Origin of the sequence: Staphylococcus sp. EG-SA-10, assembly GCF_017151945.1 — a bacterium.
Lineage (GTDB): Bacteria > Bacillota > Bacilli > Staphylococcales > Staphylococcaceae > Staphylococcus > Staphylococcus aureus.
In genome coordinates this window covers 57,672-156,465 of record NZ_JACVZJ010000006.1, presented here as the reverse complement: position 1 = coordinate 156,465, position 98,794 = coordinate 57,672, and the positions used below count along the sequence as shown (strand labels likewise).

Sequence of the window (98,794 nt, the reverse complement as noted above, 5' to 3'; positions counted from 1 at the left end):
CGCCTTTTTCATATTCTTGAAACATATATAGCAGTACATCTATGTCTACTTTAGGTTTTATTGACATAAATAAAGCTCCCTTCAAAGTTTTCATTTTTTCAATGTCTACTTTGAAGGGAGCATTTCAATTTACTTTTCATCTGTCCGATTTTTTGATGTTGAATATAAAAAAAGCGCAATTATCTCTAAAATTAAAAGTGACTAAACAAATAACTAAAGGAGATAATGCGCCTATGAACAATGTTATACTAAATACCTTTGATTTGAAAGTATAAAGCTTGCATTTTACTTGGAAATTTTAATTATTAATTTAAAATTACAGTCCGATGGTTATGATGCATTTACATATAATATGATTGCATTAATCTTTATAAGTAGTTGGAAGTGCATTAGTGTGTGGCGTTTCGTTTTTGTTCGCATTTATGAATAGTGATATGATGTAATAAACACATGCTAATTGTAATAACGAATACAGAAAGAATAGGTGATGTTATGAAAATCGGGGATATATCTATTCATTATCTAAATGGCGGCAATACAAAAATGGATGGCGGTGCAATGTTTGGTGTTGTTCCGAAGCCGTTGTGGTCAAAGCAATACAATGCAAATGAACGAAATCAAATCAATTTACCGACACATCCAATTTTGATTCAAACGGCTCAATATAATTTGATTATAGATGCGGGTATTGGTAATGGTAAATTATCTGAAAAGCAATTACGTAATTTTGGAGTAGATGAAGAAAGTCATATAATTGCTGATTTGGCAAATTATAATTTAACGCCAAAGGATATTGATTATGTGCTAATGACACATATGCATTTTGATCATGCAGCCGGTTTGACTGATCAAGCGGGACATGCAATTTTTGAAAATGCGATTCATGTTGTGCAACAAGATGAGTGGCATGAGTTTATTGCACCTAATATAAGAAGTAAATCAACTTACTGGGATAAGAATAAAGGCGATTATAGTAACAAGTTGATTTTATTCGAAAAACATTTTGAACCGGTTCCGGGTATCAAGATGCAACATAGTGGAGGTCATAGCTTTGGCCACACAATCATTACGATTGAAAGTCAAGGAGATAAAGCAGTTCATATGGGTGATATATTCCCGACTACTGCACATAAAAATCCTCTATGGGTAACGGCATATGATGATTATCCTATGCAATCGATTCGTGAAAAGGAACGCATGATACCATATTTTATCCAGCAACAATATTGGTTCTTGTTTTATCATGATGAAAACTACTTTGCTGTAAAATACAGCGATGATGGTGAAAACATAGATGCATATATTTTACGTGAAACATTAGTTGATAATAACTAAAATAAAGATGTATTACTAAACAAATTTTCAAGAATAAAAAATTGAGCCACATCCAATCTTACTAATTAGGGTGTGGCTCATTTTTAAGTTTTACGATCCAAATCAAATATGGATAAAATTCGTATTAACGCTCTACAATGTTAATGACTTCACCAGTATATGCATCTGCATAAAAATCATAATGAATATTTTGACCATTTTTAATAGTTGTAATTCCACCTTGATAAACTAAACGGTATTTATCAGTTTCAGGATGAACGAATGGTTCATAAACGATATATGAGCCTTTGACATTCATAAAATATGATTTTACTTCATTAAGTACTTTAACGGGATTATAGCGTTTACGATTAATAAATTGGATGATTGAAATGGTAGAAATAATTACAATGGCTACTGCAATTATTGTTGGAATTATATATTTCAGTTTAGTCATCATTTATGCTCCCTTGATTTCAAATTCATATCATTAGTTTACCATATTGAAGATGATATAATAACTTATAAGGAGTGAGAACTTTTATGAACATAAATAAAAAAGTAACATTACAACGAATTCAAACTTTAACTGAGCTTCATGGGGCACCAGGTTTTGAAGAAGAAGTAAAAAATTATATGACTCAGCAAATGGCGCCGTACGTAGATGAATTTATTGAAAATCGTATGGGTGGTTTTTTTGGTATGAAAAAATCTAAAAATCCAAATGCAAAACGTGTAATGATTGCAGCACATATGGATGAAATTGGATTTATGATTACAAACATCACTAAAAATGGAATGATTCAATTCACAAATTTAGGTGGTGTTGCAAATGATATTTGGCAAGGACAACGCTTAGTAATTAAAAATAGAAATGGCGATAAAATTATCGGTGTTGTTTCTAATATACCTAAACATTTTCGTACTGGTAGTGAAGGTGCACCGGAAATTAAAGATTTAACATTAGATATAGGTGCTCAAAATGAAGATGAGGTGCGTGAGCGCGGAATAGATATAGGAGATACAATTGTACCTCACACGCCATTCACACAGTTATCTGAACATCGTTATAGTGCTAAAGCATGGGATAATCGTTATGGTTGTGTCTTGGCAATTGAAATACTAGAATTATTAAAAGATATAGAATTAGATGTAGACTTGTATGTTGGTGCAAATGTTCAAGAAGAGGTTGGATTACGGGGTGCGAAAGCATCTGCAGAGATGATAGACCCAGACGTTGCATTTGTAGTCGATTGTTCACCTGCCAATGACGTTAAAGGTAATCAACCATTATCCGGTGAACTTGGTAAAGGTACGTTAATTCGCATAAAAGACGGTACAATGATTTTAAAGCCTGCATTTAGAGACTATTTATTAAAATTAGTAGAAGCACATGACATTGAACATCAATACTATATGTCACCAGGTGGAACAGATGGTGGAGAAATTCATAAAGCTAATATTGGTATTCCGACTGCAGTTATTGGTGTATGTGCACGATATATTCATAGTACAGACTCAGTATTTGATATAAGAGACTATTTTGCAGCTAGATCTTTACTTTCAGAAGCCATTTGTAATTTAGATAATAATCAAATAGAAACATTACAATATAAATAATCGGGTAATAACAATTATTATCTCTAAATAGTTATATATAATCATTAATTAAGGAGACATAAAAATGAAACAACTTGAATCAGAACAACAATTTGAATCTTTAAAACAAGGTGCTACAGTATTTGAATTCACTGCAGGCTGGTGTCCAGATTGTAGAGTGATAGAACCAGATTTACCGGAATTAGAAGCGAGATATCCTATGTTTGACTTCGTATCAGTAGACCGTGATAAATTTATGGATATTTGTATTGAAAATGGTATTATGGGGATTCCAAGTTTTCTAGTATATAAAAATGGAGAACTGCTTGGAAGTTATATTGGAAAAGAACGAAAATCAATTGAACAGATAGATGCATTTTTAGCTCAATACGTGTAATTTAGACTAGAGAAAAACGGGGTAATACTCGTTTTTCTCTGTTACTATGTGTCGATTTATTGTAAACTATTATAAGGTGCGAAATTAGGAGTGTTACATATGAATACCTTTCAAATGAGAGATAAATTAAAGGAACGTTTAAGCCATTTAGACGTTGATTTTAAATTTAATCGTGAAGAAGAAACTTTGCGTATTTATCGAACAGATAATAACAAAGGTATCACGATTAAACTTAACGCTATAGTCGCAAAATATGAAGATAAAAAAGAAAAAATTGTAGATGAAATTGTTTATTACGTTGATGAAGCTATTGCACAAATGGCAGATAAAACCCTTGAGAGTATATCATCTAGTCAAATTATGCCTGTCATTAGAGCGACTAGCTTTGATAAAAAAACTAAACAAGGTGTTCCTTTTATCTATGATGAGCATACTGCAGAAACAGCAGTTTATTATGCAGTCGATTTAGGGAAATCATATCGTTTAATTGATGAAAGCATGTTAGAGGATTTGAAGTTAACTGAACAACAAATAAGAGAAATGTCTCTGTTTAATGTTAGAAAATTGTCAAATTCATATACGACTGATGAAGTAAAAGGTAATATTTTTTATTTTATTAACTCAAATGACGGGTATGATGCAAGTAGGATACTAAATACTGCATTTTTAAATGAAATTGAGGCACAATGTCAAGGCGAAATGCTCGTAGCAGTGCCACACCAAGATGTGTTAATTATTGCAGATATACGCAATAAAACAGGATATGATGTGATGGCACATTTAACAATGGAATTTTTCACTAAAGGTCTAGTTCCAATTACATCATTATCCTTTGGATATAAACAGGGTCATCTTGAACCGATATTTATTTTAGGTAAAAATAATAAACAAAAAAGAGATCCAAACGTGATTCAGCGTTTAGAAGCAAATCGTCGTAAATTTAATAAAGATAAATAGAAATAATTGGATAAGGAGTTTTGTCATAATGAATTTATTTTACAATCCTAAATATGTAGGAGATGTCGCATTTTTACAAATTGAACCAGTTGAAGGTGAATTAAACTACAATAAAAAAGGTAACGTTGTTGAAATTACTAATGAAGGTAATGTTGTAGGTTATAATATTTTTGAAATTTCAAAAGATATAACAATTGAAGAAACAGGTCATATTAAATTAACTGATGAACTTGTAAATGTATTCCAAAAGCGTATTTCAGAAGCTGGTTTTGATTATAAATTAAATGCTGACCTATCACCGAAATTTGTAGTTGGCTATGTTGAAACTAAAGACAAACATCCTGATGCAGATAAATTAAGTGTACTAAATGTAAATGTTGGAAATGACACATTACAAATTGTATGTGGCGCGCCTAACGTTGAAGCTGGACAAAAAGTCGTTGTTGCTAAAGTAGGTGCAGTGATGCCTAGCGGTATGGTAATTAAAGATGCTGAATTACGTGGTGTTGCCTCAAGCGGTATGATTTGTTCAATGAAAGAATTGAATTTACCTAATGCACCTGAAGAAAAAGGTATTATGGTATTAAATGACAGCTATGAAATTGGACAAGCATTTTTTGAATAATTAAGGAAGGTAGTGAAAATATGAGCTGGTTTGATAAATTATTCGGCGAAGATAATGATTCAAATGATGACTTGATTCATAGAAAGAAAAAAAGACGTCAAGAATCACAAAATATAGATAACGATCATGACTCATTACTGCCTCAAAATAATGATATTTATAGTCGTCCGAGGGGGAAATTCCGTTTTCCTATGAGCGTAGCTTATGAAAATGAAAATGTTGAACAATCTGCAGATACTATTTCAGATGAAAAAGAACAATACCATCGAGACTATCGCAAACAAAGCCACGATTCTCGTTCACAAAAACGACATCGCCGTAGAAGAAATCAAACAACTGAAGAACAAAATTATAGTGAACAACGTGGGAATTCTAAAATATCACAGCAAAGTATAAAATATAAAGATCATTCACATTACCATACGAATAAGCCAGGTACATATGTTTCTGCAATTAATGGTATTGAGAAGGAAACGCACAAGTCAAAAACACACAATATGTATTCTAATAATACAAATCATCGTGCTAAAGATTCAACTCCAGATTATCACAAAGAAAGTTTCAAGACTTCAGAGGTACCGTCAGCTATTTTTGGCACAATGAAACCTAAAAAGTTAGAAAATGGTCGTATCCCTGTAAGTAAACCTTCAGAAAAAGTTGAGTCAGATAAACAAAAATATGATAAATATGTAGCTAAGACGCAAACGTCTCAAAATAAACATTTAGAACAAGAGAAACAAAATGATAGTGTTGTCAAACAAGGAACTGCCTCTAAATCATTAGATGAAAATGTATCATCAACAACAAAATCAACGCCTAATTATTCAAAAGTTGATAATACTATCAAAATTGAAAATATTTATGCTTCACAAATTGTTGAAGAAATTAGACGTGAACGAGAACGTAAAGTGCTTCAAAAGCGTCGATTTAAAAAAGCGTTGCAACAAAAGCGTGAAGAACATAAAAACGAAGAGCAAGATGCAATACAACGTGCAATTGATGAAATGTATGCTAAACAAGCGGAACGCTATGTTGGTGATAGTTCATTAAATGATGATAGTGACTTAACAGATAATAGTACAGAGGCTAGTCAGCTTCATACAAATGGCATAGAGAATGAAGCTGTATCAAATGATGAAAATAAACAAGCGTCAATACAAAATGAAGACACTGATGACACTCATGTAGATGAAAGTCCATACAATTATGAGGAAGTTAGTTTGAATCAAGTATCGACAACACAACAATTGTCAGATGATGAAGTTACGGTTTCGGATGTAACGTCTCAACGTCAATCAGCACTACAACATAACGTTGAAGTAAATGATCAAGATGAACTAAAAAATCAATCAAGATTAATTGCTGATTCAGAAGAAGATGGAGCAACGAATAAAGAAGAATATTCAGGAAGTCAAATCGATGATGCAGAGTTTTATGAATTAAATGATACAGAAGTAGATGAGAATACTACTTCAAATAGCGAAGATAATACCAATAGAAACGCGTCTGAAATGCATGTAGACGCTCCTAAAACGCAAGAGCACGCAGTAACTGAATCTCAAGTTAATAATATCGATAAAACGGTTGATAATGAAATTGAATTAGCGCCGCGTCATAAAAAAGATGACCAAACAAACTTAAGTGTCAACTCATTGAAAATGAATGATGTGAATGATGGTCATGTTGTGGAAGATTCAAGCATGAATGAAATAGAAAAGCATAACGCAGAAATTACAGAAAATGTGCAAAACGAAGCAGCTGAAAGTGAACAAAATGTCGAAGAGAAAACTATTGAAAACGTAAATCCAAAGAAACAGACTGAAAAGGTTTCAACTTTAAGTAAAAGACCATTTAATGTTGTCATGACGCCATCTGATAAAAAGCGTATGATGGATCGTAAAAAGCATTCAAAAGTCAATGTGCCTGAATTAAAGCCTGTACAAAGTAAGCAAGCTGTGAGCGAAAGCAAGACTGCGAGTCAAGCCACACCATCATCAAGCACTGATTCACAAGAGTCAAACACAAATGCATATAAAACAAATAATATGACATCAAACAATGTTGAGAGCAATCAACTTATTGGTCATGCAGAAACAGAAAATGATTATCAAAATGCACAACAATATTCAGAGCAGAAACCTTCTGCTGATTCAACTCAAACGGAAATATTTGAAGAAAGCCAAGATGATAATCAATTGGAAAATGAGCAAGTTGATCAATCAACTTCGTCTTCAGTTTCAGAAGTAAGCGACATAATTGAAGAAAGCGAAGAAACAACACATCCAAACAATACTAGTGGACAACAAGATAATGATGATCAACAAAAAGATTTAAAGCCTTCATTTTCAAATCAAAATGAAGATACAGCTAATGAAAATAGAACTCGGACGAATCAGCAAGATGTTGCAACAAATCAAGCTGTACAAACATCTAAGCCGATGATTCGTAAAGGCCCAAATATTAAATTGCCAAGTGTTTCATTACTAGAAGAACCACTAGTTATTGAGCCGGATGAGGACTGGATTACAGATAAAAAGAAAGAACTTAATGACGCATTATTTTACTTTAATGTACCTGCAGAAGTACAAGATGTAACTGAAGGTCCAAGTGTTACAAGATTTGAATTATCAGTTGAAAAAGGTGTTAAAGTTTCAAGAATTACGGCATTACAAGATGACATTAAAATGGCATTGGCAGCGAAAGATATTCGTATAGAAGCGCCAATTCCAGGAACTAGTCGTGTTGGTATTGAAGTTCCGAACCAAAATCCAACGACAGTCAACTTACGTTCTATTATTGAATCTCCAAGTTTTAAAAATGCTGAATCTAAATTAACAGTTGCGATGGGGTATAGAATTAATAATGAACCATTACTTATGGATATTGCTAAAACGCCACACGCACTAATTGCAGGTGCAACTGGATCAGGGAAATCAGTTTGTATCAATAGTATTTTGATGTCTTTACTATATAAAAATCACCCTGAGGAATTAAGATTATTACTTATCGATCCAAAAATGGTTGAATTAGCTCCTTATAATGGTTTGCCACATTTAGTTGCACCGGTAATTACAGATGTCAAAGCAGCTACACAGAGTTTAAAATGGGCCGTAGAAGAAATGGAAAGACGTTATAAGTTATTTGCACATTACCATGTACGTAATATAACAGCATTTAACAAAAAAGCACCATATGATGAAAGAATGCCAAAAATTGTCATTGTAATTGATGAGTTGGCTGATTTAATGATGATGGCTCCGCAAGAAGTTGAGCAGTCTATTGCTAGAATTGCTCAAAAAGCGAGAGCATGTGGTATTCATATGTTAGTAGCTACGCAAAGACCATCTGTCAATGTAATTACAGGTTTAATTAAAGCCAACATACCAACAAGAATTGCATTTATGGTATCATCAAGTGTAGATTCGAGAACGATATTAGACAGTGGTGGAGCAGAACGCTTGTTAGGATATGGCGATATGTTATATCTTGGTAGCGGTATGAATAAACCGATTAGAGTTCAAGGTACATTTGTTTCTGATGACGAAATTGATGATGTTGTTGATTTTATCAAACAACAAAGAGAACCGGACTATCTATTTGAAGAAAAAGAATTGTTAAAAAAAACACAAACACAATCACAAGATGAATTATTTGATGATGTTTGTGCATTTATGGTTAATGAAGGACATATTTCAACATCATTAATCCAAAGACATTTCCAAATTGGCTATAATAGAGCAGCAAGAATTATCGATCAATTAGAGCAACTCGGTTATGTTTCGAGTGCTAATGGTTCAAAACCAAGGGATGTTTATGTTACGGAAGCAGATTTAAATAAAGAATAATTATGAGTAAGGAGTTTTATATAATGACACACTATCATTTTGTCGGAATTAAAGGTTCTGGCATGAGTTCATTAGCACAAATCATGCATGATTTAGGACATGAAGTTCAAGGATCGGATATTGAGAACTACGTATTTACAGAAGTTGCTCTTAGAAATAAGGGGATAAAAATATTACCATTTGGTGCTAATAACATAAAAGAAGATATGGTAGTTATACAAGGTAATGCATTCGCGAGTAGCCATGAAGAAATAGTACGTGCACATCAATTGAAATTAGATGTTGTAAGTTATAATGATTTTTTAGGACAGATTATTGATCAATATACTTCAGTAGCTGTAACTGGTGCACATGGTAAAACTTCTACAACAGGTTTATTATCACATGTTATGAATGGTGATAAAAAGACTTCATTTTTAATTGGTGATGGCACAGGTATGGGATTGCCTGAAAGTGATTATTTCGCTTTTGAGGCATGTGAATATAGACGTCACTTTTTAAGTTATAAACCTGATTACGCAATTATGACAAATATTGATTTCGATCATCCTGATTATTTCAAAGATATTAATGATGTTTTTGATGCATTCCAAGAAATGGCACATAATGTTAAAAAAGGTATTATTGCTTGGGGTGATGATGAACATCTACGTAAAATTGAAGCAGATGTTCCAATTTATTACTATGGATTTAAAGATTCGGATGACATTTATGCTCAAAATATTCAAATTACGGATAAAGGTACTGCTTTTGATGTGTATGTGGATGGTGAGTTTTATGATCACTTCCTGTCTCCACAATATGGTGACCATACAGTTTTAAATGCATTAGCTGTAATTGCGATTAGTTATTTAGAGAAGCTAGATGTTACAAATATTAAAGAAGCATTAGAAACGTTTGGTGGTGTTAAACGTCGTTTCAATGAAACTACAATTGCAAATCAAGTTATCGTAGATGATTATGCACACCATCCAAGAGAAATTAGTGCTACAATTGAAACAGCACGAAAAAAATATCCACATAAAGAAGTTGTTGCAGTATTTCAACCACACACTTTCTCTAGAACACAAGCATTTTTAAATGAATTTGCAGAAAGTTTAAGTAAAGCAGATCGTGTATTCTTATGTGAAATTTTTGGATCAATTAGAGAAAATACTGGCGCATTAACGATACAAGATTTAATTGATAAAATTGAAGGTGCATCGTTAATTAATGAAGATTCTATTAATGTATTAGAACAATTTGATAATGCTGTTGTTTTATTTATGGGTGCAGGTGATATTCAAAAATTACAAAATGCATATTTAGATAAATTAGGCATGAAAAATGCGTTTTAATATGTTTATAATAGAGTAGTATGGGTATTTATTATTAATGACATTATTACATGTTAATTAGGAGGCGTTTTTAATGGATTGGATTTTACCAATTGCTGGAATTATCGCTGCGATTGCATTCTTAATTTTATGTATCGGTATCGTAGCTGTATTAAATTCTGTTAAGAAAAACTTAGATTATGTTGCAAAAACACTTGATGGTGTAGAAGGTCAAGTTCAAGGTATTACTCGTGAAACAACAGATTTACTTCATAAAGTAAACCGTTTAACTGAGGATATCCAAGGTAAAGTAGATCGTTTAAACTCAGTTGTAGATGCTGTTAAAGGTATCGGTGACTCAGTACAAACGTTAAACAGCTCTGTAGATCGTGTAACAAATTCAATTACACATAATATTTCTCAAAATGAAGATAAAATCTCACAAGTTGTTCAATGGTCAAATGTTGCAATGGAAATTGCAGACAAATGGCAAAATAGACACTACCGTCGTGGAAGTGCAAATTACAAAGCTAATAATGTAGCAACTGATGCAAATCATAGCTATACTTCTCGAGTAGATAAATAATTAATAATTAAACAAATGCACTTAAATGAGGTTGTTACTTATTTAAGTGCATTTGTTATAGGAGGATATACAAATGACGCAACAACAAAATAATAAAAGAACATTAAAAAATAAACACACTTATCAAAATGAACCACTACCAAACCGTAAAGATTTTGTTGTTAGTTTTATAACTGGCGCGCTTGTTGGTTCAGCTTTAGGTTTGTATTTTAAAAATAAAGTTTATCAAAAAGCAGATGATTTAAAAGTCAAAGAACAAGAACTGTCGCAAAAGTTTGAAGAAAGAAAAACGCAACTTGAAGAAACGGTTGCCTTTACAAAAGAACGTGTTGAAGGATTTTTAAACAAATCTAAAAATGAGCAAGCGGCATTAAAAGCACAACAAGCAGCGATAAAAGAAGAAGCAAGTGCAAATAATTTAAGTGATACATCACAAGAAGCACAAGAGATTCAAGAAGCTAAAAGAGAAACACAAGCAGAAACAGATAAAAGTGTAGCTGTATCAAATGAAGAATCAAAAGCATCGACATTAAACGTATCGAAAGAAGAGTCACAAGCTGAAAGATTAGCAAACGCTGCAAAACAGAAGCAAGCTAAATTAACACCAGGTTCAAAAGAGAGTCAATTAACTGAAGCGTTATTTGCAGAAAAACCAGTTGCTAAAAATGACTTGAAAGAAATTCCTCAATTAGTTACTAAAAAGAATGACGTATCAGAGACAGAGACAGTTAATACAGATAATAAAGACACTGTTAAACAAAAAGAAGCTAAATTTGAAAATGGTGTTATTACACGTAAAGCTGATGAAAAAACAACTAATAATACAGCTGTTGACAAGAAATCAGGTAAACAATCTAAAAAAACAACACCTTCAAATAAACGAAATGCATCAAAAGCATCTACAAATAAAACTTCAAGTCAGAAAAAGCAACATAATAAGAAATCATCACAAGGTGCAAAGAAACAAAGTAGTTCAAGTAAGTCAACTCAAAAGAATAATCAAACTAGTAATAAGAATTCAAAAACAACAAATGCTAAGTCATCCAATGCATCAAAAACGTCAAATGCTAAAGTTGAAAAAGCTAAAAGTAAAATAGAGAAACGTACATTCAATGACTAAGATTACTAAAATCGTTTAATAATCAATCATAGCAGTAAGCTATGTATTATATTTTTAAAAATTGAATTTCAAAATAAAAGGTAGGCATTCAGGTGCTTACCTTTTTTGATATCATCAGTTTATTTTGAAAGGCAACGCGATCATTCCATGTATTTATGTTGTTTGTAACATCGTTAGATTACAATAGTGATATTGCACATTTTAAGCTGAAGATGGAAAAATATTCGATAATCAAATAAACAATGAATCTTAGAAGGTACAATGATGTTCACTAATTCAAATATAGCCGAATATGTTGGTGAGTGATGTTCACTATAGATTTATATTAATATACAAAGGTTGTTAATTTTTATTAAGCGTTAGGTTGAATGTATGAGAATTTTAGATTTATAATAGAAGATAGAAACGAAAATTTTTCTTAAAAGCAGTAATGTTGACTCATAATAAGCTATAATAGTAAGACTTATTTAATTGATTAACATGTGCTAATAAATATCAATATAGAATATAACTTTCCAATAATGACTGAGAAAATCGAAATGTCAGTCTTGAATCATATAGTTAGAAAATTGATTATTTTCTGTCAATTTAGGGTTGAACTATACATATGATATTGTTAGAATATTTTTTAACATTATATTTTATTGCTTTAAAGTGGAATATACTTGAAATAATTAGTAGAGGTGAGTAAGGATGAGTAATAAATTAGAATCATACAGAAGTGAGATTGTATCACTTAATCATCAAATTTTAGATTTATTGTCTAAACGTGGCGAGTTAGCTCAAAAAATTGGTGAAGAAAAATTAAAACAAGGTACACGTATCTATGATCCACAACGCGAAAAAGAAATGCTTAACGACTTAATTGATAGCAACAAAGGACCATTTAACGATAATACAATTAAGCAATTATTTAAAGAAATTTTTAAAGCCTCTACAGATTTACAAAAATCTGAAAATGAAAAACATTTATATGTATCACGTAAGTTGAAACCTGAAGATACGATTGTGACATTTGATAATGGGGGCATTATTGGAGATGGCAACAAATCATTTGTATTTGGACCATGCTCAGTTGAATCATTTGAACAAGTAGAAGCGGTAGCTAAAAATTTACATGCCAAAGGTGAAAAGTTTATTCGTGGCGGTGCTTTTAAACCACGTACATCGCCTTATGACTTCCAAGGCCTAGGTGTTGAAGGACTTAAAATACTTAAACAGATTAAAGATAAATACGATTTAAATGTAGTTAGTGAAATTGTAAATCCTAATGATTTTGAAGTAGCCGACGAATATTTAGATGTATTCCAAATTGGTGCACGTAATATGCAAAATTTTGAGTTATTAAAAGAAGCCGGGCGTACGAAAAAGCCTATTCTATTAAAACGTGGTTTATCTGCAACGATTGAAGAATTTGTGTATGCTGCAGAATACATTGCTTCTCAAGGTAACCAAAACATTATTTTATGTGAACGCGGAATCCGAACTTATGAAAAGGCGACACGTAACACTTTAGATATTTCAGCAGTACCAATTTTAAAACAAGGTACACATTTACCAGTCATGGTAGATGTTACGCATAGTACAGGTCGTAAAGATATCATGTTACCAACTGCGAAAGCAGCATTAGCAGTAGGTGCTGATGGAGTTATGGCTGAGGTGCATCCAGATCCATCTGTTGCACTTAGTGATGCGGGTCAACAAATGGATTTAGATGAATTCCAAGCATTTTATGATGAATTAAAGCCTTTAGCTGATTTATATAACGCTAAAAAGTTAAAATAATATTCCAAGGAAACTATAGACTACTTAACTAATATGTCATGTTGAAGTAGAATATTATCTTTGAATTGACAATTTTAAACTAGTAGCCATTCTAAGAGTATATTACTTTTAGAGTGGCTATTATTTTTTGTAAAGAAATAAAGGCTATACTACACTTAACGATTGTTATAATATTTCGACACTTGTCCAATTTCACAATTATTAAAGAATATGACTGATAGCAGTAATTAAAATTATAACTATGAATTATCTGTAAATATAATAGATTCACACATTTGTTACTGAAATGTGAACATTTTTCAACAAATGCAATTGATATTTGAAAAGGCTTTCTCAAAATATTACAATTAAAAATGAAAAAATTTTATATAAAATTAAAATATATCGTTCGTTATCATTTAGCGGTTGTTTTTATTTCAAGCTTTTCGCTAAATTTTTCCAAACAAAAATATGTTACTGTAAATTAAAATATGGTAAACTATGAAAATGAAATGAAAACATGTTATTATAATGAATAAAACGTTTACAAGGAGGAAATTATGACAGTTACTATATATGATGTAGCAAGAGAAGCGCGTGTCTCTATGGCCACAGTGTCGCGTGTTGTTAATGGGAACCAAAATGTTAAAGCAGAAACTAAAAATAAAGTTAACGAAGTCATTAAGCGTTTGAATTATCGTCCAAATGCTGTTGCTAGAGGTTTAGCTAGTAAAAAGACAACAACAGTAGGTGTGATCATTCCAGATATATCTAATATCTATTATTCACAACTTGCTCGTGGACTTGAAGATATTGCAACAATGTATAAATATCACTCAATTATTTCAAATTCAGATAACGATCCTGAAAAGGAAAAAGAAATTTTTAATAACTTATTAAGTAAACAAGTTGATGGTATTATTTTCCTTGGTGGTACAATTACTGAAGAAATGAAAGAATTGATAAATCAATCATCTGTACCTGTAGTAGTATCAGGAACAAATGGTAAGGATGCACATATAGCATCTGTTAATATTGATTTTACTGAAGCTGCGAAAGAAATTACGGGAGAATTAATTGAAAAAGGCGCTAAATCATTTGCTTTAGTAGGTGGAGAACATTCTAAAAAAGCTCAAGAAGATGTTTTAGCAGGTTTAACTGAAGTGTTAAATAAAAATGGCCTTCAATTAGGTGATACATTGAATTGTTCTGGTGCTGAAAGTTATAAAGAAGGCGTAAAAGCTTTTGCTAAAATGAAAGGTAATCTTCCAGATGCTATATTATGTATCAGTGACGAAGAAGCTATTGGTATCATGCATAGTGCAATGGATGCTGGTATTAAAGTTCCAGAGGAATTACAAATTATTAGTTTCAATAATACACGCTTAGTTGAGATGGTTAGACCACAACTTTCTAGTGTTATTCAACCATTATATGATATCGGTGCAGTAGGGATGCGCTTATTAACAAAATATATGAACGATGAAAAGATAGAAGAACCAAATGTAGTTTTACCACACAGAATTGAATACCGAGGAACTACAAAATAAATTCACAAAATTAGGCATTCATCTAACGACCCGACTTATACGGGTGTTGGAAGAATGCCTTTTATTTATCTTTTAAAATCGTTGCAGATTAGGTGACTTATTGACGAGTAGATTCGTACCAACTCGCTATATGTAAAGCTAATTTTTTATTTTTTTCACTAATTTCTTTTGTGCGGGGGACATAGGTATAATCATTTAAACGATCTTCCCATTTTTTAGGTAATAATTCAGATGAATAATGTTTCCATTTATTAATCCATTCTAATGGTAAATAACCACTTTGAATTGGTTGATCAATTAAACTTAAGAATACATGACTCCATGCACGTGGTACGACTCTCCAAATATTGTAGCCTCCGCCACCAAACATAATTACCTTCCCATTCGTATAAGTATCAGCTAAATATTTTACAAAATATGGAATTTCATATAATGAATGTAACGTACAATTTAGATGAGTTAGTGGATCACGATAATGTATATCGACACCATTTACGCTTAGAATAATATCAGGTTTAAAACTCTTTACGACAGGCTCAACTGTTAATTTAAAACACTCCAAAAATGATGCATCTTCTGTATACGGTTCAAGTGGGACATTAATAGTGTGTCCATAGCCGATATCTTCACCGCGCTCAGTATAGTGACCAGAGCCTGGGAAAAGAAACTTTCCGGTTTCATGGATAGAATAAGTAGTAACATGGTTATCAGCATAGAAACTCCATTGTGTACCATCTCCATGATGTGCATCGGTATCTATGATTAAAACGCGTTGATTGTATTCTTTAGCTAAGTATTGTGCGGTAATTGCAATATCATTGTATATACAAAAACCACTAGCTCGACCAGGTTGAGCGTGATGCAAACCACCACCTAAGTGACAACCATTTAATACTTTGCCTGACATAATAAGATCTGCTAAAGTTAAAGCGCCTCCAACAATTGTGGCACTATGGCGGTGCATATGTTTAAATTGACCATTCTCTTCATCATTTAATCCATATTTCTTAGCCTCATCTTCACTGATAATGCCATGTGAAGCATGCTTAATAGCTTCGACGTAATCATATTTATGAATTAACATTAATTCGTCATCTGTTGCAATTCTAGGTTGTACTATTTGTTCTGGAGACAATAAATTTGCATTCAAAAGTAGCTCTGTTGTTAATTTTAAACGCATTTGATTGAAGGGATGTTGGTCATGAAATCGATATTGTAATAACTTATCTGAATAAACATATGCAGTTTTTGATGAATGTTGTTGCATATAATCCCTCCGATATTCCAAAAATTAAAAGAAAAACCGATTCATATAACGAATATCATCAAACGCTTGTTGCTGTTCTAATGTAATATTTTTGCCAATTCTTGCCATTAAACAATTAGCTGGATGACTTGTTATTTCTGGATCATCTGTAGCGAATATTTCAAGTCCACCAGTTGCCATTAACCGCTGCATTAATTTTTTATAGTCAAATACATCTAACTTTGAATTTTTTAAATCCCAATGCCAGTAATACTCTGTAGTTATAACGATATAATCCTCGAATTCTGGTGTGGAAAGGCTAAGTTGTATTAGCTTTTCTGCAAGTTGTAATTGCCTAAAATTGATGCTGACTTCAATTGCCCCCAATTCGATTAAATATGGAAGGTTACCTGTAGACCAGCGCTCAATTTCATCAGGATAGTGGAAAGTGACATAACCCACAATGAGTTCATCTTGGCGAGCAACATAAATTCTACCTTCCGGTAATGTTGTAATTTCTAACAAAGCTTCATACTGATCTTCAGCATCTCTAAATGCGGTTAAATGCGCATCGAAAGTAAGCGCTTTCAAATCTTCGTGTGTTAAAGGACCTTCAATAACAAATTGCTTGTCATGAATGTAATAATCTTCGGATTGATACGTCTTTAAATGATTCATATTTTCAACTCCTCAATCGACGTCGTGATTGTATTAAATTCATTATATAGAAAATTTACAATAATTAATACTAGAAAAAGGATAAAAGTAAAAATTTTGAATAATTAGAAATGTTATGTATAATATTGAGAAAGAAAGCGTTTTCACATAACAAAGGGGGAGTTTCAAATGAAAGTCGAAGTTTATAAAGGAGCGCAAGGCAAACATAACCTTAAAGATTATGAAGAAACATATAATACTTTTGATTGGAAAGACGTAGAACAAGCATTTTCTTGGAGTGAAACTGGAAAAATGAACATGGCATATGAATGTATAGATCGCCATGTAGATCAAGGATCAGGGGATAAAATAGCGTTAAATTACAAAGATGAGCACAGAAAAGAATCGTATACTTATAAAGATATGCAACGGTTATCTAATAAAGCAGCGAATGTTTTGTCTGAACATGCAGAAGTTGACAAAGGTGACAGAGTATTTATATTTATGTCGCGTACACCTGAACTATATTTTGCGTTGTTAGGTGTTTTAAAAATTGGTGCAATTGTTGGGCCGTTATTTGAAGCATTTATGGAAAAGGCAGTTGCGGATAGATTAGAGAACAGTGAAGCTAAAGTGTTAATTACTAATAAGGCATTGTTACCTCGAGTACCTGTAGATAAATTACCGAACTTGAAAAAAATTGTTGTTGTAGATGAGAATGTAGAAGACAATTACATAGACTTTATTAGTTTGATGGAAACTGCTAGCGATGAATTTGACATTGAATGGTTAAAGTCGGATGATGGTTTGATTTTACATTATACATCAGGTTCTACTGGGCAACCTAAAGGTGTATTGCATGTTCAACAAGCAATGTTAGTGCACTATATTTCTGGAAAATATGTATTAGATTTACAAGAAGATGATGTTTATTGGTGTACAGCAGATCCAGGTTGGGTTACAGGAACATCTTATGGTATTTTTGCATCATGGTTAAATGGCGCTACAAATTGTATAGCTGGTGGTCGCTTTTCACCAGAACAGTGGTATAGTATGATTGAAGATTTTAAAGTGACGATTTGGTATACGGCACCAACAGCTTTAAGAATGTTAATGAGTGCTGGTGACGATATTGTTGAGAAATATGACTTGTCATCGTTACGTTCGATTCTATCAGTAGGTGAGCCTTTAAATCCTGAAGTTATAAAATGGGCGAAAAAAGTATACGGTTTAACGGTGTTAGATACTTGGTGGATGACAGAAACAGGTGGACATATGATTGTTAACTATCCAACGATGGACGTCAAGCTTGGCTCAATGGGCAAACCATTACCTGGTATTCAAGCTGCAATTATCGATGATGCAGGTAATGAATTACCACCAAATCGAATGGGCAACCTTGCTATAAAAAAAGGCTGGCCATCAATGATGTATCGTATCTGGAAGAATCCAGAAAAATATAAGTCATATTTTATTGGAGACTGGTATGTATCTGGTGATTCGGCATATAAAGATGAAGATGGTTACTTCTGGTTCCAAGGACGTGTTGATGATGTAATTATGACAGCTGGTGAACGAGTTGGACCATTTGAGGTTGAGTCTAAATTGGTTGAACACGAAGCAGTTGCCGAAGCAGGAATTATTGGTAAACCTGATCCGGTTCGCGGTGAAATAATTAAGGCGTTTGTTGCACTGAGAAAAGGATATGAACCAACAGACGAATTAAAAGAAGAAATTCGTTTATTTGTTAAAGAAGGTTTGTCGGCGCATGCAGCACCACGTGAAATCGAATTTAAAGATAAATTACCTAAAACACGCTCAGGTAAAATTATGAGACGTGTATTAAAAGCTTGGGAATTAAATTTAGATGCAGGGGATTTAAGTACAATGGAATAATGACATGAATGTTATTGAAGATTTCTTTCGAAGATAAAAGGAGACAACATATTTCATGTTAATGTTTATATATTAGTTTACTTTATGATAAGCAATATAAAGAGCTGTTAACTTGTGTCATATCATTTCGTAGAAAGCATTTGAAAATGATGACATAACAATAATGGTATATCTTTATATTGCTTTTTATTTTTAATATGACCTTTGAAAGATGATTATTTTAAATAATAGAAAAATATAGTTATCAATAGTATCAAGCGCTAAAAGTTGTATAATGCAAAACTTTAATAAGTGAATTTATTGCAAAAATGAAAGCGCTAACCCGATTTAGTCGACAAGTTTTTAACAGTTCGTTATTATATGAATGTAAGTAAAAATTTCTTAGCTACAACTTACATATTTAAAATGCATAAATTAAACAAAAAGGGGCGAAAAAAGATGACTCATTTATCAGATTTAGATATTGCGAATCAATCAACACTACAACCAATTAAGGCTATTGCTGCATCGGTAGGCATTTCAGAGGATGCATTAGAACCTTATGGTCATTACAAAGCTAAAATCGACATTAATAAAATTACGCCAAGAGATAGCAAAGGGAAAGTTGTTTTAGTAACTGCGATGAGTCCAACACCAGCAGGTGAAGGTAAATCAACAGTTACTGTTGGTTTAGCTGACGCATTTCATGAGTTGAAGAAGAACGTTATGGTAGCGTTACGTGAACCTGCCTTAGGACCAACTTTCGGTATTAAAGGTGGCGCAACTGGTGGTGGTTATGCGCAAGTCTTACCAATGGAAGATATCAACTTACATTTTAATGGGGATTTCCATGCGATTACAACTGCTAATAATGCATTGTCTGCGTTTATAGATAATCATATTCACCAAGGTAATGAGTTAGGAATCGATCAAAGACGTATTGAATGGAAACGTGTATTAGATATGAATGATCGTGCACTTAGACATGTAAACGTTGGATTAGGTGGACCTACAAATGGTGTACCACGTGAAGATGGCTTTAATATTACAGTAGCGTCTGAAATTATGGCGATTTTATGTTTAAGTAGAAGTATTAAAGACTTAAAAGATAAAATTAGTCGTATTACTATTGGTTACACTAGAGATCGCAAGCCAGTTACAGTTGCAGATTTAAAAGTGCAAGGTGCACTTGCAATGATTTTAAAAGATGCAATTAAACCAAACTTAGTACAATCAATTGAAGGGACACCAGCATTAGTTCATGGTGGACCATTTGCGAATATCGCACACGGTTGTAACTCAATTTTAGCAACTGAAACAGCACGTGATTTAACTGATATCGTTGTAACGGAAGCTGGATTTGGTTCAGACTTAGGCGCTGAAAAATTCATGGACATTAAGGCACGTGAAGCTGGATTCGACCCAGCAGCAGTTGTAGTTGTAGCAACGATTCGTGCATTAAAAATGCATGGTGGTGTAGCAAAAGATAATTTAAAAGAAGAAAATGTAGAAGCAGTAAAAGCAGGAATTGTTAATTTAGAGCGTCATGTTAATAATATTAAAAAATTCGGTGTAGAACCGGTTGTTGCAATTAATGTATTTATACATGATACCGATGCAGAAGTAGAATATGTAAAATCTTGGGCTAAAGAAAATAACGTACGAATTGCCTTAACTGAAGTTTGGGAAAAAGGTGGTAAAGGTGGCGTTGACTTAGCAAATGAAGTATTAGAAGTCATTGATCAACCTAATTCATTTAAACCTTTATATGAATTAGAATTACCATTAGAGCAAAAGATTGAAAAGATTGTGACTGAAATCTATGGCGGTTCAAAAGTAACGTTTAGCAGTAAAGCGCAAAAACAATTAAAACAATTTAAAGAAAATGGTTGGGATAATTACCCAGTATGTATGGCGAAAACACAATATTCATTCTCAGATGATCAAACGTTGTTAGGTGCACCATCAGGATTTGAAATTACAATTCGTGAATTAGAAGCGAAAACAGGTGCAGGATTTATCGTAGCATTGACAGGTGCGATCATGACTATGCCTGGTTTACCTAAAAAACCAGCAGCATTAAACATGGATGTTACTGACGATGGTCATGCAATTGGGTTATTCTAATATATCATGGCAATTGTTTAATAAAGATAAGTAAATAGTTTAATAGACCGGACTGTTGGAGATGCATTATTTCAGCAGTTCGGTTTTTTTGCTGTGCTAAAAATAGATTCAATTTGGTGAATCTAAAGGCAATGTTTGAAGGTAGTTAATTAATGTATTCGAAGATAAAAAGTGGGCTTGAAGAATAGGAAAGCGATGCAATGAATATTCATATTAAAAAATTTTAATAAAATAGGTTGCAATATTTAATTGGTATGCGCTACAATTAACACTAACAATTGATATTGATAATTATTATCAATTAAATACTATCTTATAGGAGTTGTTAACAACATGAACAAACATCACCCAAAATTAAGGTCTTTCTATTCTATTAGAAAATCAACTCTAGGCGTTGCATCGGTCATTGTCAGTACACTATTTTTAATTACTTCTCAACATCAAGCGCAAGCAGCAGAAAATACAAATACTTCAGACAAAATCTCGGAAAATCAAAATAATAATGCAACTACGACTCAGCCACCAAAAGATACAAATCAAACACAACCTGCTACGCAACCAGCAAACACTGCGAAAAACTATCCTGCAGCGGATGAATCACTTAAAGATGCAATTAAAAATCCTGCAGTAGAAAATAAAGAACATGACATAGGTCCAAGAGAACAAGTTAATTTTCAATTATTAGATAAAAACAATGAAACGCAGTACTATCACTTTTTCAGTATCAAAGATCCAGCAGATGTATATTACACTAAAAAGAAAGCAGAGGTTGAATTAGATATAAACACTGCTTCAACATGGAAAAAGTTTGAAGTATATGAAAACAATCAAAAATTGCCAGTGAGACTTGTATCTTATAGTCCTGTTCCAGAAGACCATGCCTATATTCGATTCCCTGTTTCAGATGGTACGCAAGAGCTGAAAATTGTCTCTTCAACTCAAATTGATGATGAACCTGAAACAAATTATGATTATACTAAATTAGTATTTGCTAAACCTATTTATAACGATCCTTCACTTGTAAAATCAGATACAAATGATGCAGTAACAACGAATGATCAATCAAGTTCAGATGCAAGTAATCAAACAAATACGAATACATCTAATCAAAATACATCAACGACCAACAATGCTAATAATCAACCGCAGGCAACGACCGATATGAGTCAACCTGCACAACCAAAATCGTCAGCGAATGCAGATCAAGCGTCAAGCCAACCAGCTCATGAAACAAATTCTAATGGTAATACTAACGATAAAACGAATGAGTCAAGTAATCAGTCGGATGTTAATCAACAGTATCCACCAGCAGATGAATCGCTACAAGATGCAATTAAAAACCCGGCTATCATCGATAAAGAACATACAGCTGATAATTGGCGACCAATTGATTTTCAAATGAAAAATGATAAAGGTGAAAGACAGTTCTATCATTATGCTAGTACTGTTGAACCAGCAACTGTCATTTTTACAAAAACAGGACCAATAATTGAATTAGGTTTAAAGACAGCTTCAACATGGAAGAAATTTGAAGTTTATGAAGGTGACAAAAAGTTACCAGTCGAATTAGTATCATATGATTCTGATAAAGATTATGCCTATATTCGTTTCCCAGTATCTAATGGTACGAGAGAAGTTAAAATTGTGTCATCTATTGAATATGGTGAGAACATCCATGAAGACTATGATTATACGCTAATGGTCTTTGCACAGCCTATTACTAATAACCCAGACGACTATGTGGATGAGGAAACATACAATTTACAAAAATTATTAGCTCCGTATCACAAAGCTAAAACGTTAGAAAGACAAGTTTATGAATTAGAAAAATTACAAGAGAAATTGCCAGAAAAATATAAGGCAGAATATAAAAAGAAATTAGACCAAACGAGAGTTGAGTTAGCCGATCAAGTTAAGTCTGCAGTGACAGAATTTGAAAATGTTACACCTACAAATGATCAATTAACAGATGTACAAGAGGCTCATTTTGTTGTTTTTGAAAGTGAAGAAAATAGTGAGTCAGTCATGGATGGATTTGTTGAACATCCATTCTATACAGCAACTTTAAATGGTCAAAAATATGTAGTGATGAAAACAAAGGATGACAGTTACTGGAAAGATTTAATTGTAGAAGGTAAACGTGTCACAACTGTTTCTAAAGATACTAAAAATAATTCTAGAACGTTGATTTTCCCATATATACCTGACAAAGCAGTTTACAATGCGATTGTTAAAGTAGTTGTGGCAAACATTGGTTATGAAGGTCAATATCATGTCAGAATTATAAATCAGGATATCAAGACAAAAGATGATGACACATCACAAAATAACACGAGTGAACCGCTAAATGTACAAACAGGACAAGAAGATAATGTTACTGCAACGGATACAGCTACAAATAACAGTATTGAAACAACTCCAAGTGAGGCAACTGATAAAGTAGATTTGATAGAACCAGAGTCTGACATGGTTAAAGATACTGATAGTAGTGTTGACAAAGATGCGCATCATGATGTTGATCATTTATCCGATATGTCGGGTAACACTCACTTCGATAAGTATGATCTTAAAGAAATGGATACTCAAATTGCTAAAGACACTGATAAGGGTGTTGATAATAGCGTTGGAATGTCATCTTATGTCGATACTGATAAAGACTCTAATAAAAATAAAGACAAAGTCATACAGCTGGATCATATTACCGATAAAAATAAAGTTAATAATACTGGAACTGAAACAAACATTGATACAATGAAATATCATCCTATCAGTACTATCAAAGTTACTGACAAAAAAACAACTGAACATCTGCCGAGTGATATTCATAAAACTGTAGACAAAACAGTGAAAACAAAAGAAAAGGCCGGCACACCATCGAAAGAAAACAAACTTAGTCAATCTAAAATGCTACCAAAAACTGGAGAAACAACTTCAAGCCAATCATGGTGGAGCTTATATGCGTTACTAGGTATGTTAGCTTTATTCATTCCTAAATTCAGAAAAGAATCTAAATAATTAACTGGATATAGCATATGTATGATTAACTTTGTAGACAATGTGAAAGCAATTAAATTATAAACTATTGATTGGTTTAATGGCTTTCCTTTAGAGTATTTAAAATAAAGAACAGCAGTGAGAAATTTTCTAATTGAAAATAATCTTACTGCTGTTTTTAATATTTGGATGCTTTGTTGTGGTTACTTTAAAAACTGAACATCAATTAACGCTTTTTTCGATTTAACAAATGTGATTTAATATCATATTTTAATGCGTCGTTGTATTCTTTTTCAGTGATTTGATCTTCGATTAACATACGCTTTAATACATAATGTTGTCTTTGAATACTATATTTCAAATCTTTATCTGATTTTAACGTTCCATCTTTTTCGTAGGGTGTATAGCCATATGGGCTTTGCAACAAACCGATAAGGTATGCAGATTGTGCAATTGATAAATCTTTTGGTGGAATACCAAATAAACTATATGAAGCGGATGCAATTCCGGAAATATTAGCGCCATTATAATCTCTACCGAAGGGAACTATATTTAAATATGTATATATAATTTCATCTTTTGAGAGTAGGTGTTCTAACCTAATTGCTAGGCGAAGTTCATTTGCTTTTCTACTATATGTTTTTTCGTTGGTAAGAACTTGATTTTTAACAAGTTGTTGTGTAATTGTGCTACCACCTGAACTTTGATTAGTATTAAAAATATCTTGTATCATTGCTCTTAAAATCGCCTTTGGTAAGATGCCATCATGTTTATAAAATAAAGTGTCTTCAGATGACGTTAATGCTTTAATGACATTTGGGCTTGATGTTTTAGGGCCTATAATGAGTGAGTTTTGAGAATGATTATACTCATATAACAAATTTTTGTTATTATGATCTAATAATTCATCGCCAGGTATTTGTCGAACTTTTTTTATTAAAGCATCATCTGATAATGAGTCGGACGTTTTAGTTAAATGATGAAAATATAAAGACATCGCAATCACAGCGATAGCAACGATGGCAATGAAAATCATAAATATAAAAACAATGACATGTTTGATAGCTTTATATATCTTTTCAAAATGATATATACGATGATTCAATTGATGATTGTTGTCTTGATTCGTCATCTTTAACCTCCTAAATTACGTATAGTATACCATATTTAAGCAATTTGACTTTTATTTTAACGTTAATTATAATTAGGGAAAATGCATAAAGAATAGGATAAAAGGACAAGTAATATTATTTGAAATCATCAGAGAGCTAGTGGTCGCTGTGAACTAGTGTTTTTAATAGTATGAATACACCTTTATAACTAACATGTCCTACGTTTATTAATGAACGTATCATTAATAGAGTGAACATTATCTTATGATTATGTTTAAGTTTGGTGGTAACGTGCAATCGCGCCCTTACATATTTGTTGTAAGGGTTTTTTTACGTTCAAAAAGCTTTAAAGTATTTTAACAAATATTCACTAAATAATTATAAATAGGAGGAATTAATAATGACGAATGTATTAATTGAAGATTTAAAATGGAGAGGCCTTATTTATCAACAAACTGATGAACAAGGTATTGAAGATTTATTAAATAAAGAACAAGTGACGTTATACTGCGGTGCCGATCCAACGGCAGATAGCTTACACATTGGTCACTTACTACCATTCTTAACCTTAAGACGTTTTCAAGAACATGGACATCGTCCTATCGTTTTAATTGGCGGTGGTACAGGTATGATTGGTGATCCATCGGGTAAATCAGAAGAACGTGTGCTACAAACAGAAGAACAAGTAGATAAAAATATCGAAGGTATTAGTAAGCAAATGCACAATATTTTTGAATTTGGAACAGACCATGGTGCAGTGCTTGTTAATAATAGAGACTGGTTAGGACAAATTTCATTAATTAGCTTTTTACGTGACTATGGTAAACACGTCGGCGTTAATTACATGTTAGGTAAAGATTCAATCCAAAGTCGTTTAGAACATGGTATTTCATATACAGAATTCACATACACGATTTTACAAGCTATTGATTTCGGTCATTTGAATAGAGAACTGAATTGTAAGATTCAAGTAGGTGGATCAGATCAATGGGGTAATATCACAAGTGGTATTGAATTAATGCGTCGTATGTATGGTCAAACAGACGCATACGGTTTAACTATTCCGCTTGTAACTAAATCAGATGGTAAGAAATTTGGTAAATCTGAGTCAGGTGCTGTTTGGTTAGATGCTGAAAAAACAAGTCCTTATGAATTTTATCAATTCTGGATTAATCAATCAGACGAAGATGTAATTAAATTCTTAAAATACTTTACTTTCTTAGGAAAAGAAGAAATTGATCGCTTAGAACAATCTAAAAATGAAGCACCGCATTTACGTGAAGCTCAAAAAACATTAGCTGAAGAAGTAACTAAATTTATTCATGGTGAAGATGCATTAAATGATGCAATCCGTATTTCACAAGCATTATTTAGTGGTGATTTAAAATCATTATCAGCGAAAGAATTAAAAGATGGATTTAAAGATGTGCCTCAAGTGACATTATCAAATGACACAACAAATATCGTTGAAGTCCTTATTGAAACAGGCATTTCTCCTTCTAAACGACAAGCACGTGAAGATGTTAACAATGGTGCGATTTATATTAATGGTGAGAGACAACAAGATGTTAATTATGCTTTAGCACCAGAAGATAAAATTGATGGCGAATTTACGATTATTCGTCGCGGTAAGAAAAAATACTTCATGGTTAACTATCAATAAATATAATTGCATAGCTAAATAAATTAGAGCCTACTCATTACATTCTTAGGAATGAATATGAGTAGGCTCTTAATGTACTTTTCTGTCTGTAAATTATCTAAAGAAATCTCTATCGCCTTGGCCAGGTGATTGACGCTCTGATCGGCTTTGACGTTTTGGTTGTTCTTTTTGTTGTTTTAATTTCACTTTAACTTCTTTAGTTTTACCATCACGGATAACGGTAACAGTGACTGATTCACCAGGCTTTTTATTTTCATACAAATAGCTTCTTAAATCAACATCATCTTTAATTTTCTTGCCATCAATTTCTGTAATAATATCACCTTTTTTAAGATCAATATCACTATCAGCTTTTGCGACATAAATACCGTCTTCGCTATCAGTATGAAGTTGCTCGCGCTCTTCTTCAGGAATATCTTTCAAATTAATTAAACCAATACCAATCGAAGGGCGGTCAATTTTACCATGTTTTACAAGTTGTTCAATTGTTACTTTAACTTCATTACTTGGAATGGCAAACCCGATACCTTCAACTTGTGTCGCAGCAATTTTCATTGAGTTAATACCAACTAAATTACCATTAATATCTACTAATGCGCCACCTGAGTTACCTGGGTTAATAGCAGCATCTGTTTGAAGAACGCTGACTTTTGTATTGCCACCAGTTGTCTCAGCGTCAATAGTACGTTCACTTGCTGAAATGATACCTGATGTTACAGAGTTAGCAAATTGTAATCCTAATGGGTTACCCATTGCGAATACGCTATCACCAGTTTGTACTTTTGAAGAGTTGGCGAATTGAATCGCTTTAATACCTTTAGTATTTTCAATTTTAAGTACAGCAATATCAGTTACTGCATCCTTACCAACTAATTTCGCTTTAACTTGTTTTTTATTATGTAATTGGACTCTAATTTCATTTGCGCCATCAATAACATGATTGTTTGTAACGATATAAGCTGAATTGTTGTTTATTTGATAGATGACACCTGAACCTACTCCGGCTTCAGATGGTTTAGATGATTTGCCTTTTAATAAGTCGTCTACACTTGATGCTTTTTGCATGTTAATAACTCCAACAATTGTAGGGGAGACAGATTTTATCATTTCATGAACGGTACCGAATTTCTTGCTTTGACCGTCTAATTGATTGCCACCTTTATTATTTGTTGTCTGGACAGTTGAACCATCTTTATTTAAAATTGTACTATTTAATACTTTGCCTATACCAAGTACTAGAAGTGCACCAATGATTCCAGCAATCAATGCAACGATGACTGTTTTAAACCATGGAAATTTAGGTCTTCTGTATCTAGGTGTTTGGCTATGGTTTGTTGTAGAATGATCTGTATGATTAAAATCTGACATACTTAACCTCCATTATATGATTTATATATGCTTTAATTATGTCTTTTTTTTATAATTATTGCTAGTAATACACTATACAACTTTAGATGTATTTTCAGACTATCTTGTTCTAGTAAAAATATAGTGATAAAATCTAGTTGTTATAAACAAATAAGTTAAGTAGGTGGCACAATGTATTCAGTGATTAGTAAGATTTTGAATTTCATTTTAGTTAAAATGTCAAAATCATTATACGTAATCGGTAAAGATAATATTCCTAAGGATAGTAAATATGTCGTAACTTGTACGCATGAAAGTTATAACGAAGTCATTATGCTAGGTATGGCATTATATCCTAATCAAATTCATTATATGGCTAAAAAAGAATTATTCAAAAATAAATGGATTGGTAAATTTTTAACGTCTTTAAATGCATTTCCTGTAGATCGTGAAAATCCAGGACCTAGTACTTTAAAACGCCCAATCAATTTGTTGAAAGATAATAAGACAGTTGGTATCTTCCCAACAGGTTCTCGCACATCGCAAGAAGGTGCACCTTTGAAACGTGGTGCTTCAACAATTGCAATGTTAAGTAAGTCACCAATATTACCTGTTGCTTATGTTGGTCCTACTAAGATTCATGGTCTTTTAACAGGACAAGCATACATAAATATTGGTAAACCAATCGATATTAACGATTTACCTAAAGATTTAAAACGAAACGAGCGTATCGATTACATTACAAAAGAGATTGAAACACGAACAGCAAAGTTACAACAAGAATTGCATGAAATTGTAAAAAGTTTATAAAATAACTTGAGGTAGAAATATAGCTGGTTAGTAAGCCTAGGTGACTATAACGGAGTATCGAAGTAGTTATTCTAGTTACATTAGTAATCTTTATATTTCTACCTTATTTTAAGAAGGATGACATTCAATGTATAAATTTTTCCAAAATTTAGGGCGTTCGTTAATGTTACCAGTTGCCATTTTACCGGCTGCAGCAATTATTGCCGGAATTGGTAATACGTTAAATGCACTTCATGCGGCGCCGAAAATCGCAATGTTCTTTACTACGGTAGGTACTACGATTTTAGAGCAATTAGGTATTTTATTTGCAATTGGTGTAGCTATAGGAATGGCAAAGAAAAATGATGGTGCAGTCGCGCTTGCAGCTGCGTTAGGATATTTTTTAGTTACAGTTGTATTATCACCAATGAAATTAGCGCCTTTATTAGGAATGAAAGCTTCTGAAATAAATTCAGCTTTTGAAAAAATGAATAATGGTAATGTCTTTGTTGGTATTGTAATAGGTTTAATAGCAGCCTATGCATACAATAAGTTTAGTGAAACAGAATTACCATTAGCATTATCATTTTTTAGTGGTAAACGTCTAGTTCCAATTATGACTGCATTTTACTGTACATTTTTAGTTGTCATATTGTTATTCTTATGGCCACTACTTTATTCATGGATTGTAAAATTTGGTGAATCTATAGTTGGTTTAGGATCATTTGGTGCTTTCGTATATGGTGTTGCCAACAGATTATTAATTCCTACAGGATTACATCATGCACTGAATAGTGTGTTCTGGTTTGATACGATTGGTATTAATGATATTGGTAAATTCCAAAGTGGCAAAGATGCTATAAAAGGTATTACAGGACGCTATCAAGCGGGATTCTTCCCAATCATGATGTTCGGTATTCCAGCGGCTGCGTTAGCAATGTATCATACAGCTAAAACTACTCAGAAAAAACAAGTTTACGGTTGGTTCCTAGCGAGTTCAGTTGCAGCATTTTTCGTTGGTGTTACAGAGCCGATTGAGTTTGCATTTATGTTTGTTGCGCCAATCTTATATGTTGTTCATGCGTTATTAACAGGATTATCTTTATTTATCGCAGCTACATTCCATTGGACAGCTGGATTTTCATTTAGTGCAGGTTTGATAGATTATGTGTTATCACTAATTAATCCAGTATCAAATCATCCATTGATGTTGCTTGTTCAAGGTGTTGTATTCTTCATCTTATACTATGTGATTTTCCGTGTAGTAATCCAAGTATTTAACTTAAATACGATTGGTAGAGGTGAAAATGAATTAGTTGATCCAACAGTTGTAAAAGATAATATTGCTCCTGGTGAAAATGATATTAAACAAAGTAAATATCATAATCATGCTATACAAATATTAGAAGGTTTAGGTGGTCAAGAGAATATTGTTAATTTAACCAATTGTGCAACAAGGTTGCGTCTAGAGTTAAAAGACACATCTATTATTGATCAACAGAAGATTAAAAACGCCGGTGCAGTTGGTGTTACTGTTAATGGCAAACATTCAACTCAAGTTATTGTCGGTACACACGTACAGCAGGTTGCTGATGAAATTGAAAAACATTTATAAAATTTAATCAACTAAAGCGCAATTCTAACTTCAATAGGGTTTGCGCTTTTTTTAGTCAAATAGTAGAATGATTTATATCTGAATTTTCAGAAATGGAGTGGGGATTGTGAAGAAAATTTTATTTGATGTTGATGGCGTTTTTTTAAGTGAAGAACGTTGTTTCGATGTCTCTGCATTAACGGTATATGAATTATTAATGGATAAGTGTTATTTAGGTCTTCATTCACATATAGATTGGGAAACTTTGACTGATAACGATATACAAGACATTAGGAATCGAATTTTTCAAAAAGATAAGATTTTAAACAAATTAAAATCGCTAGGGCTGAATTCAAATTGGGATATGTTATTTATCGTTTTTAGTATTCATTTAATTGATATTTTGAAAAAGTTATCACATGATGAAATTGAGGCATTCATGTATCAAGATGAGCCTGTCGAATTGAAGTTGCAAAATATAAGCACAAACTTAGCAGACCGTTTTAATTTAAATGAACAACTACCTTTACAATTTTTGGATAATGTAAAAGTTGGTAAAAATAATATTTATGCTGCTTTGGAAGAGTTTGCAATAACAGAGTTACATGTTTCGGATGCTACTTTATTTAGTTTGAAGGGTGCATTATGGACGTTAGCGCAAGAAGTTTATCAAGAATGGTATCTAGGATCGAAGTTGTATGAAGAGGTTGAAAAGAAAATAGCACGAACTACTTTTAAGACAGGTTATATTTATCAAGAAATTATTTTGAGACCGGTAGATGAAGTTAAGGTACTTCTGAATGATTTAAAAGGTGCTGGTTTCGAATTAGGTATTGCAACAGGTCGTCCTTATACTGAGACTGTTGTGCCATTTGAAAATTTAGGATTGTTACCATATTTTGAAGCTGATTTTATTGCAACAGCAAGTGATGTTTTAGAAGCAGAGAATATGTATCCGCAAGCACGACCATTAGGAAAGCCGAATCCTTTTAGTTATATCGCAGCTTTATATGGTAATAATCGCGATAAATATGAATCTTATATCAATAAGCAAGATAACATTGTAAATAAAGATGACGTATTTATAGTAGGCGATTCGTTAGCTGACTTATTAAGTGCTCAAAAAATAGGTGCAACGTTTATTGGAACATTAACAGGTTTAAAAGGTAAGGATGCTGCAGGTGAGTTAGAAGCGCATCATGCCGACTATGTTATTAATCATTTAGGTGAACTTAGAGGTGTACTAGATAATTTGTAATTTGATTGTTGTTTGACAGCATAACTTGAAGTGAATGATTGAACCAAAGGTTTCATATTGAGTTACAATGAAATTAATAATGGAAAAATGCCAAGAAGCAATGGAAGTAATCCAATGTCTTCTTGGCATTTTGAATTTACATAAATTGTTTATGACTGTACCGTCAATTCAGTTGTGAAAATTTGATTGTATTCACCAACTTGTTTAAGTTCATCAATTATATTGTTTGAAACAGGTTGATCAACGGATAAAATCATTAGCGCATCTCCGCCCGCTTCAGTTCTACCTAAAGTCATAGATGCAATGTTGATATTGTATTTACCTAACAATGCGCCAGTTTTACCTACCATACCTGGAGTATCATTATGATATGACACAATTTGATATTGATTTGGCTTTAAGTCTACAGAAAAATTATTAATTCTAACAATTCTTGGACCGAAACCTGTAAAGACAGAAGCGCCAACTTTAACGGAATCGCTATCGTTTGATAGTTCTACCTCTAAGTAGTTACTAAAACCTGTCTCTGCTTTATTATTTTCAATATTTAATGTCACTTGTTGTTGATTTAACAGCATTAGAGCATTGATAATATTGACTTCAGGACCAAGATCATCTTTTAAAATATGAGTAATAATTGTACGTGTTAATAAACTACTATCAATAGAGGCTAAGTCGCCACCGTACGTAATTTTAATAGAGCTTGGTGCATTGTACATTAATTGAATAGCTAATTCACCAACTGTTTGGCTTAAATTGATGAATGATTTTACAGTATCATCTATATTGCTTAAGTCCATTTTAGGTGCATTCACTGCATGCGTTACAGTACCATCAATTAAAATTTCGATGATTTCATTTGAAACAGAAATTGCCACTTTTTCTTGAGCTTCGACTGTTGAAGCACCCAAATGAGGTGTAACAATAATTTTATCATGTGCAACAAGAGGCGAATCAGTTGCAGGTTCATGTTCAAACACATCGATAGCTGCCCGACTAATTTGTCCTTCGTCTAATGCTTTTATTAACGCCTTTTCATCAATAATACCACCACGTGCCACATTGATTATTTGCAAACTAGGTTTTGCTTTGGCAAAAAAGTCAGCATTAATTAAGCCTTTTGTTTTAGGTGTTAGTGGTGTATGCAATGTAACGAAATCAGAATGTTGGGCAATCTCATCAACTGTTGCCTTCGTAATGCTTAAAGATTTTGCTTTTTCATCCGTTAAGTAAGGGTCAAAAGCTAGTATTTTCATTCCGAAACTTTGCGCACGTTTAGCAACACCTAAACCAATTCTACCAGCACCAATGACACCTAATGTTTTATGATAAAGCTCAGTACCTTTAAATGCATTTCGATTCCATTCTTTATTTGTAAGTGATTGGTGTGCTTGCGGAATATTTCGAGCCATTGATAATAACATTGCTAGTGAATGTTCAGTAGCTGAAATCGTATTACCATCTGGGGCATTAATAACTAAAATACCTTTTAATGTTGCAGCATCAATATTAATATTATCTACACCAACACCGGCACGTGCGATTACTTTTAAAGAATCAGCAGCATTTATGATATTTTCAGTAACCGTAGTTTGACTACGAACGATTAAAGCATGGTATGAAGGTATAATTTTGATTAATGCTTCTTCGGACAAGCCAGTTTGAATATCTACATTGAATTGTTCGTGATCTAATAATGCTTTGATACCATCTTTTGATATGGGATCTGCAACGAGTACATTAAATTGCTTCATGAATAACCTCCATATATTTTGATATACCTTTACCGATATAGTTAACTTTACGGTGTTCAGTTAAAATAATTTCTAAAGCAGATACTACCGATAAAATATCGAAAGGACTAATTTTCCCCATATGACCAATTCTTAAAATTTGACCTTTAAGATGGCCTTGACCACCAGCAATTGTTATTTTAAAGCGATTTTTAAGTTCATCTTTGATTATTTTCACTTCATCATTTGTGTTAGGTTTGAATGCCGTAACCGTTGGAGATGCATCTTTATCATTGACTAATAAAGTTAAATCTAATGCTTTTAAGGCGCTTCTTAATGCATTTCTAATTGCATAGTGTCGTGCTATTACGTGATTGAAACCTTCTGCTTTTACGGTTTCAACGTATGCATTTACACCTCTAAATAAAGACACATTTGGTGTGAACGGTGTAGAATTGTCAGCTTGTGACGAAATGTATTTATTTAAGTCTAGATAAAATTTTGGTGTAGTTACTTCTTTGAAACGTTCTTTTGCAAGGTGGCTATAAGCTACAAAAGCTAATCCTGGAGGTAACATAATTGCTTTTTGACTACCAGAAACAAGTACATCAATTTTATCTTTGTTAATGTCAACATCAACAGCACCAATGCAACTTACGCCGTCAACTACAAAATAAATATTACTATTAAATTGATTGATGGCATTTCCTAACTCGTGAATAGGGTGTAGCACTGTCGTAGATGTTTCGCAATATTGACTAAATACTGCTTTAACTTCAACATTTAAAGTTGAAAGGTAATTGATGAAATCTTTGACATCTACAGCTTCTCCCCATGTTACGTCATAAATATGCACATTTTTGTAATAAGTTTGTGCAATTTGTTTAAATCGGTTACCAAAGGCACCTGAAACAATGACAACGAAGTGATCTTCAGGGTTTACAATGTTCAACATACTAGCTTCTAAGACGCTTGTACCGCTAGATGTTAAAATAAGTACATCATTTTGACTCCCAAATATTGGCTTTAGACCTTGAAATGCTTGTTGTGCGATGTCTTCAAAATCTTTAGAGCGATGACCAACCATAGGTGCTTGAATTTCTCTCATAATGGCATCAGGTACAGGGGTTGGGCCAGGTGTTAATAACAACGGTTGATGATAATACATTTATATGCCTCCTATAAATAAGATTTCACTATTTTAGCAAATTTTCTGAAAATTTAAAAGCCTAAAAAAAGTGATAACGCTATATTGTCGAACAAATGTTATCACTTAACGATTTTATTTGGCCTGAATGATGGGATAGATTTTTATGTCCACATTATTTCTTACAGCATTTGAAATCATGCAATTATTATCTGCAATTGTTATCAATTTTGGTAATCGCTTTTCTAATTGTGCTATTTGATCACTTGGAATTTCAATGTGAGGATGGTGCACAATTTTTGACATACTGAATTTTCCATTATTTAAACAAGCTGTTCCAATCGATTGTTGTTCAATTGAAATATCTGTGAACTTTGCACGTTCAAGAGTAGCTGCTAATGAGATGATATAACATGATGAAGCGGCTGATACTAACATTTCATCGGGATTTGTTCCTATACCAACACCACCTAAAGAAGCAGGTATTGAAATATTCTCTGAAAGTATGTCGCCTTGAACGTTTCCGACATTGTTACGACCACCTTGCCAAGAAGTTTGGACTTTAAAGTCATGTTGATGCAATTGCTTTAACCTCCAATATAATTGTGATAGTTTAATTTTAGAATAGTTTATCAAAGTTTAACAGAAAGGTGACTTATCAATGACTCTGAATAAACTGAAAGATGAATTACAAATTGTTTCGCACCGCGGATTGCCGAGTGATTTTCCTGAAAATACAATGGTCGGTTATCGAGAGGTAATGGGACTCAACGTTGCTATGTTAGAAATAGATGTTCATTTGACCAAAGACCAACATTTTGTTGTGATACATGATGAAACAATTGATAGAACATCGGATGGTAAGGGGCGTATTGCTGATTACACATTATCGCAATTAAAATCATTTGATTTTGGTAGTTATAAAGATGTTGCTTTTAAGGGAGAACGAATACCCACGTTAGATGAAGTACTTTCATTATGCTTAAAGTTTGATAAAAAGCTATTGATCGAATTGAAAAGTCCGAATTTATATCCAGGAATAGAATGTAAATTGCTGGCATTTTTGGAAGAAAAGAAAGTCGATGCGACACAAGTAGTTATACAATCTTTTGATATCGAATGCATCGAAAAGTTAAACACATTAGGCAGTATATATGAATTAGGTGTGCTTTGTAGTAAACGTAAGTATTGGTATAAAAAGCCAAACTTTTCAAGAATTGCTCAAATTGCTAGTTATGTTAATCCTAATTATGCATTAGTGACCAGAAAATTTGTTGATGAAGCACATCATCATCAATTACAGGTTATGCCATACACAGTTAATAAATTGAAAACTGGAGAAAAATTAAGACAAATGGGTGTAGATGGATTAATTACAGATAATCCGAAATTATTTATTAAGTGAGACGATGAATGGTAATTTGATAGAGGGATGAGGTTTCGTATATCGCAATTGATAATTTTAAAAACTAATGATGAAATATTATAGATTATTCAACAAATAAGACTTGTAAATTCTAAGTTGATTGTAAAATAGGGGAGCTCCATATAATCTTGAATCTATCATTTTTAAATTAATAAAAAAACACCCACAGTTGTGGGTGTTTTTATTGAACGGTATTATCTTGAGTAGTACTCAACGATTAATTGTTCGTTAATTTCAGCAGGTAATTCGCTACGTTCTGGTAAACGTACGAAAGTACCAGTTAGGCTGTCAGCATCAAAGTTTAAGTACTCAGGTACGAAATTGTTGATTTCAACTGATTCAACGATGATGTTTAATTTTTGAGATTTTTCACGAACTGAAATTGTTTGACCAGGTTTAACAGAATAAGATGGAATATCAACACGTTTACCATCTACTAAGATATGACCGTGGTTAACTAATTGACGTGCTTGACGACGAGTACGAGCTAAACCTAATGAATAAACAACAGCGTCTAAACGACTTGCTAATAAGATCATGAAGTTTTCACCGTGTACACCGAATTTTTTACCAGCGATGTCAAATGTGTTACGGAATTGTCTTTCAGTCATTCCATATAAGTAACGTAATTTTTGTTTTTCACGTAATTGTAAACCATATTCTGATAATTTTTTACGTTGGTTTGGACCATGTTGTCCTGGTGCGTAAGGACGTTTTTCTAATTCTTTACCAGTACCGCTTAAAGAGATACCTAAACGACGAGATTTTTTCCAGTTTGAACCTCTGAATCGAGCCATAATAAGACTCCTCCTTTAATTCTTTTTTGTTGTTATGAATAAACAAAAAAGAGTGTTGCATGCTTACTAAGATATATTGTTTTATGTGTCTTCACCTTATAGCGACAGTTACGTGACACGTCCGCATTGGGAACAACATAGCGCTCAATAATATACAACTGCTACTTTCGTTAATTCACACAAAGTTTATTGTAACATTTTCCTGCTAACTGTCAACACTTTATTGAAAATGCTGATGTCCTTTTATGCGAGTTGCTTTTCAATAATTTTAACAATTGCTTCAAGATGTTCCTTGTCATTGTCATCAAATCGATCCGTTATAGGGGCATCGATATCTAAGACACCGATAATTTTATCATCTTTGAAAATTGGAACGACAATTTCAGACTTACTATTAGCATCACAAGCGATATGTCCTGCGAATTGATGGACATCAGCTACAACTTGTGTACGACGTTCTGAAACGGCTGTACCACATACACCTTTTCCAATTGGAATGTGGACACAAGCTGGGTGTCCTTGGAAAGGTCCAAGTATAAGTTCATTTTGTTCCAATAAGTAAAAGCCGACCCAATTAATTTGATCTAGATTATCATTTAATAAGGCAGACATGTTACTTAAAATAGCAATCATGTAATGTTCATCTTCAATAAGGCTTGCTGCTTGTTTCTTTAATAATGTGTAGTTTGTTGGCTTAATTGTTGTCATATTTAAAACCTCTTATTTTCATAGATTTTATAATAGTATAGAATTTCGAAAATATTATGGCAATAAATTCATTTTATAATTTATCCTTAAGCAAAATTACGTTATAATAGTAATGATAAATTAGGAGGAGAAGCATATGGTGTTATATATCATTTTGGCAATAATTGTGATTATATTGATTGCTGTAGGTGTATTATTCTATTTACGTTCAAATAAACGACAAATTATTGAAAAAGCAATCGAACGTAAAAATGAAATTGAGACGTTACCTTTTGATCAAAACCTTGCACAATTATCTAAGTTGAATTTAAAAGGTGAAACAAAAACGAAATACGATGCAATGAAAAAGGACAACGTAGAAAGTACAAATAAGTATCTAGCTCCTGTGGAAGAAAAAATCCATAATGCTGAGGCTTTATTAGATAAATTTAGTTTCAACGCATCTCAAAGTGAAATTGATGATGCAAATGAGTTGATGGATAGTTACGAACAAAGCTATCAGCAACAATTAGAAGATGTAAATGAAATTATTGCGTTATACAAAGATAATGATGAATTATATGACAAATGTAAGGTTGATTATCGTGAAATGAAACGTGATGTTTTAGCAAATCGTCATCAATTTGGTGAGGCAGCAAGTCTTCTTGAAACTGAAATTGAAAAATTCGAGCCAAGGTTAGAGCAATATGAAGTACTAAAAGCTGATGGTAATTATGTACAAGCGCACAACCATATAGCTGCCTTGAATGAACAAATGAAACAGCTAAGATCTTATATGGAAGAAATACCAGAATTAATTAGAGAAACTCAAAAAGAATTACCTGGTCAATTCCAAGATTTAAAATATGGTTGCCGTGATCTTAAAGTTGAAGGGTATGATCTGGATCACGTAAAAGTAGACAGTACATTACAAAGCTTAAAAACAGAGCTTAGTTTCGTTGAACCATTAATTAGCCGCTTAGAATTAGAAGAAGCTAATGATAAACTAGCTAATATCAATGATAAGTTAGATGACATGTATGATTTAATTGAACATGAAGTTAAAGCTAAAAATGATGTCGAAGAAACAAAAGATATCATTACGGATAACTTATTCAAAGCTAAAGACATGAATTATACATTGCAAACAGAAATTGAATATGTACGTGAAAACTACTATATAAATGAATCTGATGCTCAAAGTGTTCGTCAATTTGAAAATGAAATTCAAAGTTTAATTTCTGTATATGATGATATTTTAAAAGAAATGTCTAAATCTGCTGTACGATATAGCGAGGTTCAGGATAATTTACAATATTTAGAAGATCATGTCACAGTTATTAATGACAAACAAGAAAAGCTACAAAATCATCTGATTCAATTGCGTGAAGATGAAGCAGAAGCAGAAGACAATCTGCTACGAGTACAATCGAAGAAAGAAGAAGTGTATCGTCGATTACTTGCTTCTAACTTAACAAGCGTTCCTGAAAGGTTTATCATCATGAAAAATGAAATTGATCATGAAGTTCGTGATGTTAACGAACAATTTAGTGAACGTCCAATACACGTTAAACAGTTAAAAGATAAAGTGTCTAAAATTGTGATTCAAATGAATACATTTGAAGATGAAGCAAATGATGTTCTTGTTAATGCTGTTTATGCAGAGAAATTAATTCAATATGGAAATAGATATCGTAAGGACTATAGCAATGTTGATAAGAGCTTAAATGAAGCTGAACGATTATTTAAAAATAATCGCTATAAGCGTGCGATTGAAATAGCAGAGCAAGCTCTTGAAAGTGTTGAGCCAGGTGTCACTAAACATATTGAAGAAGAAGTTATTAAGCAATAGCATTTATTAAACTTAATCGTATTTTACGAAGTGATAGGAGTTAGCCAACTGTATGTTGTCTAGCTTCTTTTTTTATATGGATATATGATAGGGAGAATCAATTTAGCAATCGTTTAAAGATAAATGTCATTCAATGTGATCGTTGAATTAATGTAGGTAGCAAAAATGCGTCGTTCCACAGCTGTATGCATAGAGTGAAATAGTTCAATTCTTATTAAAATGGGTGGAAAAATGATTAATTTTTGTTATAGCCTTTATTTTTTATGTGATAATAGTATAATGCTTGAGTAAAAACAATTTTAAAAGATTGATGATTAATGAAAGAGAAGTGTTTATTTTGATATATCTAGATAATGCGGCAACGACGAAAGCATTTGAAGAAGTGTTAGATACTTATTTAAAAGTAAATCAATCAATGTATTATAATCCGAATAGTCCGCATAAAGCTGGTTTGCAAGCAGATCAATTATTACAGCAAGCAAAAGTTCAAATAAATGATATGGTCAATACTAATATGACATATGATGTTGTTTTCACTAGTGGTGCAACGGAATCTAACAATATCGCGCTTAAAGGTGTGGCTTATCGTAAATTTGATACAGCAAGAGAAATAATTACATCTGTTTTAGAACATCCGTCTGTTTTAGAAGTTGTCAGATATTTGGAAGAGCGCGAAGGCTTTAAAGTTAAATATGTTGATGTAACAAAAGATGGCACGATTGATTTGCAACATTTTAACGATTTAATGTCCGATAAAGTCGGTTTAGTAACATGTATGTATGTAAATAATGTAACAGGTCAAATTCAACCCATTCCACAAATGGCTGAAGTTATAAAAAATTATCCTAAAGCACATTTTCATGTAGATGCGGTTCAAGCGTTCGGCAAAATTTCAATGGATTTCAATAACGTAGATAGCGTGAGTTTAAGTGGCCACAAATTTAATGGGTTAAAAGGTCAAGGCGTCTTACTTGTTAATCATATTCAAAATATTGAGCCAATCATTCAAGGTGGCGGTCAAGAGTATGGTGTTAGAAGTGGTACAGTCAATTTGCCAAATGATATTGCTATGGTTAAAGCGATGAAAATGGCAAGTGAACGTCGCGACGCACTATATCATTTTGTTTCAGATTTAAATGTAAATCTGCGTCAATTTTTAAGCCAATATCAAGGTGTTTATATTAATTCATCCGCTTCAGGTTCTCCTTTTGTTTTAAACATTAGTTTTCCTGGTGTAAAAGGTGAAGTGTTAGTCAATGCATTTTCAAAATACGATATTATGATTTCTACAACAAGTGCTTGCTCATCAAAACGTAATAAATTAAATGAAGTATTGGCTGCAATGGGATTATCAGACAAGTCTATTGAAGGTAGTATAAGATTATCATTTGGGGCTACTACAACTAAAGAAGATATAGCAAGGTTTAAAGAAATATTTATCATCATTTATGAGGAAATTAAGGAGTTGCTAAAATAATGAAGTATGATCACTTGCTTGTTAGATACGGGGAGTTAACATTAAAGGGTTCAAATAGAAAGAAATTTGTAAATCAATTAAGAAATAATGTAAATAAGTCATTAAAAGGACTTGATGGGTTTGTCGTTAAAGGCAAACGAGATCGTATGTATATTGAACTTGAAGACCATGCAGATATAAATGAAATAACATATCGATTATCAAAAATTTTCGGTATTAAATCTATTAGTCCGGTATTAAAAGTAGAAAAAACATTAGAGGCAATGAGTGCAGCGGCAATTAAATTTGCGCAGCAATTTGAAGAAAACAGCACATTTAAAATTGATGTGAAGCGTGCCGATAAAAATTTCCCAATGGATACGTATGAATTACAACGTGAATTGGGTGGTGCAGTATTGAAGCACTTCGACAATATTTCAGTGAATGTTAAACGACCAGATCATGAAATTAGAGTAGAAGTTAGATTAGATGCAATTTATATGTATGAAGAAGTGGTAGCTGGTGCTGGTGGTTTACCAGTAGGTACAGGTGGTAAAACGTTGCTAATGCTTTCAGGAGGCATAGACTCACCAGTTGCTGGAATGGAAGTGATGAGACGTGGTGTAACAATTGAAGCGATTCATTTCCATAGTCCACCATTTACAAGTGATCAAGCAAAAGAAAAAGTTATTGAATTGACACGTATTTTAGCTGAACGTGTTGGACCAATTAAATTGCATATTGTACCATTTACAGAATTGCAAAAACAGGTAAATAAAGTTGTACATCCAAGATATACAATGACTTCAACGAGACGTATGATGATGCGTGTTGCTGATAAATTAGTACATCAAATAGGGGCTTTAGCTATTGTAAATGGTGAAAACCTAGGGCAGGTAGCCAGTCAAACACTTCATAGCATGTATGCAATTAATAATGTAACGTCTACCCCTGTATTACGTCCTTTATTAACTTACGATAAAGAAGAAATTATTATTAAATCGAAAGAAATTGGTACATTTGAAACATCTATTCAACCATTTGAAGATTGTTGTACAATTTTCACCCCTAAAAATCCAGTAACCGAACCAAACTTTGATAAGGTAGTTCAATATGAAAGTGTCTTTGATTTTGAAGAGATGATTAATCGTGCTGTTGAAAATATTGAAACACTTGAAATAACTAGTGATTATAAAACTATTAAAGAACAGCAAACAAACCAATTAATAAACGACTTTTTATAAATAAAATCCTAGAGTAAATTTAAACATAAGGGGATGTTAAACTATGGATTTGAACTTAACGATGATTATAATCATAATTTTATTTGGTTTTATCGCGGCGTTTATAGATTCGGTTGTAGGGGGTGGCGGTTTAATTTCTACGCCAGCATTATTAGCAATCGGTCTACCACCATCTGTGGCTTTAGGTACAAATAAATTGGCAAGTTCATTTGGTTCTTTAACTAGTACGATAAAGTTTATAAGGTCCGGTAAAGTGGACTTATATGTTGTTGCCAAATTATTTGGTTTTGTATTTTTGGCATCTGCATGTGGAGCATATATTGCAACGATGGTTCCGTCACAAATATTGAAACCTTTAATCATTATTGCACTTTCGTCGGTGTTTATATTCACATTACTTAAAAAAGATTGGGGCAATACACGTACGTTTACTCAATTTACATTTAAGAAAGCCATACTATTTGCAGCACTTTTTATATTAATCGGCTTTTATGATGGATTTGTAGGTGGGGGAACAGGTTCATTTATGCTTTTTGTATTGTTAGTCTTTGGTTTTGATTTTTTAAGTGCTGCAGGAAATGCTAAAGTTTTGAACTTTGCTTCTAATATAGGTGCGCTTGTATTATTTATGGTATTAGGACAAGTAGATTATGTAATAGGTTTAATTATGGCTTCAAGCATGATTGCTGGGTCATATACTGGGGCTCATTTTGCTATCAAACAAGGTGTTGGCTATGTAAAAGTATTATTTATTATTATTACTGCGATTTTAATTTTAAAAAATGCTTTTGATTATATTCAACAATTTGTATAAAATTAAATTTGCTTTTGATTAAAGCATGAAAATTGTAATCAAACCATAAATTGTCGTATGATGTAGTTAGAATTTTAAAATGCAGGAGGTCAAGTATATGACTGAAATAACATTCAAAGGTGGACCAATCCACTTAAAAGGTCAACAAATTAATGAAGGTGATTTTGCACCTGATTTTACAGTGTTAGATAATGACTTAAATCAAGTAACATTAGCAGATTATGCTGGTAAAAAGAAATTAATTAGTGTGGTACCATCAATTGATACAGGTGTTTGTGATCAGCAGACTCGCAAATTCAACTCTGAAGCTTCTAAAGAAGAGGGGATTGTGCTTACAATCTCAGCAGACTTACCATTCGCACAAAAAAGATGGTGCGCTTCAGCAGGTTTAGACAATGTCATTACATTAAGTGACCACCGTGACTTATCATTTGGTGAAAACTATGGCGTTGTTATGGAAGAACTTCGCTTATTAGCTCGTGCAGTATTTGTATTAGATGCAGATAATAAAGTGGTTTATAAAGAAATCGTTAGTGAAGGTACTGATTTCCCAGATTTTGATGCTGCTTTAGCTGCATACAAAAATATTTAATCATTAAAGAGATAAATCTTAAAATGTATACATCGTGTCCATCGTTGTCAACAGCATTAAAATAGAATTGTTTTCTATGATTGCTAAGACCTATGGGCACTTTTTATTGGAGAGGGACGAATATGGCAGAACAACAAACAATTATGGAACGCTTGTTTCATACATTAGATGAAAAAGCTAAAACATTAAATAATGAAAATGGCCAAAGTTTTATTGAAAATCTTGGACTAGCAATGGAACAAGTATATACCAATGAAAGAGGATTGTTAGAACAATCGACGTTACAAGATCGACGTAAAGCATTCCAATTTGCATATTTAAGTTTAATGCAGGAAGAAAAGATACAAGCAAATCATCAAATTACACCAGATTCAATTGGCTTGATACTAGGATTTTTAGTTGAGCGTTTTATGAACAACCAAGAAGAATTACATATTGTTGATATTGCAAGTGGTGCCGGTCATTTAAGTGCTACTGTAAAAGAAGTGTTACCTGAAATTGCGGTTATGCATCATTTAATTGAAGTTGATCCAGTTTTATCACGTGTTAGTGTACATTTAGCAAACTTCTTAGAAATTCCTTTCGATGTGTATCCTCAAGATGCCATTATGCTACTACCATTAGAAGAAGCAGATATCGTTATTGGTGATTTTCCAGTAGGCTATTATCCAATTGATGAAAGAAGTAAGGAGTTTAAGCTAGGTTTCGAAGAAGGACATAGTTATTCACATTATTTATTAATAGAACAAGCAATAAATGCATTAAAAGATGCTGGATATGCCTTTCTAGTGGTACCAAGTAATATTTTTACAGGCGAACATGTAAAACAGCTTGAAAAATATATTGCAACAGAGACAGAGATGCAAGCATTTTTAAATTTACCACCAACTTTATTTAAAAATGAAAAAGCGCGAAAATCTATATTAATTTTACAAAAGAAAAAATCGGGTGAAACAAAGCCAGTTGAAGTATTATTGGCAAATATTCCTGATTTCAAAAATCCTTCACAATTTCAAGGATTTATGACAGAGTTAAATCAGTGGATGGACACAAATCGTCCTAAAAAATAATCTGTAATAGTATAGTCATAAAACTGTATGAATGATAAAATGAGAAATGAAATAGTATAAAAAGCAAACGATGGAGGATCATTACTTATGTCAAAATTAATCTTGGCTATCAATGCTGGTAGTTCATCATTAAAATTTCAATTAATTAGAATGCCTGAAGAGGAATTAGTAACAAAAGGTTTAGTAGAAAGAATCGGATTGAAGGATTCAATTTTTACAATTGAAGTCAACGGGGAAAAAGTTAAAACAGTACAAGATATCAAGGATCACGTTGAGGCAGTTGATATCATGTTGGATGCTTTTAAAGCGCACAATATTATTAATGATATTAACGATATCGATGGAACAGGTCACCGTGTTGTACATGGTGGTGAAAAATTCCCTGAATCAGTAGCTATTACTGATGAGGTTGAAAAGGAAATTGAAGAATTAAGCGAATTAGCACCGCTTCACAACCCAGCTAACTTGATGGGTATTCGTGCTTTCCGTAAATTATTACCAAATATCCCTCATGTGGCAATTTTTGATACAGCATTCCATCAAACAATGCCTGAAAAAGCATATCTATATAGCTTGCCATATCATTATTATAAAGATTATGGCATTCGTAAGTATGGTTTCCATGGTACAAGTCATAAATTTGTATCACAAAGAGCGGCAGAAATGTTAGATAAGCCAATTGAAGATTTACGTATTATTTCATGTCACATTGGTAATGGTGCATCAATTGCAGCTATCGATGGCGGTAAATCTATTGATACATCAATGGGCTTCACACCACTTGCTGGTGTAACAATGGGTACTCGTTCTGGTAATATTGACCCTGCTTTAATTCCATTTATTATGGAAAAAACAGGTAAAACTGCTGAACAAGTATTGGAAATCTTAAACAAAGAATCAGGTTTATTAGGATTATCAGGTACATCTAGTGATTTACGTGACTTATCAGAAGAAGCTGAATCAGGTAAAGCACGTTCACAAATGGCTTTAGATGTATTTGCTTCTAAAATTCACAAATATATTGGATCATATGCTGCGAGAATGCATGGTGTTGATGTTATCGTATTTACAGCAGGTATCGGTGAAAACTCAGTAGAAATTCGTGCGAAAGTTCTTGAAGGCTTAGAATTTATGGGTGTTTATTGGGATCCTAAGAAAAATGAAAACTTACTACGTGGTAAAGAAGGATTTATTAACTATCCTCATTCACCAGTTAAAGTTGTCGTTATTCCAACAGATGAAGAAAGTATGATTGCCCGTGATGTTATGACATTCGGTGGTTTAAAATAATTTTTTAATAAATATTAAGCGTCTATCTCCGCTACAATTATATGTAGGAGGTAGACGCTTTTTGTATTGTTTGAAAATTAACTAGTGTAATGTCTCTTTTCACGAATATCTTAAAAAATTAAGTAGTCGAAGAAGATTATGAAAACATTATTAAATGAGTTTTATTTATAAACAATAAAAAACCAAGTGCAGACAGTTGCACTTGGTTCATAATAATCAAGTAGTTATCTAATGATCATCTATATTTAATTTTGATATTTTTCACGTAATTGAGTTGTTGCAACTTGTGGTTGGAAGTCTGCTGGTAACTCTTCAGTACGAACAACTAACACGTCACATGGTGCATGACGAACGATAGATTCTGATACAGAACCAACAATAAATCTTTCCACAGCATTTAAGCCTGATGTACCACTCATAATCAAGTCTGCATTAATTTCATGTGCAAGCTTTTTAGGAATGATAGATTTAGGAGAGCCAAACTCTAGACGCGTTTCTACATCTTTAACACCAGCGTTAGTAGCTACTTCTTTATAACCATTTAATAATTCTTCTGCAAAATGCTTAGATTTTTCAGTAAATTGAGCATCATAAACTTCATAAGAAGAATATGTTCTTGAATCAATTACATTCACAATTGTTAACTTCGCATCGTTACGTTTAGCAACACCAACTGCTCTGTTAAATGCCCATTCCGCTTCATGTGAACCGTCAACTGCGATTAAAATATTTTTGTAAGTAATCATAGTAAGTGCCTCCTTGTTCTTTCTTAATTATATTTTACCACAATTTTCGGAAAAGTCAGTGTAATAACCTTTACAATTTTGTGGATTTTTGATTGCGCTTTCAAAATGTTCGCGTTAAGATGATTATGGAGGTGGATGGTATGAAAATTGGTATACCAAGGGAGATTAAAAATAATGAAAATCGTGTTGGTTTATCACCAAGTGGTGTGCACGCTTTAGTAGAAAGTGGGCATACTGTTTTAGTGGAAACAAATGCGGGTTCAGGATCGTTCTTTGAAGATGTAGATTACAAAGAAGCAGGTGCTGAGATTGTTGCTGAACAAGCAAAAGTTTGGGATGTGGATATGGTTATTAAAGTTAAAGAACCACTTGAATCTGAATATCCATATTTTAAAGAAGGGCTTGTATTATTCACTTATCTTCATTTAGCAAATGAAGATAAATTAACACAAGCTTTGATAGATAGAAAAGTAATTAGTATTGCATATGAGACTGTGCAGTTACCAGACCGATCTTTACCATTGTTATCACCAATGAGTGAGGTAGCAGGAAGAATGTCAGCTCAAGTTGGCGCAGAGTTCCTACAAAAACTAAATGGTGGTATGGGAATTCTACTAGGTGGCGTTCCAGGAGTACCTAAAGGTAAAGTAACTATTATCGGTGGTGGTCAAGCAGGAACAAATGCAGCTAAAATTGCACTAGGACTAGGTGCAGATGTTACGATTTTAGATGTTAATCCAAAGCGTTTACAACAATTAGATGATTTATTCGGTGGACGTGTACATACAATTATGTCAAATCCGTTGAATATTGAGTTGTATGTTAAACAAAGTGATTTAGTAATAGGTGCAGTTTTAATTCCAGGTGCTAAAGCGCCAAGACTTGTAACAGAAGACATGATTAAACAAATGAAAAATGGGTCAGTTATTATTGACATTGCTATTGATCAAGGCGGTATTTTTGAAACAACTGATAAAATTACGACACATGATGATCCTACATATATTAAGCATGGTGTGGTTCATTATGCAGTTGCAAATATGCCAGGTGCAGTACCGCGTACTTCGACGTTAGCTTTAAATAATGCTACGCTACCTTATGCGCTCATGCTAGCTAATAAAGGGTATAGAGAAGCATTTAAATCAAATCAACCATTATCATTAGGTTTAAATACTTACAAAGGTCATGTAACCAATAAAGGCGTTGCAGAGGCATTTGAAATGGAATATAAATCTGTAGAAGAAGCATTACAATTATAATTTGAATTTAATGAAAAGGGAATGGATTACAGCGTACTAAAAAATGACGTTATCATCTCCTTGGTTATTAAAATTAAATAATGATAAATTAAAGCTAGAAACAATGCGAAGAAATCATCGAACATGAATGATATTGATTTGATTCATTACATGTTATTGATGAACAACCTGCATATGTGTTTCTAGCTTGTTTGTTATATATTGCATTTAGACTTGGACAAAAATTTATGTCCTAGGCGCTACAATGTTGTATTGGCAGTGTTTGACTGAATGAGAATGCGCTTGTAACAAGCTTTTCATTTTTGTCCCACTCCTTATTTTTCGTAATGTGTTAATACTTCAAATCCTTCATTAGTGACAAGTATGTCATCTTCAATTCTTACACCTGCAACACCAGGTACATAAATACCTGGTTCGATTGTAATAACCATGCCAGCTTCTAACAAATTAGAATTAGTACTTGAAACATCTTGATATTCATGTTCCTGTAATCCTAGACCATGACCTAAGCGATGAGGGAAATATTCACCATAACCTTTTTCTGAAATAATATTTCTAGCGATATGATCGATATCTTTTAAAGGTATTCCAGGTTTAATTGCTTGGATTGCAGATGTTTCTGCTTCTAATACAATATTATAAATTTCTTGTGCTTCTTTGTTAGGTTCACCAAATTTAATGGTACGTGTCATATCGCTACAATAATGCTCATAAATTACACCTAAATCAAATAGTACATACTCATTGCTTTTTAATCTGCGATCTCCTGGTGTGCCATGGGGTGATGCGGCATGATCTCCAAATAAAACCATCGTATCAAAACTCATTTCATTGACGCCATATTGTTTGATAGTTTGCTCAATATGGTTGACTACTTCACGTTCAGTCACACCTTCTTTTAAATAAGAAACACCTATTTCGATACACTTATCTGCTAACTCAGCAGCTTTACGTATTTTGCTAATTTCATCTTCGGATTTAATATTTCTCAATTGTTTGATTGTTAAATCAATATCTCCGAATGAATTGACATTGAAACCAGAGATTAATTGTTTTTGGCGTGCTACTGTTAAGTGCTCGCTTTCAATTAGTAATTTATTGATTGTTTGAGGATAAAGTGAAAAAGGATTTTCAGTGTCTAAATATCCAACGATTTCACCTGTGAAAGGTGATGCTTTGACTTCTTCGACTTCCATTTTTGGACAAAATAGTACTTGTTTACCATCTTTTTTAATCAATAATGCAAATAATCTTTCATGGGGTTCGCTACGGTATCCAGTAAAATAATATACATTCAACGGTGTTGTAATCCATGCTGCATCAGCTTGTTGATTGTTCAGTTCGTCTATTATTTTTGATATTTTTGTCATTTTATAAACACTCCTCAACATAATATTACTTACATTTTATGCCAATTATTATTAGATTTCAAAATCGAGCTAATACATTAACTAGATTTTCAATTTTTAAAATTTGAGAATTTGTTATAATTAAGTGGCAAAAGGGTACTAAATTTATATAGCAATTGATAGGAGGATGCTCAAATGAAGTTATCATTTCATGGTCAATCAACGATTTATTTAGAAGGGAACAATAAAAAGGTTATCGTAGATCCGTTTATTTCAAATAACCCTAAGTGTGATTTGAATATTGAAACAGTGCAGGTAGACTATATCGTTTTAACGCACGGTCATTTTGATCACTTTGGTGATGTTGTGGAACTAGCAAAGAATACAGGAGCAACAGTAATTGGAAGTGCAGAAATGGCTGACTATCTTTCTTCATATCACGGTGTTGAAAATGTTCATGGTATGAATATTGGTGGTAAAGCAAACTTTGATTTCGGAAGCGTTAAATTTGTTCAAGCATTTCATAGTTCAAGTTTTACACATGAAAATGGTATTCCAGTTTATTTAGGTATGCCAATGGGTATCGTGTTTGAAGTTGAAGGAAAAACAATTTATCATACTGGTGATACAGGTCTGTTTAGTGACATGTCACTTATTGCGAAACGTCATCCAGTTGATGTATGTTTTGTACCAATCGGAGATAATTTTACGATGGGTATTGATGATGCAAGTTATGCTATTAATGAATTTATTAAACCAAAAATTTCTGTGCCGATTCATTATGATACATTCCCATTAATCGAACAAGATCCACAACAATTTAAAGATGCTGTTAATGTAGGGGACGTGCAAATTTTAAAACCAGGTGAATCTGTTCAGTTTTAAATAGAATATAGATTTTACACTAAAAAACACCTCGCTAATCTATGTGGAAGTTATCGTCCGCATATTTTTAGTGAGTGTTTTTATATTCTACTGATCTTGTAAGCTGACTTTTCCGTCAGCTTCTATGTTGGGGCCCAGCCCAACTTGCATTGTCTGTAGAATTTCTTTTCGAAATTCTACATGTTGGGGCCCCATAGTCAACTCCTGCTGGGTTATGATGTTGATTATGTTTTTGGTTCAAAATGGTTTTGTTTGATACAAGTTGTTGGTTAGATAGTGAATAATATAAAAAATCCAGAACCACAGTCATAATCATTTCTTGTGTTTACTCAGTCGTTTGAGACTGCATCATGATTGAAAGATTATTTGTGATTCTGGATAAAAATTTTATTTAACGATTAATACAGGGATAGTCGCACGTTTTGCTACTTTGTGGCTGACACTTCCAAGTACAAATTTCTTTTTGTCTTCTGCTTTACGGTTACTTAAAACAACAATTTCGTATTTACCGCTATTAGCATGTTTTAATAGTTCTTCTTTTGCATTACCACGAACAATTATTTGGTCATAATCAATACCATAATCTTCTAAAGCTTTGCGTGTTTTTTCCAATCGCTTGCTTCGTTCTTCAGTAAGTTTGTTTAAATGAACACCTGCTTTAATTGATGCTTGAGCATCTTGTTCGCTGATTGCGTTTAAAACTGTTACGACTGTACCTTCGCCAGCTAATTTAGACACTTCTTTTAGTGCTTTTTCATTTTTTAACTGAGTGTCTACACCAAGTAATATATTTTTATACATTAGTACATCCCTCCTCACTTACATTCTAATAAATAATAATGGATTTTTCCATTTAAAATTAAAGATTTTGTGATCTTTGTGTTTGTTGTATATTTTCAAAAAATAAAATAGGTGAAACGATCATTATTTCATTTCACTTCAATGCTTTTTATCCAAAATAAAGTTATAATGTAGTTAATACTGTTCGAAAAGAAGAGGTAAAGAATGACAAAACATGAACAAATTTTAGATTATATTGAATCGTTATCTATAGGCTCTAAAATTTCGGTGCGTAAAATCGCTAAATTTTTAAACGTATCCGAAGGGACAGCATATCGTGCAATTAAAGATGCTGATAAAATGGGCATGGTCGCAACGATAGATCGTGTTGGTACGGTTCGAATCGAAAAACGTAATCGTAATGAAATTGAACATTTAACTTTTAATGAAATTGTCAATATTATTGATGGCCAAGTGTTAGGTGGCAACAAAGGTATCACTAAGATGGTATCTAAATTTGCAATTGGAGCAATGGAACTCAAAGATATTTTAAAGTATATTGGTCCAAAGACATTATTGATTGTCGGAAATCGCGAAGATGTGCAGATTGAAGCTTTAAAAAGAGGCACGGCTATATTAATTACTGGTGGATTTAAGCCATCTAATAAAGTTATTAATTTTGCGAATGAACATGATTTACCTGTTCTATCATCAAGTTATGATACATTCCTAGTTGCAAATATTATCAACAAAGCACTTTTTAATCAGAAAATACGAAAAGATATCTTAATAGTTCAAGATATAATGACGCCATTAGATGATTTATCTGTGCTGTTTGATACGATGAAAATAGCAGATTATAAGCGTATGGCGAATCGAACTGGCCATACAAGGTTTCCGGTAGTCAATGAGTCTTATAAATTAGTAGGTATTGTAACAAGTAGAGAGATGATTAATACAAAGGACGACGACGAAATAGATAAAGTGATGACGCGAAATCCTATTTATGTAAATGCTATGAGTACAGTAGCAAGTTGTGCGCATATGATGATTTGGGAAGGTATTGAATTGATTCCTGTCGTTTCGAGTAATAAAAAGACAGTGGGTGTGATTAATAGACAAGATGTTTTAAAATCTATGCAACTTTTAGGAAGACAGCCTCAAATGGGTGAAACAATTAACGATCAAATCGCCAAATATATAACAATGAATCAAGATGGAATTACAGTAGAAGTTTCACCGCTGTTAATCAATCACTACGGAACAGTAAGTAAAGCGGCATTTGTAAGTATTATAGAAGAAACAATACAATATGAAATGCGTAAATTTAAAAAAGGTAATGTCATGATAGAGAATTTAAATATCGTGTATATTAAAACAGTACCTATTGAATCACATATAACAGTGCGCTTTGGCATACTAGACGTCGGAAGAAACTTCGCCAAAATAGAAGTGAACATGCATAGTCAAAACGACAAAGTAGCGAGCGCTCTCGTGATATGCCAAATGTTTGACGAAGTATAGGAACTTAGCAGAGAAAATAGACATAAGATAGATTTTACACAAATGTTGGGGCCCCACCCCAACTTGCATTGTCTGTAGAAATTGGGGACCCAATTTCTCTGTGTTGGGGCCCCGGAATTAAAAAGCTTGTTATATGTGTATTTTTTATTTGGTCAACTGTTGCTAATATAATATTGATTGATGTCCTATACTCGTTATGAACTAAATAGTATGGAAATATATATATCTAAATAATTAAAACGGGCAAATAGTTTAATATGGTAGTAACAATTTTTATAATTTAGATATTTTGATATAGACTAATGCTTAAATTAAGCAACTTTTCTAAAAAAGGGAGTATGAAAATGATTAGTACTTTGAATGAAATTATGAAATGTATCGAAGACAACGATACAATTATTATACACAGACATGTTAGACCAGATCCTGATGCATATGGTTCACAACTTGGTTTAAAATACTATATTCAGCAGAAATTTCCACAAAAGCAAGTATTTGCAGTGGGTGAAGCGGAATCATCATTAAGCTTTATTGGAGAGTTAGATAACATTGATGATAAAACATATCAAGATGCGCTTGTAATTGTATGTGATACTGCCAATGCTCCACGAATTGACGATGAACGTTATAGTACAGGTAGTAAACTTATTAAAATAGATCATCATCCTGCAGTTGATCAGTATGGTGATATTAATTTAGTTAATACGAACGCGTCATCTACAAGTGAAATCATTTACGATTTAATCTCACATTTTAATGATGAAGCAATTGTTAATAAAGATATCGCGAGTGTTTTATACCTTGGTATCGTCGGTGATACTGGGCGATTCCTTTTTAACAATACCTCAGAACATACTATGGAAATTGCTGGAAAGTTAATTGGGCATGATATTGATCATAATGCGCTTTTAAATAAAATGATGGAGAAGGATCCAAAAATGTTGCCGTTTCAAGGTTATGTTTTACAACATTTCGAACTTATGGATGATGGATTCTGCCAAGTTAAAATAACTGAAGATGTATTGGAGCAATTCGGTATTCAGCCAAATGAAGCATCTCAGTTTGTTAATACAATTGCTGACATCAAAGGTTTGAAAATATGGGTGTTTGCAGTTGATGAGGGTAGTGAAATAAGATGTCGCTTACGCTCTAAAGGGCAATTGATTATTAATGATATTGCGCAAGATTTTGGTGGCGGTGGTCATCCGAATGCGTCAGGAGTTTCAGTGAACAGCTGGGATGAATTTGAGCAACTTGCTACAGCTTTACGCACAAAACTTAACTAATAGAAAGGAGCCATTCAATCATGGTGGCATATTTAAATATTCATACGGCTTATGATTTGTTAAATTCAAGCTTAAAAATAGAAGATGCCGTAAGACTTGCTGTGTCTGAAAATGTTGAAGCACTTGCCATAACTGACACCAATGTATTGTATGGTTTTCCTAAATTTTATGATGCATGTATAGCAAATAACATTAAACCGATTTTTGGTATGACAATATATGTGACAAACGGTTTAAACACTATTGAAACCGTTGTTTTAGCAAAAGATAATAATGGGTTGAAGGATTTATATCAACTTTCATCGAAAATAAAAATGAATTCAATGGAAAATGTTTCATTTGAACTATTGCAACAATTTTCATCGAATTTGATTATCATTTTTAAAAATGTTGCAGACGAACATCGTGACATTGTTCAAGTTTTTGATTCGCATGAAGATACGTATTTAGATCATCAAAGTGTTTTAGTTCAGGGGATAAAGCACGTATGGATTCAAAATGTTTGTTACCAAACACGTCAAGATGCCGATACGATTTCTGCATTAGCAGCTATTAGAGACAATACAAAATTAGACTTAATTCATGATCAAGAAGATTTTGGTGCACATTTTTTAACTGAAAAGGAAATTAAACAATTAGATATTAACCAAGAATATTTAACGCAGGTTGATGTTATAGCTCAAAAGTGTAATGCAGAATTAAAATATCATCAATCTCTACTTCCTCAATATCAGACACCTAACGATGAATCGGCTAAAAAATATTTGTGGCGTGTCTTAGTTACACAATTAAAAAAATTAGAACTTAATTATGACGTCTATTTAGAGCGATTGAAATATGAGTATAAAGTTATTACTAATATGGGTTTTGAAGATTATTTCTTAATAGTAAGTGATTTAATCCATTATGCGAAAACGAATGATGTGATGGTAGGTCCAGGTCGTGGTTCTTCAGCTGGCTCACTGGTCAGTTATTTACTAGGTATTACAACGATTGATCCTATTAAATTCAATCTATTATTTGAACGTTTTTTAAACCCAGAACGTGTAACAATGCCTGATATAGATATTGACTTTGAAGATACACGCCGAGAAAGGGTTATTCAGTACGTCCAAGAAAAATATGGCGAACTACATGTATCTGGAATTGTGACTTTCGGTCATCTGCTTGCAAGAGCGGTTGCTAGAGATGTTGGACGAATTATGGGGTTTGATGAAGTTACATTAAATGAAATTTCAAGTTTAATCCCACATAAATTAGGAATTACACTTGATGAGGCATATCAAATTGACGATTTTAAAAAGTTTGTACATCGAAACCATCGACATGAACGCTGGTTCAGTATTTGTAAAAAGTTAGAAGGTTTACCAAGACATACATCTACACATGCGGCAGGAATTATTATTAATGACCATCCATTATATGAATATGCCCCTTTAACGAAAGGGGATACAGGATTATTAACGCAATGGACAATGACTGAAGCCGAACGTATTGGTTTATTAAAAATAGATTTTCTAGGGTTGAGAAACTTATCGATTATTCATCAAATCTTGACACAAGTCAAAAAAGATTTAGGTATTAATATTGATATCGAAAAAATTCCGTTTGATAATCAAAAAGTGTTTGAATTGTTGTCGCAAGGAGATACGACTGGCATATTCCAATTAGAGTCTGACGGTGTAAGAAGTGTATTAAAAAAATTAAAGCCGGAACACTTTGAAGATATTGTTGCTGTAACTTCTTTGTATAGACCAGGTCCAATGGAAGAAATTCCAACTTACATTACAAGAAGACATGATCCAAGCAAAGTTCAATATTTACATCCACATTTAGAACCTATATTAAAAAATACTTACGGTGTTATTATTTATCAAGAGCAAATTATGCAAATAGCGAGCACATTTGCAAACTTCAGTTATGGTGAAGCGGATATTTTAAGAAGAGCAATGAGTAAAAAAAATAGAGCTGTTCTTGAAAGTGAGCGGCAACACTTTATAGAAGGTGCAAAGCAAAATGGTTATCACGAAGACATTAGTAAGCAAATATTTGATTTGATTCTGAAATTTGCTGATTATGGTTTTCCTAGAGCACATGCTGTCAGCTATTCTAAAATTGCATACATTATGAGCTTTTTAAAAGTCCATTATCCAAATTATTTTTACGCAAATATTTTAAGTAATGTTATTGGAAGTGAGAAGAAAACTGCTCAAATGATAGAAGAAGCAAAAAAACAAGGTATCACTATATTGCCACCGAACATTAACGAAAGTCATTGGTTTTATAAACCTTCCCAAGAAGGCATTTATTTATCAATTGGTACAATTAAAGGTGTAGGTTATCAAAGTGTGAAAGTGATTGTTGATGAACGTTATCAAAATGGCAAATTTAAAGATTTCTTTGATTTTGCTAGACGTATACCGAAGAGAGTCAAAACGAGAAAGTTACTTGAAGCACTGATTTTAGTGGGAGCGTTTGATGCTTTTGGTAAAACACGTTCAACGTTGTTGCAAGCTATTGATCAAGTGTTGGATGGTGATTTAAACATTGAACAAGATGGTTTTTTATTTGATATTTTAACGCCAAAACAGATGTATGAAGATAAAGAAGAATTGCCTGATGCACTTATTAGTCAGTATGAAAAAGAATATTTAGGATTTTATGTTTCGCAACACCCAGTAGATAAAAAGTTTGTTGCCAAACAATATTTAACGATATTTAAATTGAGTAACGCACAGAATAATAAGCCTATATTAGTACAGTTTGATAAAGTTAAACAAATTCGAACTAAAAATGGTCAAAATATGGCATTCGTCACATTAAATGATGGCATCGAAACTTTAGATGGTGTGATTTTCCCTAATCAGTTTAAAAAGTACGAAGAGTTGTTATCACATAATGACTTGTTTATAGTCAGTGGGAAATTTGACCATAGAAAGCAACAACGTCAATTAATTATAAATGAGATTCAGACATTAGCCACCTTTGAAGAACAAAAATTAGCATTTGCCAAACAAATTATAATTAGAAATAAATCACAAATAGATATGTTTGAAGAGATGATTAAAGCTACGAAAGAGAATGCTAATGATGTTGTGTTATCCTTTTATGATGAAACGATTAAACAAATGACTACTTTAGGCTATATTAATCAAAAAGATAGTATGTTTAATAATTTTATACAATCCTTTAACCCTAGTGATATTAGGCTTATATAACTTTTATCAACTAATAAATTATGATATAGTAAACTGATGGTTAGATATTTTTTAACCATCAGTTTGCGTTTATATTAGTTTTTTATGCTTATTATTTTTATGAGTTTCACTATACATTATTGATTAATCCATAAGAATAATTAGCACAAAAAGCAGTATACATAAATTGAGTAAAGAATTTTGTCGATATATCGTACGAAAAAATAATAACTTTTTGATATATTGGTTTTTGCTATCCATTATAATAATTAAAGGTATATCTTTAGATAGTATGGTTTAATGTATCTTTAAAAATATTATTTTATTATCGTTTATCGCTATTTGTGTTACATAATCAAAACCATAAATTCTTACTCATTCAGATTTACCCAATATTTTTACTTTTATAATGTAATGCGTTTTATCCAAGTTATTTTTTAAAAAAATAAATATTGAATTAGGGGCTGATTTCATGTCATTAAGAGATGAAGCATTGGAAATGCACAAACGTAATCAAGGTAAATTAGAAGTTAAACCAAATGTAAAAGTTACTAATAAAGAGGAATTAAGTTTAGCATACTCACCTGGCGTTGCTGAACCGTGTAAAGATATATATGAAGATAAAAGAAAAGTGTATGATTACACAATTAAAGGAAATACAGTTGCAGTTATTACTGATGGAACAGCGGTATTAGGTTTAGGTAACATTGGACCTGAAGCAAGTATTCCTGTAATGGAAGGTAAAGCAGTATTATTCAAAAGCTTCGCTGGTATCAATGGGGTTCCTATTGCGTTAAATACAACTGATACCGAAGAAATCATTAAAACAGTTAAGTTGTTAGAACCTAATTATGGTGGTATTAATTTAGAGGATATTTCGGCACCACGTTGTTTTGAAATTGAAGAACGATTGAAAAAAGAAACTAATATTCCGGTATTCCATGACGATCAACATGGTACAGCAATTGTAACAATAGCAGGTTTGGTAAATGCATTGAGAGTTGTTAACAAAGATATTGCTAAAATAAAAGTTGTACTAAATGGTGCTGGTGCAGCAGGAATAGCCATTGTTAAATTACTATACGCGTATGGTGTAAGAAATATGGTTATGTGTGACTCAAGAGGCGCAATTTTTGAAGGACGTTCATATGGTATGAATCCTACGAAAGATGTTGTAGCTAAATGGACAAATAAAGATAAGATTGAAGGGTCTTTAGAAGAAGTCGTAAAAGACGCAGATGTATTTATTGGAGTTTCTGTAGCTAATGCGCTGTCACAAGATATGGTTAAGAGTATGGCAGATAATCCAATTATATTTGCAATGGCTAATCCAAATCCTGAAATAATACCTGATGATGCCAAAGCGGCAGGTGCACGAGTTGTTGGTACAGGACGTTCAGACTATCCTAACCAAATTAATAATGTATTAGCTTTCCCTGGTATTTTTAGAGGTGCATTAGAGGTTGAAGCTACACATATAAATGAAGAAATGAAAAAGGCAGCTGTAGAAGCGATTGCTGATTTAATCGATAGTTCTGAATTAAATGAAGACTACTGTATACCAGGACCGTTTGATAAACGTGTTGCGCCATCAGTTGCTCGTAATGTTGCTAAAGCGGCAATGGAATCTGGAGTAGCTAGGATTGAAGTTGATCCGCAAGATGTGTATGATAAAACAATGAAACTTACAGATTTACAATAAAAATAATTAACGTTTAATTAAATTGCTTAAAAGTTAGCAATAAAGAGTCATTAAAATGATGAAAATGAAAGTTTATGATAAACATTCAACAGTCAAACGAATATAAATCAAATAAATTTAAACCCGTTTTTAACTGGTCAAGTTCAGTTTAAGGCTCTAAATGGTTAGAACAGAGGTTATTTGGAGGTTTTCCTATGTTTAAAGATTTTTTTAATCGAACAAAGAAAAAGAAATATCTTACAGTACAAGACTCTAAAAATAATGATGTGCCTGCAGGTATTATGACTAAGTGTCCAAAGTGTAAGAAAATTATGTACACAAAAGAATTAGCTGAAAATTTAAATGTGTGCTTTAATTGTGATCATCATATTGCTTTAACTGCGTATAAACGTATAGAAGCAATTTCTGATGAAGGATCATTTACAGAATTCGATAAGGGAATGACCTCTGCGAATCCATTAGATTTTCCAAGTTATTTAGAAAAAATTGAAAAGGACCAACAAAAGACAGGTCTTAAAGAAGCAGTTGTGACTGGTACAGCACAACTAGATGGTATGAAATTTGGCGTTGCTGTCATGGATTCACGTTTTAGAATGGGAAGTATGGGATCGGTAATCGGTGAAAAGATATGTCGCATCATTGATTACTGCACTGAGAACCGTTTACCATTTATTCTTTTCTCTGCAAGTGGTGGTGCACGTATGCAAGAAGGTATTATTTCCTTGATGCAAATGGGTAAAACCAGTGTATCTTTAAAACGTCATTCTGACGCTGGACTATTATATATATCATATTTAACACATCCAACTACTGGTGGTGTATCTGCAAGTTTTGCATCAGTTGGTGATATAAATTTAAGTGAGCCAAAAGCGTTGATAGGTTTTGCAGGTCGTCGAGTTATAGAGCAGACAATAAACGAAAAATTGCCAGATGATTTCCAAACTGCAGAATTTTTATTAGAGCATGGACAATTGGACAAAGTTGTACATCGTAATGATATGCGTCAAACATTGTCTGAAATTCTAAAAATCCATCAAGAGGTGACTAAATAATGTTAGATTTTGAAAAACCACTTTTTGAAATTCGAAATAAAATTGAATCTTTAAAAGAATCTCAAGATAAAAATGATGTGGATTTACAAGAAGAAATTGACATGCTTGAAGCGTCATTGGAACGAGAAACTAAAAAAATATATACAAATTTAAAACCATGGGATCGTGTGCAAATTGCGCGTTTGCAAGAAAGACCTACGACCCTAGATTATATTCCATATATCTTTGATTCGTTTATGGAACTACATGGTGATCGTAATTTTAGAGATGATCCAGCAATGATTGGTGGTATTGGCTTTTTAAATGGTCGTGCTGTTACGGTTATTGGACAACAACGTGGAAAAGATACAAAAGATAATATTTATCGAAATTTTGGTATGGCGCATCCAGAAGGTTATCGAAAAGCATTACGTTTAATGAAACAAGCTGAAAAATTCAATCGTCCTATCTTTACATTTATAGATACAAAAGGTGCATATCCTGGTAAAGCTGCTGAAGAACGTGGACAAAGTGAATCTATCGCAACAAATTTGATTGAGATGGCTTCACTAAAAGTACCAGTTATTGCGATTGTCATTGGTGAAGGTGGCAGTGGAGGTGCTCTAGGTATTGGTATTGCCAATAAAGTATTGATGTTAGAGAATAGTACTTACTCTGTTATATCTCCTGAAGGTGCAGCGGCATTATTATGGAAAGACAGTAATTTGGCTAAAATTGCAGCTGAAACAATGAAAATTACTGCCCATGATATTAAGCAATTAGGTATTATAGATGATGTCATTTCTGAACCACTTGGCGGAGCACATAAAGATATTGAACAGCAAGCTTTAGCTATAAAATCAGCGTTTGTTGAACAGTTAGATTCACTTGAGTCATTATCACGTGATGAAATTGCTAATGATCGGTTTGAAAAATTCAGAAATATCGGTTCTTATATAGAATAATCAACTTGAGCATTTTTATGTTAAATCGATACTGGGTTTTACCATAAATTGAAGTACATTAGAACAATAATTTTATATTTAGATACTGAATTTTAACTAAGATTAGTAGTCAAAATTGTGGCTACTAATCTTTTTTTAATTAAGTTAAAATAAAATTCAATATTTAAAACGTTTACATCAATTCAATACATTAGTTTTGATGGAATGACATATCAATTTGTGGTAATTTAGAGTTAAAGATAAATCAGTTATAGAAAGGTATGTCGTCATGAAGAAAATTGCAGTTTTAACTAGTGGTGGAGATTCACCTGGAATGAATGCTGCCGTAAGAGCAGTTGTTCGTACAGCAATTTACAATGAAATTGAAGTTTATGGTGTGTATCATGGTTACCAAGGATTGTTAAATGATGATATTCATAAACTTGAATTAGGATCAGTTGGGGATACGATTCAGCGTGGAGGTACATTCTTGTATTCAGCAAGATGTCCAGAGTTTAAGGAGCAAGAAGTACGTAAAGTTGCAATCGAAAACTTACGTAAAAGAGGGATTGAGGGCCTTGTAGTTATTGGTGGTGACGGTAGTTATCGCGGTGCACAACGCATCAGTGAGGAATGCAAAGAAATTCAAACTATCGGTATTCCTGGTACGATTGACAATGATATCAATGGTACTGATTTTACAATTGGATTTGACACAGCATTAAATACGATTATTGGATTAGTCGACAAAATTAGAGATACTGCGTCAAGTCACGCACGAACATTTATCATTGAAGCAATGGGCCGTGATTGTGGAGATCTAGCATTATGGGCTGGATTATCAGTTGGTGCTGAGACAATTGTAGTTCCAGAAGTGAAAACAGATATTAAAGAAATAGCTGATAAAATTGAACAAGGTATTAAACGTGGTAAGAAACACTCAATCGTTCTTGTAGCAGAAGGTTGTATGACTGCGCAAGATTGTCAAAAAGAATTATCACAATACATCAATGTTGATAATAGAGTGTCTGTGTTAGGTCACGTTCAACGTGGTGGTAGCCCAACAGGTGCGGATAGAGTTTTAGCATCACGTTTAGGTGGATATGCGGTAGACTTATTAATGCAAGGTGAAACAGCTAAGGGTGTTGGAATTAAGAACAATAAAATTGTAGCAACATCTTTTGATGAAATTTTTGATGGTAAAGATCATAAATTTGATTATAGTCTATATGAACTTGCTAACAAGTTATCTATATAAGATTTCAGGAGGAATTATAAAATGAGAAAAACTAAAATTGTATGTACAATTGGACCAGCTTCAGAATCAGAAGAAATGATTGAGAAATTAATCAATGCTGGTATGAACGTTGCACGATTAAACTTTTCACATGGTAGTCATGAAGAGCATAAAGGTAGAATTGATACAATTCGTAAAGTAGCTAAAAGATTAGACAAAATTGTAGCAATTCTATTAGATACGAAAGGTCCAGAAATTCGTACGCATAATATGAAAGACGGTATCATTGAACTTGAACGTGGTAACGAAGTTATTGTTAGCATGAATGAAGTTGAAGGAACACCTGAAAAGTTCTCAGTAACATATGAAAACTTAATTAACGATGTTCAAGTAGGTTCATACATTTTACTTGATGATGGCTTAATTGAATTACAAGTTAAAGATATTGATCATGCTAAAAAAGAAGTTAAATGTGATATTTTAAACTCTGGTGAGCTTAAAAACAAAAAAGGTGTTAACTTACCTGGTGTAAGAGTAAGTTTACCTGGTATTACAGAAAAAGATGCTGAAGATATCCGTTTCGGTATTAAAGAAAATGTTGACTTCATTGCAGCAAGTTTCGTACGTCGTCCTAGTGATGTTTTAGAAATTCGTGAAATTTTAGAAGAACAAAAAGCTAACATTTCAGTATTCCCTAAAATTGAAAACCAAGAAGGTATTGATAATATTGCGGAAATTCTTGAAGTGTCTGATGGTTTAATGGTTGCACGTGGTGACATGGGTGTTGAAATTCCACCTGAAAAAGTACCAATGGTTCAAAAAGATTTAATCAGACAATGTAACAAATTAGGTAAACCAGTTATTACAGCTACACAAATGTTAGATTCTATGCAACGTAACCCACGTGCTACACGTGCAGAAGCTAGTGACGTTGCCAACGCAATCTATGATGGTACAGATGCAGTAATGTTATCTGGTGAAACTGCTGCTGGTTTATATCCTGAAGAAGCTGTTAAAACAATGAGAAATATTGCTGTATCAGCTGAAGCAGCCCAAGATTACAAAAAGTTATTGTCAGATCGTACTAAATTAGTTGAAACTTCATTAGTGAATGCTATCGGTATTTCGGTTGCACATACAGCTTTAAACTTAAATGTTAAAGCAATTGTAGCTGCTACTGAAAGTGGTTCAACAGCACGTACTATCTCTAAATATCGTCCACATTCAGACATTATTGCGGTGACTCCAAGTGAAGAAACTGCACGTCAATGTTCAATTGTTTGGGGTGTTCAACCTGTAGTTAAAAAAGGACGTAAGAGTACAGATGCATTGTTAAACAATGCAGTTGCAACAGCTGTTGAAACTGGTAGAGTAACTAATGGTGATTTAATCATTATTACTGCTGGTGTACCAACCGGTGAAACTGGAACTACTAATATGATGAAAATCCACCTAGTTGGTGACGAAATTGCTAATGGTCAAGGTATTGGACGTGGATCAGTTGTTGGTACTACGTTAGTTGCTGAAACTGTTAAAGATTTAGAAGGTAAAGATTTATCTGACAAAGTTATCGTTACTAACTCAATCGATGAAACGTTTGTACCTTATGTAGAAAAAGCTTTAGGCTTAATTACAGAAGAAAATGGTATTACATCACCAAGTGCAATTGTTGGTTTAGAAAAAGGTATTCCAACAGTTGTAGGTGTAGAAAAAGCTGTTAAAAACATAAGCAATAACATGTTAGTTACGATTGATGCTGCTCAAGGTAAAATCTTTGAAGGATATGCAAACGTACTATAATTTATAAAAAAACGTCTTTCCATTTATTAACAATGGAAAGACGTTTTTTGGTTCATCAGGTATTTTATGACGTAATTAATAGGTTATTTGATAATGAGAGTGTATGAATGGCAATCAATATATAAATGTTTATATCTTTTATACATGTAGGTTATCACCTTTAAACTTTCACTCATATTACTTTGGAAAGTTATTATAAAATAGAAGTATGGATGTATTTCTGAAATGATACATGATTAAATAGATGAGAAAGTAAAAGTATTGAGCCAAGTACGCAATTTAATATTATAAGTTGCATATAAAATCCCCTGTTGAACTTTAATATATTCAACAGGGGTAAAACTTGTTGTTATTTATTTGATTTAGCAGCGATACGTTTATATCTTAAGTACATAAATGCTAAAAGTATAAACCAAATCGGAATAAAATAAATTGCACGTCTTGTATCAACATTAATAAATAATAACCCGAACACAAAAATGAAGAATACAAATATTAAGTAGCCCATATATTTACCACCTAATAGTTTGTACGTAGCATTTTTATGTAGATCTGGGTTTTTACGACTATAATTGATATATGCAATGATAATCAGACCCCATACAACTAAAAATAACACTGTAGAGATGGTAGTCACATACGTAAATACTTTTGTCGCATCTGGGAAAATATAGTTTAGTAATGCTGCCACAAGTAATAATGCTGATGAAGCAAAGATTGCAACATGTGGAACGCCATATTTATTCGTTTTAGAAAAGTTCGGAGGTGCTTGTTGTTGACTTGATAAACCGAAAAGCATACGGCTATTTGAGAATATACCACTGTTACATGATGAAGCAGCAGCGGTTAATACTACAAAATTAATCAAGCCCGCAGCAAACGGAATTCCGATCAATGCGAATAATTTTACGAATGGACTGTTATCAGGATCAACTTGCTGCCAAGGGATAATAGACATGATAACCGCTAACGCACCAACGTAAAATATTAAAATTCTAATGGGTACACTGTTAATTGCTTTTGGAATTGTTTTAACTGGATCTTTTGTTTCCCCAGCTGTAACACCAATCATTTCAATTCCTACAAATGAGAATAATGCCATTTGGAAAGACATAAAGAATCCAGAAGCACCTTTAGCGAATATGCCGTGTTCATATAGATTTGTGAAACTGGCATGCCCGAATTGAGTTTTAAATGCAAATAGAATCATGACGAAACCAACTACTATTAAACCAATAATTGTCGCTATTTTAATGATAGAGAACCAAAATTCTAATTCTCCGAAAAGTCTTGCGCTAAGTAGGTTGAATGACATTAATAACAGTACACAAAATAGTGCACTTATCCAGTTTGGAATTTCTGGGAACCAAAAGCTAACATATTTTGCCACAGCCGTTACTTCAGCCATACCTGTAATAATCCAACAGAACCAGTATGTCCATCCGGTAACAAATCCTGCAAAAGGCCCAATATATGTATTGGTTACATCTGCGAAAGATTTAAATTCAGTATTCTGTATAATGATTTCTCCTAAACCTCGCATAAACATAAATAACATAAATCCTATAATGATGTATGTTAATAGAATTGAAGGGCCGGTTAATGCAATCGTTTGACCAGCACCTAAGAATAAGCCTGTACCAATTGCACCGCCAATTGCAATTAATTGTATGTGGCGATTGCTCAGTTCCCTTTGTAATTTTTCAGCCATAATACATCTCCCTTAAATATAGATATGTTTATTATGCACTTATATTGAGATATATACAATTATTTTCGGTAAAAATGTGTAAAATTCCATGTTAATATACTTTGGTTTTTATAATCATATATAATAACCAATTGAAAATTTAATTCTATTGTAAAATTCATGGATTATTCACATCTTGAAAAAGCTTTAATGGTGCTATTTGTGGCTATTCTGTGACATTTACATAGATTTACAAAACAATTGTTGCACATATAATGCCAGTTTTTATATTTCACAAACGAAATGCGTTTAGCTATAATATTAGTTGAAAGCCATTTCATAAAGAAACAGTAAAGGGGAAATTTATCATGGCAGAATTACAAAGAGGTTTAGAAGGGGTTATCGCAGCGGAGACTAAAATAAGTTCAATTATTGAAAGTCAATTGACTTATGCCGGCTATGATATTGATGATCTAGCTGAAAATGCGCAATTTGAAGAAGTTATTTTCCTATTATGGAACTATAGATTGCCAAATGAAGAAGAGCTTGCTCATCTAAAAGGGAAATTAAATCAATACATGACATTAAATCTTCGTGTGTATACACATTTTGAGGAGTATGTTACAGATCACGTGCATCCAATGACAGCATTACGTACGTCGTTATCATATATTGCACATTTCGATCCTGATGCTGAAAATGAATCAGATGAAAATCGTTATGAAAGAGCAATGCGTATACAGGCTAAAGTAGCATCATTAGTTACAGCGTTTGCTCGAGTAAGACAAGATAAAGAACCACTTAAGCCTAATCCTGACTTAAGTTATGCGGCAAACTTCCTATATATGTTACGTGGGGAATTACCAACAGATATAGAAGTAGAAGCCTTCAATAAAGCACTTATTTTACACGCTGATCATGAGTTGAACGCATCTGCATTTACAGCACGTTGTGCGGTATCATCATTGTCAGATATGTACTCAGGTATTGTAGCAGCTGTAGGTTCTCTGAAAGGGCCATTACATGGTGGTGCAAACGAACAAGTTATGACGATGTTATCTGAGATTGGGTCAATTGAAAATGTTGATGCTTACTTAGATGAAAAATTTGCTAATAAAGATAAAGTAATGGGCTTCGGTCATCGTGTATATAAAGATGGCGATCCTAGAGCGAAATATTTAAGAGAAATGAGCCGTCAAATTACGAAAGACGCTGGTCGTGAAGAATTATTTGAAATGTCAGTGAAAATGGAAAAACGTATGGCAGAAGAAAAAGGATTAATTCCTAATGTTGATTTTTATAGTGCGAGTGTTTATCACTGTATGGAAATACCTCATGACTTATTCACGCCAATCTTTGCTGTAAGTCGTTCTGCAGGATGGATTGCTCATATTTTAGAACAATATAAAGATAATAGAATTATGCGTCCTAGAGCGAAATATATTGGCGAAACGAATCGTAAGTATATCCCGCTTGAAGAAAGAAAATAGTCAATACAAATTAAAAATGAAGATGTAAAATTTGGAGGTAAAATAACTATGACTGCAGAAAAAATTACTCAAGGAACTGAAGGATTAAACGTACCTAACGAACCAATTATCCCATTTATTATCGGTGATGGAATTGGACCGGATATTTGGAAGGCAGCAAGCCGAGTTATAGATGCTGCTGTTGAGAAAGCCTATAATGGCGAAAAACGCATTGAATGGAAAGAAGTGCTAGCTGGCCAAAAAGCATTTGATACAACTGGTGAATGGTTACCTCAAGAAACACTTGATACAATTAAAGAATATTTAATTGCTGTTAAAGGACCTTTAACAACACCAATTGGTGGTGGTATTAGATCATTAAATGTAGCTTTACGCCAAGAATTAGATTTATTTACTTGTTTAAGACCGGTACGTTGGTTTAAAGGAGTACCATCACCTGTTAAACGTCCACAAGATGTTGATATGGTTATTTTCCGTGAAAATACTGAAGACATTTATGCTGGTATTGAATTTAAAGAAGGTACAACAGAAGTTAAAAAGGTAATTGACTTCTTACAAAACGAAATGGGTGCGACAAACATTCGATTCCCAGAAACATCAGGTATTGGTATTAAACCAGTTTCTAAAGAAGGTACTGAGCGATTAGTTAGAGCAGCTATTCAATATGCTATCGATAATAATCGTAAATCAGTTACTTTAGTTCATAAAGGTAATATTATGAAATTTACAGAAGGCTCATTTAAGCAGTGGGGTTACGATTTAGCATTAACTGAATTTGGTGATCAAGTATTCACTTGGCAACAATATGACGAAATTGTTGAAAATGAAGGCAGAGATGCTGCTAATGCTGCACAAGAAAAAGCTGAAAAAGAAGGCAAGATTATCATTAAAGATTCTATTGCTGACATTTTCTTACAACAAATTTTAACTCGTCCAGCTGAGCATGATGTTGTAGCAACTATGAACTTGAATGGTGACTATATTTCAGATGCTTTAGCTGCACAAGTTGGTGGTATTGGTATTGCGCCAGGTGCAAACATTAATTATGAAACAGGTCATGCTATTTTTGAAGCAACACATGGTACAGCTCCAAAATATGCAGGTTTAAATAAAGTGAATCCATCTTCAGTAATTTTAAGTTCTGTATTAATGTTAGAACATTTAGGATGGCAAGAAGCAGCAGATAAGATTACAGATTCAATTGAAGATACAATTGCTTCAAAAGTTGTTACTTATGACTTTGCCCGTTTAATGGATGGTGCTGAAGAAGTTTCTACATCAGCATTTGCAGATGAATTGATTAAAAATTTAAAATAAGCAAAATAAACTTAGGTGAGTCTAGCAACTTTAATTGCTAGGTTCGCCTTTTTAAATGAATTGAAGTTGGCAACAGGACAGAAATAATAAAGAGTCACTAATGATTGATTATGTAGTGTTTCTTACACATTAACCAAAGCGAATGTGTACATAAGCATAGGAATAAATGAGTAAAACTCATGCATAGGTAGTGGGATAGAAATGATATTTTCACAAAATTTATTTCGTTGTCCCAGAGTAAGTCATGCAAATTATAGAAGGAAATATAAGAAGTATTTTATTTATGTGTAAAGTAATGTAAAAAATGTGTAAAGATAATGTGTAGGATGTTATTTTTATAAATAGTTCGGTTATAATGTAAATATAATTATAAGTTAGGGAGGCATACCATGTCGCAAAAAGTGTTGGTAGTAGATGACGAACATTCAATCGTAACATTACTTAAATATAACTTAGAAACAGCTGGTTATGAAGTTGTTGTCGCATTTGATGGTGATGAGGCTTTAGAAAAGGTAGAAAATGAACAGCCAGATTTAATTATTTTAGATGTTATGCTACCTAAAAAAGATGGCATTGACGTATGTAAGACTGTAAGAACAAATAAAAATTTAGTCCCTATATTAATGTTAACGGCGAAAAATGATGAATTTGATCGGGTATTAGGTTTAGAATTAGGTGCCGATGACTATATGACTAAGCCTTTTTCACCTAGAGAAGTTGTTGCTCGTGTGAAAGCTATTTTAAGACGTTCTCAATTTGTAAAAGAAGTAGAAGAGATTGACGATGATATTACCATCGGATCGATACGTATTAGACCCGATTATTTTGAAGTATATAAGCATAATGAGCTATTGGAGCTAACACCGAAAGAATTTGAACTGTTGCTTTATTTGATAGAAAGACAAGGCAGAGTCATTACGAGAGAGCATATGTTAAATACGGTATGGAATTATGAATTCGCAGGAGACTCAAGAATTGTTGATGTACATATCAGTCATTTAAGAGATAAATTAGAAGATAATCCTAAGAAGCCACAACTTATTAAAACTGTGCGTGGCTTAGGCTATAAATTGGAAAGACCTAAAGAACAATGATGAAGTTTCACCACCGCTTAATGTTATTGATAAGCAGTATATTAATTATCAGTTTTATTACATTAGGCATTATTATTCACGCTTCCATCACATATGTTTTATCAGAAAAACACGAACAAGCTCTAGCAACAGATGCAAGATCATATATTTATTTAGTCCAAGATAATGAGATTGATAAAGTTAAAGAAATTGTAAAACAGCAAAATATAGATTTATTGATAACTAAAAATGATAAAAAGGTGTTTAGTAGTGGCAAACTGAAAGCTATCCCAAATAGTGATAGCTTTATTCAAAAAAAGGACGTTTTTATTTTTAATAAGAAGGTTAACGGTTATCATGTATGGATTAAAGGTTACAATAACGATATTACAGAAATGCATTGGACGTTGTGGAAATATCTTATATTGACATGTTTAGTTGTACTTATCTGTCTGTATTTTGCAAGCCGTAGTTTTAAGCGTACACTAATCCGTCCTATTCAAGAAGTTACTTATGCAACACAATTGTTGGCAAATGGTTATTATCACATACGTGTACCTGAAAGTAATGTTGTAGAAACTAAAGCGCTTTTTGTGTCTACCAATGATTTAGCACGACGCCTTCAAAAGCTTAATAATGAGCAAAAAATTCAATCCAACCGTTTAAAAACAACGATTGAAAATATTCCAAGTGCTATTTTAATGATAGATCGAAATGGAAAAATCGTTGTTGCAAATAAAGCGTATTACGAACAGTTCAACATCTCGCATAATATTGAACAAGTAGGCTATCACGGCTATGTTAATACTGAAATTGAGCAATTAATTTTAGAAAGTTTTAAAGTTGAAAAACCTATCTATGAACAATTGGAAGTTGCAATAAACCAAGTCCATGCCAAGTACTTTGACATTTCATGCGTTCCGATTTTAACTAGGTCTCAAAAAAGTTTGCAAGGGATTTTAGTTGTGATGCATGACATTACAAATCTGAAACAACTTGAAAATTTAAGACGTGAATTTGTAGCAAATGTTTCACATGAATTAAAAACACCTATTACTTCAATTAAGGGGTTTGCTGAAACGCTTATTGATGGTGCAAAAAATGATGCGGAATCATTAGACATGTTTTTGAACATAATTTTAAAAGAATCAAATCGAATAGAATCTTTAGTAACAGATCTGTTAGATTTATCGCATATTGAGCAACATACCGAGTTAGATACAGACTATATGAATTTATCAGATTTAACGCGGCGTATTATTGATAATATGATGACTCAAGCCAATCAAAAAAATATTTCCATTCATACTGATATTGAAAAAGATGTCATTGTTAAAGCACAAGAAAGTAAAATTGCTCAAGTTATCACGAATTTGTTAACGAATGCAATTAACTATTCTTATGAAGATGGAGATATTAACGTTCGTGTGTATCGAGATGACTTTCGTGTCATTTTCGAAGTACAAGATTTTGGTATAGGTATTAAATTAGAAGACCAACAACGTATTTTTGAAAGATTTTATAGAGTAGATAAAGCACGAAGTAGAGATTCTGGTGGGACAGGTCTTGGATTATCAATTACAAAGCATATAGTAGAGGCCCACCAAGGCAATATTGAAGTGAATAGTCAAGTTGGCAAAGGCTCAACGTTCAAAGTTATTCTAAAAGATTATAAAGAATAAAAATTAAAGTGGTAACAGCGCGTGTATTTTTCACGAAGTTGTTGCTGCTTTTTTATTTCGTTCAAATCTCTATTGGTATTAAATTAGAGTTAATGAATTGGAATAAATTCGGTTGTCAATTTTGTCATTAGCATATATCGTTTTGTAAGTTATAAGTAATAGATTGTTGTGAATCAAGCAATTTTATAATATATTTATTATAATAAAGAAATTTTAGTAATGCGCTTAAAATAGATGCTTAATTAAAAAGTAATAAGTTTTATTTGAACGGAAATAAATCTTAATTTAAACACTTGAATAGACAAGTGTAATCATTCGTCATAGAAAAAGACGAGGGGCGATTTAGATAAATTGTTGAAAGTAATATTAAATACCTTGTTTATCTAATTTGATTGAGGAAACATGCATAGGTGAAAATTAGAAATACATTAAAAATATTGAATTAATTTTTCGACCTACAAGTTGAGGAAAATTTAACTAGATTTGAGGATTAGCAAAGTGAAAACAATTCAATTACACAAGACAACTTTGATATTAATTGCGATATTATTGTTTTATACTTTTATGGGTATCTTACTACCACTCATGCACGATGATTTACAATGGTTTAGCAATTATAATACTGATATTTTAAAAGTAGGATTTGCATCACTTAATGGTCGCTATATCGGAAATATCTTTGAAATTATAGCTGTACATGTAAGCTGGTTACGTTGGCTTTCATATGGTCTCATTAGTATGGGGATCATTTGGATGATTATGCACATTACACGTTGTAAAGCGTGGACAAGCTATTATTTGTTAGCATTTTCTTTAATGTTAATTTTACCAAGTGCTATTTATGCAGATACATTTGGCTGGTTTGCAGGATTTTACAATTATGCGACATCAACACTAATTTCACTCTTTATCATTTATTATTGTATTAATGCAATTATATATAAAGAAAAGCAGCCGGTAAGTGTTACAGTACTATTCTATGTTTTATGCTTCTTCGGTCAATTATTTATGGAGAATGTGACATTATTCCACTGTATCATTTTAATTTTAGCTTTTCTGTATGAATTTACTGCAAATCGAACACTTAATTATAAATTATTGTTTTCATTTATGATTGCTACTATAGGTACAATCATTATGTTTTCCAATCCAAATTATCGCAAAATTTTATTTGAAGGATCAGAATATCAACAAGTTTCTAATAATCAAGGTATCTTTTCAAAATTTGCAGAAATGATATCAACGTCACTTCCATATGGTGTCATTTTCAGTCAGGTTATAATTTTAAGTATGATTGCAGCGCTTATTATTTATCTACTGCTTAGAAGTGATCGGTATGTACATTTAACAATATTAAAGCGGCGTATCATTATGATAGGATTTATCACTTTACCGCTTTATTATTTACTATTTTACAATCAGTTTTTATTAAATAAAAATACAGATATTGGATTGGTTGGTTTTGCGAACATAATTGTATGTGGTTACTTTGCGTTTTCGATATTTGTAGGTATTTATTTGTCTATTAATGATCGTAAAACACAAATTACTTTATATTCCTTACTTATTGCAATATGTGTTTCTGCGTCGACACTAGTCATTGTTACTCCAATTGAACCAGGTAATTTTTTGATTGTTTATACGATACATGTAATCATTTTAATTATTTTAGTAAAAGAATTTCGGAAATATAAGTCAATCAATGTTGATTTTATTAAAGGTGCATCACTAGTTTTAGCTATGATATATCTTAGTGCATTTATTTATGTTCATTATGAACATGAAAAAAGAGTTCAGTTATTAAAACAACAAATTAAAGATCATCCACGACAAGAGGTTTATACAGTGGAATCATTGCCGTTTGAACATTATATGCATCATCCGTCACCAATCAATAAAAATTACCAAGAGTGGTTTAATAATTATGAAGAATTACCGAAAATGACCAAAGTTAAATATATTCCATTTGGTTCTGACGATTCATAACTTATTTTTACCTATAAAAATTTAAAATAGCAGCATAAAAATATTAAAAAGTAGACATAATCATGAAATGATAATGTGCATCTCAAAAGTTGGACTTTTAACCTGACTTTATGGAGTGCTCATCAAGAACAATCATGATTATGTCTTTTTATTTTTTAGTTTAGTCTATATAGTCACTTGTTTTATTTGAAATTAGGTCGTGTATAAATACTCTATGAGATAGTTTCTTTAATTACGACATCACAGTCGAATATGCTAAAATATATATAAATTAGTTCTGGAGGTTAAAATTGTGAATAAATTAGTATTAATCGATGGTAATAGCTTAAGTTTTAGAGCTTTTTATGCATTACCTTTGTTATCAAACAAAGCAGGCATTCATACCAATGCAGTATATGGTTTTGCAATGTTACTAGAGAAGATTTTAAAAGAAGAAAAGCCAAATCATTTTTTAGTAGCGTTTGATGCAGGTAAAACGACTTTCAGACATGAAAAATATAGTGAATATAAAGGTGGACGCCAGAAAACGCCGCCTGAACTAAGTGAGCAATTTCCTTATATACGCCAATTATTAGATGCTTATCATATTAAACGTTATGAATTAGATAACTATGAGGCAGATGATATTATCGGAACTTTAAGTAAAGAAGCAGATAAAGCGGGCTTTCAGACAATTATTATTACGGGAGACCGAGATTTAACACAACTTGCTACGGATAATGTAACCATTTATTACACTAAAAAAGGTGTTACTGATGTTGATCATTATACACCTGACTTTATTGCGGAAAAATACAACGGGCTAACACCTAATCAAATTATTGATATGAAAGGATTAATGGGAGATACTTCTGATAATATACCAGGTGTTGCAGGTGTTGGAGAGAAAACAGCAATAAAATTGCTGAACCAATTTGACACAGTAGAAGGTGTCTATGAACATTTAGATGAAATTTCAGGTAAAAAGTTAAAAGAAAAACTTCAAAATAGCAAAGAAGATGCATTAATGAGTAAAGAATTAGCAACGATTAATGTAGATAGTCCGATTGAAGTAAAACTTGAAGATACGTTAATGACTAATCAAGGTGAACAACAAGAAAAAATCGAATTGTTTAAGAAGTTAGAATTCAAACAATTGTTGGCTGACATTGATCAATCAGCTAGCGTTGAAGATGCAATAGAAAAGACATTTGAAATTGAAACGTCTTTTGATAATGTTGATTTTACTTCATTGAAAGAAGCGGCCATCCATTTCGAATTAGACGGTGGTAACTATTTGCGAAATAATATTTTAAAATTCTCTTTATTTACAGGTGAGAAACATATTGTAATTAATGCGGATGACATAAATAATTATGCCGAACTAGTTTCGTGGTTAGAAAATCCGAATACGAAAAAAGTCGTATATGATGCTAAAAAAACATATGTAGCATCACATAGATTGGGAATTGATATTCAAAATATTTCATTCGATATTATGTTGGCCAGTTATATAATTGATCCATCTCGTACGATTAGTGATGTTCAATCAGTTGTTTCATTGTACGGTCAAAGTTTTGTGAAAGACGATGTGAGTATATATGGAAAAGGTAAGAAATTTAAGGTGCCTGAAGATGATGTTTTAAATCCATATGTTGCTTCTATTACTGATGCAATTTACTTTGCGAAACCAAATATGGATAAACAATTAGAAGAATACAATCAAGCAGAACTCTTAGCTGATTTAGAGCTACCGCTAGCTAAGATTTTAAGTGAAATGGAAGAAATTGGTATATATACAGATGTTCACGATTTAGAAGAAATGGAAAAAGAAATTCAAGAAAAATTAGACGTCTTGATTCGAAATATCCATGATGCAGCTGGTGAAGATTTTAATATAAATTCTCCTAAGCAATTAGGTGTTGTATTGTTTGAGACATTACAATTACCTGTTATTAAAAAGACGAAAACAGGATATTCTACTGCTGTAGATGTCTTAGAGCAATTGCAAGGTGAACATCCTATCATTGATTATATTTTAGAATATCGTCAATTATCTAAGTTACAGTCTACTTATGTTGAAGGATTGCAAAAAGTAATTAGTGATGATCAACGTATCCATACACGTTTTAACCAAACTTTAGCGCAAACTGGACGTTTATCAAGTGTAGATCCTAATTTACAAAATATTCCGGTTAGACTTGAAGAAGGGCGTAAAATAAGAAAAGCCTTTAAACCAACTTCAAAAGATAGCGTTATATTATCAGCAGATTATTCTCAAATTGAATTGCGTGTATTAGCACACATTACACAAGATGAGAGTATGAAAGAAGCATTTATCAACGGCGATGATATTCATACAGCAACTGCTATGAAAGTATTTGGTGTAGAAGCTGATCAAGTCGATAGTTTAATGCGTCGTCAAGCAAAAGCGGTTAACTTTGGAATTGTTTATGGGATAAGTGATTATGGTTTAAGTCAAAGTTTAGGTATTACTCGTAAAAAAGCAAAAGCATTCATTGATGATTATTTAGCTAGTTTCCCAGGTGTAAAACAATATATGTCTGATATTGTAAAAGATGCCAAAGCTTTAGGTTACGTGGAAACATTGCTACATCGTCGACGCTATATTCCTGATATTACGAGTCGTAACTTTAATTTACGCGGCTTTGCTGAACGTACTGCTATGAATACGCCAATACAAGGCAGTGCTGCAGATATCATTAAACTGGCAATGGTTAAATTTGCGCAAAAAATGAAAGAGACAACATATCAAGCTAAACTATTATTACAAGTACACGATGAATTAATTTTTGAAGTACCTAAGTCAGAAGTAGATTCATTTAGTGAATTTGTAGAAGAGATAATGGAAAATGCATTGCAATTAGATGTTCCATTAAAAGTAGACTCAAGTTATGGTGCAACTTGGTATGATGCAAAATAAAGTGAGGTTAATGGTATGCCCGAATTACCAGAAGTAGAACATGTAAAAAGAGGAATTGAACCCTACGTTATAAATCAAAAAATTGAACACGTTATATTTTCGGATAAAGTAATCGAAGGTAAGGCTCAAGGCAAGGAAACAATTATAAAAGGAATTGAATTAGATACTTTTAAAACTTTATCGGAAGGCTATACCATTACTAATGTAGAACGAAGAAGTAAATATATCGTTTTTCAACTAGATAATAAACGAGAACAACGTACATTAATTAGCCATTTAGGAATGGCGGGTGGTTTTTTCATTGTAGATGAACTTGAAGATATTATGATACCTAATTATCGTAAGCATTGGCATGTTATTTTTGAACTGTCAAATGACAAAAAGTTAATTTATTCAGATATACGTCGTTTTGGAGAAATTAGAAATGTTGCGTCTGTAGCATCTTATCCTTCATTTTTAGAAATAGCGCCTGAACCTTTTACAAATGAAGCATTGACGTATTATTTAAATCGAATTAATCAACAGTCTAATAAGAATAAACCAATCAAACAAGTGATTTTGGATCATAAAGTAATCGCAGGTTGCGGAAATATTTACGCATGTGAAGCGTTGTTTCGTGCAGGTGTTTTACCAGATAAAAAAGTAAAAGACTTAACACATCAACAACAAGAAATGGTTTTTTATTATGTTAGAGAAGTACTAGAAGAAGGTATTAAGCATGGCGGTACAAGTATTTCAGATTATCGTCATGCTGATGGAAAAACTGGTGAGATGCAATTGCATCTTAATGTATATAAGCAGCCGGTATGCAAAGTGTGTGGAAGTCAAATTGAAACAAAAATCATCGCGACAAGAAATAGTCATTATTGTCCAGTATGTCAAAAATAAAGAAAGAGTGAAATTATGCCGAAAGTTATTGGTCTAACAGGTGGAATCGCCTCAGGAAAATCAACAGTATCAGAACTCTTATCCGTATTCGGTTTTAAAGTAGTAGATGCTGATAAAGCAGCCAGGGAAGCTGTTAAAAAGGGGAGTAAAGGTTTAGCTCAAGTACGAGAAGTCTTTGGTGATGAAGCAATTGATGAAAATGGTGAGATGAATCGTCGTTATATGGGTGATTTAGTGTTTAACCATCCAGAAAAACGCTTAGAATTAAATGCTATCATACATCCTATCGTGCGAGATATTATGGAAGAAGAAAAGCAAGAATATTTAAAACAAGGATATAATGTAATCATGGATATTCCATTATTATTTGAAAATGAATTGGAAAATACAGTAGACGAAGTGTGGGTTGTATACACTTCTGAAAGTATACAAATGGATCGTTTAATGCAACGTAATAATTTGTCATTAGAAGATGCGAAAGCTCGTGTCTATAGCCAAATTTCTATTGATAAAAAAAGCCGAATGGCCGATCATGTTATCGATAATTTAGGGGATAAACTTGAATTAAAACAAAACCTTGAGAGATTGTTAAAAGAAGAAGGTTATATTGAAAAGCCGAATTACGGAGAAGAAGATTAATATCACTCTATAAATAAGTCATTACTTTACGTACGCGTTGATGTATGTAAGTAATGACTATTTTTTATAAAAAAGATAAATAAATCAACAGAAAACGCTTTCAAATTTCATATAATATGCTATACTAATTCCATAAAGTATAACACATAAAAATCAAGGGGTGCTTTTAATGTCAACGAATATTGCAATTAATGGTATGGGTAGAATTGGAAGAATGGTATTACGTATTGCATTACAAAATAAAAATTTAAATGTAGTAGCGATAAATGCTAGTTATCCACCCGAAACAATTGCACATTTAATCAATTACGATACAACACATGGAAAATATAATCTAAAAGTTGAACCGATTGAAAATGGATTGCAAGTTGGAGATCATAAAATTAAATTGGTTGCTGATCGCAATCCTGAAAACTTGCCATGGAAAGAATTAGATATCGATATTGCTATAGATGCAACTGGTAAATTTAATCATGGTGATAAAGCCATCGCACATATTAAAGCAGGTGCCAAAAAAGTATTGTTAACTGGTCCTTCAAAAGGTGGACATGTTCAAATGGTAGTTAAAGGCGTAAATGATGACCAATTAGATATAGAAGCATTTGACATTTTTAGTAATGCTTCATGTACTACTAATTGCATTGGTCCAGTTGCAAAAGTTTTAAATAATCAGTTTGGAATAGTTAATGGTTTAATGACTACTGTTCACGCTATTACAAATGACCAAAAAAATATTGATAATCCACATAAAGATTTAAGACGTGCACGCTCATGTAATGAAAGCATTATTCCTACTTCTACTGGTGCGGCGAAAGCTTTAAAAGAAGTATTACCAGAATTAGAAGGTAAATTACATGGCATGGCATTACGTGTACCAACAAAGAATGTATCGCTCGTTGATTTAGTTGTTGATTTAGAAAAAGAAGTAACTGCAGAAGAAGTAAACCAAGCTTTTGAAAATGCAGGTTTAGAAGGTATCATTGAAGTCGAACATCAACCACTAGTGTCTGTTGATTTTAATACTAATCCACATTCAGCTATTATTGATGCAAAATCAACAATGGTCATGTCAGGGAATAAAGTAAAAGTTATCGCTTGGTATGATAATGAATGGGGTTATTCAAATAGAGTTGTAGATGTTGCTGAGCAAATTGGAGCACTTTTGACATCAAAAGAAACTGTAAGTGCAAGTTAATACAATTTATTTATAGCCTAACTCTGACTTCGGAGTTAGGTTTTTTATTTTTAATACAATAATATTGTCATGCATATTACTAAATAAGTAACGATATAATGTTTTTTATTGTTTCATTATTTGGTTAAATGAATTAAATTGAGGGATTCTTTTTTCATCTCTAGATTTATAGTATAATTAGGCATAATCAAAATAAAGAGGGTGATGTAATGAAATGCCCGAAATGTAATTCTACACAATCTAAAGTTGTAGATTCAAGGCATGCCGATGAATTAAATGCCATTCGAAGACGAAGAGAATGTGAAAATTGTGGAACACGTTTCACTACATTTGAACATATCGAAGTTAGTCAGCTTATAGTTGTGAAAAAAGATGGCACAAGAGAGCAGTTTTCAAGAGAAAAGATACTTAATGGACTTGTGCGTTCTTGTGAGAAACGACCTGTTAGATATCAACAACTTGAAGACATAACAAACAAGGTTGAATGGCAATTACGAGATGAAGGTCATACGGAAGTGTCTTCACGAGATATAGGTGAACACGTTATGAACTTGTTAATGCATGTTGATCAAGTTTCATATGTTAGATTTGCATCAGTCTATAAAGAATTTAAAGATGTTGATCAATTGTTAGCATCGATGCAAGGGATTTTAAGCGAAAACAAACGGAGTGATGCTTAAATGGGACGACAAGCCTTCGAATTCGGCTTAAGACCAAAGGATCAATTCAAAGTTATGCAACACTTTGATTTAAATACGAATCATTTAGAGGTATTGAATCGACTGTATACACCGCTAATTGGAACACAAGCAGTGGGTTTATATCATTTTATGACTCAATTTGTTAAAGAAAGTCATAATGAAACATTGATTCTTTCTCATTATATTTTTATGAATGAACTTAAAATTAATTTACTAGAGTTTAGACAACAAATGGACTTACTTGAAGCGATTGGATTGTTAAAGGCGTTTGTCAAACATGATGAACAAGAAACACAATTTGTTTACCAATTAATTCAACCGCCTTCAGCACATTTATTTTTTAATGATCCAATGTTGTCAATCTTTTTATATAGTGAAGTTGAGCATCGTCGATTTCATGAGTTGAAGAAATACTTTGAGTATCAACAAATTGATTTGAGTGAATTTAAACAGGTAACGAGACAATTTACTGATGTTTTTAAAGTGCCGTCTACAAAAATAGATATCGATACAAGTGATATTCCGATTAATGAACCGTACCAAGGTATCGATTTATCAAATGAATCTTTTGACTTTGAAATGTTGAGACAAATGTTAGGTAAACATTTTATTAGTCAAGACATTGTTACCAAAGATGCAAAGCGTTTAATTACACAACTCGCGACTTTATATGGTTTAACAGCAGATGGCATGAAGCATGTTATTTTAAATTCAATTACAAGTGGACAACAGTTATCCTTTGAAGAAATGCGTAAACAAGCACGCTCGTATTACTTAATGGAACACGAAAATCAAATGCCTAAATTACAGGTGAAATCTCCTGCTACTTCATCTTCGACGGCCAAATCTTCAGAAGTGAATCCAAAGCCACAAAGTGATGAATGGTTTGAATTACTTGAACAAACGAGTCCAATTGATATGTTAGCTTCTTGGTCTGAATCAGAACCAACTATATCGCAAAAGACAATGGTTGAAGAATTAATTGAACGTGAAAAAATGTCTTTTGGCGTCATTAATATTTTGTTGCAATTTGTCATGTTAAAAGAAGATATGAAACTTCCTAAAGCGTATATTTTGGAAATAGCATCAAATTGGAAGAAAAAAGGTATTAAGACAGCTAAAGAAGCATATAATTATGCTAAAAAAGTTAATCAACCTAAAAATGAGGGTTCTAGCGGAAATTACCAAAAGCGTGGTTCATACTATGGGCAGCGTAATCGCATTTCAAAAGAAAAAACACCTAAATGGTTAGAAAATAGAGATAAACCTAGTGAAGAAGATTCGGCTAAAGATAATAGCGTAGATGATCAACAATTAGAGCAAGATCGACAAGCATTTCTAGATAAATTATCTAAAAAATGGGAGGAGGACAGTCAATAATGAAGCAATTTAAAAGTATAATTAACACGTCGCAGGACTTTGAAAAAAGAATAGAAAAGATAAAAAAAGAAGTAATCAATGACCCAGATGTTAAGCAATTTTTGGAAGCGCATCGAGCTGAATTAACGAATGCTATGATTGATGAAGACTTAAATGTGTTACAAGAGTATAAAGATCAACAAAAACATTATGACGGTCATAAATTTGCTGATTGTCCAAATTTCGTAAAGGGGCATGTGCCTGAGTTATATGTTGATAATAACCGAATTAAAATACGCTATTTACAATGCCCATGTAAAATCAAGTACGACGAAGAACGCTTTGAAGCTGAGCTAATTACATCTCATCATATGCAACGAGATACTTTAAATGCCAAATTGAAAGATATTTATATGAATCATCGAGACCGTCTTGATGTAGCTATGGCAGCAGATGATATATGTACAGCAATAACTAATGGGGAACAAGTGAAAGGCCTTTACCTTTATGGTCCATTTGGGACAGGTAAATCTTTTATTCTAGGTGCAATTGCGAATCAGCTCAAATCTAAGAAGGTACGTTCGACAATTATTTATTTACCGGAATTTATTAGAACATTAAAAGGTGGCTTTAAAGATGGTTCTTTTGAAAAGAAATTACATCGCGTAAGAGAAGCAAACATTTTAATGCTTGATGATATTGGGGCTGAAGAAGTGACTCCATGGGTGAGAGATGAGGTAATTGGACCTTTGTTACATTATCGAATGGTTCATGAATTACCAACATTCTTTAGTTCTAATTTTGACTATAGTGAATTGGAACATCATTTAGCGATGACTCGTGATGGTGAAGAGAAGACTAAAGCAGCACGTATTATTGAACGTGTCAAATCTTTGTCAACACCATACTTTTTATCAGGAGAAAATTTCAGAAACAATTGAATTTTAAAATGATTGGTGTATAATGAATACAAATCTAAATCGTTTAAATGATTGAAGACAAGATGATCTAATCAATATTACACAGAAAGCCATTGTTTGATGAGAATATGGTTAATAAATTAGATGATTACTACTTCATTTATGGTATTTGTAATGAATACTCGGCTCAAGACCGTTATCTTAAGCAGAGATATTTAATACATAACTTGTATTAAATAACTAGGGTGGTACCACGACGATCTCGTCCCTTGTATAGGGGCGGGATTTTTTGTTTTTTTAGACAAAAATGTTCGTTGGTGTCATAAATTCCCTGTTTATTGTTAATAGGTTTAATGTTAAAACGATGATTGTGTTCAATATTTTAACGAGGTCAGATAAAAGTATTTATAAAGCAAATAGGAGGGTTTAACATGGAACAAATTAATATTCAATTTCCAGATGGTAATAAAAAGGCGTTTGATAAAGGTACTACTACTGAAGATATAGCACAATCAATTAGTCCTGGATTACGTAAAAAAGCAGTTGCCGGCAAATTTAACGGGCAACTTGTAGATTTAACTAAACCGCTTGAAACTGATGGATCAATTGAAATTGTGACACCAGGTAGTGAAGAAGCGTTAGAGGTATTACGTCATTCTACTGCACATTTAATGGCACATGCGATTAAAAGATTATATGGTAATGTTAAATTTGGTGTTGGTCCTGTAATAGAAGGTGGCTTCTACTATGACTTCGACATAGACCAAAACATCTCATCTGATGACTTTGAACAAATTGAAAAAACAATGAAACAAATCGTTAACGAAAATATGAAAATCGAACGAAAAGTGGTTTCACGAGATGAAGCGAAAGAGTTATTCAGCAATGATGAATACAAATTAGAATTAATCGACGCGATTCCTGAAGATGAAAATGTAACATTATACAGTCAAGGTGATTTTACTGATTTATGTCGTGGAGTTCACGTTCCATCAACAGCTAAAATTAAAGAGTTTAAACTATTATCTACAGCAGGTGCATACTGGCGTGGAGATAGTAACAACAAAATGTTACAACGTATATACGGTACTGCTTTCTTTGATAAAAAAGAATTAAAAGCACATTTACAAATGTTAGAAGAGCGTAAAGAACGTGATCATCGTAAAATTGGTAAAGAGTTAGAATTATTCACAAATAGCCAATTAGTTGGTGCTGGTTTGCCATTATGGTTACCTAACGGTGCAACAATCAGACGTGAAATTGAACGTTACATTGTTGATAAAGAAGTTAGCATGGGGTATGACCACGTTTATACACCAGTACTTGCTAATGTTGATTTATACAAAACATCTGGTCACTGGGATCACTATCAAGAAGATATGTTCCCACCAATGCAGTTAGATGAAACTGAATCTATGGTATTACGTCCAATGAACTGTCCACATCATATGATGATTTATGCGAATAAACCACACTCATATCGTGAATTACCTATCCGTATCGCTGAGCTAGGAACTATGCATAGATATGAAGCAAGTGGTGCTGTATCAGGATTACAACGTGTTCGTGGTATGACTTTAAATGATTCACATATCTTTGTTCGACCTGATCAAATTAAAGAAGAATTCAAACGCGTTGTAAACATGATTATTGATGTGTATAAAGACTTTGGTTTCGAGGATTATAGCTTTAGATTAAGTTATAGAGACCCTGAAGATAAAGAAAAGTACTTTGATGATGATGACATGTGGAATAAAGCTGAAAATATGCTTAAAGAGGCAGCGGATGAGCTTGGCTTATCGTACGAAGAAGCGATTGGTGAAGCGGCATTCTATGGTCCGAAACTAGATGTTCAAGTTAAAACAGCGATGGGTAAAGAAGAGACATTATCAACAGCACAACTTGATTTCTTATTACCAGAACGTTTTGATCTAACTTATATTGGTCAAGATGGTGAACATCATCGTCCAGTTGTTATTCATCGTGGTGTTGTATCAACAATGGAACGATTTGTAGCATTTTTAACTGAAGAAACTAAAGGTGCATTCCCAACTTGGTTAGCGCCAAAACAAGTTCAAATCATTCCAGTTAACGTTGATTTACATTATGATTATGCGCGACAATTACAAGATGAATTGAAATCTCAAGGTGTTCGTGTAAGTATTGATGAGCGTAATGAAAAAATGGGTTATAAAATTAGAGAAGCTCAAATGCAAAAAATACCTTATCAAATCGTAGTTGGGGATAAGGAAGTTGAAAATAATCAAGTGAATGTGCGTCAATATGGATCGCAAGACCAAGAAACAGTTGAAAAAGATGAATTTATCTGGAATCTAGTTGATGAAATTCGTTTGAAAAAACATAGATAGACAGTTGTCGCAATAAAATGCTTTGAAACTTTTATTGCGTATCAAGTTTTACAGGGTTGATTATGCGTGATGAATCCTGTATATTACAAGTTAGTTAAAATATTAAATTGAGTTAGAGGTTGCATGTTTAATTAGTAACTTGTCAGAAGTATTTATGGTACATAAGTTGAACAAGTGAAAGGTAAAGATGCCGAAATAGATATAAACCATAAATTATATCTATTGGGACAGTTTTCGAATAGGAACTGTACTGTCACAGAATGTGATGTGCTACCTTATATAGATAATTGCCAAAGTGGTTGCATATCTTAAAGGTATGTAGCCACTTTTTTACTTTTAATATCACTATATTCTGTAAAAAAAGGGTATGAAAGTAAATAAAGGTTATTTATTACTTGGCCTCTAAAACATGGAAAGGGAGCTTATATGTCAAAAGTTCAAAATGAAAGTAACAATGTTGTCAAAAGGGGACTTAAAGATCGTCATATTTCTATGATTGCGATTGGGGGTTGTATTGGTACAGGTTTATTTGTAACTTCTGGTGGAGCAATTCATGATGCAGGTGCTTTGGGAGTATTAATAGGATACGCAATTATCGGAATAATGGTATTTTTCTTAATGACGTCACTTGGCGAAATGGCTACTTATTTGCCAGTATCAGGTTCATTTAGTACATATGCTACAAGATTTGTTGATCCATCTTTAGGGTTTGCGCTTGGTTGGAACTATTGGTTTAACTGGGTAGTAACTGTAGCAGCAGATATTACGATTGCAGCACAAGTCATTCAATATTGGACACCATTGCAAGGCATACCCGCTTGGGCGTGGAGTGCATTGTTCTTAGTTATAATTTTTAGTCTGAATTCTTTATCGGTTCGTGTCTATGGTGAAAGTGAATATTGGCTTGCATTAATAAAGGTTGTTACAGTTATCGTTTTTATTGCTATTGGTTTATTAACGATTGTAGGAATTATGGGTGGACATTTTGTAGGATTTGAAATATTTAATAAAGGTGAAGGACCTATTTTAGGTGGCAACCTAGGAGGAAGTTTGTTATCAATTCTAGGTGTATTCTTAATCGCTGGTTTCTCATTCCAAGGTACTGAGTTAATTGGTATTACGGCTGGTGAATCAGAAAATCCTGAACGTGCTGTGCCGAAAGCGATTAAACAAGTATTCTGGAGAATTTTATTATTTTACATTTTAGCCATTTTTGTTATCGGTATGTTAATTCCTTATGATAGTAGTGCATTAATGGGAGGCGGTAATGACGTTGCAACCTCTCCGTTTACGCTAGTTTTCAAAAATGCAGGATTTGCTTTTGCAGCCTCATTTATGAATGCTGTTATCTTAACATCAGTTTTATCAGCAGGAAACTCTGGAATGTATGCCTCAACGCGTATGCTTTATTCAATGAGTAAAGATAAATTGGCGTTTGAAACATTTGGGAAAACAAATAAAAATGGTGTGCCATATATGTCTTTATTAGTAACTGCAATTATTGTAGTCATCATATTTGTGGTACAAAGTGTTACAGAAGGTGCTTATCAATATATCGTTGCTGCAAGTGGGTTAACTGGCTTTATTGCCTGGGTAGGTATCGCAGTGAGTCATTATCGATTTAGAAGAGCATTTGATAAACAAAATTATGATAAATCTAAATTGAAATATACAGCTAAATTGTTTCCGTTCGGACCTATTTTTGCAGCTATCTTATGTATTGTTGTAATCATCGGTCAAGATGTGGACTTTATTAAAACAGGAGATTTTAATTTTAGCCGCTTCCTAATTACGTATATGGGAATTCCAGTATTTTTAGCATTCTTTATTTATCATAAGCTTCGATATAAAACGAAAAAAATTCCATTAGAACAAGTAGATTTACGTCAAGACGTGTCAATGGATGAAATAAAAGGTTAAAATAAAAATAATTACAGTTATGGTGTTGACTTAAATGTGAATTGTTGATATGATTAACAACGTTGAATACGAAACGAACCAAGTAGAAGCACCCGCTTCTCACCTGTAGCGACGCATAAAGCAGTTGGCAGGTTAATCACATTACACATAACTGTGTATAAGGAAGAGCGGGTATTTTATACCTGCTCTTCCTTTTTGCTTGGTGCAAATTTCGTAAAAATTTTGGAGGTGTCAACCATAGCAAAAGATCAAACTCAAATCAATGACAAAATTCGTGCAAAAGAATTACGTTTAATCGGTCAAGATGGTGAACAAATTGGTGTTAAATCAAAGCGTGAAGCTTTAGAAATGGCTGAACGTGTAGATTTAGACTTAGTGGTCGTTGCACCGAATGCGAAACCACCAGTTGCAAGAATTATGGATTACGGTAAATTCAAATTCGAACAACAGAAAAAAGAAAAAGAAATGAAAAAGAAACAAAAAATTATCAATGTTAAAGAAATTCGTTTAAGTCCAACAATTGAGGAACATGATTTCCAAACTAAGTTGAAAAACGGACGTAAATTCTTAACTAAAGGCGATAAATGTAAAGTATCTATTCGTTTCAGAGGGCGTGCCATTACGCATAAGGAAATTGGTCAACGTGTGCTAGAAAAATATGCAGATGAATGCAAAGATATAGCAACAGTTGAACAAAAACCTAAAATGGACGGGCGTCAAATGTTTATTATGTTAGCGCCAACAGCTGAAAAATAATTAAAGCTATTACAGGAGGACTTATATTATGCCAAAAATGAAAACTCACCGCGGAGCAGCTAAACGTGTTAAAAGAACTGCTTCAGGTCAATTAAAACGTTCAAGAGCTTTCACATCTCACTTATTCGCAAACAAGAGCACTAAACAAAAACGTCAATTACGTAAAGCTAGATTAGTGTCTAAGAGCGACATGAAACGTGTAAAACAATTATTAGCATACAAAAAATAAGAACAAATACAGAAATCGGTAGGAATTACCTAAGGAGGAATTTTTTATGCCACGAGTTAAAGGTGGAACAGTAACAAGAGCGCGTCGTAAAAAAACGATTAAATTAGCTAAAGGTTACTTCGGTTCAAAACATACATTATACAAAGTAGCTAAGCAACAAGTAATGAAATCAGGTCAATACGCTTTCCGTGACCGTCGTCAACGTAAACGTGACTTCCGTAAATTATGGATTACACGTATCAACGCAGCAGCTCGTCAACATGAAATGAGCTACTCACGTTTAATGAACGGTTTGAAAAAAGCTGGTATCGACATTAACCGTAAAATGTTATCAGAAATTGCAATTTCTGACGAAAAAGCATTTGCTCAATTAGTAACTAAAGCTAAAGATGCTTTAAAATAATAACACTTATAAAAAAGAGATGGCATTGTCATCTCTTTTTTATTTTTTAAATAGCAAAATGCCACATTTAATCGCTAAAACATGACATATTTGCTAAAATGCATTTAAGAGAACAAACATTAAAGTGAGGAGTTTTATACGATGTCTAAATTTGATGAACAAATCATTGTAGTACCTAGAGAAATTATTTTTAATAATGAAAAGAATACTTTCAATGGGTTTTTAAATAAGAATAAACCAGAAGGTCAAAATATTTTTGATGCGCTAAGTCAATATGAAGTTAAGCGACGCGGCGATATGGAAGAGGATCCATCATATAAACAACTCATTTCTTATTGTTTACTTGAAAATGAGCATGGCGAGATATTAGTGTATGAACGATTATCTGGCGGTGGAGAATCTCGATTGCATGGACAATCTTCAATAGGTGTAGGCGGTCATATGAATGATGTTCCAGGAGCAGAATCTATTAACGAAGTATTGAGAGTTAATGCACAGAGAGAATTAGAAGAAGAAGTAGGTTTAAGTGAGCAAGATTCACAAAATATGGAATATATCGGTTTTATTAATGACGATAATAATGAAGTGGGCAAAGTACATATTGGTGTTGTATTTAAAATCACTGTAAGTACGAATGATGTAGAAGCTAAAGAAACAGATACTTTACGAATAAAATGGGTTGAAAAAGGCAACATAGAGTCATATGATGATTTCGAAACGTGGAGCGCATTAATCCTTCAAGATTTATAATCAAACGAGGTGACATATATGTCAGATATTATTCAGTTTCCTAACTCTTCGAAAAAGTTATATAAAGATATAAAACGTGCTGAACAAGACCAAAACTATGACCTGATGTATGAATATATTGTACAATATGAACGTCAATTTGAACTCACTGAAGAAATAGCAATGATGAAATGCCGTATGTTATATGAGACGGGGTCATTTCTTGAATTAAGAGAAGAAACAATTGTCTTATTGAAAACTGGCATACAACAATATGATGCATTGATGATTTATTACGTGAAAAGTTTGATTGGTTTGGGACAATATTTTGAAGCGGTAGAAGTAATTCATCAAATTATTGATGAAGTCAAAGATCACAAAACAAGAATGGCATTACATCCTCTTAAGGAATTTGCTAAGTCAAAATTAATTGAAGATGAAAAACGATTGACTCAGTCATTAACTGATTTTGATACGTTATCAATGAGGGAACAGACGCACTTGATTTTGAAGTTAATAGACAATGGTCATTTTCAATTTCAAGAAACGGTATTATATATATTAAAATCTAATACGTACAGTTATAACCTAATTAGTTTAATGATTGAGTATTTAAGGTTCGCAAATTGTACACAAGAACTGACAATTGAAAAGTATGGTATGGATGTAACTTTTGTACCAGCTAATTTAAAAGGGCTAGAACATACAACACTGAAAGAAAAAGTTATACCTAACGTAATGGAAACATTAAATGATGGTGCTTTACATATCGCTGAAGAAGCACACCATATTATGAATAATCACTCTATCATGATTTATCCAATTGATATTGAAACTTTGTTTGAAACGAATAAATGGATTAATGCATACGAATGTTATTTCAAAAATATGTTAGAACTTAAATGTGAATTACAAAGTATCGATGCATTTAATTTTATTCAGCAATTAGATTTGAATAATAATAGTTAAATTGTTGCAAAATAATACTCAGCATTTTAATATAGTTTTGACGAAAAAAGTTGATTTACAAATATATAAACGTTGTGATTTCAATGTTTGTATAGGGAATAGACCTATGATATAATAGGGAAGTTGAAAAAATAAATTAGTTAATCATGGAGGTATATATACATGACAGCAACTTGGGAAAAAAAGGAAGGTAACGAAGGTTTATTAACTGTTACTGTTCCTGCAGAAAAAGTAAACAAAGCGTTAGATCAAGCATTCAAAAAAGTGGTTAAACAAATTAACGTACCTGGATTCCGTAAAGGTAAAGTACCACGTCCAATTTTCGAACAACGCTTTGGTGTAGAAGCATTATATCAAGATGCTATCGACATTTTATTACCAGATGCTTATGGTGAAGCAATTGACGAAACTGATATTAAACCAGTTGCACAACCAGAAGTAAGTGTTACTCAAATTGAAAAAGGTAAAGATTTCATTTTTGAAGCAACAGTTATAGTTGAGCCAGAAGTTAAATTAGGAGACTATAAAGGTCTTGAAATTGAAAAACAAGAAACTGAATTATCTGATGATGAGTTACAAGAAGCAATTGACCACAGCTTAGGACATTTAGCTGAAATGGTAGTTAAAGAAGATGGTGTTGTTGAAAATGGCGACACAGTTAACATCGACTTTAGTGGTTCAGTTGACGGAGAAGAATTCGAAGGTGGACAAGCTGAAGGTTACGATTTAGAAATCGGTTCAGGTTCATTCATTCCTGGTTTCGAAGAGCAATTAGAAGGTATGAAAGTTGACGAAGAAAAAGATGTTGTCGTAACATTCCCAGAAGAATACCATGCTGAAGAATTAGCTGGTAAAGAAGCAACTTTCAAAACAAAAGTTAACGAAATTAAATTCAAGGAAGTTCCAGAATTAACAGATGAAATTGCTAATGAATTAGATGCAGAAGCAAATACAGTAGACGAGTACAAAGAAAACTTACGTAAACGTTTAGCTGAACAAAAAGCTACAGATGCAGAAAATGTTGAAAAAGAAGAAGCGATTACTAAAGCTACTGATAATACAACAATCGATATTCCTGAAGCAATGGTTAATACTGAATTAGATCGTATGGTGTCTGAATTTGCACAAAGAATTCAACAACAAGGTTTAGATTTACAAACGTACTTCCAAATCTCAGGTCAAGATGAATCTCAATTAAGAGAGCAAATGAAAGACGATGCAGAACAACGTGTTAAAACTAATTTAACTTTAACTGCGATCGCTGAAGCTGAAAAAATCGAAGCTACTGATGAAGATATCGATAAAGAATTAGAAAAAATGAGTAAACAATTTAATATCTCAGTTGAAGATATCAAAAATACTTTAGGTAATACTGATATCATTAAAAATGATGTTCGTATCCAAAAAGTTATCGATTTATTAAGAGATAACGCAAAGTTCGTTGAAGGAACTAAAGAAGATTAATCTTCATTAAATATTAAATTACAAAAATGAGTAGCAGATGCATAGCTTATGTATCTGCTACTATTCTTTAAGCAAAAAGTTTGTATGTTAATATGTTGCATTGTAATATCCAATCTAGTATAGTCTTTAACGAATAGGGGTGTAAAAAGAATGTTTAAATTCAATGAAGATGAAGAAAATTTGAAATGCTCTTTCTGCGGAAAAGACCAAGATCAAGTAAAAAAACTTGTAGCAGGAAGTGGTGTATATATTTGTAATGAGTGTATTGAATTATGCTCAGAAATCGTCGAAGAAGAATTAGCTCAAAACACTTCTGAAGCGATTACAGAATTACCTACTCCTAAAGAAATTATGGATCATTTAAACGAATATGTTATTGGTCAAGAAAAAGCTAAAAAATCTTTAGCTGTGGCTGTTTATAACCACTATAAGCGTATTCAACAATTAGGACCAAAAGAAGATGATGTTGAATTACAAAAAAGTAACATTGCCTTAATTGGTCCAACAGGTAGTGGTAAAACATTATTAGCCCAAACATTAGCCAAGACGTTGAATGTACCATTTGCAATTGCAGATGCGACAAGTTTAACTGAAGCTGGTTATGTAGGCGATGATGTTGAAAATATCTTGTTGAGATTAATTCAAGCAGCTGACTTTGACATTGATAAAGCCGAAAAAGGTATTATTTATGTAGATGAAATTGATAAAATTGCACGTAAATCTGAAAACACATCTATAACACGTGACGTTTCAGGTGAAGGTGTTCAACAAGCATTGCTTAAAATCTTAGAAGGTACAACTGCAAGTGTTCCGCCACAAGGTGGACGCAAACATCCAAACCAAGAAATGATTCAAATTGATACAACAAATATCTTATTTATTCTTGGTGGTGCCTTTGATGGTATTGAAGAAGTGATTAAGCGCCGTCTTGGTGAAAAAGTTATTGGTTTCTCAAGCAATGAAGCTGATAAATATGACGAACAAGCATTATTAGCACAAATTCGCCCAGAAGATTTGCAAGCCTATGGTTTGATTCCTGAATTTATCGGACGTGTGCCAATTGTAGCTAATTTAGAAACATTAGATGTAACTGCGTTGAAAAACATCTTAACGCAACCTAAAAATGCACTTGTGAAACAATATACTAAAATGCTGGAATTAGATGATGTGGATTTAGAGTTCACTGAAGAAGCTTTATCAGCAATTAGTGAAAAAGCAATTGAAAGAAAAACAGGTGCGCGTGGTTTACGTTCAATCATAGAAGAATCGTTAATCGATATTATGTTTGATGTGCCTTCTAACGAAAATGTAACGAAGGTAGTTATTACAGCACAAACAATTAATGAAGAAACTGAACCAGAACTATACGACGCAGAAGGTAATTTAATTAATAATAGTAAAACATCAGCTTAATCATTGATGTGTTATAAAAGTGAAAAGCTCCAATCAAAGTTGACGCTCAAATAATTTAACTTTGATCGGAGCTTTTTTATAATGTATACCGAAAGGTTCAAATATTATATAATGGTAGAGTTAAAAGAAAATATAAAAAAGTGAGGATATAAAATGAAAGTTAATACTAATAATATAGAATTAATCATTAGTGCAGTAAAGGAAGAACAATATCCAGAAACAGAATTGTCTGAAGTTGCACTGAGCGGTCGATCTAATGTAGGTAAGTCTACATTTATCAATAGTATGATTGGTAGAAAAAATATGGCACGTACATCACAGCAACCCGGCAAAACGCAAACGTTAAATTTTTATAATATAGATGAACAACTTATTTTTGTGGATGTTCCAGGGTATGGATATGCTAAAGTAAGTAAAACACAACGTGAAAAATTTGGGAAAATGATTGAGGAATATATAACTAAGAGAGAGAATTTGCAATTAGTTATTCAATTAGTTGATTTAAGACATGATCCAACACAAGATGATATCTTAATGTACAATTATTTGAAACATTTTGATATTCCTACTTTAGTTATATGTACTAAAGAAGACAAAATTCCAAAAGGTAAAGTTCAAAAGCATATTAAAAATATTAAGACACAATTAGATATGGACCCAGACGATACAATTGTAAGTTATTCATCAATTCAAAATAATAAACAACAACAAATATGGAATTTAATTGAACCGTATATTTCATAGTTTTTGTACGACAAAACTTATACAAAAATTTTAAAAATAATGTAAGCACGAAACTTTTAATTAGTACACAATTGATAACATTTTTCAACGTTCATCATTTTGTCAAAAACTCAAAAGTAAATTAGAAAGATTATAATTTATTTAAGCATCGTACTTAATTGGATTTTAAATTATGTTATAATATTTGTATTGTTAGTATATATGGGGGCGTTTCAAATGCATTTTATTGCAATTAGTATAAATCATCGCACAGCTGATGTTGCACTAAGAGAGCAAGTTGCTTTTAGAGATGATGCCTTACGAATTGCCCATGAAGATTTATATGAAACTAAATCTATTTTAGAAAATGTCATATTATCAACATGTAATCGAACTGAAGTATATGCTGTTGTTGATCAAATTCACACAGGTCGTTACTATATTCAACGATTTCTAGCTCGTGCATTTGGATTTGAAGTAGATGATATTAAAGCAATGTCAGAAGTAAAAGTGGGGGACGAAGCAGTAGAACATTTATTGCGTGTCACTTCTGGTTTAGATTCAATCGTACTTGGAGAAACTCAAATTTTAGGTCAAATAAGAGATGCATTTTTCTTAGCGCAAAGCACAGGTACGACAGGAACAATTTTTAATCATCTATTTAAACAGGCAATTACTTTTGCAAAAAGAGCACATAATGAAACAGATATAGCTGATAATGCTGTAAGTGTGTCTTATGCTGCGGTCGAGTTGGCGAAAAAAGTATTTGGCAAATTGAAAAGTAAGCAAGCTATCATTATTGGTGCAGGGGAAATGAGTGAATTATCACTATTAAATCTTCTTGGTTCTGGAATTACTGATATTACAGTAGTAAATAGAACAATTGAAAATGCTATGAAATTAGCAGCAAAGCATCAAGTAAAATATGATGAACTATCATCATTACCAAATTTACTTGAAAGTGCAGATATTGTGATTAGTTCAACGAGTGCACAATCTTATATCATTACAAATGAAATGATAGAAAGAATTGCAGAAAATAGAAAGCAAGATTCACTAGTATTGATTGATATTGCAGTTCCTCGAGATATTGAACCTGGTATTAGTGCCATCACAAACATCTTTAATTATGACGTTGATGACTTAAAAGGTTTAGTTGATGCAAACTTACGTGAGCGACAATTAGCGGCTGCAACAATTTCGGAACAAATTCCTGCAGAAATACATGCACACAATGAGTGGATTAGTATGTTGGGTGTTGTTCCAGTGATTAGAGCTTTACGTGAAAAAGCTATGGCAATTCAAGCAGAAACGATGGACAGTATTGATCGTAAATTGCCAGGGTTAAGCGAAAGAGAACGTAAAATTATATCTAAACATACAAAAAGTATCATCAATCAAATGTTGAAAGATCCTATTAAACAGGCCAAAGAATTAAGTAGTGATAAGAAAAGTAATGAAAAATTAGAGCTATTTCAAAATATATTTGATATCGAAGCTGAATGTCCTCATGAGCAAGCGAAGCAACAAAAAGAAAGCAAGGTCAAGGAGATTTCAGCGCGACGTATCTTTAGTTTTGAATAAGCATATTAATATGGTGATAATATGCAAGAAAACCTGTTTATTCGATTCAATGAAATTATATTATTAATATACTTAATCAGTATCATTTGCTATTTTTATGATTTTGTCCAAAAAAGTCATAAGATTAGAAGTTTAGGCATATATTTATTGGGGATTGTTTGGGTTTTACAAACAATCTCTTTATCTATTTTTATTATACAAACTAGACATATTCCATTAGGGTCTATTTCAGATGTATTCTATACTTTAAGTTGGCTGATTATTTCAATCTCTTTAATTCTTAACCTTATCAAAGTTTTGAATTTCTCTGTGTTTTTCTTGAATTTAATAGGGTTAACACTTTTAGGGATGAATACATTTCAACCGACACATTATACTAATAAGGTTCAGAAAATTGCTGTTGTAGACGAGTTACTGTTAGTCCATATTGGTCTAGCTGTGTTAAGTTATGTCTTCTTTGCCTTAGCTTTTGTCAATGCATTACTGTATATCATGCAATACCGTAATTTGAAGGAAAAGCGTTTTGATCAAAAATACTTTAGAATAGGTAGCGTTGCTACACTTGAATCAATTGTGTTTTACTCAACGTTAAGTGGGTGGATAATTCTTATATTTAGTATTATTTTAGGTACACAGTGGGGTGTAATTTCAGTTGGTGAACGTATATTCATTGACCCGAAGGTAATACTCTCTTCAATTATTACAGTATTATATGGAAGTTATATTTTACTTAGAATCAACAAATGGTTGAATTCAAGGTATTTAATATACTATAACATTATTTTATTTTGCTTAAATATGATTAATTTATTTTTTGCAACACATTTTGTGAATTGAGAAAATAATCTAGAGCAATCCGTTCCTAGGAGGAATTGAACATGCGTAAATTAGTCGTTGGCTCCAGAAGAAGTAAATTAGCTTTAACACAAAGCCAGCAATTTATTGATAAATTAAAAGCTGTCGAGCCAAATCTAGAAATTGAAATTAAAGAAATTGTCACGAAAGGCGATCGTATAGTAGATAAACAATTGTCTAAAGTCGGAGGCAAAGGCTTATTTGTTAAAGAAATACAACATGAACTTTTTGAAAAAAATATCGACATGGCAATACACTCGCTTAAAGACGTACCAAGTGTAATTCCGGAAGGTTTAACTTTAGGTTGTATCCCTGATAGAGAATTACCTTTTGATGCGTATATTTCTAAAACACATACACCACTATCCCAATTGCCAGAAGGCAGTATTATTGGTACTAGTTCATTACGTCGTGGTGCACAAATATTATCTAAGTATCCTAATTTAGAGATTAAATGGATTAGAGGTAATATAGATACACGATTAGAAAAGTTACAAACTGAAGATTATGATGCGATTATTTTAGCTGCAGCTGGTTTAAGAAGAATGGGCTGGTCAGATGATATCGTAACATCTTATCTTGATAGAGATACATTGTTACCTGCAATCGGACAAGGTGCTTTAGGGATAGAATGTCGTAGTGACGATGAAGAACTATTAACATTATTAAGCAAAGTACATAATGATGAGGTTGCAAAATGTGTGACTGCTGAACGAACGTTTTTAGCAGAAATGGATGGTAGTTGTCAGGTGCCAATCGCAGGATATGCTACAATCTCAGATCAAAACGAAATCGAATTTACAGGTTTAATTATGACCCCAGATGGTAAAGAGCGATTTGAATATACAATGAACGGAACAGATCCGGTTGAGTTAGGCAAAAAAGTGAGTAACAAATTAAAAGAGCAAGGTGCTTATGAAATTATAAAACGCTTAAATGAACAACATTAAATAATGGAGTGACGTTTAAATATGAAGCCAGTTGTAGTTATGACACAAACAAATGACGTGCAAAGTGATTTAGTATCAATTATTCACAAACCCTTTATTGATATAAAGTCACTAAATTTTGATATTCATTTGTTAAATCAACGCTATGACTGGCTTATTTTTTCATCTAAAAATGCTGTAAAATTCTTTTATAAATATCTAAAAGGAATTAATGTTGATAACATTGCTGTGATAGGAAGTAAGACAGCGCAATATTGTGAATCACTTGGCATTCAAGTTGATTTTATGCCAAACGACTTTTCTCAAGAAGGATTTTTAAAATCATTTAATCAAACTAACCAAAAAATACTTTTGCCTTCGAGTGAATTGGCGAGACCATTGTTATCAGCAGCGTTATCTAAAGATAATGAAGTTGTTAAAATAGATTTATATACTTCAGTGCCTAACAAACAAAATATACAAGATGTTAAAGAAATGATAGAACATCAACAAATCGATGCATTAACATTTTCAAGTTCGTCGGCAGTACGTTATTATTTTAATGAAGGATTTGTACCAAAATTCAAGTCGTATTTTGCTATTGGAGAACAAACAGCACGGACCATTAAATCATATCAACAACCAGTAACAATTGCAGAAATTCAAACACTTGAATCACTAATTGAAAAGATTTTAGAAAGTAGGGGCTAAAAATGAAATTTGATAGACATAGAAGATTGAGATCATCAGCGACAATGAGAGACATGGTTAGAGAGAATCATGTAAGAAAAGAAGATTTAATATATCCAATTTTTGTAGTTGAAAAAGACGATGTGAAAAAAGAAATTAAGTCATTGCCAGGTGTATACCAAATCAGTTTGAATTTACTTGAAAGTGAATTAAAAGAAGCTTATGACTTAGGTATACGTGCCATTATGTTTTTCGGTGTTCCAAACTCAAAAGATGATATAGGTACTGGTGCATACATTCACGATGGTGTTATTCAACAGGCAACACGTATTGCTAAAAAAATGTATGATGACTTATTAATTGTTGCAGACACTTGTTTGTGTGAATATACTGATCATGGTCATTGTGGTGTGATTGATGACCATACACATGACGTTGACAATGATAAATCATTGCCACTACTTGTTAAAACAGCAATTTCTCAAGTGGAAGCTGGAGCTGATATTATTGCACCAAGTAATATGATGGATGGTTTTGTTGCTGAAATTCGTCGTGGACTAGATGAAGCCGGCTATTACAATATTCCTATAATGAGTTATGGTGTCAAGTATGCATCTAGTTTCTTTGGACCTTTTAGAGATGCAGCAGATTCAGCGCCATCATTTGGTGATAGAAAAACGTATCAGATGGACCCTGCTAACCGTTTGGAAGCACTTCGTGAATTAGAAAGTGATCTTAAAGAAGGGTGCGACATGATGATTGTTAAACCTGCTCTAAGTTATTTAGACATAGTTCGAGACGTTAAAAATCATACGAATGTTCCAGTTGTTGCATATAATGTGAGTGGAGAATATAGTATGACTAAAGCAGCGGCACAAAATGGTTGGATAGATGAAGAACGTGTCGTTATGGAACAAATGGTTTCAATGAAACGTGCAGGTGCTGATATGATTATTACGTATTTTGCAAAGGACATTTGTCGCTATTTAGATAAATAAGGTTTTATATGTATGATTTTCCATAAACTGTAGGAGGAATTTACTTTATGAGATATACGAAGTCAGAAGAAGCAATGAAGGTTGCTGAAACCTTAATGCCTGGTGGTGTAAATAGTCCAGTACGCGCATTTAAATCAGTAGATACACCAGCAATTTTTATGGATCACGGTAAAGGCTCAAAAATTTATGATATCGATGGTAACGAGTATATCGACTATGTACTAAGTTGGGGGCCGCTTATTTTAGGACATAGAGACCCTCAAGTTATTAGTCATTTATATGAAGCAATTGATAAAGGTACAAGTTTTGGTGCATCAACATTACTTGAAAATAAATTGGCGCAGCTCGTAATTGACCGAGTACCTTCAATAGAAAAAGTGCGTATGGTGTCATCTGGTACAGAAGCTACATTGGATACTTTAAGATTAGCACGTGGTTATACTGGCAGAAATAAAATTGTGAAATTTGAAGGTTGCTATCATGGTCATAGTGATTCGTTATTAATCAAAGCTGGGTCTGGGGTGGCAACATTAGGATTGCCGGATTCTCCTGGTGTGCCTGAAGGTATTGCTAAAAATACAATTACAGTTCCATACAATGATTTAGATGCACTTAAAATCGCTTTCGAAAAATTTGGAGACGATATTGCTGGTGTAATCGTAGAACCTGTTGCTGGTAATATGGGTGTCGTACCGCCGATTGAAGGTTTTTTACAGGGATTAAGAGATATTACGACTGAATACGGCGCATTGCTAATTTTCGATGAAGTAATGACTGGTTTCAGAGTCGGTTATCATTGTGCACAAGGTCACTTTGGTGTGACACCAGATTTAACTTGCTTAGGAAAAGTTATCGGTGGAGGACTACCTGTAGGTGCTTTTGGTGGTAAAAAAGAAATCATGGATCATATAGCACCATTAGGAAATATTTATCAAGCTGGTACGTTATCAGGAAATCCTCTTGCAATGACAAGTGGTTATGAAACGTTAAGTCAATTAACGCCAGAGACATATGAGTATTTTAATATGTTAGGCGATATACTTGAAGACGGTTTAAAGCGTGTATTTGCTAAACACAATGTACCAATAACTGTAAATAGAGCAGGTTCAATGATTGGTTATTTCTTAAATGAAGGACCTGTAACTAATTTTGAACAAGCGAATAAAAGTGATTTGAAATTATTTGCAGAAATGTATCGTGAAATGGCAAAAGAAGGTGTATTTTTACCACCATCTCAATTTGAAGGTACATTCTTATCTACGGCACACACGAAAGAAGATATTGAAAAAACGATTCAAGCATTTGATACGGCTTTAA

General features: G+C 32.7%; 84 protein-coding genes, 2 pseudogenes, 1 riboswitch and 1 other annotated feature (1 of these 88 running past the window's edge). Of the genes and pseudogenes, 70 read left to right on the top strand and 16 right to left on the bottom strand.

The annotated features are described in order from the left end of the window. The first annotated feature begins 492 nt into the window (after positions 1 to 492). Positions 493 to 1,335 (top strand): YtnP family quorum-quenching lactonase, encoded by an 843-nt coding sequence (locus IDG45_RS07150; RefSeq protein ID WP_000689582.1) that lies wholly within the window; start codon positions 493 to 495, stop codon positions 1,333 to 1,335. A gap of 124 nt (positions 1,336 to 1,459) precedes the next feature. Here IDG45_RS07150 and IDG45_RS07145 read toward each other — a convergent pair whose 3' ends face one another. Further along, a complete protein-coding gene (locus IDG45_RS07145; protein ID WP_000163826.1) occupies positions 1,460 to 1,771 on the bottom strand; it encodes a PepSY domain-containing protein in 312 nt (103 codons plus the stop codon). A gap of 86 nt (positions 1,772 to 1,857) precedes the next feature. On the opposite strand from IDG45_RS07145, the gene IDG45_RS07140 reads away from it, so the two are divergent. The 12 genes from IDG45_RS07140 (at position 1,858) to ccpA (ending at position 15,073) form a co-directional block, all read left to right on the top strand. After that, entirely contained in the window at positions 1,858 to 2,934 is a 1,077-nt protein-coding gene (locus IDG45_RS07140; RefSeq protein WP_001024569.1) for a M42 family metallopeptidase, read from the top strand. Between the two features lie 64 nt (positions 2,935 to 2,998). Continuing rightward, on the top strand, positions 2,999 to 3,310 hold the full coding sequence (locus IDG45_RS07135; protein WP_000811163.1) for a thioredoxin family protein: 312 nt from the start codon (positions 2,999 to 3,001) through the stop codon (positions 3,308 to 3,310). Positions 3,311 to 3,409: 99 nt separating this feature from the next. Then, positions 3,410 to 4,267 carry a DUF1444 domain-containing protein gene (locus tag IDG45_RS07130; RefSeq protein ID WP_001091387.1) on the top strand — a complete coding sequence of 286 codons (858 nt, stop codon included), beginning with the start codon at positions 3,410 to 3,412 and terminating at the stop codon, positions 4,265 to 4,267. 28 nt (positions 4,268 to 4,295) lie between these two features. Further along, positions 4,296 to 4,892, top strand: a complete 597-nt coding sequence (gene ytpR, locus IDG45_RS07125; RefSeq protein ID WP_001048371.1) for a YtpR family tRNA-binding protein — start codon at positions 4,296 to 4,298, stop codon at positions 4,890 to 4,892. 20 nt (positions 4,893 to 4,912) lie between these two features. After that, positions 4,913 to 8,737, top strand: a complete 3,825-nt coding sequence (locus tag IDG45_RS07120; RefSeq protein ID WP_031927670.1) for a DNA translocase FtsK — start codon at positions 4,913 to 4,915, stop codon at positions 8,735 to 8,737. 23 nt (positions 8,738 to 8,760) lie between these two features. Next, on the top strand, positions 8,761 to 10,074 hold the full coding sequence (gene murC, locus IDG45_RS07115) for a UDP-N-acetylmuramate--L-alanine ligase (RefSeq protein WP_000150175.1): 1,314 nt from the start codon (positions 8,761 to 8,763) through the stop codon (positions 10,072 to 10,074). Between the two features lie 73 nt (positions 10,075 to 10,147). Further along, positions 10,148 to 10,639 carry a DUF948 domain-containing protein gene (locus tag IDG45_RS07110; RefSeq protein WP_000383814.1) on the top strand — a complete coding sequence of 164 codons (492 nt, stop codon included), beginning with the start codon at positions 10,148 to 10,150 and terminating at the stop codon, positions 10,637 to 10,639. 73 nt (positions 10,640 to 10,712) lie between these two features. After that, a complete protein-coding gene (locus tag IDG45_RS07105) occupies positions 10,713 to 11,759 on the top strand; it encodes a hypothetical protein (protein ID WP_111063777.1) in 1,047 nt (348 codons plus the stop codon). 155 nt (positions 11,760 to 11,914) lie between these two features. After that, positions 11,915 to 11,998, top strand: coding sequence for a hypothetical protein (locus tag IDG45_RS07100; protein WP_031789490.1), 84 nt, complete (start codon positions 11,915 to 11,917; stop codon positions 11,996 to 11,998). A gap of 454 nt (positions 11,999 to 12,452) precedes the next feature. After that, positions 12,453 to 13,544, top strand: coding sequence for a bifunctional 3-deoxy-7-phosphoheptulonate synthase/chorismate mutase (locus IDG45_RS07095; RefSeq protein WP_000066378.1), 1,092 nt, complete (start codon positions 12,453 to 12,455; stop codon positions 13,542 to 13,544). Between the two features lie 353 nt (positions 13,545 to 13,897). Then, the gene (locus IDG45_RS07090; RefSeq protein WP_111063775.1) at positions 13,898 to 14,011 is read left to right on the top strand and encodes a hypothetical protein; all 114 of its coding nucleotides are present in this window, start codon (positions 13,898 to 13,900) and stop codon (positions 14,009 to 14,011) included. A gap of 72 nt (positions 14,012 to 14,083) precedes the next feature. Beyond that, the gene (ccpA, locus tag IDG45_RS07085; protein WP_000219064.1) at positions 14,084 to 15,073 is read left to right on the top strand and encodes a catabolite control protein A; all 990 of its coding nucleotides are present in this window, start codon (positions 14,084 to 14,086) and stop codon (positions 15,071 to 15,073) included. A gap of 97 nt (positions 15,074 to 15,170) precedes the next feature. Here the strand turns inward: ccpA and IDG45_RS07080 are convergent, their stop codons facing one another. Then, entirely contained in the window at positions 15,171 to 16,340 is a 1,170-nt protein-coding gene (locus IDG45_RS07080; protein ID WP_001184001.1) for an acetoin utilization protein AcuC, read from the bottom strand. Positions 16,341 to 16,364: 24 nt separating this feature from the next. Next, a complete protein-coding gene (locus tag IDG45_RS07075; RefSeq protein WP_001015992.1) occupies positions 16,365 to 16,997 on the bottom strand; it encodes a hypothetical protein in 633 nt (210 codons plus the stop codon). A gap of 168 nt (positions 16,998 to 17,165) precedes the next feature. Between IDG45_RS07075 and acsA the strand changes: the two genes are divergently transcribed. After that, positions 17,166 to 18,872 carry an acetate--CoA ligase gene (gene acsA / locus IDG45_RS07070; protein WP_000862101.1) on the top strand — a complete coding sequence of 569 codons (1,707 nt, stop codon included), beginning with the start codon at positions 17,166 to 17,168 and terminating at the stop codon, positions 18,870 to 18,872. Between the two features lie 438 nt (positions 18,873 to 19,310). Beyond that, positions 19,311 to 20,978 carry a formate--tetrahydrofolate ligase gene (locus tag IDG45_RS07065; protein WP_206171578.1) on the top strand — a complete coding sequence of 556 codons (1,668 nt, stop codon included), beginning with the start codon at positions 19,311 to 19,313 and terminating at the stop codon, positions 20,976 to 20,978. Positions 20,979 to 21,223: 245 nt separating this feature from the next. Here the strand turns inward: IDG45_RS07065 and IDG45_RS07060 are convergent. Next, positions 21,224 to 21,313 (bottom strand): annotated as a pseudogene (locus tag IDG45_RS07060) (hypothetical protein). On the opposite strand from IDG45_RS07060, the gene harA reads away from it, so the two are divergent. Then, positions 21,312 to 23,993, top strand: coding sequence for a haptoglobin-binding heme uptake protein HarA (gene harA, locus IDG45_RS07055; RefSeq protein ID WP_001032777.1), 2,682 nt, complete (start codon positions 21,312 to 21,314; stop codon positions 23,991 to 23,993). The pseudogene IDG45_RS07060 and the gene harA sit on opposite strands and share 2 nt — an antisense overlap. Before the next feature lie 133 nt (positions 23,994 to 24,126). Then, positions 24,127 to 24,219 (top strand): hypothetical protein, encoded by a 93-nt coding sequence (locus IDG45_RS07050; protein ID WP_042904638.1) that lies wholly within the window; start codon positions 24,127 to 24,129, stop codon positions 24,217 to 24,219. Here the strand turns inward: IDG45_RS07050 and IDG45_RS07045 are convergent. Beyond that, positions 24,199 to 25,104 carry a transglycosylase domain-containing protein gene (locus tag IDG45_RS07045; RefSeq protein WP_000184373.1) on the bottom strand — a complete coding sequence of 302 codons (906 nt, stop codon included), beginning with the start codon at positions 25,102 to 25,104 and terminating at the stop codon, positions 24,199 to 24,201. The genes IDG45_RS07050 and IDG45_RS07045 overlap by 21 nt on opposite strands. A gap of 380 nt (positions 25,105 to 25,484) precedes the next feature. Between IDG45_RS07045 and tyrS the strand changes: the two genes are divergently transcribed. Then, positions 25,485 to 26,747 carry a tyrosine--tRNA ligase gene (gene tyrS, locus IDG45_RS07040; protein WP_000186029.1) on the top strand — a complete coding sequence of 421 codons (1,263 nt, stop codon included), beginning with the start codon at positions 25,485 to 25,487 and terminating at the stop codon, positions 26,745 to 26,747. 93 nt (positions 26,748 to 26,840) lie between these two features. On the opposite strand, the gene IDG45_RS07035 is transcribed toward tyrS, so the two are convergent. Next, entirely contained in the window at positions 26,841 to 28,115 is a 1,275-nt protein-coding gene (locus IDG45_RS07035) for a S1C family serine protease (protein WP_001279341.1), read from the bottom strand. A gap of 171 nt (positions 28,116 to 28,286) precedes the next feature. Between IDG45_RS07035 and IDG45_RS07030 the strand changes: the two genes are divergently transcribed. From IDG45_RS07030 to IDG45_RS07020, 3 genes are all read left to right on the top strand, one after another. After that, complete coding sequence (locus IDG45_RS07030; RefSeq protein WP_000287588.1) at positions 28,287 to 28,904, top strand: lysophospholipid acyltransferase family protein; 618 nt, start codon at positions 28,287 to 28,289, stop codon at positions 28,902 to 28,904. 127 nt (positions 28,905 to 29,031) lie between these two features. After that, positions 29,032 to 30,498, top strand: a complete 1,467-nt coding sequence (nagE, locus tag IDG45_RS07025) for an N-acetylglucosamine-specific PTS transporter subunit IIBC (protein ID WP_000276354.1) — start codon at positions 29,032 to 29,034, stop codon at positions 30,496 to 30,498. 106 nt (positions 30,499 to 30,604) lie between these two features. Further along, the gene (locus IDG45_RS07020; protein WP_000721711.1) at positions 30,605 to 31,735 is read left to right on the top strand and encodes an HAD family hydrolase; all 1,131 of its coding nucleotides are present in this window, start codon (positions 30,605 to 30,607) and stop codon (positions 31,733 to 31,735) included. On the opposite strand, the gene IDG45_RS07015 is transcribed toward IDG45_RS07020, so the two are convergent. The 4 genes from IDG45_RS07015 to IDG45_RS07000 all read right to left on the bottom strand — a co-directional run bounded on the left by IDG45_RS07015 (position 31,696) and on the right by IDG45_RS07000 (position 35,197). After that, entirely contained in the window at positions 31,696 to 31,791 is a 96-nt protein-coding gene (locus tag IDG45_RS07015) for a hypothetical protein (RefSeq protein ID WP_031761395.1), read from the bottom strand. The genes IDG45_RS07020 and IDG45_RS07015 overlap by 40 nt on opposite strands. Before the next feature lie 93 nt (positions 31,792 to 31,884). Next, the gene (gene serA / locus IDG45_RS07010) at positions 31,885 to 33,489 is read right to left on the bottom strand and encodes a phosphoglycerate dehydrogenase (RefSeq protein ID WP_000808837.1); all 1,605 of its coding nucleotides are present in this window, start codon (positions 33,487 to 33,489) and stop codon (positions 31,885 to 31,887) included. Beyond that, entirely contained in the window at positions 33,476 to 34,636 is a 1,161-nt protein-coding gene (locus IDG45_RS07005) for a pyridoxal-phosphate-dependent aminotransferase family protein (RefSeq protein ID WP_000291425.1), read from the bottom strand. Before IDG45_RS07005 ends, serA begins: the two co-directional genes overlap by 14 nt. A gap of 114 nt (positions 34,637 to 34,750) precedes the next feature. Continuing rightward, positions 34,751 to 35,197, bottom strand: coding sequence for an OsmC family protein (locus IDG45_RS07000; protein WP_000553924.1), 447 nt, complete (start codon positions 35,195 to 35,197; stop codon positions 34,751 to 34,753). 79 nt (positions 35,198 to 35,276) lie between these two features. Here IDG45_RS07000 and IDG45_RS06995 point away from each other — a divergent pair, with 79 nt between their 5' ends. After that, positions 35,277 to 36,020 (top strand): glycerophosphodiester phosphodiesterase, encoded by a 744-nt coding sequence (locus tag IDG45_RS06995; RefSeq protein WP_000174276.1) that lies wholly within the window; start codon positions 35,277 to 35,279, stop codon positions 36,018 to 36,020. A 215-nt stretch (positions 36,021 to 36,235) separates the two neighbouring features. Here IDG45_RS06995 and rpsD read toward each other — a convergent pair whose 3' ends face one another. Both rpsD and msrC read right to left on the bottom strand, forming a co-directional pair. Beyond that, a complete protein-coding gene (gene rpsD / locus IDG45_RS06990; RefSeq protein WP_000090512.1) occupies positions 36,236 to 36,838 on the bottom strand; it encodes a 30S ribosomal protein S4 in 603 nt (200 codons plus the stop codon). Between the two features lie 243 nt (positions 36,839 to 37,081). After that, positions 37,082 to 37,546, bottom strand: a complete 465-nt coding sequence (gene msrC / locus IDG45_RS06985) for a free L-methionine (R)-S-oxide reductase MsrC (RefSeq protein WP_000207596.1) — start codon at positions 37,544 to 37,546, stop codon at positions 37,082 to 37,084. 136 nt (positions 37,547 to 37,682) lie between these two features. Here msrC and ezrA point away from each other — a divergent pair, with 136 nt between their 5' ends. The 7 genes from ezrA to IDG45_RS06950 all read left to right on the top strand — a co-directional run bounded on the left by ezrA (position 37,683) and on the right by IDG45_RS06950 (position 45,843). Next, the gene (ezrA, locus tag IDG45_RS06980; RefSeq protein WP_000244865.1) at positions 37,683 to 39,377 is read left to right on the top strand and encodes a septation ring formation regulator EzrA; all 1,695 of its coding nucleotides are present in this window, start codon (positions 37,683 to 37,685) and stop codon (positions 39,375 to 39,377) included. A gap of 328 nt (positions 39,378 to 39,705) precedes the next feature. Then, a complete protein-coding gene (locus IDG45_RS06975; protein WP_072357848.1) occupies positions 39,706 to 40,854 on the top strand; it encodes a cysteine desulfurase family protein in 1,149 nt (382 codons plus the stop codon). Further along, positions 40,854 to 42,077: a tRNA uracil 4-sulfurtransferase ThiI gene (thiI, locus tag IDG45_RS06970; RefSeq protein WP_000872665.1), complete on the top strand. Its 1,224-nt coding sequence runs from the start codon at positions 40,854 to 40,856 to the stop codon at positions 42,075 to 42,077. The genes IDG45_RS06975 and thiI overlap by 1 nt, the downstream gene beginning before the upstream one ends. A gap of 43 nt (positions 42,078 to 42,120) precedes the next feature. Next, positions 42,121 to 42,891: a sulfite exporter TauE/SafE family protein gene (locus IDG45_RS06965; protein ID WP_000365322.1), complete on the top strand. Its 771-nt coding sequence runs from the start codon at positions 42,121 to 42,123 to the stop codon at positions 42,889 to 42,891. Between the two features lie 97 nt (positions 42,892 to 42,988). Then, positions 42,989 to 43,483 (top strand): thiol peroxidase, encoded by a 495-nt coding sequence (tpx, locus tag IDG45_RS06960; RefSeq protein WP_000136257.1) that lies wholly within the window; start codon positions 42,989 to 42,991, stop codon positions 43,481 to 43,483. A 122-nt stretch (positions 43,484 to 43,605) separates the two neighbouring features. Continuing rightward, complete coding sequence (locus IDG45_RS06955) at positions 43,606 to 44,553, top strand: class I SAM-dependent methyltransferase (RefSeq protein WP_000840571.1); 948 nt, start codon at positions 43,606 to 43,608, stop codon at positions 44,551 to 44,553. Positions 44,554 to 44,640: 87 nt separating this feature from the next. After that, positions 44,641 to 45,843 carry an acetate kinase gene (locus IDG45_RS06950; RefSeq protein WP_000040069.1) on the top strand — a complete coding sequence of 401 codons (1,203 nt, stop codon included), beginning with the start codon at positions 44,641 to 44,643 and terminating at the stop codon, positions 45,841 to 45,843. 245 nt (positions 45,844 to 46,088) lie between these two features. On the opposite strand, the gene IDG45_RS06945 is transcribed toward IDG45_RS06950, so the two are convergent. Then, positions 46,089 to 46,589: a universal stress protein gene (locus IDG45_RS06945; protein WP_000634175.1), complete on the bottom strand. Its 501-nt coding sequence runs from the start codon at positions 46,587 to 46,589 to the stop codon at positions 46,089 to 46,091. Between the two features lie 140 nt (positions 46,590 to 46,729). On the opposite strand from IDG45_RS06945, the gene ald reads away from it, so the two are divergent. Continuing rightward, entirely contained in the window at positions 46,730 to 47,848 is a 1,119-nt protein-coding gene (ald, locus tag IDG45_RS06940; RefSeq protein ID WP_000689995.1) for an alanine dehydrogenase, read from the top strand. Between the two features lie 123 nt (positions 47,849 to 47,971). Beyond that, positions 47,972 to 48,084: pseudogene (locus IDG45_RS06935) on the top strand (hypothetical protein). Positions 48,085 to 48,162: 78 nt separating this feature from the next. Here IDG45_RS06935 and IDG45_RS06930 read toward each other — a convergent pair. Further along, the gene (locus IDG45_RS06930; protein WP_000161654.1) at positions 48,163 to 49,218 is read right to left on the bottom strand and encodes a M24 family metallopeptidase; all 1,056 of its coding nucleotides are present in this window, start codon (positions 49,216 to 49,218) and stop codon (positions 48,163 to 48,165) included. Positions 49,219 to 49,392: 174 nt separating this feature from the next. Here IDG45_RS06930 and IDG45_RS06925 point away from each other — a divergent pair, with 174 nt between their 5' ends. Continuing rightward, positions 49,393 to 50,082: a metal-dependent hydrolase gene (locus IDG45_RS06925; RefSeq protein WP_000777192.1), complete on the top strand. Its 690-nt coding sequence runs from the start codon at positions 49,393 to 49,395 to the stop codon at positions 50,080 to 50,082. Between the two features lie 387 nt (positions 50,083 to 50,469). Here the strand turns inward: IDG45_RS06925 and IDG45_RS06920 are convergent, their stop codons facing one another. Next, positions 50,470 to 50,883, bottom strand: a complete 414-nt coding sequence (locus tag IDG45_RS06920; RefSeq protein ID WP_000277602.1) for a universal stress protein — start codon at positions 50,881 to 50,883, stop codon at positions 50,470 to 50,472. Positions 50,884 to 51,087: 204 nt separating this feature from the next. On the opposite strand from IDG45_RS06920, the gene IDG45_RS06915 reads away from it, so the two are divergent. The 8 genes from IDG45_RS06915 to pyk all read left to right on the top strand — a co-directional run bounded on the left by IDG45_RS06915 (position 51,088) and on the right by pyk (position 63,583). After that, a complete protein-coding gene (locus tag IDG45_RS06915) occupies positions 51,088 to 52,386 on the top strand; it encodes a CBS domain-containing protein (protein WP_000160435.1) in 1,299 nt (432 codons plus the stop codon). Positions 52,387 to 52,730: 344 nt separating this feature from the next. Next, entirely contained in the window at positions 52,731 to 53,672 is a 942-nt protein-coding gene (pde2, locus tag IDG45_RS06910; RefSeq protein WP_000626082.1) for a pApA hydrolase Pde2, read from the top strand. Between the two features lie 20 nt (positions 53,673 to 53,692). Then, positions 53,693 to 56,890: a DNA polymerase III subunit alpha gene (locus IDG45_RS06905; protein ID WP_000226939.1), complete on the top strand. Its 3,198-nt coding sequence runs from the start codon at positions 53,693 to 53,695 to the stop codon at positions 56,888 to 56,890. A gap of 451 nt (positions 56,891 to 57,341) precedes the next feature. Next, positions 57,342 to 58,571: an NADP-dependent malic enzyme gene (gene ystJ / locus IDG45_RS06900; RefSeq protein WP_000058379.1), complete on the top strand. Its 1,230-nt coding sequence runs from the start codon at positions 57,342 to 57,344 to the stop codon at positions 58,569 to 58,571. Between the two features lie 194 nt (positions 58,572 to 58,765). Next, positions 58,766 to 59,623 carry an acetyl-CoA carboxylase, carboxyltransferase subunit beta gene (gene accD, locus IDG45_RS06895; RefSeq protein WP_000471571.1) on the top strand — a complete coding sequence of 286 codons (858 nt, stop codon included), beginning with the start codon at positions 58,766 to 58,768 and terminating at the stop codon, positions 59,621 to 59,623. Beyond that, on the top strand, positions 59,623 to 60,567 hold the full coding sequence (locus IDG45_RS06890) for an acetyl-CoA carboxylase carboxyltransferase subunit alpha (protein WP_000883646.1): 945 nt from the start codon (positions 59,623 to 59,625) through the stop codon (positions 60,565 to 60,567). The genes accD and IDG45_RS06890 overlap by 1 nt, the downstream gene beginning before the upstream one ends. Positions 60,568 to 60,835: 268 nt before the next feature. After that, a complete protein-coding gene (gene pfkA / locus IDG45_RS06885) occupies positions 60,836 to 61,804 on the top strand; it encodes a 6-phosphofructokinase (protein WP_000717561.1) in 969 nt (322 codons plus the stop codon). A 21-nt stretch (positions 61,805 to 61,825) separates the two neighbouring features. Continuing rightward, entirely contained in the window at positions 61,826 to 63,583 is a 1,758-nt protein-coding gene (pyk, locus tag IDG45_RS06880; RefSeq protein ID WP_001232650.1) for a pyruvate kinase, read from the top strand. A 349-nt stretch (positions 63,584 to 63,932) separates the two neighbouring features. Here pyk and IDG45_RS06875 read toward each other — a convergent pair whose 3' ends face one another. Beyond that, positions 63,933 to 65,294, bottom strand: coding sequence for an amino acid permease (locus IDG45_RS06875; protein WP_000818525.1), 1,362 nt, complete (start codon positions 65,292 to 65,294; stop codon positions 63,933 to 63,935). 347 nt (positions 65,295 to 65,641) lie between these two features. Here IDG45_RS06875 and IDG45_RS06870 point away from each other — a divergent pair, with 347 nt between their 5' ends. From IDG45_RS06870 to hemL, 30 genes are all read left to right on the top strand, one after another. Continuing rightward, complete coding sequence (locus tag IDG45_RS06870) at positions 65,642 to 66,763, top strand: citrate synthase (RefSeq protein WP_000829164.1); 1,122 nt, start codon at positions 65,642 to 65,644, stop codon at positions 66,761 to 66,763. 48 nt (positions 66,764 to 66,811) lie between these two features. Continuing rightward, a complete protein-coding gene (gene icd / locus IDG45_RS06865) occupies positions 66,812 to 68,080 on the top strand; it encodes an NADP-dependent isocitrate dehydrogenase (protein WP_000123175.1) in 1,269 nt (422 codons plus the stop codon). A 389-nt stretch (positions 68,081 to 68,469) separates the two neighbouring features. Further along, on the top strand, positions 68,470 to 69,174 hold the full coding sequence (locus IDG45_RS06860) for a response regulator transcription factor (RefSeq protein WP_000080026.1): 705 nt from the start codon (positions 68,470 to 68,472) through the stop codon (positions 69,172 to 69,174). Further along, positions 69,174 to 70,835 (top strand): two-component system histidine kinase PnpS, encoded by a 1,662-nt coding sequence (pnpS, locus tag IDG45_RS06855; protein ID WP_072433282.1) that lies wholly within the window; start codon positions 69,174 to 69,176, stop codon positions 70,833 to 70,835. Before IDG45_RS06860 ends, pnpS begins: the two co-directional genes overlap by 1 nt. Before the next feature lie 498 nt (positions 70,836 to 71,333). Beyond that, entirely contained in the window at positions 71,334 to 72,821 is a 1,488-nt protein-coding gene (locus IDG45_RS06850; protein WP_168784184.1) for a hypothetical protein, read from the top strand. A gap of 292 nt (positions 72,822 to 73,113) precedes the next feature. Further along, the gene (polA, locus tag IDG45_RS06845; RefSeq protein WP_001038318.1) at positions 73,114 to 75,744 is read left to right on the top strand and encodes a DNA polymerase I; all 2,631 of its coding nucleotides are present in this window, start codon (positions 73,114 to 73,116) and stop codon (positions 75,742 to 75,744) included. 15 nt (positions 75,745 to 75,759) lie between these two features. Beyond that, positions 75,760 to 76,632, top strand: coding sequence for a bifunctional DNA-formamidopyrimidine glycosylase/DNA-(apurinic or apyrimidinic site) lyase (gene mutM, locus IDG45_RS06840; protein WP_001114459.1), 873 nt, complete (start codon positions 75,760 to 75,762; stop codon positions 76,630 to 76,632). Between the two features lie 15 nt (positions 76,633 to 76,647). Further along, a complete protein-coding gene (coaE, locus tag IDG45_RS06835) occupies positions 76,648 to 77,271 on the top strand; it encodes a dephospho-CoA kinase (RefSeq protein ID WP_001127171.1) in 624 nt (207 codons plus the stop codon). A gap of 169 nt (positions 77,272 to 77,440) precedes the next feature. Then, positions 77,441 to 78,466: a type I glyceraldehyde-3-phosphate dehydrogenase gene (gap, locus tag IDG45_RS06830; RefSeq protein WP_000106134.1), complete on the top strand. Its 1,026-nt coding sequence runs from the start codon at positions 77,441 to 77,443 to the stop codon at positions 78,464 to 78,466. 209 nt (positions 78,467 to 78,675) lie between these two features. Further along, positions 78,676 to 79,146: a transcriptional regulator NrdR gene (gene nrdR / locus IDG45_RS06825; protein WP_000650082.1), complete on the top strand. Its 471-nt coding sequence runs from the start codon at positions 78,676 to 78,678 to the stop codon at positions 79,144 to 79,146. After that, positions 79,147 to 80,547: a replicative helicase loading/DNA remodeling protein DnaB gene (gene dnaB / locus IDG45_RS06820; protein ID WP_000533486.1), complete on the top strand. Its 1,401-nt coding sequence runs from the start codon at positions 79,147 to 79,149 to the stop codon at positions 80,545 to 80,547. Beyond that, the gene (gene dnaI, locus IDG45_RS06815) at positions 80,547 to 81,467 is read left to right on the top strand and encodes a primosomal protein DnaI (RefSeq protein ID WP_000808621.1); all 921 of its coding nucleotides are present in this window, start codon (positions 80,547 to 80,549) and stop codon (positions 81,465 to 81,467) included. The genes dnaB and dnaI overlap by 1 nt, the downstream gene beginning before the upstream one ends. Positions 81,468 to 81,559: 92 nt before the next feature. Next, positions 81,560 to 81,682, top strand: a complete 123-nt coding sequence (locus tag IDG45_RS06810; protein WP_031838009.1) for a hypothetical protein — start codon at positions 81,560 to 81,562, stop codon at positions 81,680 to 81,682. A gap of 195 nt (positions 81,683 to 81,877) precedes the next feature. After that, complete coding sequence (gene thrS / locus IDG45_RS06805; protein WP_000435136.1) at positions 81,878 to 83,815, top strand: threonine--tRNA ligase; 1,938 nt, start codon at positions 81,878 to 81,880, stop codon at positions 83,813 to 83,815. A gap of 105 nt (positions 83,816 to 83,920) precedes the next feature. Then, a riboswitch (Lysine riboswitch) is annotated at positions 83,921 to 84,096 on the top strand. 145 nt (positions 84,097 to 84,241) lie between these two features. Then, complete coding sequence (locus tag IDG45_RS06800; protein ID WP_206171576.1) at positions 84,242 to 85,735, top strand: amino acid permease; 1,494 nt, start codon at positions 84,242 to 84,244, stop codon at positions 85,733 to 85,735. Positions 85,736 to 85,809: 74 nt separating this feature from the next. After that, positions 85,810 to 85,935 (top strand) — a sequence feature (ribosomal protein L20 leader region). Between the two features lie 28 nt (positions 85,936 to 85,963). Beyond that, complete coding sequence (infC, locus tag IDG45_RS06795) at positions 85,964 to 86,491, top strand: translation initiation factor IF-3 (RefSeq protein ID WP_001791162.1); 528 nt, start codon at positions 85,964 to 85,966, stop codon at positions 86,489 to 86,491. A 28-nt stretch (positions 86,492 to 86,519) separates the two neighbouring features. Next, positions 86,520 to 86,720: a 50S ribosomal protein L35 gene (rpmI, locus tag IDG45_RS06790; RefSeq protein WP_001125540.1), complete on the top strand. Its 201-nt coding sequence runs from the start codon at positions 86,520 to 86,522 to the stop codon at positions 86,718 to 86,720. A 46-nt stretch (positions 86,721 to 86,766) separates the two neighbouring features. Beyond that, positions 86,767 to 87,123 carry a 50S ribosomal protein L20 gene (gene rplT, locus IDG45_RS06785; RefSeq protein ID WP_001138360.1) on the top strand — a complete coding sequence of 119 codons (357 nt, stop codon included), beginning with the start codon at positions 86,767 to 86,769 and terminating at the stop codon, positions 87,121 to 87,123. A gap of 141 nt (positions 87,124 to 87,264) precedes the next feature. Further along, on the top strand, positions 87,265 to 87,873 hold the full coding sequence (locus tag IDG45_RS06780; RefSeq protein WP_000032660.1) for an NUDIX domain-containing protein: 609 nt from the start codon (positions 87,265 to 87,267) through the stop codon (positions 87,871 to 87,873). Positions 87,874 to 87,891: 18 nt separating this feature from the next. Next, the gene (locus IDG45_RS06775; protein ID WP_001280019.1) at positions 87,892 to 88,821 is read left to right on the top strand and encodes a hypothetical protein; all 930 of its coding nucleotides are present in this window, start codon (positions 87,892 to 87,894) and stop codon (positions 88,819 to 88,821) included. Positions 88,822 to 88,825: 4 nt separating this feature from the next. After that, on the top strand, positions 88,826 to 88,936 hold the full coding sequence (locus IDG45_RS06770) for a hypothetical protein (RefSeq protein WP_001790560.1): 111 nt from the start codon (positions 88,826 to 88,828) through the stop codon (positions 88,934 to 88,936). A 47-nt stretch (positions 88,937 to 88,983) separates the two neighbouring features. Next, the gene (gene tig, locus IDG45_RS06765) at positions 88,984 to 90,285 is read left to right on the top strand and encodes a trigger factor (RefSeq protein ID WP_000127565.1); all 1,302 of its coding nucleotides are present in this window, start codon (positions 88,984 to 88,986) and stop codon (positions 90,283 to 90,285) included. Positions 90,286 to 90,435: 150 nt separating this feature from the next. Then, entirely contained in the window at positions 90,436 to 91,698 is a 1,263-nt protein-coding gene (clpX, locus tag IDG45_RS06760) for an ATP-dependent Clp protease ATP-binding subunit ClpX (RefSeq protein ID WP_000472293.1), read from the top strand. A 153-nt stretch (positions 91,699 to 91,851) separates the two neighbouring features. After that, the gene (gene yihA, locus IDG45_RS06755; RefSeq protein WP_000867855.1) at positions 91,852 to 92,442 is read left to right on the top strand and encodes a ribosome biogenesis GTP-binding protein YihA/YsxC; all 591 of its coding nucleotides are present in this window, start codon (positions 91,852 to 91,854) and stop codon (positions 92,440 to 92,442) included. A gap of 216 nt (positions 92,443 to 92,658) precedes the next feature. Beyond that, positions 92,659 to 94,005, top strand: coding sequence for a glutamyl-tRNA reductase (gene hemA, locus IDG45_RS06750; RefSeq protein ID WP_000545451.1), 1,347 nt, complete (start codon positions 92,659 to 92,661; stop codon positions 94,003 to 94,005). Between the two features lie 21 nt (positions 94,006 to 94,026). Further along, positions 94,027 to 94,842: a cytochrome c biogenesis protein gene (gene ccsA / locus IDG45_RS06745; protein ID WP_001157329.1), complete on the top strand. Its 816-nt coding sequence runs from the start codon at positions 94,027 to 94,029 to the stop codon at positions 94,840 to 94,842. A 41-nt stretch (positions 94,843 to 94,883) separates the two neighbouring features. Beyond that, positions 94,884 to 95,810, top strand: a complete 927-nt coding sequence (hemC, locus tag IDG45_RS06740; protein WP_001230227.1) for a hydroxymethylbilane synthase — start codon at positions 94,884 to 94,886, stop codon at positions 95,808 to 95,810. Between the two features lie 21 nt (positions 95,811 to 95,831). Then, a complete protein-coding gene (locus tag IDG45_RS06735; protein ID WP_000805957.1) occupies positions 95,832 to 96,500 on the top strand; it encodes a uroporphyrinogen-III synthase in 669 nt (222 codons plus the stop codon). Between the two features lie 2 nt (positions 96,501 to 96,502). After that, a complete protein-coding gene (gene hemB / locus IDG45_RS06730) occupies positions 96,503 to 97,477 on the top strand; it encodes a porphobilinogen synthase (protein ID WP_000667126.1) in 975 nt (324 codons plus the stop codon). Positions 97,478 to 97,524: 47 nt separating this feature from the next. Continuing rightward, positions 97,525 to 98,794, top strand: the 5' portion of a protein-coding gene (gene hemL / locus IDG45_RS06725) for a glutamate-1-semialdehyde 2,1-aminomutase (protein ID WP_001270872.1). The gene runs 17 nt beyond the window's last position; only the first 1,270 of its 1,287 coding nucleotides appear in the window; its start codon is at positions 97,525 to 97,527; its stop codon lies beyond the right edge, outside the window.

Coding starts and splice junctions, on each gene's coding strand:
- IDG45_RS07150 (WP_000689582.1), top strand. CDS start 493: ATGAAAATCGGGGATATATCTATTCATTATCTAAATGGCGGCAATACA.
- IDG45_RS07145 (WP_000163826.1), bottom strand. CDS start 1,771: ATGACTAAACTGAAATATATAATTCCAACAATAATTGCAGTAGCCATT.
- IDG45_RS07140 (WP_001024569.1), top strand. CDS start 1,858: ATGAACATAAATAAAAAAGTAACATTACAACGAATTCAAACTTTAACT.
- IDG45_RS07135 (WP_000811163.1), top strand. CDS start 2,999: ATGAAACAACTTGAATCAGAACAACAATTTGAATCTTTAAAACAAGGT.
- IDG45_RS07130 (WP_001091387.1), top strand. CDS start 3,410: ATGAATACCTTTCAAATGAGAGATAAATTAAAGGAACGTTTAAGCCAT.
- ytpR (WP_001048371.1), top strand. CDS start 4,296: ATGAATTTATTTTACAATCCTAAATATGTAGGAGATGTCGCATTTTTA.
- IDG45_RS07120 (WP_031927670.1), top strand. CDS start 4,913: ATGAGCTGGTTTGATAAATTATTCGGCGAAGATAATGATTCAAATGAT.
- murC (WP_000150175.1), top strand. CDS start 8,761: ATGACACACTATCATTTTGTCGGAATTAAAGGTTCTGGCATGAGTTCA.
- IDG45_RS07110 (WP_000383814.1), top strand. CDS start 10,148: ATGGATTGGATTTTACCAATTGCTGGAATTATCGCTGCGATTGCATTC.
- IDG45_RS07105 (WP_111063777.1), top strand. CDS start 10,713: ATGACGCAACAACAAAATAATAAAAGAACATTAAAAAATAAACACACT.
- IDG45_RS07100 (WP_031789490.1), top strand. CDS start 11,915: ATGTTGTTTGTAACATCGTTAGATTACAATAGTGATATTGCACATTTT.
- IDG45_RS07095 (WP_000066378.1), top strand. CDS start 12,453: ATGAGTAATAAATTAGAATCATACAGAAGTGAGATTGTATCACTTAAT.
- IDG45_RS07090 (WP_111063775.1), top strand. CDS start 13,898: ATGAAAAAATTTTATATAAAATTAAAATATATCGTTCGTTATCATTTA.
- ccpA (WP_000219064.1), top strand. CDS start 14,084: ATGACAGTTACTATATATGATGTAGCAAGAGAAGCGCGTGTCTCTATG.
- IDG45_RS07080 (WP_001184001.1), bottom strand. CDS start 16,340: ATGCAACAACATTCATCAAAAACTGCATATGTTTATTCAGATAAGTTA.
- IDG45_RS07075 (WP_001015992.1), bottom strand. CDS start 16,997: ATGAATCATTTAAAGACGTATCAATCCGAAGATTATTACATTCATGAC.
- acsA (WP_000862101.1), top strand. CDS start 17,166: ATGAAAGTCGAAGTTTATAAAGGAGCGCAAGGCAAACATAACCTTAAA.
- IDG45_RS07065 (WP_206171578.1), top strand. CDS start 19,311: ATGACTCATTTATCAGATTTAGATATTGCGAATCAATCAACACTACAA.
- harA (WP_001032777.1), top strand. CDS start 21,312: ATGAACAAACATCACCCAAAATTAAGGTCTTTCTATTCTATTAGAAAA.
- IDG45_RS07045 (WP_000184373.1), bottom strand. CDS start 25,104: ATGACGAATCAAGACAACAATCATCAATTGAATCATCGTATATATCAT.
- tyrS (WP_000186029.1), top strand. CDS start 25,485: ATGACGAATGTATTAATTGAAGATTTAAAATGGAGAGGCCTTATTTAT.
- IDG45_RS07035 (WP_001279341.1), bottom strand. CDS start 28,115: ATGTCAGATTTTAATCATACAGATCATTCTACAACAAACCATAGCCAA.
- IDG45_RS07030 (WP_000287588.1), top strand. CDS start 28,287: ATGTATTCAGTGATTAGTAAGATTTTGAATTTCATTTTAGTTAAAATG.
- nagE (WP_000276354.1), top strand. CDS start 29,032: ATGTATAAATTTTTCCAAAATTTAGGGCGTTCGTTAATGTTACCAGTT.
- IDG45_RS07015 (WP_031761395.1), bottom strand. CDS start 31,791: ATGAAACCTTTGGTTCAATCATTCACTTCAAGTTATGCTGTCAAACAA.
- serA (WP_000808837.1), bottom strand. CDS start 33,489: ATGAAGCAATTTAATGTACTCGTTGCAGATCCCATATCAAAAGATGGT.
- IDG45_RS07005 (WP_000291425.1), bottom strand. CDS start 34,636: ATGTATTATCATCAACCGTTGTTATTAACACCTGGCCCAACCCCTGTA.
- IDG45_RS06995 (WP_000174276.1), top strand. CDS start 35,277: ATGACTCTGAATAAACTGAAAGATGAATTACAAATTGTTTCGCACCGC.
- rpsD (WP_000090512.1), bottom strand. CDS start 36,838: ATGGCTCGATTCAGAGGTTCAAACTGGAAAAAATCTCGTCGTTTAGGT.
- msrC (WP_000207596.1), bottom strand. CDS start 37,546: ATGACAACAATTAAGCCAACAAACTACACATTATTAAAGAAACAAGCA.
- ezrA (WP_000244865.1), top strand. CDS start 37,683: ATGGTGTTATATATCATTTTGGCAATAATTGTGATTATATTGATTGCT.
- thiI (WP_000872665.1), top strand. CDS start 40,854: ATGAAGTATGATCACTTGCTTGTTAGATACGGGGAGTTAACATTAAAG.
- IDG45_RS06965 (WP_000365322.1), top strand. CDS start 42,121: ATGGATTTGAACTTAACGATGATTATAATCATAATTTTATTTGGTTTT.
- tpx (WP_000136257.1), top strand. CDS start 42,989: ATGACTGAAATAACATTCAAAGGTGGACCAATCCACTTAAAAGGTCAA.
- IDG45_RS06955 (WP_000840571.1), top strand. CDS start 43,606: ATGGCAGAACAACAAACAATTATGGAACGCTTGTTTCATACATTAGAT.
- IDG45_RS06950 (WP_000040069.1), top strand. CDS start 44,641: ATGTCAAAATTAATCTTGGCTATCAATGCTGGTAGTTCATCATTAAAA.
- IDG45_RS06945 (WP_000634175.1), bottom strand. CDS start 46,589: ATGATTACTTACAAAAATATTTTAATCGCAGTTGACGGTTCACATGAA.
- ald (WP_000689995.1), top strand. CDS start 46,730: ATGAAAATTGGTATACCAAGGGAGATTAAAAATAATGAAAATCGTGTT.
- IDG45_RS06930 (WP_000161654.1), bottom strand. CDS start 49,218: ATGACAAAAATATCAAAAATAATAGACGAACTGAACAATCAACAAGCT.
- IDG45_RS06925 (WP_000777192.1), top strand. CDS start 49,393: ATGAAGTTATCATTTCATGGTCAATCAACGATTTATTTAGAAGGGAAC.
- IDG45_RS06920 (WP_000277602.1), bottom strand. CDS start 50,883: ATGTATAAAAATATATTACTTGGTGTAGACACTCAGTTAAAAAATGAA.
- IDG45_RS06915 (WP_000160435.1), top strand. CDS start 51,088: ATGACAAAACATGAACAAATTTTAGATTATATTGAATCGTTATCTATA.
- pde2 (WP_000626082.1), top strand. CDS start 52,731: ATGATTAGTACTTTGAATGAAATTATGAAATGTATCGAAGACAACGAT.
- IDG45_RS06905 (WP_000226939.1), top strand. CDS start 53,693: ATGGTGGCATATTTAAATATTCATACGGCTTATGATTTGTTAAATTCA.
- ystJ (WP_000058379.1), top strand. CDS start 57,342: ATGTCATTAAGAGATGAAGCATTGGAAATGCACAAACGTAATCAAGGT.
- accD (WP_000471571.1), top strand. CDS start 58,766: ATGTTTAAAGATTTTTTTAATCGAACAAAGAAAAAGAAATATCTTACA.
- IDG45_RS06890 (WP_000883646.1), top strand. CDS start 59,623: ATGTTAGATTTTGAAAAACCACTTTTTGAAATTCGAAATAAAATTGAA.
- pfkA (WP_000717561.1), top strand. CDS start 60,836: ATGAAGAAAATTGCAGTTTTAACTAGTGGTGGAGATTCACCTGGAATG.
- pyk (WP_001232650.1), top strand. CDS start 61,826: ATGAGAAAAACTAAAATTGTATGTACAATTGGACCAGCTTCAGAATCA.
- IDG45_RS06875 (WP_000818525.1), bottom strand. CDS start 65,294: ATGGCTGAAAAATTACAAAGGGAACTGAGCAATCGCCACATACAATTA.
- IDG45_RS06870 (WP_000829164.1), top strand. CDS start 65,642: ATGGCAGAATTACAAAGAGGTTTAGAAGGGGTTATCGCAGCGGAGACT.
- icd (WP_000123175.1), top strand. CDS start 66,812: ATGACTGCAGAAAAAATTACTCAAGGAACTGAAGGATTAAACGTACCT.
- IDG45_RS06860 (WP_000080026.1), top strand. CDS start 68,470: ATGTCGCAAAAAGTGTTGGTAGTAGATGACGAACATTCAATCGTAACA.
- pnpS (WP_072433282.1), top strand. CDS start 69,174: ATGAAGTTTCACCACCGCTTAATGTTATTGATAAGCAGTATATTAATT.
- mutM (WP_001114459.1), top strand. CDS start 75,760: ATGCCCGAATTACCAGAAGTAGAACATGTAAAAAGAGGAATTGAACCC.
- coaE (WP_001127171.1), top strand. CDS start 76,648: ATGCCGAAAGTTATTGGTCTAACAGGTGGAATCGCCTCAGGAAAATCA.
- gap (WP_000106134.1), top strand. CDS start 77,441: ATGTCAACGAATATTGCAATTAATGGTATGGGTAGAATTGGAAGAATG.
- nrdR (WP_000650082.1), top strand. CDS start 78,676: ATGAAATGCCCGAAATGTAATTCTACACAATCTAAAGTTGTAGATTCA.
- dnaB (WP_000533486.1), top strand. CDS start 79,147: ATGGGACGACAAGCCTTCGAATTCGGCTTAAGACCAAAGGATCAATTC.
- dnaI (WP_000808621.1), top strand. CDS start 80,547: ATGAAGCAATTTAAAAGTATAATTAACACGTCGCAGGACTTTGAAAAA.
- thrS (WP_000435136.1), top strand. CDS start 81,878: ATGGAACAAATTAATATTCAATTTCCAGATGGTAATAAAAAGGCGTTT.
- IDG45_RS06800 (WP_206171576.1), top strand. CDS start 84,242: ATGTCAAAAGTTCAAAATGAAAGTAACAATGTTGTCAAAAGGGGACTT.
- rpmI (WP_001125540.1), top strand. CDS start 86,520: ATGCCAAAAATGAAAACTCACCGCGGAGCAGCTAAACGTGTTAAAAGA.
- rplT (WP_001138360.1), top strand. CDS start 86,767: ATGCCACGAGTTAAAGGTGGAACAGTAACAAGAGCGCGTCGTAAAAAA.
- IDG45_RS06780 (WP_000032660.1), top strand. CDS start 87,265: ATGTCTAAATTTGATGAACAAATCATTGTAGTACCTAGAGAAATTATT.
- IDG45_RS06775 (WP_001280019.1), top strand. CDS start 87,892: ATGTCAGATATTATTCAGTTTCCTAACTCTTCGAAAAAGTTATATAAA.
- tig (WP_000127565.1), top strand. CDS start 88,984: ATGACAGCAACTTGGGAAAAAAAGGAAGGTAACGAAGGTTTATTAACT.
- clpX (WP_000472293.1), top strand. CDS start 90,436: ATGTTTAAATTCAATGAAGATGAAGAAAATTTGAAATGCTCTTTCTGC.
- yihA (WP_000867855.1), top strand. CDS start 91,852: ATGAAAGTTAATACTAATAATATAGAATTAATCATTAGTGCAGTAAAG.
- hemA (WP_000545451.1), top strand. CDS start 92,659: ATGCATTTTATTGCAATTAGTATAAATCATCGCACAGCTGATGTTGCA.
- ccsA (WP_001157329.1), top strand. CDS start 94,027: ATGCAAGAAAACCTGTTTATTCGATTCAATGAAATTATATTATTAATA.
- hemC (WP_001230227.1), top strand. CDS start 94,884: ATGCGTAAATTAGTCGTTGGCTCCAGAAGAAGTAAATTAGCTTTAACA.
- IDG45_RS06735 (WP_000805957.1), top strand. CDS start 95,832: ATGAAGCCAGTTGTAGTTATGACACAAACAAATGACGTGCAAAGTGAT.
- hemB (WP_000667126.1), top strand. CDS start 96,503: ATGAAATTTGATAGACATAGAAGATTGAGATCATCAGCGACAATGAGA.